Here is a 115,343-nt window from a genome sequence, read left to right as displayed (position 1 = left end):
CCGTGCCGCAGCTCAAGGCTGCCATCGCCGAACTGCAGGCACAGGGCTACGCCATCCCCAATTTCCCGGAAGACCCGCAGAGCGAAGAAGACAAAGAAGTTCGCGCGCGTTACGCCAAGGTCCTGGGCAGCGCCGTGAACCCGGTCCTGCGTGAAGGCAACTCCGACCGCCGCGCCCCGGCCGCCGTCAAGGCCTACGCCCGCAAGCACCCGCACAGCATGGGCAAGTGGAGCATGGCCTCGCAGTCCCACGCCGACTACATGCGCGGCGGCGACTTCTTCTCCAGCGAGCAATCGATCACCATGGCCAAGGCCGGTGACGTGCGTATCGAGTTCGTCGGCAAGGACGGCAAGGTCGAAGTCAAGAAGCAACTCGCCCTGCAGGAAGGCGAAGTGTTCGACAGCATGTTCATGAGCTGCCGCAAGCTGCGTGACTTCTTCGAGAAGACCCTGCAGGACTGCAAGGAGACCGGCGTTATGTGGTCCCTGCACGTCAAGGCGACCATGATGAAGGTCTCCCACCCGATCGTCTTCGGCCATGCCGTCAGCGTCTACTACAAGGACGTGTTCGACAAGTACGGCGACCTGTTCAAGGAACTGGGCGTCAATCCGAACAACGGCATCAGCAGCGTCTACGACAAGATCAAGTCGCTGCCGGCCTCGCAGCAGGAAGAAATCCTCCACGACATCCACGAGGTCTACGCCCATCGCCCGGAAATGGCCATGGTCGACTCGGTCAAGGGCATCACCAACCTGCACATCCCGAGCGACGTGATCGTCGACGCCTCGATGCCGGCGATGATCCGCAACTCCGGTCAGATGTGGGGCAAGGACGGCAAGCAGAAAGACACCAAGGCCGTCATGCCGGAGAGCACCTACGCGCGCATCTACCAGGAGATGATCAACTTCTGCAAAACCAACGGCGCGTTCGACCCGACCACCATGGGCACCGTACCGAACGTCGGCCTGATGGCGCAGAAAGCCGAAGAATACGGCTCTCACGACAAGACCTTCGAAATGACCGCCGACGGCACCATGCGCGTCGTCGCTGCCGACGGCAGCGTGCTGATGCAGCACGAAGTCGAAGCCGGTGACATCTGGCGTGCCTGCCAGACCAAGGACGCGCCGATCCGCGACTGGGTCAAGCTGGCCGTCACCCGCGCCCGTCAATCCGCTACTCCGGCCATCTTCTGGCTGGACCCGGAGCGCGCCCACGACTGCGAACTGCGCAAGAAGGTCGAGCTGTACCTGCAGGACCACGACCTGACCGGCCTGGACATCAGCATCATGGGCTACAACGAAGCCATCCGTGCCAGCATGGAGCGCCAGATTCGCGGCCAGGACACCATCTCGGTGACCGGCAACGTCCTGCGTGACTACCTGACCGACCTGTTCCCGATCATGGAGCTGGGCACCTCGGCCAAGATGCTGTCCATCGTTCCGCTGATGGCGGGCGGCGGCATGTACGAAACCGGCGCCGGCGGCTCGGCACCCAAGCACGTGCAGCAGCTGGTCGAAGAGAACTACCTGCGCTGGGATTCGCTCGGCGAATTCCTGGCCCTGGCCGTGTCCCTGGAAGAAACCGGGATCAAGACCAGCAACGCCAAGGCCAAGGTTCTCGGCAAGACCCTGGACCAGGCCACTGGCAAGCTGCTGGACAACAACAAGTCCCCGGCGCGCAAGGTCGGTGAAATCGACAACCGCGGCAGCCACTTCTACCTGGCCCTGTACTGGGCCCAGGCCCTGGCCGCCCAGGACGACGACGCAGCCCTGAAGGCTCACTTCGCACCGCTGGCCAAGCAGCTCACCGAGCAGGAAGCCACCATCGTTGCCGAACTGGCTGCCGTACAGGGCAAGCCGGCCGACATCGGCGGCTACTACCGCTCCAACCCCGAGCTGACCAGCAAGGTGATGCGCCCCAGCAACACCTTCAACGCCGCTCTGGCCTCGCTGAACGCCTGATAGGGCTTGAGCGTGAAAAGAACCCCGGCCCCGTGCCGGGGTTCTTTTTTACAGCGCGACCCCCTGCCCTTCAACACTTCCCTGCGGAGCCAACGACATGCAGTGGCAACCCCATATCACCGTGGCCACGGTCATCGAAGACCAGGGCCGCTTCCTCTTCGTCGAAGAGTTCAAGGCCGGGCGCCTGGTACTCAACCAGCCTGCCGGACACCTGGAAGCCAACGAATCGCTGCGCGAAGCCGCACTACGTGAAACGCTCGAGGAAACCGGCTGGGACGTGGAGCTGACCGGCCTTCTGGGCATCTACCTCTACACCGCGCCAAGCAACGGCGTGACCTACCAGCGTGTGTGCTTCAGCGCCCGCCCGCTACACCATGACCCCGCGCGCGAACTGGACAGCGACATCAGCGGCATCACCTGGCTGAGCCGTGACGAACTGGCCGCACAACCCGAACGCTGGCGCAGCGAGCTGGTACTGCGCTGCGTGGATGATTATCTGCAGGGTGTCAGCGGCTCACTGGAGCTGCTCCGTGACTGACCGTCGCGGCGGCAACGCCGATCCCGCGCACGCGGCGCGTCGTCGTGTGGGGCGGACCAAGGCTTTCTGGTAGACTCGGCAGCTTTTCAGGCTTCACTCGCAGATTCCCATGCAAGCACCTAGCACCCAACGCGTGATCGTCGGCATGTCCGGCGGCGTCGATTCGTCCGTTTCCGCCCTGCTGCTGATGGAACAGGGCTATCAGGTCGAAGGCCTGTTCATGAAGAACTGGGACGAAGACGACGGTACCGAGTACTGCACCGCCATGGACGACCTGGCCGACGCCCAGGCCGTATGCGACCGCATCGGCATCAAGCTGCACACCGCCAACTTCGCCGCCGAGTACTGGGACAACGTGTTCGAGCATTTCCTCGCCGAATACAAGGCCGGACGCACGCCGAACCCGGACATCCTGTGCAACCGCGAGATCAAGTTCAAAGCCTTCCTCGACTACGCCCTGTCGCTCGGCGCCGACCTGATCGCCACCGGGCACTATGTGCGCCGCCGCGATATCGACGGCCGCACCGAGCTGCTCAAGGGACTGGACCCGAACAAGGACCAGAGCTATTTCCTGCATGCCGTCGGCGGCGAGCAGATCGCCAAGACCCTGTTCCCGGTTGGCGAGCTGGAAAAACCACAGGTACGCGCCATTGCCGAGAAGTACGAGCTGGCCACGGCGAAGAAAAAGGATTCCACCGGCATCTGCTTCATCGGTGAGCGCCGTTTCAGCGACTTCCTCAAGCAGTATTTGCCTGCCCAGCCGGGCGACATCGAAACCACCGACGGCCAGGTGATCGGGCGCCATCACGGCCTGATGTACCACACCATCGGCCAGCGCCAGGGCCTCGGTATCGGCGGCATGAAGGACGCCGGCGATGATCCCTGGTACGTGCTGCGCAAGGACCTGACGCGCAACGTGCTGATCGTCGGCCAGGGCAACGAACACCCCTGGCTGTTCTCCCGCGCCCTGCTCGCCTCGGAAATCTACTGGGTCAACCCGGTGGACCTGAGCAGCCCGCGTCGCCTGACCGCCAAGGTGCGCTATCGCCAGCGCGACCAGCTCTGCACCCTGGAGCAGAGCGAGAACGGCTACCGCGCCGTCTTCGACGAGCCGCAGCGCGCCGTCACCCCGGGGCAGTCCGTGGTGTTCTACGACGGCGAGGTGTGCCTCGGCGGCGGCGTGATCGAAAGCGCAGAAGCCTGGCACGAGGGCGCCCAATGACCCCGCTTCAGGAGCAACTGGTTGCACTCGGCGCCGTGTTCGAAGCGGCCGTGCTGGCGGACAAGATCGCCCGCACCGGCCAGGTCAGCGAAGCCTCGATGAGCTGCATGCTCGGCAGTCTGCTGGTACGCGACCCGAAGAGCACGCTGGACGTGTATGGCGGCGACGACCTCAACCTGCGTGACGGCTATCGCGCCCTGATCAGCTCCCTGGAGCGCAATCCGGCCGCCTTGCAGCGCGAACCGCTGCGCTATTCCCTGGCCCTCATCGGCCTGGAGCGGCAACTCGACAAGCGCGACGACATGCTGCAGATCATGGGCAGCCGTCTCGATCAGATCCAGCAGCAGGTGGAACATTTCGGCCTGGTGCACGACAACGTCATCGCGGCGTGCGGCGGCCTGTATCAGGACACCATCAGCACGTTCCGCCAGCGCATTCAGGTGCATGGTGACATGCGCTTCCTGCAGCAGCCGAACAATGCCGCGAAGATTCGCTCCCTGCTGCTGGCCGGCATCCGTTCGGCACGCCTGTGGCGACAACTGGGCGGACACCGCTGGCAGTTGGTATTCAGCCGCGGCAAGCTGCTCAAAGAACTCTATGAACTGATGCGCACCTGACCATGAGCCCAGCCAGCCGCAGCGTCAAACCCCTCCAGGGTGCCCTGCTGCTGGCGCTCTCGGCCCTGTTGTTCGCCTTTACCGGCGTTGGTATTCGCGAGATATCCGTCAGCGTCAACAACGAGTCGGTGGTGTTCTTCCGCAACCTGGTCGGCGTGCTGTTCTTCCTGCCCCTGGTCCTGGTCCGCGGCGTCGCGCCGATGCGCACCACTCGCCTCAAGTCGCACCTGTGGCGCACCACCTACGGCCTGGCGGCGATGTACTGCTTCTTCTACGCCATCGCCCACCTGCCCCTGGCTGACGCCATGCTGTTCACCTACTCGGCGCCGGTCTTCACCCCGCTGATCGCCCATCTCTGGCTGAAGGAGCCGCTGACCCGACGCATGCTGGTCAGCAGCCTCGTCGGCCTGTGCGGCGTGCTGCTGGTGGCCAAGCCCAGTGCCGCACTGTTCGAGGGTGCCGCCCTGATCGGCCTGGCCGCCAGCCTGCTGGCAGCCTTCGCCTTCGTTTCCATCCGTGAAATGAGCGACAGCGAGCCGGCCACCCGCATCGTTTTCTACTTCTCGCTGTTCAGCGCGCTGTTTTCCGCCATTCCGCTGACCTGGAGCTGGCAGCCGCTGGACGCCACCCAGCTGGGCTGGCTCGTCGGCATCGGCCTGCTGGCCACCGCCAGCCAGATCATCATGTCCCGCGCCTACGGCCTCGCGCCGCCGGGGCTGATCGGCCCCTTCGCCTACCTGGCCATCGTCTTCGGCGGCATCATCGCCTGGCTGCTCTGGGACGAGACACCGGACACTCTGTCGCTGCTCGGCGCGGCGCTGATTTTCGCCGCCAGCCTGCTATCGGTCGCCAGACGCAGCGCATAGGCGGCGAAGCGTTGGTTTTCATGTATGATATGCGCCCTTTTCTTCAGAGGTCGTCCTGGCGCGCGAGCCAAGGCCCGTTTCACCCAAGCAGGCCCGACGCAACGCGGCACCCGAACGACTGATCAGCCCGACAGCCCGAGAACGCCCACATGCAGCTTTCCTCGCTCACCGCGGTTTCCCCCGTCGACGGCCGCTACGCCGGCAAAACCAGCGCCCTGCGCCCCATCTTCAGCGAATACGGTCTGATCCGTAGCCGCGTACTGGTCGAAGTGCGCTGGCTGCAGCGCCTGGCCGCGCACGAAGGCATCCCGGAAGTGGCGCCCTTCTCCGCCGAAGCCAACGCCCTGCTCAACGAGCTGGCGGAAAGCTTCGCCGTCGAGCACGCCGAGCGGGTGAAGGAAATCGAGCGCACCACCAACCACGACGTCAAGGCCGTGGAATACCTGCTCAAGGAGCAGGCCGCCAAGCTGCCGGAGCTGGACAAGGTCAGCGAATTCATCCACTTCGCCTGCACCAGCGAGGACATCAACAACCTGTCCCACGCGCTGATGCTGCGTGAAGGTCGCGACGGCGTGCTGCTGCCGCTGATGAAGCAGCTGGCAGGCGCCATTCGCGAACTGTCGGTGAAGTTCGCCGACGTGCCGATGCTGTCGCGCACCCACGGCCAGCCGGCCTCGCCGACCACCCTGGGCAAGGAACTGGCCAACGTCGTCTACCGCCTCGAGCGGCAGATCGCGCAAGTCGCCGCCGTGCCGCTGCTGGGCAAGATCAACGGCGCCGTGGGCAACTACAACGCGCACCTGTCGGCCTACCCGAGCATCGACTGGGAAGCCAACGCCCGCCAGTTCATCGAAGGTGACCTGGGCCTGACCTGGAACCCCTACACTACCCAGATCGAGCCGCACGACTACATCGCCGAGCTGTTCGACGCCATTGCCCGCTTCAACACCATCCTGATCGACTTCGATCGCGACGTGTGGGGCTACATCTCCCTCGGTTACTTCAAGCAGAAGACCATCGCGGGCGAGATCGGCTCCTCGACCATGCCGCACAAGGTCAACCCGATCGACTTCGAGAACTCCGAAGGCAACCTGGGCATCGCCAATGCGATCTTCCAGCACCTGGCCAGCAAGCTGCCGATCTCCCGCTGGCAGCGTGACCTGACCGACTCCACCGTGCTGCGCAACCTCGGCGTCGGTTTCGCCCACAGCGTCATCGCCTACGAAGCAAGCCTCAAGGGAATCAGCAAATTGGAGCTCAATGCTCAACGTATTGCTGAAGACCTGGATGCCTGCTGGGAAGTGCTCGCCGAGCCGATCCAGACCGTGATGCGCCGTTACGCCATCGAGAACCCCTACGAGAAGCTCAAGGAGCTGACCCGCGGCAAGGGCATCAGCCCCGAGGCCCTGCTGGCCTTCATCGACGGCCTGGACATGCCGACCGCCGCCAAGGAAGAGCTCAAGCAACTGACCCCGGCGCGCTACATCGGTAACGCCGTGGCCCAGGCCAAGCGCATCTGAGCGACACCAGCCTCGAGGACGCCCGGCTGAGCCGGGCGTTTTTGTTTAAAGGTTTTTATCTATTTCAAGGGCTTAGCGATGAATCCTGATACTCCGCTGCAATTGCTGGGTGGCCTCACAGCCCGTGAGTTCCTGCGCGACTACTGGCAGAAGAAACCGCTGCTGGTGCGCCAGGCCATCCCCGATTTCGAGAGTCCGATCAGCCCGGACGAACTGGCGGGGCTGGCGCTGGAAGAGGAAGTCGAATCGCGCCTGGTGATCGAGCATGGGGAGCGCCCCTGGGAACTGCAGCGCGGCCCGTTCAACGAGGACACCTTCCAGGACCTGCCGGAACGCGACTGGACCCTGCTGATTCAGGCGGTCGACCAGTTCGTGCCCGAGGTTGCAGAGCTGCTGGAGGACTTCAAGTTCCTGCCCAAGTGGCGCATCGACGACCTGATGATCAGCTTCGCCGCCCCCGGTGGCGGCGTCGGCCCGCATTTCGACAACTACGACGTATTCCTGCTGCAGGCCCATGGCCATCGCCGCTGGCAAGTGGGCCAGATGTGCGATTCCGACAGCCCGCTGCTCCCCCACGCCGATCTGAAGATCCTGGCCGAATTCGAACCAACTGATGAGTGGGTGCTGGAGCCCGGCGATATGCTCTATCTGCCGCCGTGCCTGGCCCACAACGGCATTGCCGAGGATGATTGCATGACCTATTCCGTGGGCTTCCGCGCGCCAAGCGCTGCCGAAGTACTGACCCATTTCACCGATTTCCTCGGCCAGTTCCTGCCCGACGAGGAGCGCTACAGCGACGCCGACATCCAGCCGAGCGAAGATCCGCACCAGATCCAGCGCGACGCCCTGGAGCGCCTCAAGGCCCTGCTCAACGAGCACATGAGTGACGAGCGCCTGCTGATGACCTGGTTCGGCCAGTTCATGACCGAGCCCAAGTACCCCGAGCTGGTCGCCGGCATCGAGATCGGTGAAGAGGATTTCCTCGGCGCCCTGGAAGATGGCGCGATCATCATCCGCAACCCCAGCGCACGCATGGCCTGGTCGGAAGTCGGCGAAGACCTGGTGCTGTTCGCCAGCGGCCAGAGCCGCCTGGTCACGGCTCGCCTGCGCGAACTGCTGAAGCTGATCTGCAGCGCCGACGCGCTGCATGTCGAGAACCTCGGCGCCTGGCTGGCCGACGACGAAGGGCGTACCCTGCTCTGGGAACTGGTCAAACAGGGAAGCCTGGGGTTCGCCGATGAGTGAGATCACTGTCCGCGTGGCGGACTGGCATAAGGACAATGCCGAGCTGCGGCGGATTCGGGACACCGTTTTCGTCGCCGAACAGTCCGTTCCGCCGGAACTGGAGTGGGACGCCGAGGACGCCGATGCCGTGCATTTTCTCGTCGAGGAAGGCGACTACGCGGTCGGCACGGCGCGCCTGCTGCCCGACGGCCATATCGGCCGCGTCTCGGTGCTCAAGGACTGGCGCGGCCTCAAGGTGGGCGAGACGCTGATGCAAGCGGTGATCGCCGAGGCGGAAAAGCGCGGCCTGCGTCAGCAAATGCTCACCGCTCAGGTGCATGCCACGCCGTTCTATGAAAGGCTAGGCTTCAGGATAGTCAGCGACGAATATCTCGACGCCGGCATCCCGCACGTGGACATGGTGCGCACCAGCCAGTAGAGGAAGCGATGGACAACGAAGACGCCCCGGTCGATACGGACGATACGCAAGCGCCCAGCGAGCTGGCGGCTATCGAATTCGAGTCGCCGGGGCGTTTTGCCGTGCACAATCCCGAGCCCGTCACGCCAGATGCCGCGCAGTGGGAGCCGGCGCCCTTCATCCTCGGCCAGCACGAGCGCCTGGAGCGCTTCAGCCAGCCGCAGGAGGCCCGCGCCCACGTCCTGGCGCTGATCCAGCAGGCGCAGCGCAGCCTGTGCCTGTACAGCGACGATCTGGAGCCATGGCTGTATCACCACAGCAGCGTGCAGCAGGCCTGCACCCGCTTCCTGCTCTCCAGTCCGCGCGCGCGCCTGCGCATCCTGTTGCGCGATCCGACACGCGCGGTGAAGGATGGTCACCGCCTGCTCACCCTGTCCCGGCGGCTGTCGTCCAATCTGCATATCCGCAAGCTCAACCCCGATTATCCCAGTGACGAACTGGCCTACCTGATCGCCGACGACAGAGGCCTGCTGCTGCGCCCCGAGCTCGACCAGCAGGCCGGCTACGCGCTGTATGCCGACCCGGCGCGCGTGCGCCAGCGCCAGGCCCAGTTCGATCAGGCCTGGGATACCAGCATCACCGATCCTGACCTGCGGAGCTTTCTGCTATGACCCTGCGCACGCTGCTCGCCACCCTGCTCCTTGGTCTGTGCCTGCCCCTGCATGCGGCGACCGAAGTGATACCACTGAACTACCGCACCGCCGACGACGTGCTCGGTGTGGTGCAGTCGATGCTGGGCAACGAAGGCAGGGTCAGCGCCTATGGCAATCAACTGATCGTCAACGCATCGCCGGGCAAGATCGGCGAAGTTCGCCTGCTTCTGCAGCAGCTCGACACCCAGCCTCGCCGGCTGCTGATTACCGTGGAGAGCAGCGACAGCAATTACCAGAACGATCGCGGCTACCGCGTCGACGGCACGCTCAGCGCCGGCAACGCCGAGGTCCAGGTGGGGCGCGGCGAGGTGAATGGTCGCGACCAGGTGCGCATCATCCGCCGCAGCACCGACAGCCGTGGCGGCGGCACCCAGCAGGTGCAGGCGACCGAAGGCTATCCGGCGCTGATCCAGGTGGGCCAGAGCGTGCCGCTGACCACCACCAGCACCGGCCCCTACGGCCAGGTCTATCAGGACACCCAGTATCGCGACGTGACGCGTGGCGTCTACGTGACGGCCAGCCTGTCCGGCGAACTGGTGCACGTGACCATCAGCAGCCAGCGTGACCGCGTCAGCAGTAGCCGCTCCAACGTGATCGACGTGCAGAGCACCGACACCCGCGTCAGTGGTCGGCTCGGCGAGTGGATCACCCTGGGTGGCGTCAGCGAGGAAACCAGTTCCGACGGCCGCGACGTGCTGCGCCGTCACACCACGCAAGGCCGCGAAGACATGTCGCTGCGCCTCAAGGTCGAAGCCCTCGACTGACCCCCGACCAAAGTCGCATGCCCCTTTCGCCCTGCGTAGCATGGACAGTGCGCGCAGCCCGCGAAATGCCTGAAACGCCCGCCCCATGGGCTGCCATCAATGACCAGCCGGTCACCTACTGAATATGTAGTAGTTTTAAAAAACCACTACAAAACGTTTGACGAAGCATTTCACCAGAGGCATGATGGCCTCGCTCCCGCTAGCCAGGGGTCCTGAAAAGGATCTCCAGATCGCCCGCGAAGTACTTCGCGACGATCCGTGTCCCAACAGCCCACAAGGCCGTACGACGAGGTTGCGACTGGAACGTAGTTGTCCTGAGGGACGGGGAAGCGTTTAGCGTCAGACAGATCGAAAGCCCAGCAGGTGCCCAAGGTTTCCACGAGCCGACCCGCACCGGCGACGTCACCGAACTGTTAGCTGCATCCCCCCTCCTCGCGGTACATCCTCGCCCCAGCCGTTTTCTCGCCGTTCAAGTGGAAGCCTCCCGCAGCCGCTGCATCCGTGCGCGCATTGAGTGGGTAGTCGGTGCTCAACCAACACATTTTCTGAAGGATTGACCATGTCCGCATATCAAAACGACATCAAGGCTGTAGCCGCTCTGAAAGAGAAATTCGGCAGCAGCTGGAGCGCTATCAACCCAGAGTCCGTCGCCCGTATGCGCGCTCAGAACCGCTTCAAGACCGGTCTGGAAATCGCTCAGTACACCGCTGACATCATGCGCAAGGACATGGCCGAGTACGACGCCGATTCGTCCGTCTACACCCAGTCCCTGGGCTGCTGGCACGGCTTCATCGGTCAGCAGAAGCTGATCTCGATCAAGAAGCACCTGAAGACCACCAACAAGCGCTACCTGTACCTGTCCGGCTGGATGGTCGCGGCCCTGCGTTCCGACTTCGGCCCGCTGCCGGACCAGTCGATGCACGAGAAGACTGCCGTCTCCGACCTGATCGAAGAGCTGTACACCTTCCTGCGCCAGGCTGACAGCCGCGAGCTGGACCTGCTGTTCACCGCCCTGGACGCCGCCCGTGAGGCTGGCGACCACGCCAAGGCTGCCGAGATCCAGGCGCAGATCGACAACCACGAGACCCACATCGTCCCGATCATCGCCGACATCGACGCTGGCTTCGGTAACCCGGAAGCCACCTACCTGCTGGCCAAGCGCATGATCGAAGCCGGTGCCTGCTGCATCCAGATCGAGAACCAGGTTTCCGACGAGAAGCAGTGCGGCCACCAGGACGGCAAAGTGACCGTTCCACACGCCGACTTCCTCGCCAAGATCGCTGCCGTTCGCTACGCGTTCCTCGAGCTGGGCATCGACAACGGCGTGATCGTCGCTCGTACCGACTCCCTGGGTGCCGGTCTGACCAAGCAGATCGCCGTGACCAAAGAGCCGGGCGACCTGGGCGACCTGTACAACTCCTTCCTCGACTGCGACGAAATCTCCGACGCCGAGCTGGGCAACGGTGATGTCGTGATCAAGCGCGAAGGCAAGCTGCTGCGTCCGAAGCGTCTGCCGTCCAACCTGTTCCAGTTCCGCAAGGGCACTGGCGAAGACCGCTGCGTACTGGACTGCATCACCAGCCTGCAGAACGGCGCCGACATGCTGTGGATCGAAACCGAGAAGCCGCACGTTGGCCAGATCAAGGGCATGGTTGACCGCATCCGCGAAGTCATCCCGAACGCCAAGCTGGTTTACAACAACAGCCCGTCCTTCAACTGGACCCTGAACTTCCGCCAGCAGGTGTTCGACGCCATGGCCGCCGAAGGCAAGGATGTTTCCGCCTACGACCGCGCCAAGCTGATGAGCGTCGAGTACGACGAGACCGAACTGGCTCAGGTTGCCGACGAGAAGATCCGCACCTTCCAGCGCGATGGTTCCGCTCAGGCCGGTATCTTCCACCACCTGATCACCCTGCCGACCTACCACACCGCCGCGCTGTCCACCGACAACCTGGCCAAGGGCTACTTCGCCGACCAGGGCATGCTGGCCTACGTGAAAGGCGTTCAGCGTCAGGAACTGCGTCAGGGCATCGCCTGCGTCAAGCACCAGAACATGGCTGGCTCCGACATCGGCGACAACCACAAGGAGTACTTCGCTGGCGAAGCTGCTCTGAAGGCAAGCGGTAAAGACAACACCATGAACCAGTTCCACTAAGAACGGTTCTCTGCTGCGGACCACGCATCCGCAGCAGTTCTTTTGCCTAATCCGCCCCGGCCCTGCCGGGGCTTTTTTTTTATCCCCTGCGTTCAACCTGCCGGGCAGGCGCATGAGCGCCCTTTTCTGGCCGATTTGTGCGGCAGTGCGCAGGCACTGTCACGATTCCGTCGTTTTCCTTGATTAGCGTCATAGCTCCGTCGATCAGCCCAATCAAGGAGCCCACCGTGCGTATCGAACAAGAGCAAGACGTGCTATTCGGCAATGGCGATGAACCCCTCAGCAACGCCTCCAGCAACCCCCATATCAATGACCTGATCGAGGCCGGACTGAGCCGCCGCCAGGTGGTTGCAGGCGGTGCGGCACTCGGTGTCATGGGCTTCCTCGGCGTCGCCCTGCCCGGCAGTGCCGAAGCCGCCGGGAATCCGCTCAAGGACCTGCTCGAACGCCTGAAGAAACGCGGCAAGCGTCTGCCGTTCACGGCGGTGGCGGCCGGCCGTGCCGATACCATCAGCGTACCGGCCGGCTACAAGGCCACACCCTTCATTCCCTGGGGCACGCCTATTCGCGGCAGCTTCCCGGCATTCCTCGACAATGCCGGCAACAGCGCCGCCGATCAGGCCGATCAGGTGGGCATGCACCACGACGGCATGCACTTCTTCCCCATCGATGGTCAGCGCGGTGGCGGCCACAAGAGCGACCACGGCCTGCTGGTCCTCAACCACGAGTACATCGACGCCCCGCTGCTGCACCCCAACGGCCCGACGCTGGTCGACGGCAAGCGCAGCAGCGCCGACGAGGTCCGCAAGGAAATCAACGCCCACGGGGTTTCGGTGGTGGAAGTTCGTCGCAACCGCGGCCAGTGGGAGGTACTGCCCAGCGCCCGCAATCGCCGCATCACCGGCGCGACACCGATGCAGATCAGCGGCCCGGCGCGCGGCCACGCCCTGCTCAGCACCCGCTACAGCCCGGACGGCACCGCCACGCGCGGCACGCTGAACAACTGCTCCAACGGCTTCACACCCTGGGGCACCTACCTGACCTGCGAGGAAAACTGGGCCGGCTACTTCGCCAGCGGCGACGCCGAGCGTCCGCGCGAAATGACGCGTTACGGAGTCGGCAGTGCCAGCCGCTACGGCTGGGATCACCTGGCCGGTGACGAATTTCAGCGCTTCAACGCCACCCGCCTGGCCGCCAACGCCAGTGGCGACTATCGCAACGAACCCAACCACTTCGGCTGGATCGTCGAGATCGATCCCTTCGCCCCCGAAGCCGCACCGGTCAAACGCACCGCCCTGGGCCGCTTCGCCCACGAGGGCCTGGTGTTCGCCCCGACCAAGCCGGGGCGCCCGGTGGTCTGCTACTCCGGCGACGACTCGCAGAACGAGTACATCTACAAGTTCGTCAGCCGTGGCAAGTACGTTCCGGGGCGTAGCAACGGCAGCCTGCTCGACGAGGGCACGCTCTACGTGGCGCGCTTCAAGGCCAATGGCAAGGGCGAATGGCTGGCCCTGGACATCCGCAACAAGGCCTTCCAGGCGGCCTGCAGGGCTGCCGGGGTCAGCTTCGCCGACCAGGGCGAGGTGCTGATCAACACCCGCCTGGCGGCCGACATCGTGGGCGCCACCAAGATGGACCGGCCGGAATGGGGGGCGATGAACCCGCAGAACGGCGACATCTATTTCACCCTGACCAACAACACCTCGCGCACCGTCGTGGACGCAGCCAACCCGCGCCCGGCCAACGCCTATGGTCACATCATCCGCTGGCGCGAGCAGAGCCGCGATCATGCCGGCCGCGAGTTCGTCTGGAGCCTGTTCCTGCTGGCCGGGCCGGAAGGCGACAGTCTCGACCCCAACGGCAGACCGCTGACCGCCGACAATCGCCTGGCCAGCCCGGACGGCCTCTGGTTCGATAACGACGGTCGCCTGTGGATCCAGACCGACATGAGCGGCAGCCAGCTGGCCAGCGGCCCGTTCGGCAACAACCAGATGCTGGTGGCCGAACCCGTCACCGGCGAGGTCAAGCGCTTCCTGGTCGGCCCGGTTGGTTGCGAGGTCACCGGCATCACCGCCACGCCGGACTTCCGCACGCTATTCGTCAACATCCAGCACCCGGGTGAAGGCTCGACCTCGACGAACTTCCGCAGTACCTGGCCGGACGGTGCCGGTCGCCGCCCACGCTCGGCCACCGTGATCGTCACCCGCGACGACGGCAAGCCGCTGCTCTGACCCAGCCGCGCCCCTCTCGCGCCACCGCGCGAGGGGCGGCGCATGCAATCGACGCATGGAACAGGCAAGGCGCAGCCGCGGCTTCTAAGCTGGAACACACTCGACTCGTGCAAGGACTGCCAATGCCTCGCTCTTCCCTGCTGTTCGGCAGCTGCCTCGTATTGGGCAGCGTGACACTCGCCTGGTACTGGCAGCGTCCTGATACCCCGCATTCCGCCACCCCGCAGCCCGTGCAGGCGCGCGCAGCACAAGCCGCGCAAGGCAGCCCCGCGCCAGCCCCCGCCGACCTCAGCGAGGAGCAGCTGCAACTGCTGGCGAAACCCGAAGTTCAGCAGCAGGAACGGCGTCTGGAGTTCCATCGGCGTTACCGAGGCTTCATCGAGCACGCCAGCGAACTCGACGCTGACGGCCGCGAGGCGCAAGCGCAGCAACTGAGTGAAGGCGTCGACGCACTGGAACGCCGGGGCGAGCTGGCGCTGAGCGAAGCCTTGCTGCTGCAGATCGGCCTGATCAAGGCCGTCAGCACAGACGAGCAGGAACAGAAGCGCCGCGCCGAAGCCCTGATCAGGCGTTACCAGGCCCTCAGTGCAGAGCGCGAGGCCAGGCAGGCGCAACGGGTCGACCCGAACTTCGCACGCTACAAGGCCGAGGAGAAGCGCATCGTCGAGGAAGTGCTGGCCCTGCAGAGCATTCCCGACGGCCTGTCCCGCGATCAGTACCTGCGCCAGCGTCTGCAGGAGGCGCGCGAACGCAACTATCGACAGCGCCCCGACAGCTAGCGCCGCAGCGCTAGCCGATCATCCGTTCAGAGCAGTTGGTCGAGCAGGTAATACAGCAGATTGAACGGCTTGTTGCGGTCGGCCACATCACTGCTTTCCGATGCTTCCAGCACTTGCCCGCTGCCGTCGAGCACGCTGCTGACGAAGTTGTCCAGTTGCAGGTTCTGCTCCTGGATATCGGCATTGGCGAACTCGATGATGCTGGTGCAGTGGCTTTCGTTGACGTCACGAAACTGCGGGAAGTAGCCCCCGACATTCCCCAGGCTGGCCAACTGGCTGCGCAGGCGCGACGTATCGGTCGCCCAGCGTTGCTTGATCAGCGCTTCCTTGGTCGCCTGGTCCGGCGCGTTGACGATCTCCGGGTAGAAGCGCTCGTAGGAATAGGCGGAGTAGTTCAGGTCCTGCCAGAAGTGTGTATGGCCCATGCGATCACCCGGCAGGTTGCTCGAGAGCGCCGGGTAGAGGCTGCCCAGGTCGCTCCTGTCGAAGCCCGGCAGGCGCGCCTGCAGGTACTGCAGTGGTCCCTGCTCGGCATCCAGGCCCCAGGCCTGACGAATGAAGGCTTGCAGCGGATAGGACGGGTAGCGCTGGTTGTCCCCCGCCAGGGCGGTGTAGACCGGCCCGGAGTCGTTGATCAGGTAGCCGCGACTGGGCGCCATGTCCTGGCGCAGGTTGGCATAGTTGGTCAGGCTGCCGGCGCCGCCGGCACTGCACCCCGTGGTCAGCATCTGCGTGGGGCGCGGCAGGTTGTCCTTGAGCCACCCCACCACGGCGCGCATGTTGCGCAGGCCGTTGTGATGCCAGACCAGGGGCTGCTGCTGCCCCTGCGGGTCGTCATACACCGCCACCTTGTCGCCGGAATAGATGTCACCGGTGCAGTACGGCACGTAGACCATGTTCCAGTTCTGCGTCTTCACCCGCGTCCAGGGGTGCAGGCGCACCACGAACGGGCTGACCAGGCTCGCCCCCGGGTTGAGCAGCGACATGTAGTCGTCGGCGATCCCGTCGGGGTTGCGCGCGCCGCGAATGCCGGCCTGCCCGCTGCAGCTGGCGTAGTCCCAGCAGGCACCGCCACCCTCCAGGTAGACGATGGTGTTACGGGTATTCGGCACCCGGTTGATGAAGAACTTGTAGGGCGAGCCATTGCCGCACACCGCGCCGGTTTCCGGCGCCATCTGGATGGTCTGCCAGCCGTAGTAGTTGCCAGCATTGAAGCCACTGTTGAAGCCGCTCGGATTGGCCAGCAGCGGATAAGGCCCGACGCGCTGCGCCGGCGTGACCGGATTGTCGGCCCCAGGTGGGGAGACCAGATTGCTCAAGGTCTGCCAGAAGCTGTAGTCGCCCTGCTCGGCGCTGGCAGGCGCACTCAGGGCGAGTAGCAGAACGACAGGAACGACACGCGACAGGGACTGGGCGACAGGCATGGCAAAACCCCTCATCTTGTTATTCGTACGAAGGGTCGGCATACCCAGGCAGGGGCAACAGCGCAGACCCAGCGGTTGGTGGGCACTGCTCGATCAATGATGCATCGCGCTCCGGCGATTCATGCACGCTAGTACAAGATCGCGGGCGCAACACCCGAGAAGGCATATCGTTTAGTGATAATCGCGGCTTCTGCTTATACCTTTGCCCATGACACGGGCCTGCACCTGCTGCTTTCGCCCCAACACCAAAGTGGCAATGAATTGCTCATTTCGCGGCGGCTCATCCGGGACGGAAATAAGGCAGATTAGTCAGCTGAATTTGCGGCGCAAAGTTGCCAGCGAGGGGTTGCCAGCTATAGTTGCGGGGACGACGGGACGAGCGAAAGGCTCAAGAACGGCACTGCGGGCGCCTGTCAATCACAAGCTCGACAGAAATGATCAAACTGCGAGAATAATTTTTCTCTGAAAAATTTACTTACAGTTGGCGTGCACATAGTATTGTATACACACTTTGCGTCAGCGCCCTCGATGGCGTTAGGCGACTACTAAATTAAAAGCCGTTCCTTAATTTCAAGGAGTACCGGCATGCCTGATGCGGTAACGACCATGTCCCAGAACTGGGCTTTCGCTGTTTTCTTGCTGGGTGTCTGTGGGCTCATCGCCTTCATGCTCGGCGTCTCCAGCCTGCTTGGCAGCAAGGCGTGGGGCCGCAGCAAGAACGAGCCGTTCGAGTCGGGCATGCTTCCCACCGGCAGCGCGCGTCTGCGCCTGTCAGCCAAGTTCTATCTGGTCGCGATGCTCTTCGTGATCTTCGACGTTGAAGCCCTCTATCTCTTCGCTTGGGCTGTCTCGGTGCGCGAAAGCGGCTGGGCGGGCCTGATCGAAGCTACAGTTTTCATAGCAATTCTGTTGGCAGGTCTTGTCTATCTTTGGCGTATCGGCGCGCTCGATTGGGCACCGCAGGGACGTCGTGAACGGCAGGCGAAGCTAAAACAATGAGGCTTTGGCGATGCAATACAAACTTACTCGGGTCGACCCCGATGCGCCCAATGAGGCGTATCCGATCGGCCAGCGGGAGGTCGTCTCCGACCCGCTGCTAGAGGACCAGGTTCACAAGAACATCTACATGGGCAAGCTCTCGGACGTGCTGAACGGCGCGGTCAACTGGGGGCGCAAGAATTCCCTGTGGCCGTACAACTTCGGCCTCTCTTGCTGCTATGTGGAAATGACCACCGCCTTCACCGCACCGCACGACGTCGCACGCTTCGGCGCCGAAGTCATTCGTGCGTCACCGCGTCAGGCCGACTTCATGGTCATCGCCGGCACCTGCTTCATCAAGATGGCGCCGGTCATCCAGCGTCTCTACGAGCAGATGCTGGAGCCCAAGTGGGTCATCTCCATGGGTTCATGCGCCAACTCCGGCGGCATGTACGACATCTACTCGGTCGTTCAGGGCGTGGACAAGTTCCTCCCTGTGGACGTCTACATTCCCGGCTGCCCGCCCCGTCCGGAGGCGTTCCTGCAAGGCTTGATGCTGCTGCAGGAATCCATCGGCCAGGAGCGCCGCCCGCTATCCTGGGTCGTAGGCGACCAAGGCATCTACCGTGCCGAAATGCCTTCGCAAAAGGAACAGCGCCGCGAGCAGCGAATCGCCGTTACCAACCTGCGTAGCCCTGACGAAGTCTGAGCCGATGCTTGCCTGCGCAAGCCTCACGCCCACTTTCTACGTTGTTCGATAGCGACCGAGACCATGACTGCAGACACCGTTGTGTCCATACCGCCATACAAGGCTGACGACCAGGACGTCGTCGCCGAACTGCGCGCCCAATTCGGCGACGACAGTTTCACCCTGCAAAGCACCCGCACCGGCATGCCGGTTCTCTGGGTCGCCCGCGAGCGCCTGATCGAGGTGCTCACCTGCCTGCGCAAGCTGCCGCGCCCCTACGTGATGCTCTATGACCTGCACGGCGTCGACGAGCGCCTGCGCACCCAGCGTCGCGGCCTGCCGGATGCCGACTTCACCGTGTTCTACCACCTGATGTCGCTGGAGCGTAACAGTGACGTGATGATCAAGGTGGCGCTGCGCGAGGGCGATCTCAACCTGCCGAGCGCCACCGGCATCTGGCCCAACGCCAACTGGTACGAGCGTGAGGTCTGGGACCTGTACGGCATCACCTTCACCGGCCACCCGCACCTGAGCCGCATCATGATGCCGCCGACCTGGGAAGGCCACCCGCTGCGCAAAGACTATCCGGCGCGCGCCACCGAGTTCGACCCCTTCAGCCTGACCCTGGCCAAGCAGCAGCTCGAGGAAGAAGCCGCGCGCTTCCGCCCGGAGGACTGGGGCATGAAACGCGGCGGCGAGCACGAGGACTACATGTTCCTCAACCTCGGCCCCAACCACCCTTCCGCGCACGGTGCCTTCCGCATCATCCTGCAGCTCGACGGTGAAGAGATCGTCGACTGCGTGCCGGAGATCGGCTACCACCACCGTGGCGCCGAGAAGATGGCCGAGCGCCAGAGCTGGCACAGCTTCATCCCCTACACCGACCGCATCGACTACCTCGGCGGGGTGATGAACAACCTGCCCTACGTGCTGGCCGTGGAGAAGCTGGCCGGCATCAAGGTGCCGCAGAAGGTCGACACCATCCGCGTGATGCTCGCCGAGTTCTTCCGCATCACCAGCCACCTGCTGTTCCTGGGTACCTACATCCAGGACGTCGGCGCCATGACCCCGGTGTTCTTCACCTTCACCGACCGCCAGCGCGCCTACAAGGTGATCGAAGCCATCACCGGCTTCCGCCTGCATCCGGCCTGGTACCGCATCGGCGGCGTCGCCCACGACCTGCCTCGTGGCTGGGACAAGCTGGTCAAGGAGTTCGTCGACTGGCTGCCCAAGCGCCTCGACGAGTACGAGAAGGCGGCACTGAAGAACAGCATCCTCAAGGCGCGCACCATCGGCGTGGCGCAGTACAACACCAGGGAAGCGCTGGAATGGGGCACCACCGGTGCCGGTCTGCGCGCCACCGGCTGCGACTTCGACCTGCGCAAGGCGCGCCCCTACTCCGGCTACGAGAACTTCGAGTTCGAGGTGCCGCTGGCCGCCAATGGCGACGCCTACGACCGCTGCATGGTCCGCGTGGAAGAGATGCGTCAGAGCATCCGCATCATCGACCAGTGCCTGAAGAACATGCCGGAAGGCCCGTACAAGGCGGACCACCCGCTGACCACACCGCCACCGAAAGAGCGCACGCTGCAGCACATCGAGACCCTGATCACGCACTTCCTGCAGGTTTCCTGGGGCCCGGTCATGCCGGCCAACGAAGCCTTCCAGATGATCGAGGCGACCAAGGGCATCAACAGCTATTACCTGACGAGCGACGGCAGCACCATGAGCTACCGCACCCGGATTCGCACCCCCAGCTTCGCCCACCTGCAGCAGATCCCCGCAGTGATTCGCGGCAGCATGGTGGCGGACCTGATTGCCTATCTGGGCAGTATCGACTTCGTCATGGCCGACGTGGACCGCTGATCATGAGCACGCTAATCCAGACAGACCGTTTCGTCCTCAGCGAAACCGAACGCTCGGCCATCGAGCACGAGATGCATCACTACGAAGACCCGCGCGCCGCCAGCATCGAGGCGCTGAAGATCGTGCAGAAGGAGCGCGGCTGGGTGCCGGACGGCGCCGCCGATGCCATTGGCGCGATCCTCGGCATCCCCGCCAGCGACGTCGAGGGCGTCGCCACCTTCTACAGCCAGATCTTCCGTCAGCCGGTCGGCCGCCACGTCATCCGCGTATGCGACAGCATGACCTGCTACATCGGTGGCCATGAGTCGGTGCTCGCCGAGATGCAGCAACAGCTCGGCATCGGCCTCGGCCAGACCACCGCCGACGAGCGTTTCACCCTGCTGCCGGTGTGCTGCCTGGGCAATTGCGACAAGGCCCCGGCCGTGATGATCGACGACGACACCTTCGGCGACGTTCGAGCGGACGGCGTAGCCAAGCTGCTGGAGGACTACAAATGAAGACCCTCACCTCCAGCGGCCCGGCCAACCGCATCGCCCGCAGCGAAGAGACCCACCCGCTGACCTGGCGCCTGCGCGACGACGCCCAGCCGGTATGGCTGGCCGAGTACCAGGCGAAGAACGGCTATGCCGCCGCACGCAAGGCGCTGACCGAGATGGCCCAGGCCGACATCGTGCAGACCGTCAAGGAATCCGGTCTCAAGGGCCGCGGCGGTGCAGGCTTCCCCACGGGCGTGAAGTGGGGCCTGATGCCGGCCGACGAATCCCTGAACATCCGCTACCTGCTGTGCAACGCGGACGAGATGGAGCCCAACACCTGGAAGGACCGCATGCTCATGGAGCAGCTGCCGCACCTGCTGGTGGAAGGCATGCTGATCTCGGCTCGCGCGCTCAAGGCCTACCGTGGCTACATCTTCCTGCGCGGCGAATACGTCGACGCCGCCGCCAACCTCAACCGCGCCATCGAGGAAGCCAAGGCTGCCGGTCTGCTGGGCAAGAACATCTTCGGCTCCGGTTTCGATTTCGAGCTGTTCGTGCATACCGGCGCCGGGCGCTACATCTGTGGCGAAGAAACCGCGCTGATCAACTCGCTCGAAGGCCGCCGCGCCAACCCGCGCGCCAAACCGCCCTTCCCCGCTGCCGTCGGCGTGTGGGGCAAGCCGACCTGCGTCAACAACGTCGAGACCCTGTGCAACGTGCCCGCCATCGTTTCTGGCGGTGTCGACTGGTACAAGAGCCTCGCCCGTCCGGGCAGCGAAGACCATGGCACCAAGCTGATGGGCTTCTCCGGCAAGGTGAAGAACCCCGGCCTGTGGGAGCTGCCGTTCGGCGTCAGCGCGCGCGAACTGTTCGAGGAGCATGCCGGCGGCATGCGCGACGGCTACCGGCTCAAGTGCTGGCAGCCGGGCGGCGCCGGTACCGGTTTCCTGCTGCCCGAGCACCTCGAGGCGCAGATGTACGCTGGCGGCATCGCCAAGGTCGGTACGCGCATGGGCACCGGCCTGGCGCTGGCGGTGGACGACTCGATCAACATGGTCTCCCTGCTGCGCAACATGGAAGAGTTCTTCGCCCGCGAGTCCTGTGGCTGGTGCACGCCGTGCCGCGATGGTCTGCCGTGGAGCGTGAAGATTCTCCGCGCCCTGGAGCGCAAGCAGGGTACCGCCGAAGACATCCAGACCCTGCTCGGGCTGGTCAACTTCCTCGGCCCGGGCAAGACCTTCTGCGCCCACGCACCCGGTGCGGTGGAGCCGCTGGGCAGCGCCATCAAGTATTTCCGTGAAGAGTTCGAGGCCGGTGTGGCGCAGGTGGCGAGCACGCCCCGCACGCCGGCGACCGCGAGCTGAACAGACGAATTCCCTTAGCCAGCCGCTTTAGCAAGCGGGTAAACGAAGACTCAAAGAAATGGCCACTATCCACGTAGACGGCAAAGATTTCGAAGTCGATGGAGCGGACAACCTGCTGCAGGCCTGCCTGTCCCTCGGCCTCGATATCCCCTACTTCTGCTGGCACCCCGCGCTTGGCAGCGTCGGGGCCTGCCGGCAGTGTGCGGTCAAGCAGTACAACGACGAGAACGACACCCGTGGTCGTATCGTCATGTCCTGCATGACGCCTGCCACCGACAACACCTGGATCAGCATCGACGACGAGGAATCCAAGGCGTTCCGCGCCAGCGTCGTCGAATGGCTGATGACCAACCACCCGCACGACTGCCCGGTGTGCGAGGAAGGCGGTCACTGCCACCTGCAGGACATGACGGTGATGACCGGGCACAACGCCCGTCGCTATCGCTTCACCAAGCGCACCCACCAGAACCAGGAGCTTGGCCCGTTCATCGCCCATGAGATGAACCGCTGCATCGCCTGCTACCGATGCGTGCGCTACTACAAGGACTACGCCGGCGGCACCGACCTGGGCGTGTATGGCGCGCACGACAACGTGTACTTCGGTCGCGTCGAGGACGGCACGCTGGAAAGCGAGTTCTCCGGCAACCTGGTCGAGGTCTGCCCGACCGGCGTGTTCACCGACAAGACCCATTCCGAGCGCTACAACCGCAAGTGGGACATGCAGTTCGCCCCAAGCATCTGCCATGGCTGCTCCAGCGGCTGCAACATCAGTCCCGGCGAGCGCTACGGCGAACTGCGCCGGATCGAGAACCGCTTCAACGGCTCGGTCAACCAGTACTTCCTCTGCGACCGCGGCCGTTTCGGCTACGGCTACGTCAACCGCGAGGATCGCCCGCGCCAGCCACTGCTGGGGAGTCAGCCGCTGGGCATCGATGCCGCGCTGGACAAGGCCGCCGAGCTGCTCAAGGGCAAGCGCGTGATCGGCATCGGTTCGCCGCGCGCCAGCCTCGAAGCCAACTTCGCCCTGCGCGAACTGGTCGGTGCCGAGCACTACTACAGTGGCATCGCGGCCGCCGAGCTGGACAACATTCGCCTGATCCGCGACATCCTGCGCAACGGCCCGCTGCCGACGCCGACGCTGCGCGATGTCGAGCTGCACGACGCCATCTTCGTCCTCGGCGAAGACCTGACCCAGACCGCCGCGCGCCTGGCCCTGGCCCTGCGCCAGGCGGTCAAGGGCAAGGCCACCGAGATCGCCGCCGGCGCACGCATCCAGGACTGGCACATGGCAGCCGTGCAGAACGTCGCCCAGCACGCCCGGCATCCCCTGTTCATCGCCAGCGTCGGCGAGACCCGCCTGGATGACGTCGCCGCCGAGAGCGTGCATGCCGCGCCGGCCGATCTGGCCCGTATCGGTTTCGCCGTGGCCCACGCCATCGACCCCAGCGCCCCGGCCGTGGACGGCCTGGAAACGGAGGCGCGCGAGCTGGTACAGCGCATCGCCGCTGCGCTGACCAACGCCAGTCGCCCGCTGATCGTGTCCGGTGCCTCGCTGGGCGACAAGGCCCTGATCGAAGCGGCCGCCAACATCGCCAGCGCCCTGAAGAACCGTGAGAAGAACGGCTCGCTGAGCCTGGTGGTGCCCGAGGCCAACAGCCTGGGCCTGGCCCTGCTCGGCGGCGAATCCGTCGACGCCGCGCTGCTGGCCCTGAGCAGCGGCCAGGCCGATGCCGTGATCGTGCTGGAGAACGACCTGTACCGCCGCGCCGATGCTGCCAAGGTCGACGCCGCGCTGGCTGCCGCGCAGAGCGTGATCGTCGCCGACCACCAGCGCACCGCGACCAGCGAACGCGCCCACCTGCTACTGCCGGTGGCCAGCTTCGCCGAGGGCGACGGCACCCTGGTCAGCCTCGAGGGCCGCGCCCAGCGTTTCTTCCAGGTCTATGAGCCGAGTTACTACGACAGCAACATCCTGATCCGCGAGGGCTGGCGCTGGCTGCACGCGCTGCACAGCACCCTGCAGGGCAAGGCCGTGGACTGGACGCAGCTGGACCAGGTCACCGACGCCTGCGCCGCCAGCAACCCGCTGCTGGCCGGCATCAGGGACGCCGCGCCGAGCGCCGCGTTCCGCATCAAGGGCCTCAAGCTGGCGCGCGAACCGCATCGCTACAGCGGTCGCACCGCCATGCGCGCCAACATCAGCGTGCACGAGCCGCGTCAGCCGCAGGATCAGGATTCGGCCTTCGCCTTCTCCATGGAAGGCTACGCCGGCAGCAAGGAAGACCGGCAGCAGATTCCGTTCGCCTGGTCGCCGGGCTGGAACTCGCCGCAGGCCTGGAACAAGTTCCAGGACGAGGTCGGTGGTCACCTGCGCGCCGGCGACCCCGGCGTGCGTCTGCTCGAGGCCGCTGGCAACGCGCTGCCCTGGTTCGCGGTGAACGCTGCGTTCAACCCGGCGGCCGGTACCTGGCAGGTGGCGCCGCTGCACCACCTGTTCGGCAGCGAGGAAAACTCCGCGCGCGCCAAACCCATCCAGGAACGCATGCCCGAGCCCTATGTGGCCCTGGCCCGCGACGAGGCGGCTCGCCTTGGGGTGAACGACGGTGCGCTGCTGGCCCTGCGCGTCAACGGCCAGGCCCTGCGCCTGCCGCTGCAGGTGCGTGACGATCTGGGCGTCGGCCTGGTCGGCCTGCCGCTCGGCTTGCCGGGCATTCCGGCGACGCTCGCCGGTGCCAGCGTGACCCTGCTGCAGGAGGCCGCACAATGAGCTGGTTGACGCCCGAACTGATCGAGATCGTCATCGCCGTACTCAAGGCCATCGTCATCCTGCTGGTGGTGGTGGTCTGCGGTGCGCTGCTGAGCTTCATCGAGCGGCGCCTGCTCGGCTGGTGGCAGGACCGCTACGGCCCCAACCGCGTCGGGCCGTTCGGCATGTTCCAGATCGCCGCCGACATGATCAAGATGTTCTTCAAGGAGGACTGGACGCCGCCGTTCGCCGACAGGTTCATCTTCATCCTGGCACCGATGATCGCCTTCTCGGCGATGCTGATGGCCTTCGCCATCATCCCCATCACCCCGACCTGGGGGGTGGCGGACCTGAACATCGGCATCCTGTTCTTCTTCGCCATGGCCGGCCTTTCGGTCTACGCGGTGCTGTTCGCCGGCTGGTCGAGCAACAACAAGTTCGCCCTGCTCGGCAGCCTGCGCGCGTCGGCCCAGACCATCTCCTACGAGGTGTTCCTGGCCCTGGCACTGATGGGTGTGGTGGCGCAGGTCGGCTCGTTCAACATGCGCGACATCGTCGATTACCAGGCGCAGAACCTGTGGTTCATCATTCCGCAGTTCTTCGGCTTCTGTACCTTCTTCATCGCTGCCGTCGCCGTGACCCACCGTCACCCGTTCGACCAGCCGGAAGCCGAACAGGAGCTGGCCGACGGTTACCACATCGAATACGCCGGGATGAAGTGGGGCATGTTCTTCGTTGGCGAGTACGTCGCCATCGTCACCGTCTCGGCCCTGCTGGTGACGCTGTTCTTCGGTGGCTGGCATGGCCCGTTCGGCATCCTGCCGCAGATCCCGTTCTTCTGGTTCGCGCTGAAGACGGCCTTCTTCATCATGATCTTCATCCTGCTGCGCGCGTCGATCCCACGCCCGCGCTATGACCAGGTCATGGCCTTCAGCTGGAAGTTCTGCCTGCCGCTGACCCTGATCAACCTGCTGGTGACCGGCGCATTCGTGCTGGCCGCGGCCCAGTAAGGAGAAACGCAATGTTCAAATACATCTGGGACGTGCTGGTCGGCACCGCCACCCAGCTACGCAGCCTGGCCATGGTCTTCAGCCATGGTTTTCGCAAGCGTGACACCCTGCAATACCCGGAAGAGCCGGTCTACTTGCCGCCGCGCTACCGTGGCCGCATCGTCCTCACCCGCGACCCCGACGGCGAAGAGCGCTGCGTGGCGTGCAACCTGTGCGCCGTGGCCTGCCCGGTAGGCTGCATCTCGCTGCAGAAGGCCGAGACCGATGACGGTCGCTGGTACCCGGAGTTCTTCCGCATCAACTTCTCGCGCTGCATCTTCTGTGGCCTGTGCGAGGAAGCCTGCCCGACCACGGCGATCCAGCTCACTCCCGACTTCGAGATGGGCGAGTTCAAGCGCCAGGATCTGGTGTACGAGAAGGAAGACCTGCTGATCAGCGGCCCCGGCAAGAACCCGGACTACAACTTCTACCGCGTCGCCGGCATGGCCATCGCCGGCAAGCCCAAGGGCGCCGCGCAGGACGAGGCCGAGCCGATCAACGTCAAGGGACTGCTGCCATGATGCTGATATCACTTTCCCTGCCCCTCGCCCGCCACCGTGCGCGGGCTACCGTGAGGAGCCTGTAATGGAATTCGCGTTCTACTTCGCCGCCGGCGTGGCGGTGGCATCGACGGTGGGGGTGATCACCAACACCAACCCGGTGCATGCCCTGCTCTACCTGATCGTCTCGCTGCTGGCGGTGTCGATGGTGTTCTTCGCCCTTGGCGCGCCCTTCGCCGGCGCGCTGGAAATCATCGTCTACGCCGGCGCCATCATGGTGCTGTTCGTCTTCGTGGTGATGATGCTCAACCTCGGCCCGGCCGCTGCCGATCAGGAACGCAGGTGGCTGACGCCCGGCATCTGGGTCGGTCCGGCCATTCTCAGCGCCCTGCTGCTCGGGCAGTTGCTCTACGTGCTGCTCAGCCATGTCAGCGATGCCCAGATCGGCCATGCCACGGTCGAAGCCAAGGCCGTCGGCATCAGCCTGTTCGGCCCCTACCTGCTGGTGGTGGAGCTGGCCTCGATGCTGCTGCTCGCCGCCCTGGTCGCCGCCTACCACCTGGGCCGCCATGACGCCAAGGAGCCCACAGCATGACCGGTATACCCCTGGAGCACGGCCTGGCCCTGGCCGGCGTGCTGTTCTGCATCGGCCTGGTCGGGCTGATGGTGCGGCGCAACATCCTGTTCATCCTGATGAGCCTGGAAGTGATGATGAACGCCGCAGCGCTCGCCTTCATCGTCGCCGGCGCCCGCTGGGGTGCGGCTGACGGCCAGGTGATGTTCATTCTGGTGATCACCCTGGCAGCCGCCGAGGCCAGTATCGGCCTGGCGATCCTGCTGCAGCTGTATCGCCGCTTCAACACCCTGGATATCGACGCTGCCAGCGAGATGCGCGGATGAACCTTCTAGCCCTGACTCTATTCTTCCCGCTGCTCGGCTGGCTGCTGCTGGCCTTCTCGCGCGGACGCCTGTCGGAAAACACCAGCGCAGTGATCGGCGTCGGCTCCATCGGCCTGGCGGCTGCCAGCGCCGCCTGGGTGATCGCCGCCTTCCTCGGCAACCCACCGGCTTCAGGCGCCTACAGCCTGACCCTGTGGCAGTGGATGAGCGTCGAAGGCCTGGCGCCGAGCTTCACCCTGTACCTGGACGGCCTGTCCGTGACCATGCTCGGCGTGGTCACCGGCGTGGGTTTTCTGATCCACCTGTTCGCCAGCTGGTACATGCGTGGCGAGGAAGGCTACTCGCGCTTCTTCGCCTACACCAACCTGTTCATCTTCAGCATGTTGCTGCTGGTGCTCGGCGACAACCTGCTGGTGCTGTTCTTCGGCTGGGAAGGCGTGGGTCTGTGCTCGTACCTGCTGATCGGCTTCTACTACAAGCACGTGCCCAACGGTAACGCCGCGCTCAAGGCCTTCATCGTCACCCGCATCGGCGACGTGTTCCTGATGATCGGCCTGTTCCTGCTGTTCCTCAACCTCGGCACCCTGAACATCCAGGAGCTGATGGTGCTGGCACCGCAGCGCTACGTCGCGGGCGACACCTGGCTGTGGCTGGCCACGCTGATGCTGCTCGGCGGCGCGGTGGGCAAGTCGGCGCAGTTGCCGCTGCAGACCTGGCTGGCCGACGCCATGGCCGGTCCGACCCCGGTGTCGGCGCTGATCCACGCGGCGACCATGGTCACTGCCGGCGTCTACCTGATCGCGCGCACTCATGGCCTGTTCCTGCTGACCCCGGAGATTCTCGAACTGGTCGGCATCGTCGGCGGCGTGACCCTGGTGCTGGCCGGTTTCGCCGCGCTGGTGCAGACCGACATCAAGCGCATCCTCGCCTACTCGACCATGAGCCAGATCGGCTACATGTTCCTCGCCCTGGGCGTCGGTGCCTGGGACGCGGCGATCTTCCACCTGATGACCCACGCCTTCTTCAAGGCCCTGCTGTTCCTGGCGTCCGGTGCGGTGATCCATGCCTGCCACCACGAGCAGAACATCTTCAGGATGGGCGGCCTGTGGAAGAAACTGCCACTGGCCTACGCCAGCTTCGTCGTTGGCGGTGCAGCCCTGGCCGCGCTGCCGCTGCTGACGGCCGGTTTCTACTCCAAGGACGAAATCCTCTGGGAAGCCTTCGCCAGCGGCCACGGTGGCCTGCTCTACGCGGGGCTGACCGGCGCCTTCCTGACCTCGATCTACACCTTCCGCCTGATCTTCATCGCCTTCCACGGCGAGCAGAAGACCGAGGCCCATGCCGGCCATGGCATCGCCCACAACCTGCCGCTGCTGGTGCTGATCGTGCTGTCGACCTTCATCGGCGCCTGGATCACCCCACCGCTGGCCGGCGTCCTGCCGGAAAGCGCCGGGCATGCCGGTGGCGAGGCCAAGCACAGCCTGGAGTTGCTGTCCGGGCTGATCGCGGTCAGCGGCATCGTCATCGCCGCCCTGCTCTTCCTCGGCCAGCGCCGCTTCGCCAGTGCCGTGGCGCAGAGCGCGCCGGGTCGCCTGCTGAGCGCCTGGTGGTTCGCCGCCTGGGGCTTCGACTGGCTCTACGACAAGCTGTTCGTGCGCCCCTACCTGCTGCTCTGCCACCTGCTGCGCCGCGATCCGATCGACCGCAGCATCGGCCTGATCCCGCTGCTCGCGCGCGGCGGCAATGCCGCGCTGGTACGCAGCGAAACCGGTCAGGTGCGCTGGTACGCCGCCTCGATCGCCGGGGGCGCCGTGCTGGTGCTCGCCGCCATCCTATTTTTGAGTTAAGGAAAACAGCCTGATGATTCTGCCCTGGCTAATCCTGATCCCCTTCATCGGCGGCCTGCTGTGCTGGCAAGGCGAGCGCTTCGGCCACGTCCTGCCGCGCTGGATCGCCCTGATCACCATGGGCCTGCTGTTCGGCCTGAGCCTGTGGCTGTGGGTCAGCGGTGATTTCACCCTGGCGCCAGCCCCGGACGGCGGCCCGCGCTGGGCCCACGAATTCGTCATCGACTGGATCCCGCGTCTGGGGATAACCATCCACCTGGCGATGGACGGCCTGTCGGTGCTGATGGTGACGCTCACCGGCCTGCTCGGCGTGCTCTCGGTGCTCTGCTCGTGGAACGAGATCCAGAACCGCGTCGGCTTCTTCCACCTCAACCTGATGTGGATTCTCGGCGGCGTGGTCGGCGTGTTCCTCGCCGTCGACCTGTTCCTGTTCTTCTTCTTCTGGGAAATGATGCTGGTGCCGATGTACTTCCTCATCGCGCTCTGGGGTCACAGCGGCAGCGACGGCCGCACCCGCATCACCGCCGCCACCAAGTTCTTCATCTTCACTCAGGCCAGCGGCCTGGTCATGCTGGTGTCGATCCTCGCCCTGGTGTTCGTGCACTTCAACCAGACCGGCGTGCTCAGCTTCAACTACGCCGACCTGCTGCAGACCGAACTGGCGCCAGGCACCGAGTACCTGCTGATGCTCGGCTTCTTCGTCGCCTTCGCGGTGAAGTTCCCGGTGGTACCGGTGCATTCCTGGCTGCCCGACGCCCACGCCCAGGCGCCGACCGCAGGCTCCGTGGACCTCGCCGGCATCCTGCTGAAAACCGCCGCCTACGGCCTGCTGCGCTTCGCCCTGCCGCTGTTCCCCAACGCCTCGGCGGAGTTCGCACCGATCGCTCAGTGGCTCGGCGTGTTCGCCATCGTCTACGGCGCCCTGCTGTCCTTCGCGCAGACCGACATCAAGCGCCTGGTGGCCTACTCCAGCGTCTCGCACATGGGCTTCGTGCTCATCGCCATCTACTCCGGCAGCCAGATCGCGCTGCAGGGCGCGGTGGTGCAGATGGTCGCTCACGGCCTGTCCGCCGCGGCACTGTTCATCCTCTGCGGCCAGCTCTACGAGCGCCTGCATACTCGTGACCTGAGCCAGATGGGCGGCATCTGGGCGCGCATGCCCTGGCTGCCGGCCATCAGCCTGTTCTTCGCCGCCGCGGCGCTGGGCCTGCCGGGCACCGGCAACTTCGTCGGCGAGTTCCTCATCCTGATCGGCAGTTTCCCGAGTGCGCCCTGGGTCGTGGTACTGGCCGCCTGCGGCCTGGTGCTCGGCTCGGTGTATGCCCTGGCGATGATTCACCGCGCGTACTTCGGCCCGGTGCGGCAGGAGGCGGCATTGCCCGGTCTGAAAGCCCGCGAGCTGTCCATGGTACTTGGCCTCGGGGCACTGCTGATTCTGCTTGGCGTCTACCCGCAACCGGTGCTCGACACCTCCGCTGCCAGCATGCATGGCGTGCAGCAGTGGCTGGCTGGCGCCCTCGATCAACTCGCCTCGGGCCGGTAGGGTAAGGATTAGAGACTCATGGAACATCACGCTGTCGAATTCACCCTGCAACACCTGATTGCCCTGCTGCCGCTGCTGGTGACCAGCCTCACCGTGGTGGTGGTGATGCTGGCCATCGCCGCCAAGCGCAATCACACCCTGACCTTCATCCTCTCGGTGGTGGGCCTGAACCTGGCGCTGCTGTCGCTGATTCCGACCCTGGAGGTCACGCCGCTGGCGGTCACTCCCCTGCTGCTGGTCGACAACTTCGCCTGCTACTACATGGCGCTGGTGCTGGCCGCCAGCCTGGCCTGCATCACGCTGATCCACGCCTACCTGGGCGGCGAGTCGGGCAAGGGTTACCCGGGCAACCGCGAGGAGCTGTACCTGCTGGTGCTGCTGTCCGCTGCCGGCGGCCTGGTGCTGGTCAGCGCGCAACACCTGGCCGGGCTGTTCATCGGCCTGGAACTGCTGTCGGTGCCGACCTACGGCATGATCGCCTACGCCTTCTTCAACAAGCGCTCGCTGGAAGCCGGGATCAAGTACATGGTGCTGTCGGCGGCAGGCAGCGCCTTCCTGCTGTTCGGCATGGCGCTGCTGTACGCCGAGTCCGGCAACCTGGCCTTCGCCGACCTCGGCGTCAGCCTGGCGCGGGAAAGCACCCTGCTGGTCCAGATCGGCATCGGCATGATGCTCATCGGCCTGGCGTTCAAGCTGTCGCTGGTGCCCTTCCACCTGTGGACGCCGGATGTCTACGAAGGCGCGCCGGCGCCGGTAGCGGCGTTCCTCGCCACCGCCAGCAAGGTGGCGGTGTTCGCCGTGCTGCTGCGCCTGTACCAGATCTCACCGGCCACCGCTGGCGGCTGGCTGAACGAACTGCTGACGCTGATCGCCATCGCCTCGATCCTGTTCGGCAACCTGCTGGCGCTGCTGCAGAACAACCTCAAGCGTCTGCTCGGTTATTCCTCCATCGCCCACTTTGGCTACCTGCTGGTGGCGCTGGTCGCCAGCCAGGGTCTGGCCGTGGAAGCCATCGGCGTGTACCTGGCCACCTATGTGCTGACCAGCCTCGGCGCGTTCGGCGTGATCACCCTGATGTCCACGCCCTACAGCGGCCGCGATGCCGATGCGCTGTACGAGTACCGGGGCCTGTTCTGGCGCCGTCCGTACCTGACCGCCGTGCTCACGGTGATGATGCTGTCACTGGCCGGCATTCCGCTGACCGCCGGCTTCATCGGCAAGTTCTACGTGATCGCCGCCGGTGTCGAGGCGCAGCTGTGGTGGCTGCTCGGTGCCATGGTGCTGGGCAGTGCCATCGGCGTGTTCTACTACCTGCGGGTGATGGTCACGCTGTTCATGCGCGAACCCAACCTGCATCGCCACGACGCCCCCTTCGACTGGGGCCAGCGCGCCGGCGGCATCATGCTGCTGGTGGTCGCACTGCTCGCCTTCTTCCTCGGCGTGTATCCGCAGCCGTTGCTGGAACTGGTGCAACAGGCCGGACTGGTCGCCCTCGCGCAGTAAGCCAAAGCCCCGCAGATGCGGGGCTTTTTCTTCTCAGGCTCGCCGGGAAAAGTCACTGCAGCACTGCGGGCTTAATCGCGACAGCCTGTAGCGCTAGCGCCGGGCCACCAGAAACAGACGCGGGAACGGCAACAGCACGCGCCCATCGGCCTGCTGCGGGTAGGCCTCGGCAATCGCCGCCTGGTAACGCTGCAGGAAGGCGGCCTGCTGCTCGGCATCCAGCGGCTGCAGGAACGGCCGCAGCGCAGTGGACTTGAACCACTCGACCACCGCCCTGGCGTCGTCCAGCACATGGAAGTAGGTGGTGCGCCAGATATCCAGCTCGCTGGCATGCGCGCCGAGGATGTCGTAATAGGCCTGCGCAGTGTGCCGCTCGGGGTGCTGCACATGACCGATACGCGCTGCCCATGGACCATCGGCCGCCACTTCCCTGGCCAGGCGATGCGCCGGTTCCTGCAGGTTGTCCGGCGTCTGGATCGCCAGCCAGCCGCCCGGTGCCAGCTGGGCCAGCAGACGCGGGTAGAGCTGCGCGTGATCGTCCAGCCACTGCAGCGAGGCGTTGGCCAGGATCAGCTGCGGCGCGATGTCGGCCTGCCAGTGCTGGATATCCGCCAGCTGCACGCTGACCTGCGGCAGCCGTTCACGCGCCGCGCGCAGCATGTCCTCGCTGCTGTCGATGGCGACGATGCGCGCCTCGGGGGCATGCGCCTGCAGCACCGCGGTGGAATTGCCGGGGCCGCAGCCCAGGTCCACCGCCTGCTCGATGCCCTCGCGGGGCACAGCCGCCAGGAGATCCTGGACAGGACGGGTACGCTGGCGTTCGAACAGGGAATACTGCGTGGCGGACCAACTCATCGGGGCGCTCCTGGATGACAGAGGGAGCGGCACAGGATAGCAGGGCTGCTGGATACGTTGCGCACCGGCAAGTTTCCGCTGTGTCTTCCCGGGCACATGGCGGTTATCCGCCACCTAATGTGCGCTGGATCACAGCCTTTTCACCATCCCAGGCACTCTGGCGGATATTCGCCACACTGGCATAAGCCTTGCCATGCAGGACTTCAACTCTGGTCGGGTATCGGGTACTGCCGCACCCCTTGCCGTCATTGCGTGCCAGAGTCGACCAACACAGGGCTGCCGAAACGAGCGCCCAAACCGACAAGAAGAAAAGGAAGCAGTATGTTCAATCCAGTCCGCGCCCTGGCCACCTGCGCCCTGGCGTTAGCCGCCTTCAGTGCCAACCCGGCACTGGCCGATGAACCTATCCTGATCAAGTTCTCCCACGTCGTTGCCGATGGCACGCCCAAAGGCCAGGGCGCCCTGCTGTTCAAGCAACTGGTCGAGGAACGCCTGGCTGGCAAGGTAACGGTCGAGGTCTACCCCAATTCCAGCCTCTATGGAGACGCCAACGAGCTCGAAGCCCTGCAGAAGGACGAAGTCCAGCTGCTGGCACCGTCGCTGGCCAAGTTCGAGCAATACACCAAGCAACTGCAGGTCTTCGATCTGCCGTTCCTGTTCGACGACATCGAGGCGGTCAACCGCTTCCAGAAGCGCTCCAAGGGCCGCCAGCTACTGCGCTCCATGGAAGATCACAACATCGTCGGCCTGGCCTACTGGCACAACGGCATGAAGCAGCTCTCGGCAACCCGCGCGCTGCACACGCCAGGCGATGCCAACGGCCTGAGCTTCCGCATTCAGCCTTCGGCGGTGCTGGAGGCGCAGTTCCGCCAGATCGGCGCGAGCAGCCAGAAACTGCCCTTCGCCGAAGTCTTCAACGCGCTCAAGAGTGGCCAGGTACAAGGCGCCGAGAACCCCTGGTCGAACATCTACAGCAAGCAGCTGCACGAGGTGCAACCCTTCATCAGCGAAACCAACCATGGCGTGCTGGACTACATGCTGGTGAGCAACTCGCGCTTCTGGTACAGCATTCCGCACCACATCCGCACCGAACTGGAAGCCATCATCGACGAAGTGACCTACGTGGTGAACCAGCAGGCGGAGGCCGCCAACCAGACCGATCGCCAGCGCATCATCGACTCCGGCCGCAGCCAGGTGATCACCCTCACCGGCGAGGAACGCGAAGCCTGGCGCAACGCCATGCGCCCGGTGTGGCAGCAGTTCGAATCGGTGATCGGCAGCGACGTGATCAAGGCCGCACAGACCGTGAATCGCAAGCAGCACAAGTGATGCGAAAGCGGCGTGGCGGATTCCCGCCACGCCCACTGCTGCGCCTCGTCAGTCAGTCGAGGACGTCTGCTCCTGCAACTGTTCGACCTGCCAGCCGCCGCCCAGTGCCGCGATCAGCTGCACGCTGGCCAGCAGGCGATTGCCCAGTAGCGTGAGGTTCGAGCGTTCGTTGCTCAATGCCGTCGCCTGCACGGTGACCACGCTGTTGTAGTCCACGGTACCGGCACGGTACTGGTTCTCGATCAGGCGCAGTGCTTCGCGCGCGGCATCCAGCGCCTCCTGCTGCACCCCGCTCTCCTGCTCCAGCACGCGCAACTGCACCAGGTAGTCCTCCACTTCGCGGAAGCTGTCCAGCACGGCCTGGCGGTACTCGGCCACGGTCTGGTCGTAGGCGGCCTCGCTGCGTTCCAGTTCGGCCCGTCGTGCGCCACCGTCGAACAGGGTCAGTGCCAGCTGTGGGCCAAGCGACCAGAAGCGGTTGGGCACCTCGATCCAGTCGGCGAAGCTGCTACCGCGATAACCGCCCGTGGCGGAGAGGCTGAGATCGGGAAACCAGGCTGCTTCGGCCACGCCGATCTGCGCGTTGGCGGCCATCACCCGGCGCTCGGCGGCAGCCACGTCGGGACGACGCTCCAGCAGTTGCGAGGGCAGCGCCAGCGGTATCGCCGGCAAGGCCGGCAGGCTTTCGCGCGGCGCAATCGACAACTGCGCCGGGCTGCCCCCCACCAGTACGGCGATCGCATGCTCCAGCTGCGCGCGTTGCCATTGCAGGTCGATGGCCTGGGCCTGGGTGCTCTTGAGCTGGGTGGTGGCCTGGCTCACGTCGGATTTCGGCACGATACCGGCGCGGTACTGGTTCTCGGTCAGGCGCAACGAGCGCGCATAGGCGGCGACCGTGGCATCGAGCAGGCGCGACTGCTCGTCGAGCACCCGCAGTTGCAGGTAGTTCTGCACCAGCTCGCCCTGCAGGCTCAGGCGCGCGGCGGCGAGATCCGCGGCACTGGCCTCGAACTCGGCGCGGCTGGCCTCCAGGCCACGGCGCAGCTTGCCCCAGATATCCAGTTCCCACGCCGCGCTGAGACTCAGGTCATAGCTCTTGCTGATGCCCGATGCGCTGGTGCCGCTGTTCGTCCCCGAGGCGCCCTGCCCCGAACGCGTGACCCCGGCGCTGCCTGACAGCGTCGGGTAGAAGCTGGCCCGGGCGCCGCGCACCAGTGCGCGCGCCTGGCGGTACTGGGCCTCGGCCGCCGCCAGGTTCTGGTTGGACAGCTGCAGGCGCTCGACCAGCGCGTTCAGCTCGGCATCGCCGTACAGGGCCCACCAGTTGCCGCGCGCCAGGGCATCGGCCGGGGCCGCCGAGGTCCAGCCCTCGACCTGCTTGAACTGTACCGGCGTGCTCAGTTCGGGGCGCTGATAGTCCGGGCCGAGGGCGCAGCCCGCCAGCAGCCCGAGCAGCAGGATCAGGCTGCAGGAACGCGGCAGGCGCCCGGCCCGGAGCGCACGAGCAGGAGGAAAAACATCTGGGAACTGGACGGGTTTCATAGCGGATTATCCAACGAAGCATCGGTACGCACGCCGCGCCAGCGATTGACGCGATGGCGCAGGCGGTCGAAATAGAGGTAAACCACCGGGGTGGTGTAGAGCGTCAGCAACTGGCTGAGAACCAGGCCGCCGACGATGGTGATGCCCAGCGGCTGGCGCATCTCCGAGCCTTCGGCGCTGCCGAGCACCAGGGGCAAGGCACCGAGAATGGCGGCGAGCGTGGTCATCAGGATCGGCCTGAAGCGCAGCAGGCAGGCCTGGCGGATGGACTCCTGCGGGCCGAGCCGTTCGCCGCGCTCGAGCTGCAGCGCCAGGTCGACCATCAGAATGGCATTCTTCTTGACGATACCGATCAGCAGGAACAGCCCCAGCAGGGAGATCAGGCTGAATTCCATCCCCACCAGTTGCAACGCCAGCAAGGCCCCGACACCGGCCGAAGGCAGCGTGGAGAGGATGGTCAGCGGATGCACGTAGCTCTCGTAGAGCACGCCGAGGACGATGTACACCACCACCAGCGCCAGCAGGATCATCAACGGCTGGTTGCCCTGGGTCTGCTGGAAGGCGGCGCCCGTGCCACCCATGGTGCCCTGCACCTCGGTGGGCAGGCCGAGCCGCGCCACCGCATCGTCGATCGCCCGGCTGGCCTGGTCCAGGCTCACGCCTTCGCTCAGGGCGAAACCGATGTTCTCGGAGGCGAACTGCCCCTGGTGGTTGACCCGGTCCTCCTCCAGGCTGCGTTCCCAGTGGGCGAAGGTGGACAACGGCACGCGCGCGCCGTCGGCGGTGATCAGCTGGATCTGATCCAGCGCCTCGGGGTACTGCGCATAGCGCGGGTCGATTTCCATGACCACGCTGTACTGGTTGAGCGCTTCGTAGATGGTCGACACCTGGCGCTGGCTGAAGGCATTGTTGAGCACCGAGGTGATCATGACCATGTCCACGCCCAGGCGTTTCGCCGTCTCACGGTCGACTACCAGGCGTATCTGCTGCGCCCCCTCGTTCTCGTTGGCATCGATGTCGGTCAGTTCGGGCAGCGCCCGCAACGCCTCGCGCACCTTGGGCAGCCACTCGCGCAGCGCATCGAGATCATCGGAGAGCAGCATGTATTCATTCTCCGAACTGCGCCCTTCGCGCCCGCCGATCTGCAGGTCCTGATCCGGCATGAGGAACATGCGGCCACCGGGCACCTTGGGCACTTCCCTGCGCAGGCGGTTGATCACCGCCTGCGACGACAGCCCGCGTTCACCGATGGCCTTGAGCCGCACGATCATGAACGCATTGTTGATGCCACCGCTGCCGCCGATGAAGCCCGCCACGCTGTCCACCGCCGGGTCGGCCAGCACGGCCTTGCGGAAGGCCTCCATCTTCGGCTGCATGACCTGGAACGACAGGCCGTCGTCGCCACGGATGAAACCGATCAGCTGGCCGGTGTCCTGCTGCGGCATGAAGGTCTTGGGAATGCTGACGAACAGGTAGACGTTGAGCGCGATGGTGGCGATGAAGCTCAGCAGCATCAGCAGCGAATGGCGCAGGGCCCAGTCCAGCGTACGCCCGTAGACGGCCAGCACCCGGCTCTGCACGCGGTCGCCCCATTGCTGCAGGCGGCTGCGCGACTGTTCGTCCTCGGCCCTGAGCCAGCGCGCGCAGAGCATCGGCGTCAGGGTCAGCGACACCAGCAGGGAGATCACCACCGCCACCGCGAGGGTGATGGAGAACTCGCGGAACAGGCGCTCGACGATGCCGCCCATGAACAGGATGGAAATGAATACCGCCACCAGCGACAGGTTCATCGACAGCAGGGTGAAACCGACCTCGCGCGTACCCTTCAGGGCCGCCGCCATGGGTGTTTCGCCATCGTGGATGTGGCGAGCGATGTTCTCCAGCACCACGATGGCATCGTCCACCACCAGGCCGGTGGCGATGATCAGCGCCATCAGCGACAGGTTGTTGAGCGAGAACCCCAGCAGGTACATCGCGGCGAAGCTGCCGATCAGCGAAACCGGTACCGCCAGCGCCGGGATCAGCGCCGCCCGCCAGCGCCCGAGAAACGCCAGCACCACCAGGATCACCAGGCCGACGGCGATCAGCAGGGTCTGCTCGGCTTCATGCAGGGTCGCGCGAATCACCGGCGAACGGTCCATCGCCACCTGCAGCTCGACACTGGCGGGGATCACCTCGCGCAACGCCGGCAGTTGCTCGCGGATATCGCTGATGGTCTGCAGGATGTTCGCCCCGCTCTGCCGGTTGATCACCAGCAGCACGGACTCGCGGTCATTGTAGAAGCCGCTGTTGTAGCGGTCCTCGACGCCATCGGTCACCGTGGCCACGTCGCCGAGGCGCACGGCGGCGCCATCCTGATAGCGAATGATCATCGGGATGTAGTCGGCGGCCTTGGCCAGTTGGTCGCTGGCCTGCACCTGCCAGCGACGCTGCTCGTCCTCCACCGCCCCCTTGGGACGCAGCGCGTTGCTGGAGGCGATGGTCTGGCGCACCTCGTCGAGGGCGATGCCGTAGTGATCGAGCAGGCGCGGCTCCAGCGACACGCGCACGGCAGGCAGGGAGCTGCCGCCGACCTGGACTTCACCCACGCCACCGACCTGCGCCAGCTTCTGCGCGAGGATGGTCGAGGCCACATCGTACAGCTGCCCCTTGTCGAGGTTCGGGCTGGTCAGCGAAAGCACCATGATCGGTGCCTGCGACGGGTTGATCTTGCGGTAGGTGGGCATGGTGCGCATGCCGCTGGGCAGCAGGTCACGGGCCGCGTTGATCGCTGCCTGTACTTCGCGGGCCGCGGTATTGATGTCCTTGTCCAGGTCGAACTGCACCATGATCCGCGTGCTGCCCTGGCTGCTGCGGCTGTTCATCTGGCTGATGCCGGAAATGCTGCCGAGCGAGCGTTCCAGCGGCGTGGCCACGGTGGAGGCCATGATCTGCGGGCTGGCGCCAGGCAGGCTGGCCTGCACGGTGATGGTCGGAAAGTCCATCTGCGGCAGCGGCGCCACCGGCAGCAGGCCGAAGCTGACGCCACCGAGCAGCATGATCGCCAGGCTCAGCAGCAAGGTCGCCACCGGGCGACGGATGAAGGGGGCCGAGAGATTCATGGGCACACGCTCTGCTCCCTCTCCCATTCATGGGAGAGGGCTGGGGAGAGGGTCACCAACGCGACGCGATACCCACCCTCTCCCCCGGCCCCTCTCCCGCAAGCGAGAGAGGGGAGGAAAAGCCCGGCACCGCTCATACCGACACCCCGGCGCCGCTGCGCCCGCTGACGCGGCGCGACAGCCGATCGAAGTACAGATAGATCACCGGCGTGGTGAACAGCGTCAGCACCTGGCTGAGCAGCAGGCCGCCGACCATCACCAGGCCCAGCGGCTGGCGCAGCTCGGCACCGGAGCCCGAGGCCAGCATCAGCGGAATGGCACCGAACAGCGCCGCCAGGGTGGTCATCAGGATCGGCCGGAAACGCAGCAGGGCCGCCTGGTAGATGGCGTCCTGCGGCGCCATGCCCTGATTGCGTTCGGCCTCCAGGGCGAAGTCGATCATCATGATCGCGTTCTTCTTGACGATACCGATCAGCAGGATGATGCCGATGATCGCGATCAGCCCCAGGTCGTTGCCGGTGAGCAGCAGGGCCAGCAAGGCGCCGACCCCGGCCGACGGCAGCGTGGAGAGAATGGTGATCGGGTGGATGTAGCTCTCGTAGAGCACGCCGAGCACGATGTACATGGTGACGATGGCCGCCAGGATCAGCAGCAGGGTCGATGACAGCGACGCACGGAACGCCTCGGCCGCCCCCTGGAACTGGGTGTTGATGCCGCCTGGCAGGCCAATGTCCTGCTCGACGCGCTCGATCACCGCCACGGCTTCGCCGAGCGAAACGCCGGGCGCCAGGTTGAACGACAGGGTCACGGCGGGGAACTGACCGATGTGGTTGACCAGCAGGCTGGCCGGACGCTCCTCGATGTGCGCCAGAGACGACAGCGGCACCTGCAGGCCATCCGTGGTGGGCACATGGATCTGGCGCAGCGCGGCCAGGCCGATACGCCCGCCGTCACGGCTTTCCAGAACCACGCGGTATTGACTGGCCTGGGTATAGATGGTGCTGATCTGGCGCTGACCGAAGGCGTCGTACAGCGCATCGTCGATATCGCCGACGCTGATGCCGAGGCGCGCGGCGGCGTCGCGGTCGATGTCCAGGTACACCTGCAGGCCACGGTTCTGCAGGTCGCTGGCGACGTCGGTCAGCGCTTCCTCTTCACGCAGCGCCTCGACCAGGCGCGGTGTCCAGGTTTCCAGCAGGTCGTTGTCCGGCGACTCCAGGGTGAACTGGAACTGGGTCCGGCTGATGCGATCCTCGATGGTCAGGTCCTGCACCGGCTGCATGTACAGCTCGATACCGGGGACCTTCGCCAGCTCCGGACGCAGCCGCTCGATCACCTCGCTGGCGGTGACATCGCGCTCGGCATGGGTCTTCAGGTTGATCAGCAGGCGCCCGCTGTTGAGCGTCGGGTTGTCGCCGTCCACGCCGATCGACGACGACAGGCTGGCCACCGCCGGATCACGCAGGATCACATCGGCCAGGCGCTGCTGGCGCTCGCTCATGGCAGTGAAGGACACCGACTGCGGCGCCTCGGAGATGCCCTGGATCACGCCGGTGTCCTGCACCGGGAAAAAGCCCTTGGGCACCGCCAGGTAGAGCAGCACGGTCAGGCCCAGGGTCGCCACGGCCACCAGCAGGGTCAGCGCCTGATGCCGCAAGACCCAGGACAGACCCACCCCGTAGCGCTCGATCATGGCATCGATGAAGCCGCCCGCCAGGTGGTAGAAGCGCCCTTCCTGCTCGGGCCGTTCCACCTTGAGCAGGCGTGCGCACATCATCGGCGTCAGGGTCAGCGACACCACCAGGGAAATCAGGATCGCCACCGCGAGGGTGATGGCGAACTCGCGGAACAGGCGGCCGACGACATCGGCCATGAACAGCAGCGGAATCAGCACGGCGATCAGCGACAGGGTCAGCGAGACCAGGGTGAAACCGATCTGCCGGGCGCCCTTGAGCGCGGCGTTCAGCGGCGTCTCGCCCTCCTCCAGATGGCGGGCGATGTTCTCCAGCATGACGATGGCATCGTCGACCACGAAACCGGTGGCGATGGTCAGCGCCATCAGCGTCAGGTTGTTGATGGTGAAGCCGGCCAGGTACATCACCGCGAAGGTGCCGATCAGCGACAGCGGCACGACGATGGACGGGATGATGGTCGCCGACAGCTTGCGCAGGAACAGGAAGGTCACCATCACCACCAGAGCGATGGCCAGCAGCAGTTCGTGCTGCACGTCGCGCACGGCGGCGCGGATGGTTTGCGTACGGTCGGTGAGCACCTTGACCTCGACGCTCGCCGGCAGGCCTTCGGTGAGGTGTGGCAGCAGCGTCTGGATGCGGTCGACCACGTCGATCACATTCGCGCCGGGCTGGCGCTGGACATTGACCAGCACCGCCTGGTTGCGATTGGCCCAGGCCGCCAGGCGCTCGTTCTCGGCGCCATCGACGATCTCGGCGACGTCCTTCAGGCGTAGCGCGGCGCCGTCCTGGTAGGTGAGGATCAGCTCGCGGTACTCGTCCACCGACTTCAGCTGGTCATTGGCATCGAGCTGCGAAACCCGCGTCGGCCCGTCGAAGTTGCCCTTGGGCTGGTTGACGTTGCTGGCGGTGATCAGCGTGCGCACGTCGGCCAGGCTCAGGCCATAGGCCGCCAGCGCCTCGGGATTGACCCGGATGCGCACCGCCGGACGTTGCCCGCCGGCCAGGGTCACCAGGCCCACGCCGCTGGTCTGCGCCAGTTTCTGCGCCAGGCGGGTATCGACCAGGTCATTGATCTGCGGCAGCGGCAGCGTGGTCGAACTGACCGCCAGGGTCAGCACCGGGGTATCGGCCGGGTTGACCTTGTTGTACACCGGAGGCGCCGGCAGGTCGCTGGGCAGCAGGTTGCTCGCCGCGTTGATCGCCGCCTGCACCTCCTGCTCCGCAACCGCCAGCGACACGTCCAGGTTGAAGCGCAGGGTGATCACCGAGGCGCCGCCGGAACTGGTCGAGGACATCTGCTTGAGGCCGGCCATCTGCCCGAACTGGCGCTCCAGCGGCGCCGTCACGGCGCTGGTCATCACGTCCGGGCTGGCGCCTGGATAGAGGGTCAGCACGCGGATGGTCGGGTAGTCCACTTCCGGCAGGGCCGACACCGGCAACAGGCGATAGGCGATCAGGCCGCTGAGGAAGATCGCCACCATCAACAGCGTGGTGGCGACCGGCCGCAGGATGAACGGGCGCGAGATGTTCATGCGTCGTTCCGCGCTGCGGCCTTGCCCGGTTTGCCCTTGCCTGCCGCGTCGCCGGCCTGCGTGGCGCTGGCGTCGATCACCTCGACCTGGCTGCCGTCGCGCAGGCGGTCGGTGCCCTCGAGCACCAGACGCTCACCGGGCTGAACGCCTCCAGCCACCATGCTGCGCTCGGCATCGCTGGCGGCGATCGTCACCTGGCGCACACTGACCTTGCTGTCGCTGTCGACCACGTAGACGAAGGTGCCCTGGGTACCGAATTGCACGGCAGCCGACGGAATGATGGTGGCGGCCTCGCGGGTTTCCACGCGCAGGCGCACGTTGACGAACTGGTTGGGGAACAGCATTTGCTCGGCGTTGGCGAAACGCGCCTTGAGCTTGACCGTGCCGGTGGCGGTGTCGATCTGGTTGTCCAGACTCTCCAGCACGCCCTCGGCCAGGCGCAGGCGCTCACCGCGATCCCAGGCTTCGACGGCCAGGGTCGCGCCTTCGTTGCGGCGCTTGAGCACCGCCGGCAGGTCCCCTTCGGGAATGGTGAAGATCACCGCGATCGGGTCGGCCTGGGTGATCACCACCAGCGGCGTGGTATCGCCGCTGCTGACCAGGTTGCCGAGGTCCAGCTGGCGCAACCCCAGGCGTCCAGCGATGGGCGCGCGGATCTGGGTGAAATCCAGGTTCAGCCTGGCCGTGGCCACGTCGGCCTGGTTGCTCTGCAGGCTGCCACGATACTGGTTGACCAGCGCCTGTTGGGTGTCGAGGGTCTGCTTGGCGATGCTGTCTTCGGCGTAGAGTCCCTTGTAGCGCTGAAGGTCCAGTTCGGCATTCTTCAGTTGCGCCTGGTTTTCCTGCAACGCGCCTTGTGCCTGCTGCAGCGCCACCTGATAAGGACGCGGGTCGATCACTGCCAGCAGGTCGCCAGCCTTGACCTGCTGGCCCTCCTCGAACAGCACCTTGACCAGCTCGCCGTCGACGCGCGAACGCACGTTGACCGTGTTGTAAGAGGTCACCGTGCCGAGCGCCTTGAGTTCGATGGCGAAGTCACCCTGCACCACCGGCGCCACCCGCACCGGGACCGGGCCCGTGTCACCGAAGCGGCCCCGCCCCATCTGCTGCTTCTGTGGCTCGCTCGGCCAGAACCACCACAGCAGGACGAGCGACAAAGCGAGCAGTGCCAGGCCGATCAGCCACTGGCGAGAGGTATTCGAGGGGGATGAAGAAACGTTCGACATGGCAGGCGTGGGATCACTTTTTCTGGGAGTCGGCACGATAAGCACTCGCCCGCGTCAAGCAAAGCCCATTTACCGGCTATTTACGCTGCGCTTACGTAACCAACTGTTTGCGTCCGGCCTTGGCCGGAGATTGGCCAGCAAGGCGGACGCCTTTTGCGGCAGCAACGAAAACGGCCTGCAGAGCAGGCCGTTTTCAGGTGACGCCTGGCGACTTACTTCAGCACGGCCAGGGCAGCGGCATAGTTCGGCTCGTCGGCGATCTCGCCAACCAGCTCGCTGTGCAGCACCTTGTCGTTCTCGTCGAGCACCACCACGGCGCGCGCGGCCAGGCCGGTCAGCGGGCCACTGGCGATGGCCACGCCGTAATCCTTGAGGAAGCCGGCACCGCGCAGGGTGGACAGGTTGACCACGCTTTCCAGGCCTTCCGCACCGCAGAAACGCGCCTGGGCGAACGGCAGGTCAGCGGAGATGCACAGCACCACGGTGTTGTTCAGCTGGCTGGCTTCGGCGTTGAAGGTGCGCACGGAGGTCGCACAGGTCGGCGTGTCGACACTCGGGAAGATGTTCAGCACCTTGCGTTTCCCGGCCAGGCTGGCCAGGGTGACGTCGCTCAGGTCGCCTGCGACCAGGCTGAAGGCCGGAGCCTGTTGGCCCGCTTGCGGCAGCTGGCCGTCGACCTGCACCGGGTTGCCTTTGAGAGTGACTTGCGCCATGGGAATTTTCCTTATCGTTCAGGGAGTTGAAGGGCGGATAGGTGACTTGGGCGGCACACTGACGAGCGCCCTGTCGAATGGCAGGTCACGGCCCGACCATCCGTCCAGACTAGCGCAGAAGCGCGGCCGATACACCTGCGAGCATGTAGGGATATAGCAAAAATCAGAAGTCTCGCCGGTAGAACAGGTCCAGCGAACTGGCCAGGCCACTGGCCGCCTCGAGATACAGGCGGCGGGTCAGCTCGTAGCGCAGCGCGATGGTGTTGGCCGGCTCGAACACCCCCACGCCATAGCGCAGGCTGAGGCGGTCGGTGAGGTTGCCGCTGGCCACCACGCTGGTGGTCAGGCCGCTGCCCTCGGTATCCAGCTGGAAGTCCTTGATGCCCAGGCTGCCTGCCAGGCTGGTGGTCAGCGAACTGCTACCCGCCAGGCCCAGCGCCAGGGCCGCCTGACCAAGCATGTTGTTGTCGCCGCTGCCCTGCCCCATCGGCCGCCCCAGCACCAGATAGGACAACGCCTGCTCCTGGCTCATGGCCGGCTCGGCGAATACCGTGGTGCTGGGTTGTTCGGCACTGCCGGACAGGCGAATGCCGGCCACCACGTTGTCCACGCGGCGAATCGCCTCGACATCGAGGAACGGCTGATCGATCGGCCCGGTGAACAGCAGGCGCGCGCGGCGGATGGTCAGGCGCTGACCGTAGGCGCGGTAGCGACCATTGACCAGGTCCAGTTCACCACGGGTGTCGAGGTCGTCGCCGATGTGCATGCGGCCGCGCAGATCGGCGCTCAGGCCAAAGCCGCTGAAGGCCAGCCTGTCCTGGCCGACCTCGACGTCGACGTCCATGGCGATGCCCAGGCCCTGCTCGGCCAGCGGTTCCTCGCGACCGACCACCCGGGCGTCGCCGGACAGCTTCACCGTGGACGGCGGCAGTTCGCGCACGCTGATCAGGCCACGCGGCACGCCCACCTTGCCGCTGACGGCCAGATGCTGCTCGCGCAACTGCAGGCGCAGGTCGGGCTCGACCTCCAGCTCGGCGTAGGGCTCCACCTTGACCGGCAGGTGCTGACCCAGCAGGGTCAGCTCCGCGCTCAGCCCGGCGGCCCAGTTCAGTTGCCCGTTGAGCTGGCCACTGCCCTGCTCCCCACTGCGCCAGTTGCCGGACAGCTGCACCTGCTCGCCGGCAATCAGCGCCTGCACCTGCAGCGCCTCGAGGCTCACCGGCAACGCGCTGCCGGACAGCGCACCGCCCTGCAGACGCAACTGGCCATCGATCTGCGGCGCCAGCAACCCGCCCGCCAGCCTGCCAGCGCCCTGCAGGCGGCCTTCGAGTGTTTCCGCCATTGGCACGAAGGGGCGCAGCACGGCCAGGTCGAAGCCGCTCAGGCGGAACTCGCCGCTGATCGGTTTGCTCTGCGGCCGTGGGTCGATCCGCGCCTGCAGCGACAGCTCACCCAGGCGCTCGCTGAGGAAACGCAGCTGGCTGTCGACCCGTTGCGGGCGCAGGCTGCTCTCCAGACGCAGGCTGTCATAGGGGAAATCCAGCCACTGCTCCTGCTCCGGCTGCCGGATACGCAGGGTGCCGGCACCGGCGTCGAGGGTGATCTCGCCATTGGGGCCGCTTTCGCGCAGATCGACCTTGAGCCGGCCGGCCAGCTGCCCTTGCCAGGCAAAATCCTCGGGCAGCCAGGGTTGCAGGCTGGCCAGTGGGAAGTCCTGCAGGCGCCAGTCGAGACTGGGCTGCGGCATCAGCCGCTGCTCGCCACCACACAGGCTGGCCGCACCGGACTGCCAGCAGTGTGCACCCAGGTTCAGCCGGCCGCTGGCCAGGCGTTCCAGGCCGGCGGCCTGTTGCAGCTGCCAGTCCTGGCCACCGTTCTGGACACGGCCGCTGGCGATACGCCCTCGCCAGTCGCCCTGTTCACCGAGCCGGCCATCCAGCGCCAGCGCCAGTGTCAGCAGCGGCCCTTGCAGGTCCAGCTGCAGCGCCTGGCGTTGTAGGTCGCCACGCGCTTCGGCCTGCAAGCGCCCGAGCAGGGTGTCGCCAATGCGGATACCCCGCAGGTTCAAGGCGATGCCCGCCTGCTGCCGGGCATCCAGCGTCGCATCCAGTTGCAGGCGACGCACGCTGGGCTCGCCGAATGCCAGCCGTTCCCCGGTCAAGGCCAACTGCCCCTGTGCAGCCTGCCGGCTGCCGGCCAGCGCCAGGCGCCCCTGCAACTGCCCCTGCAGGCCGGGCCAGAGCTGCCCGAGACGTGGCAACGCCACATCCAGCTGGCCACGCAAGCGCTGCTCGAGCGCGCCCTGGCCGCTGATGCGGTTGTCGCCCAGGCGCACCGACAGCCGATCCAGCTGCCAGTGTTCGCCACTCCCGGCCCCCTGCACTTGGAGCTGCGCAGGCTGGCCGCGCAGACGGCCGTTGAGGTCGATATCGGCGCGCGCCTGCAACACGTCCGCGGCGAAACGCCCCGAGGTGTTCAGCGGGCCTGCCAGCGTGCCCGGCATCTCCGCCAGCCAGTAGCCGGGGTCGAACTCGCTGAGCTGCAGCATCGCCTGCCAGTCGATGCCCGTGGCGAAGCCAAGCCTGACCACACCCTCAGCTCGTCCCTGCCCGGCCACCAGCTGCAACTGAGGCAGACTGACCTGGCCAAGATCGCCGCTGACCGGGCTGCTCAGGCTGAACTCACCGGCCGGCCCCTGCAGCTGTGCGCTGAAGTTACCCAGGTAGTTGCCCTCGCTGAAACTCATCTCGGCCTGCAGGCGGTGCAACGCCACCGGGGGCGGCTGGTCCAGCGGATAGAGGCGCTGCCAGGGAAAGTCCTGCCAGTCCAGTCGCGCATCGATGCTGAACACGTCGCTCCAGTCCAGTGTGCCGTCGAGCTGTACATGCTGCTCCTCGGCCTGGATGCGCAGCGCGTCGATCTTCGCCCCCTGGGCATCGACGCGGCCGCTGAGCCGCACCGGCATGGGCGCCTGCTCGGCCGGCAGGCTGGCCGTGCCGTCGATGCGATAGCCGGCAGCCAGATCGCCCCTGGCCTGCAGGTCCAGGTCGCGCAGCTGCAGGGTCGCCGGCAAGGCGCTGCTGGCCTGAAACTCGCGACTGCTCAGATGCAGTTCCGCCGGCAGCTGCTCGGCCAGCGCCTGCACCTTGCCCTGAATGCGCGCATCCAGGTAGCCGCTGCTGTCTGCGCTGAGCTGCAGGGTGCCCTGCAGCTCGCCCGCCACCTGCAAGGCGACCTGCCAGGGCCTGTCATCGACCTGCGGCAGTTGCAGGCGGCCGCTCAGGGTCAGCGGCCAGTCGCCCTGTGGCGTCAGTTGACCGCTGACCTCCAGCTGCAGGTCGTCACGCTGCAACGTCAGGCGCTGCAGATCGACGCCCTGCTCGTTCCAGTTGCCGATCAGCTGCAACTCCGTCAATTGCGACTGCCCGTCCAGGCGCAGCTCACCCAGACGGACATCTCCGAGTTGCAGGCGCAGGGGCAGTTTCAGGCTCGGCAGGCGCAGCGGTGCGGCGCTCGCCTCGCTCGGCGGCACGCTCAGCACGGCCTGCTCGAGATGCACGCGGTCGAGGCACAGGGTCAGGCGCAGCAGGCAGGAAGGTGACCAAGCGAAGTCCACTCGCTGCAACTGCAGCTGCGTATCCGCCTGTTGCCAGCGCACATGTTCAGCCTGCCAGGCGCCACCCAGACGACCGCTGAAGTGCTCGACCTCGAGCCCCGGCACCTGGGCCAGCAGCCAGCGACTGCCTCCCTGCGTACCGAGCAGCCCCGCCAGCGTGGCGCCCAGTACCAGCAGCAGCCCCAGTGAAGCGGCCAGCAGGCCTTTCAGCAGGCGCCGCGTCATAGCTCGGGCCCCATGGAGAAATGCAGGCGGATGCCGCCATCGTCATCCAGGGCGTGGGCCAGGTCCAGGCGCAGCGGCCCGACCGGCGACACCCAGCGCACGCCGAAGCCGACCCCGGTCTTCAGCGTTGGCAGCTCCAGCGAGTTGAAGGCATTGCCCTGGTCGATGAAGGTCGCCAGGCGCCATTTGTCCGTGAGGCTGTACTGGTACTCGGCGCTGACGGCGAACAGGTAGCGGCCGCCGATCTTGTCGCCCTGGTTGTTCTCCGGCGACAGGGTCTGGTAGTCGTAGCCCCGCACGCTCTGGTCGCCGCCGGCGAAGAAGCGCAAGGACGGCGGCACGGCGGTGAAGCCGTTGGTCTCGGTGCCGCCGAACTGCACGCGACCGAGCAGGCGATGGTTGTCGAACAGCGTGGTCAGCCCCTTGAGCATGACGTTGCCGTGCAGTACGTTGGCGTCGGACAGCACCCCGTCCACGGCACCACGCAGGTCGAACTGCAGGCGATAGCCCTGATTCGGATCGAGCCGGTTGTCGCTGCGCAGCAACGAATAGCTGGCGCCCGGCATCAGCAGGGTACTGAGGCCGGAATCGTCGCCCAGGCGATACTCCTCGCGCTGCCACTTGAGCGAGAGCACCCGCTGCCAGCCTCCGGAGCGCTGGCTGTGCCATTCCGGCCCCAGGCTGAGCAGGCGGCTGAGGCTGTCCTTGCTGGCCAGTTCCTCGTACTGATAGCCACCCGCCAGGCGCAGCTTGTCCGTCAGCGGCGGATCGCCCGGTATGTCGTACCACAGCCCGACGTTCTGCCGTGGCGCCGACAGCTCGCTTTCTATGCCATAGCTATGCCCTTGCGGGTTGCGCCAGTGGCGCGTCCAGTTGGCCCGCAGGCGCGGCCCGACGTCGGTGGAGAAACCCAGGCCCAGCCCCATGGAGCGCGGCTCGCGCACCTGCAGCGCCACCGTGACGGGAATGCGCTGCTGATCGGCCTGCGTAGGGATGGCATCGACCCGTACCGATTCGAAGTAGCCGCTGGATTGCAACGCCTGGTACAGCTCGGCGATCAGTTCGGAGTCATAGGGCGTGTCCGCCTCGAACGGCGCCATGCGCCGCAGCAGCGCTTCGTCGAAGGGGAAGTCGCCGGTGAAGCTGAGATCACCCAGGCGGTAGCGCGGCCCGCTGACGAACACCAGCTCGATGTCGGCCACCCCGGCGTCCGGGTCGATCAGCAGGCTCTGCCGGGAAAAACGGCCATCGAAGAAGCCATAGCGCGAGGCCTGGTTCTGGATCAGTCGCTTGGCATCCTCGTAGCGTCCATGGTTGAGCACGGCGCCCGGCTGCAGACGGCTGGCGCTGGGCACGCGAAAGGCAGCCAGGTCACTCGCCGGGCCCTCGATTCGGATATTGACGGTGCGCAGCCGTACACGCTCGCCGGGCTCGACCTCCAGCACCAGGCGCGGCGGCTCACCTTCGTCAACATGGCTGCGGATACGAGCCTGGTAGTAGCCCAGCGCCTGGGCGGCCTTGTCGGCCTCGCCCTCGACGATGCGTCGCAGACGGCGCAATGCCTGCCGGTCGCGCCCGTCCAGGCTGCCGACATAACCTTCGATATTGGCTTTCAGAGCGGCGTTGCTCGGGGTAATCCGTACGTCCAGTTCGTTCGCGGCGAAAGCCCCCGAACTGATCAGCAACAGCGCCAGGCTGCGCCTGATATGTCCATATACACTCATGGCGGGGGATGCTACCACGGAGCAGAGCCCCAGCCAGAGCCGTCGCGTGCCGGGCAGACAGCCGGGGTTCAGGCGCTGGCGCGCACCACCGGCTGCGGGTTGGGATGAAAGAACACGTGCTCCACCACCGGGCCGAGCGCCAGTTCACCGATTTCCTCGTAGCCCTGGCGGCGATAGAACTCCAGGTACCTGGCGTTCCCGGTATCCAGCACCACCCCCTGCGACCCGCTGTCCTGCGCGCACCAGTCATGCAGCGCCTCGAGCAGCTGCTCACCACGGTGCTGGCCCTGGAACTCGGGATGAACGCCGAGCAATGGCAATACGTGGTAGGGACCCGGCGGCAGGCAGGCGAGCACGGCATCGTGGTAGTCGAGATAGCGACGGGTGCAGCTGAAGCCGGTGGTCAGCAGCATGCGCAGGCGCCAGCTCCAGCTTTCGGTGATGTCCAGCCGCCGCTGCGGCGGTGCGATCAGGGCCGCACCGATCAGACGATCGTCGATCAGCAGGCCGATGGCCGGCAGGTCCTCGGAAAAGTGCTGCTGCACCAACTCGCGAATCGTCGCGCGAACGCGCTGATCGAACCCCGGCCGATCCGCGTCGAACAGATAGCCGAAGGTGGGTTCGTGGCGGTAGGCATGGTAGAGCAGCGAGCGCACCTCACGGGCGTAACCACCATCGAGCATGCGCACTTCTGCAGGAGCGTTGTGGGGCATGGCGGACCTCTGTTGTTATAGGTTGTGGGCCAGATGGATCTCGGATGCCTCAGGCGCTGTCCGTTCCCGCCTGTTGATGCACGGCCCGGACTTCGCCCGCTGACTTTTCGTACAGACCCTAGCACCGCCATGCCATGCTCGCCAGGCGCTGGCCGCAGCCGTGAAGGATCGGCTAGCATCGCCTTTTGCCCAGGACCCGCTGCCCATGAAAATCGTTTCTTTCAATATCAATGGCCTGCGCGCGCGCCCTCATCAACTGCAGGCGCTGATCGAGAAACACCAGCCAGACGTGATCGGCCTGCAGGAAACCAAGGTATCCGATGAACAGTTCCCGGAGGCCGAGATCCGTCAGCTCGGCTATCACGTGCACTACCACGGGCAAAAGGGCCACTACGGCGTCGCCCTGCTCTCGCGCCAGGAGCCGCTGAGCCTGCACAAGGGGTTCCCGGGCGATGATGAGGAGGCCCAGCGACGTTTCATCTACGGCACCTTCGCCGACGCCGCGGGCAAGCCGGTCACGGTGATGAACGGCTACTTCCCTCAGGGCGAAAGCCGCGACCACCCCGTGAAGTTCCCGGCCAAACAACGCTTCTACGCCGACCTGCAGCAGCTGCTGACGGAAGGTTTCGATCCGCAGCAGGCGTTGGTGGTGATGGGTGACATCAACATCAGCCCCGAGGATTGCGACATCGGCATCGGCGAACCCAATCGCCTGCGCTGGCTGAAGACCGGCAAGTGCAGCTTCCTGCCGGAAGAGCGCGAGTGGCTGGCGACCCTGAAGAACTGGGGCCTGGTGGACAGTTTCCGCCACCTCAACCCCGAGGTGAACGACCGCTTCAGCTGGTTCGACTATCGCAGCCGCGGTTTCGAGGACGAACCCAAGCGCGGCCTGCGCATCGACGTGATCCTCGCCAGCCAGGCGCTGCAACCACGCCTGCTCGAAGCCGGTATCGACTACGAACTGCGTGGCATGGAGAAACCTTCGGATCACGCGCCGATCTGGCTGCAGATTGCTGAATGATCCACGCAGGCTAGGCTAATTCGATAACGCCATCATTTTCTCCGGTGGCGATCTCGAGGGTCCGGCCATGAGCAGTTCCGCCACCTCACCTCCCGACGCCCGCCACTGCGCAGCGGGCGTTGCAGCCCTGGTTTGCCTGCTGGTGCTCGGTGCTTGCCTGCTGGGCATCCTCACCCGCCCGATCGGCCACCTGGCGGCGCTGTGGCCGGCCAACGCCGTACTGCTCGGTGCCCTGGTCCGGTTTCCCCGCCTGGCTCGTCCGGCCGGCTGGTGCGGCGCGTTGTGCGCCTATCTGCTGGCCGACCTGCTGGCCGGCAGCAGCCTGCAGCAGACCCTGCTGCTGAGCGCCGGCAACCTGTCGGGGGTGGTCGTCGGCTTCCTCCTGCTCAGGCGCCTGCACGCCGGTCATCGCAGCCTGCGCACGCCCGCCTCGGTGCCTTACCTGGTGCTGGCCATCGTCGCGGCGGCCGCTGCCTCCGGCTGCTTCGGCGCAATCACCGACCCGCTGCTGTACGGCGGCAAGCCGATGGGTGGCTGGGTGTTCTGGTTCATGACCGAGCTGGTCAACTACATGCTGTTCCTGCCGGTCATGCTCACCCTGCCCGCGTGCCGGGCCGTGCGCGCCGAGCGGCGGCGCCGCCCGCTGTGGACGGCCGAACAGGCGCGCAAGCTCCTGCCACTGCTCGGGCTGCTGGTCTCCGCGGCGCTGTGCCTGCTGATCGGCGGCCCCGGCGTGGTCGCCTTCCCGGTGCCGGCGTTGCTGTGGTGCGCCCTGAGCTACCGACTGTTCAGCACCGCCTTGCTGACGTTCCTGGCCAGTGGCTGGGTGCTGGTGTCGATCGCCCTGAACGGCCTGTCGCTGGCGCCGCTGGACGTCAACTCACGGCCAGTGCTGCTGTCGCTGCGCCTGGGCGTGTCGCTGATCGCCCTGGCACCGCTGACCGTGGCCAGTGTGATGTCGGCGCGCAATGAACTGCTGCAACGCATGCGCTACCTGGCCAGCCATGACCAGCTGAGCAGCCTGCTCAACCGCTGGGCCTTTCGTGAGCAGGCCAGCGAACAACTGAGTCTGCTGGCTCAGCAACAGCGCCCCCTGGCCTTGCTGATGCTGGACATCGACCATTTCAAGCGCATCAACGACAACCACGGCCATGCCGCCGGCGACCAGGTCCTCAAGGCCTTCGCCAACCTGGCGGGCAGCGGCCTGCGCAAGGACGAACTGCTGGCGCGCATCGGTGGCGAGGAATTCGCTCTGCTGCTGCCCGGCTGCGACCTCGAACAGGCACGGGAAATCGCCGAACGCATTCGCCAGCGCTTCGGCGACACCCAGGTGCAACTGGACAGGCAGACGATCAGTTGCACCCTGAGCATCGGGGCAGTGGTCGCCTGGCCACCCTTCGGCGACCTGGACGGCCTGCTGTTGGCGGCCGACCGCATGCTCTACCAGGCCAAGGCGCTTGGCCGCAACCGCTGCGAGATCACCTTCCTCGGCGGCGCCGCGGAGCCCGGTGCAGAGCCACCCGGCAGCCCGCTGTAACCTGACTGTCATTCAATCGACTTATTCTGCGCGACACTTTCTCCCACCCACTAGAAGGTGCCTGCCGCATGCCGCGCGCCCTGTCCTACGCTGATCGCGACCTCTGGGGTCGTACCCTGTCCCTGCTGCTCATCGGTTTCATCTGCTACGCCCTGCCCCTGTCGGTGTTCGCCGCCCTGCCCGCTTCCCAGGGCAACCAGCCGGTCCTGCGCATCCAGGGCTCCAACACCATCGGTGCCAAGCTCGGCCCGGAACTGGTCAAGGGCCTGTTCGAGGCCCAGGGGCTGCGCGACATCCGCAGCGAAGCCGGCGCCCGGGAAAACGAGCAGCGCATCGTCGGCCGTCAGGCCAACGGCCGCAGCGTGATCGTCGAGGTGGCGGCCCATGGCTCCGGCACCGGCTTCGCCTCGCTGCAGAACGGCAGTACCGACCTGGCCGCCTCGTCCCGCCCGATCAAGGACAGCGAAGCCGCCAGCCTGGCGAGCCTGGGCGACCTGCACAGCCCGCAGAGCGAACAGATCATCGCCATCGACGGCCTGGCGATCATCGTCCACCCCGGCAACCCGATCAGCGCCCTCAGCGTCGAGCAGATCGCCCAGCTGTTCTCCGGCGAGATCAGCGACTGGGCCGCCCTCGGCGGCAAGCCGGGCAAGGTGCAGGCCTATGCGCGTGACGACAACTCCGGCACCTACGACACCTTCAAGGAACTGGTCCTGGCGCCAGGTGGCCGGACGCTGGCCGCCAGCGCCCGGCGCTTCGAGTCCAGCAACCAGCTCTCCGACCTGGTCAGCGGCGATCCCAACGGCATCGGCTTCATCGGCCTGCCCTACGTTCGCCAGGCCAAGGCCATCGCCGTGGCCGCGGGCGAATCGCATCCGATGCTGCCGAGCACCTCGCTGATCGCCACCGAGGACTACCCGCTCGCACGCCGCCTGTTCATCTACAACGATCCGCAACTGGAAAACCCCTGGGCCCGCGCACTGATCGACTTCGCGCACAGCCCTCGTGGCCAGGCGATCGTCGACAGCGCCGGCTTCATCGCCCAGACCGTGCAGGCGATCAAGGTCACCCCGGAAACGCAGATGCCGAGCGACTACCGCCAGCTCGCCGAGCAGGCGCAGCGCCTGTCGGTGAACTTCCGCTTCCAGGAAGGCAGCGCGACCCTGGACAACAAGGCCTATCGGGACCTGCAGCGGGTCATGGACTACCTCAAGCAGCACGACAAGCTGCGGAACAAGGTAGTGCTGGTCGGCTTCGGCGACCCCAAGAGCGACCCCGAGCGCGCCGCACTGCTCTCCAAGCTGCGGGCGATGGCCGTACGTCGGGAACTGGCCAAGCAGGGCGTACTGTTCCGCGAGATCACCGGCCTGGGCAGCGAACTGCCGGTAGCGGCCAACGACCAGGACAGCGGGCGCATCCGCAATCGCCGCGTCGAGGTGTGGGTCTACTGACCACGCCAACAATCCTCGTCAGGGGGCTTGGCAGTTTCTCGGCGCGGCGTTAGCCTTTGCTCCGCGTGACGCCGGGCCCCTCTGGCGGTGAGCTGCTCACCGTGATGTCGGAGTCACTGAGTCGATTTCTTTCAACTCAGGCAGACACAGGGAGGGCTCATGGACGCTCTACTCGCCTTTTTGACATCCCCACTCTTCGGCACACCCGGCTGGTTCTGGCTGGCCTTCCTGCTGCTGATCATCGCCCTGCTGGTACTCGACCTCGGCGTGCTGCACCGCGACCAGCATGAAATCGAGGTGCGTGAAAGCCTGCTGCTGTACGCCGGATACTTCAGCGTCGGCGTTGCCTTCGGCGGCTGGATCTGGTGGCAGCTCGGCGGCACCAAGGCCATGGAGTACTACACCGGCTTCCTGGTGGAGCAGTCGCTGTCGATGGACAACGTCTTCGTCATGGCGATGATCCTCGGCTACTTCAACATTCCCCGCCGCTACCAGCACCGCGTGCTGTTCTGGGGCATCCTCGGCGTCATCGTGCTGCGCGCGCTGATGATCGGCCTGGGCACGGCGCTGGTGCAGCAGTTCGACTGGATTCTCTACCTGTTCGGCGCTTTCCTGCTGTTCAGCGGCGTGAAGATGCTGCGCAGCAACGATGAAGAGGCGCACCCGGACCTGGCGCAGAACCCGCTGCTGCGCTTCGTGCGCACGCGCATCCGCGTCACCGACGACCTGCACGGTGGCCGCTTCCTGGTGCGCCTGAAGGATCAGGCCAGCGGCAGAGCCCTGCTCTACGCCACGCCACTGCTGCTGGCGCTGGTGCTGATCGAACTGGCCGACCTGGTGTTCGCTGTCGACAGCGTGCCCGCCGTCCTGGCCATCTCGCAGGACCCGTTCATCGTCTACACCTCGAACATTTTCGCCATCCTCGGCCTGCGCGCGCTGTACTTTGCCCTGGCCGCACTGATGCACCGCTTCATCTATCTGAAGTACGCCCTGGCGCTGGTGCTGATGTACATCGGCGGCAAGATCTTCCTGCATGACCTGGTCAAGGTTCCCGCCCTGCTCTCACTTGGCGTAACCTTGGGCTTGCTGGCCGGCGGCGTGTTGCTTTCCCTGCTCAAGACACGCGACCGGAAGGCCATCGACTAGCCAGGAGTCGCGATGCCCGACGTCTGCATAGAACTCATCGAGCGCCAGGGCCAACGCCTCTGGCAGGTGCGCCTCGGCCGTCGCGCACTGACGTTCCAGGACGAGCTGGCAGCCCGTCATTTCGCCGCGCAACTGCACATGCGCCTCGGCTGGCTGGGCCAGACCCAGCCAGCCGAAGACCGCCTGCCCTGAGGCGCAAACACAGAGGCCCGCAGAATGCGGGCCTCTTCATCTACAGCGGCTGATTCAGCGGCTGGCTTTCATCATTTCGCGCGGCACGTACTTGCCGATCTCGTACTTGCCGATCGCCGCACGGTGCACTTCATCCGGCCCGTCCGCCAAGCGCAGGGTACGCTGCATCGCATACCAGTAAGCCAGCGGGAAGTCGTTGGAGACCCCGGCGCCACCGTGCATCTGGATCGCCCGGTCGATCACCTTGAGCGCCACGTTGGGCGCGACCACCTTGATCTGGGCGATCTCGCTGGCGGCGATCTTGTTGCCCACCGTGTCCATCATATAGGCCGCGTTCAGCGTCAGCAGGCGCGCCTGGTTGATCTCCATGCGCGAATCGGCGATGTGATCGATGTTGCCACCCAGGCGGGCCAGCGGCTTGCCGAACGCCGTACGGCTCACGGCGCGCTTGCACATCAGTTCCAGGGCGCGCTCGGCCATGCCGATCGAACGCATGCAATGGTGGATACGGCCCGGGCCGAGGCGGCCCTGAGCGATCTCGAAGCCGCGCCCCTCGCCCAGCAGCACGCTGTCGTAAGGCACCCGCACGTTCTCGAACAGCACTTCGGCATGGCCGTGCGGGGCGTCGTCATAGCCGAACACCGGCAGCGGCCGCAGTACCGTCACGCCGGGCGCGTCCATCGGCACCAGGATCATCGAGTGCTGCTGGTGGCGCGGCGCGTCCGGGTTGGTCAGACCCATGAAGATCATCACCTTGCAGCGTGGGTCGCAGGCGCCGGACGTCCACCACTTGCGCCCGTTGATGACCCACTCGTCGCCCTCGCGACGCGCATTGGCCTGCATGTTGGTGGCGTCCGACGAGGCCACCCCCGGCTCGGTCATGGCGAACGCGGAGCGGATCTCGCCGGACAGCAGCGGCTCCAGCCATTGCCGCTTCTGCGCCTCGCTGCCGTAGCGCACCAGGACTTCCATGTTGCCGGTGTCCGGCGCCGCGCAGTTGAAGGGCTCCGGGCCGATCAGCGAACGGCCCATGATTTCCGCCAGCGGTGCGTATTCGGTGTTGCTCAGGCCGGCGCCGTAGTCCGACTCGGGCAGGAACAGGTTCCACAATCCCTCGGCCTTGGCCTTGCTCTTCAGCTCTTCCATGATCGCGGTCGGCTGCCAGCGGTCACCTTCGGCCACCTGCTGCTCGAATACCGCTTCGGCCGGATAGACGTGCGCTTCCATGAATGCGCTGACGCGCTCACGCAGCTCTTGAACCTTCGGGGAATAGGCGAAATCCATGGGCAATACCTTCTGGCGGATCGGGTGTGATGTCGGTGTGGAAATGATGCTAGAACAGCGCTTAAGATTTATCTAACCTATTTTCAGCGTGTATGAACATTCATAACCGATATATGATCGATTGATATCGACAGCCCTGGAGTGCTTGCGGCATGAACTTGACCAAGGTGGATCTCAACCTCTTCATCGTCTTCGACGCCATCTACACCGAGGCCAATCTGACACGTGCCGGACAGATCGTCGGCATCACCCAGCCGGCGGTTTCCAACGCCCTTGCCCGCCTGCGCGAAACCTTCAACGACCCGCTGTTCGTGCGCACCGCCCAGGGCATGGTGCCCACGCCGATGGCGCAGAACATCATCGGTCCGGTGCGCAACGCCCTGCAGCTGCTGCGCGTGTCGGTGCAGGAGAGCCGCACCTTCAACCCGCAGCAGGCCGGCAAGACCTACCGCATCAGCATGACCGACCTCTCCGAGCAGATTCTCCTGCCGCCGCTGTTCCAGCGCCTGCGTCGCCTGGCGCCGAGCGTGTGCATCGAGAGTTTCCTGGCCAAGCGCCGCGAAACCACCAAGGAGCTGGCCGCCGGGCGCCTGGACTTCGCCGTCGACGCCCCGCTCAACACCGACCCGCAGGTGCGCCACGTCAAGCTGCTGGATGATCGCTACGTCTGCGCCATGCGCCCTGGCCACCCGCTGGCCAAGGAGAAGATCAGCCTCGACGAATACCTGTCGCTGACCCACATCCACATCTCCAGCCGCCGCAGCGGCCTCGGCTATGTCGACCTGGCCCTGGGCAAGATGGGGATTCAGCGCAAGATCGCCCTGCGCTCGCAGCACTACCTGATGGCCAGCAGCGTGATGCAGCAGACCGATATGGTGATGACCGTGCCGGAGCGCTTCGCCCGCCGCCACAACCTGCACCATGTGACCTTGCCGGTGGGCGACGTACCGGCACTGGAAACGCACCTGTACTGGCACGAAAGCACCGACCAGGACCCGGCCAACCGCTGGATGCGCGAGCAGATGATCGAGCTGGCGCAGCAGGTCGCCGCGCAGGAGAAGAAGGCCGAGCAAGCGCCGGCAGCATGATCGCCCGGCGCTGAACGCAAGAAGGCCCGCATTGGCGGGCCTTCCTGTTGCTGCGGAAGCGAATCAGCCAGCGATCTTGCCGTCGACCGACAGCTTGCCGGCACCTTCGAACACCAGCGCGATGCTGATCGCCAGCAGCGCCAGGGCGAACTCGTAGCCGTTGTTGCTCATGAAGAAGCCGTTGGCCAGGTGCACGCTGAAGATCGCCACCAACATGGTCACCGCCAGCACCGCAGCTGCCGGACGCACCAGCAGGCCGATGATCAGTGCCACACCGCCGAAGAATTCGGCGCTACCGGCCAGCAGCGCCATCAGGTAGCCCGGTGCCAGGCCGATGCTTTCCATCCACTGCGCGACACCGGCCAGACCATAGCCGCCGAACCAGCCGAACAGCTTCTGCGAACCATGCGCGGCGAAGGTGAGGCCGGCGATCACGCGCAGAATGGTGATACCCATGCCGGCCTGGCTGGCGGTGATGCTCTTGATCAGGTTGTTCATTGCAAGGCTTCCTTTGATGTGTGAGGTAGATGGCGCACAGAATATCCAATTTATTCGATTTAAAAATCGCAAAATACCGCTAACGATAATCGAAAAAATAGATACCTATTTAACCGTCAGACGCTGTCCTTGCGGTTCGAGCAAATAGCGCTCGCGGTCATAAGCAAGGTAGTACTTATTCACCGAGTTCACATAGCTCACGACCCCCATCCCCATCTGCTCCATGGCCACCCGCTCGACCTGGAAGAACCACTGATTGGGATTGAGGCCACGCCGACGCGCTTCCGCCCGCAGGCTCTGCACCCGTTGCGGCCCGAGGTTGTATCCCGCCAGGACGAAGGCCATGCGCTCACGCTCGTTGAGCTGCGGGCTGTTGAAGAAGTTGCGCCGAATCATCGCCAGGTACTTGCTGCTGGCCTGGACGTTGGCGTCGACCTGCGTGATGTTGCTGACGCCGACGCTGCGCGCCGCCGCCGGCGTGATCTGCATCAGCCCGGTCGCCCCGCTGGCACCGCGCGCCGCAGGGTTGAGGGTCGACTCCTTGAACGCCAGCGCCGCCAGCAGCAGCCAGTCGAAGCCCTGCTGCTCGGCGTGTTTCTGCAGTACCGGGCGCACCTTCTCCAGACGCTGGCGCTCGGTTCGCCCCAGGGGCGAATGCACCTTGTACAGGCGCCGATAGACGCGCTGGAAGGCACTGTCCTGATCGGCCGGGGCCTGATAGCCGCTGAAGAAGCGGTCGATGCTGGCGCGCAGCATCGGCGCGTCGGGGCGCACGAACCACTTCATCTCGCCGTCGCGTGCCAGCACCAGGTGCTTGTCGACGCGCAGCCTGGGCATCACCTTGGCCCAACGCTCGGCGATCGGCAGCTCCACCGCCGTGCGTTCGAAGATGCCGGCCTGGACCATTTCCAGAACGTCCTCGACCGCCAGGCTGGGGTCGACCCACTCGACCACGATGGGCGGCAGCTTGCGCTCCGCCAGTTGCTGATTGATCCGCCGCAGCGCCTCGCCGACCGCGCTGCCCGCCGGCAGCGAAAGACTGCGCCCGGCCAGCTGCTCGAGGCTGCGGTAGTGCCGGTTACCCTGCTTGGACACCAGCACCAGCGGTACCTGACGGCGAATCGCGGCGCTGGCGCTGACATCATGACCGGCGCGCACGCTGAGCAGCTCCCCGGGGGCGACGAGATCGCCCTCGCCGCGCTGCAGGGCGCCGAGCAACTGGTCCTTGGCCCTGGGGATGATCTTCAGGGTGATGCTGCGCCCGTCGCGGGCGTTACGATTGAGGTACTGCTCGAACGCGCGCAGACGGTGGTACTCGACACCGATGCTCTGCCCTTTCACCAGGCCCGAGCTGTTGCGGCTCTGATTGACCAGGACGCGCAGCTCGCCGCTGGTGCGAATCGCCGACAGGTCACGGGCGCTGCGCGTCTGGCTGCCGACCTCGGGCGGGCCTGCCAGGCGTGCGCTGACCGGCAGCGGCAGCGCGACCAGCAGGCACAGGATCAGCAGCAATCGCGACATCGACTCTCCAACAATGGCAGCAGGCCGGCGAAGCCTCGCGGGGGTGCTTGATCTGCTGCTCGCGGATGCGCGACAGACGGCAACTGACTGCGAAGCTGCCAAACAAGTTCCCTGGGCCGACACGGGGGCGCGGAGATTGGCACAGGCGAGCCCCGCCACGCCAGCCCATGCCCCTCCGCCGGTCCTGAAAACAACTACCAAGCCGTTGTTTTCAATCGACTTCCTGACGAACGGATGGCGTCTGCTATTCTGCCCCCCTCGCGCTAATCAGGTGGCACCATGCAACTCGTCGACATCGCCGTCAATCTCACCCACCCCAGCCTGGCCGCCCAGGCCGAGGCGCTGCTGGAGCGCGCCTATGCAGCCGGCGTCTGCCAGATGGTGCTGACCGGCACCAGTCTGAAGGAAAGCGAGGCCAGCCTGGCACTTTGCCGACAGCTGGACGCCAGCGGCCAGCGACTGTTCAGCACGGCCGGCATCCACCCGCACGATGCCAGCAGCTGGAGCACGACCAGCAGCACCGCCCTGAAAGCACTGCTGAACGAGCCCGAGGTCCGTGCCGTCGGCGAATGTGGCCTGGATTTCGACCGCGACTTTTCACCCCGACCCATCCAGGAGAAGGTCCTGGAAGAACACTTGGCGCTGGCGGTGGAACTGCAGATGCCGGTGTTCCTCCACGAGCGCGAAGCCAGCCAGCGCCTGCTGGAGATCCTGCGCGGCTATCGTGACCAGTTGCCCGCTGCGGTGATGCACTGCTTCACCGGCGAGCGCCGTGCCCTCTATGCCTATCTCGACCTCGACCTGCACATCGGCATCACCGGCTGGGTCTGCGACGAACGCCGTGGCACCCATCTGCATCCATTGCTCAAGGACATCCCCGCCGAGCGCCTGATGCTGGAGACCGATGCCCCCTTCCTGCTGCCACGCAGCCTGCGGCCCAAGCCCAGGAGCGGGCGCAACGAGCCGGCCTACCTCGGCGAGGTCCTGCGCGAAGTGGCACTGCATCGTGGCCAGAGCGAACAGCAGCTGGCGGCACAGTCGACGGCATGCGCACGGGCATTCTTCGCCATGCCGACCATACTGGAGAGTGGCAGCACGGACTCTTGATTGACGTCAAGACTCTGACCTTGCCCCAAGGCATACTACTGGCACATAGCCAATAGTGAACGCAGCGAAACGGATAACGACAGCATGGGCGCCTGGATCAGCGATCTTTCTCTCAAGTACAAATTCTGGGCGGTCAACGCCGTCGCATTCGTCATCAGCCTGATGCTGGTGCTGTTCGCCCTGCACACCGAGCAGGCGGCCCGCAGCCTCGATGCGCGCCAGGCAGCCAGCGCCCAGGCACGTCTGCTTCAGCAGTGGCCGCAGCAGGCGACACTGCCCAGCTCCGGCAATGTCCAGGTACTGCAAGGCGATGCCTCCCTGGCGAATGCCCAGGGTGCGGCCGATGCCAGCGGCTGGCAGGTACTGAAACACGACGCCTGGTTCGACAGCATGCCGGCGGTTGGCGCGCAGCGGGTTTCGCTCGCCGACGGACGCAACCTCGCCGTCGTGGCGCGGGCGCCGAGCCTATTCGACCTGTTCACCGAGCACGCGCTGTCCTATGCCCTGGCGGTGGCGGTGCTCATGTTGCTGTTGCTGGCGGCCTCGCAGTTGCTGATCCGCTTCCTGCTCAGCCACCTCAACACACTCAAGGACGTGATGCTGCAGGCAGAACGCAGCGGCGACCTGTCATTGCGCGTACCGCTGGACAGCCGCGACGAGGTCGGCCAGATGGCTGCCGCCTTCAACGCCATGCAGGCCGGCTACCAGCGCGTGGTCGGCACCGTCGGCCAGGTCGCCAGCGAACTCGACAGCGGCACGCGCAACATGGCCCAGCGCATGGGCGCGGTACGCCAGGGCATGCTCAGCCAGCAGAGCGAGACCGACCAGGCCGCCACGGCGATCAACGAGATGTCGGCGACCGTGCAGCACATCGCCGATCACGCCGGCACGACCCGTGACCAGTCGCTCAGCGCCGACCAGCTGGCACGCGCCGGCCAGCAGGTGGTCGAACGCGTGGAGCAGTCCATCGCCGCCCTCTCCCAGGGCGTACGCCAGAGCGCCGGCAGCATCGAGCGCCTGGCCGAGGACAGCCAGCACATCAGTCGCGTGGTCGGCGTCATTCATGGCATCGCCGAACAAACCAATCTGCTCGCCCTCAATGCGGCCATCGAGGCTGCCCGCGCTGGCGAAATGGGTCGCGGCTTCGCCGTGGTCGCCGACGAAGTGCGCAACCTGGCCAAGCGCGTGCAGGACTCCACCGACGAGATCACCCAGATGATCGGCAACCTGCAAGGAGGCACCCGTGACGCCGTGGAATTCATGCGCGAGAGCTCGGAGAACGCCAACCAGTGCGTGCAGCTGGCACAGGAAGCCGGAGAGTCGCTGGAAGCGATCACCGCCGCCGTGGCCCTGATGCGTGACAGCAACACGCAGATCGCCGTGGCAGCTGCGCAGCAGAGCCAGGTGGCCGAGGAAATGAGCCGCTCGGTCGTCGGCATCCGCGACGTCACCGAGCAGACCGTTGGCCAGACGCTGGAATCGGCAGCCACCAGTCAGCAACTGGCCACATTGGCGGCCCAGCTCAACCAGGCGATCCGCCAGCTCAAGCTGTAGGATCGCTGGAGGCTATGCCGGTCATAGCCAGAAACGATTCGTCGCCCGTGCCGGAGCGTTCATAGACTGGTTGCACCCCCCCGAGGAATGCAACATGAGCGCCCCCCTGCTTGACCCGTACAGCACCGCCCGCGCCATTCAACAATTGGCGGCGTGCCTGCTGCTGCTCGCCGTGGCCCTGCTGGTGACAGCCGCCTGCCAGCCCAGCGCGCTGGCCCTGGTCCTGGCCGGCATCGGCCTGCGCGCCGCCTTCGTCCTGCGTCGCCATGCCGGCGCGAGCCAGGCAACGCCCTGAATCCGCGCGCCTCCGTTCGTCGGGCCAATTCAAGCGGCTGGGCCAAACCACGATAGCATCGACAATATATTGACCGATGGCAGCCGCTTTTTTATGTCACGACATTTTATTGTCATGTATTGCGTGACGTTTTTCTGTCTGACCGCGGTCAAGGCGGAGCCCGTTCCCTACCCGCAGGACCGGACGGCGCTGCGCCTGTACCTGGCCGACGGCCGCCAGCAGAGTTTCACCCTGCACCAGTTGCAGCGTTTCCCGCAAAGCACGATCCGCCTGCGTGACGCCAGCGGCAAGGAGCAGCTGTGGATGGGCGTGTCCCTGCCGTGGCTGCTGCAATCCATGGATGAAGAAACGCACGACAGGCCGGTGTACACCCGCTCGCTCAATCACTACTCGGTGGTGATCCCGGCGGCCGATATCCAGCGCTACCAGCCGTTGATCGCCTACCAGCGCGACGGCCAGTTCCTCTCCATCCGCGACCTCGGGCCGCTGTACCTCATCTACCCGCTCGACGACTACCCCGAACTGCACCAACAGGTGTTCTACAACCGCTCCGTCTGGCAGCTCAGCGAGATTCACGTCGAATGAGTTCGATTGCAACGCCCCCCGTTTCGCCCTCCCGTCACCGCCTGAAACTGTCCGCCCTGATCACCCTGGTGCTGGCCATGGCACTGGTCACGCTCGGCTCGCTCTGGCTGGTGCAGGAGCAGGCACGCCAACTGGCCCTGCCGACGCTGCACAACGAGCTCTGGCAGGCGTACCAGATCGACAACGAGATGAACCACTTGCTCGACGCGGCGCACAGCCTGCGCAAGGGCGAGCTGGACAGCGACGATCTGGTGGTGCGCATCCAGGTGCTGCGCAGCCTGACCCAGTCACTGGAACGCCACCATCTGTTCGACTTCCTGCCCGAGTCGCAGTCGATCACCCAGGGCACGCTCGATCAGATCATCGGCCTGAGCCGCGACTGGGATGCACGCGCGCGCTGGGGTGACCCGCAGGGTGTCCGGCAACTGGCCGAAGAAATCCATCAACGCCTGCCGCAGCTGCTCAAGCCGATGCACGAGGTGATGGTGGCCAGCAAGATGTCCCTGGCCAACAAGATCGACGCCAAGCGCCAGCTCCTGCACCGCTGCTTCATCGGCCTGGGCTGGACACTGCTCGGTCTTCTGCTCGGCGGCGCCCTGCTGGTGTCGCGCCTGGTCAGCGACTACCGCAAGGCGCGCATGCTGTCGCACAACCTGGCCGAGCTGAACCAGCACCTGGAACAACGCGTCAGCGAACGCACCGCCGAGCTCAGCGAGGGCCAGGCGCTGCTGCGGCAGATCCTCGACGCCAGCCCCAGTGACGTGGCGCTGATCAGCGACGACGGCAAGCAGGTGCATTTCGTCAACCAGCGGCTGCGCCAGCGCCTGGAACTCGATGCCAGCAGCGACTTCTCGCTGAGTCGCCTGTTCAGCAACGCCCGCGAGGCCCTGCACTTCAGCGAGGCCTTGCAGGCCCGCCAGCGCCTGGACGGCTGGGAGACCCAGCTGGCCGGAGCCGAACCTTACTGGGGCGTGGTCTCGGGGCGCGTGCTGGAGTATCACGGCAGGCCTGCGCTGCTGATCTGGAGCTACGACATCAGCCTGCGCAAGCAGATGGAACAGGAACTGCTGGTACTGGCCACCACCGACGCGCTCACCGGCCTGAACAACCGCCACGCGTTCCTGCAGCGCGCCGGCGAGCTGTTCAAGAGCGCCGAACGCTTCGACCAGCCCTGTACCCTGCTGATGCTCGACATCGACCATTTCAAGGCGATCAACGACAACCACGGCCACCAGAGCGGCGACGAGGTCCTCGCCCGCCTGGGCGAGTTGCTGCGCCAGGTGCTGCGTGAAGTGGACATCATCGGCCGCCTCGGCGGCGAGGAGTTCGCCGCCCTGCTGACCCAGACCGACCGTTGCGACGCCCTGCAGGTGGCCGAACGTCTGCGCCTGAGTGCCGAGGCACTGGCGCTGAACGGCGCCGACGGCCAGCAACTGGGCATCACGCTGAGCGTCGGCCTGGCCGAGCGCCGCCCCGCGGAGCCTCTGGAAGGTGTGCTGGCGCGCGCCGACAGCGCGCTGTACCGGGCCAAGGCAGAGGGCCGTAACCGCACCGCCCAGGCCGTCGACTGAGGCCGCTCAGCCGAACACCGTCACCGTCTGCCGGCTCAGCGCCAGCAGGTCGCCCGCCGGGCTCCACATGGCTGCGGCGACATGCCCATAGCCATCGCGTGCATGCTCGATCTCGGCGCGGTACAGGCACCACTGCTCGGTCGTCAGCGCCTGCAAAGGCTGGACGAACTCGATCGTCCAGGTCAGCGAGCTACCGGGCGCCGGGCTGCTCAGGTGTGGCAGTACCGCTGGCGGCCAGGCGTCGACCAGCGCCAGCAGGTAGGCCTCGTCCAGCGGCTGGGCCGCCTGCTCGCCGCGCAGGCGCACCCAGCCGCCCATCTGCCGCGAAGGATTGTTGCTGAACGGCATACCGCCAATGCCCCAGCGCATGGCCAGGTAACGGGTGAATTCCGGCGTCACGCCCGGCACGTAAGGCAACTCCTGGCACTGCTCGACCGGCGTGATCTCCGGGGCTGCCAGCGCCGCCACGTCGACCGCGGAGGCACGCGACGCGCCAAAGCTGCCCTGCACCACCGTCACCACCTGGCCATCCTGGACCGCGCGCAGGAGCATCTGGCTGACGGCCTTGCCCTCGCGCAGCACTTCCGCCTGGAAGCTCACCGGCACGTGCGGTGCGACGGGACCGACGAAGGTGATCGCCAGCGAACGCACCGGGCGCCCTTGCGGGACCTTGGCACGCATGGCCTCGAACGCCAGGGCGGCGACCAGGCCACCGAAACTGGCACGCCCCTGACCCCATTCGGCCGGTATCACCACGGCATCGGGATCGCGGCGCACCGCGTCGAGCAATTGCAAAAGCGTCATACGGACCTCGCGCGTCATCAAGGGCGATGATCTTAGGGGATGGCGCAGCCTGGAAGATAGGCCGGCAAGATGCCGATTCGGTCATATTGCCGGCGAAAATGTCGCCTCATTCGCTCAGGGGAAAGTCGCCGAACAACGCGATCAGGGCCCCGTCCGCACGCTCCTCGGCAGCCAGCTGCCCCTGCAGCCAGGCCTCCCGGCAGGGATGCAGCGCCTCGATCACCTCGCTCTGCGCCAGCCACTGCAGGTGGTCGTGCCAGTCGCCCAGCGCGCTCTGGGCGCGCTTGAGCCGCGCCAGCGCCGCCCTGTCCAGGCCGCTCTGCAAGGGATAGGTCTCGCCCGCGTAGCGCACCCGCTTGATCAGCAGGCGCAGGCGATGGCGGTCGTGCGCAGGATCACGCAGGGCCTGCGCCAGCTGCGCCTGCTGACGCCGCAGGCGACGCTGGATGCGTTTGCTGACGCTACGCAGCTGGCCACGCCGTGCTGCCTCGCGCCAGGCAACCGGCCAGTTGTCGAGCAAGGCGATCAGTTCGGCCAGTTCACGACTGCTGGCCACTGCCGCAAAAGCCCTGGCATGCGCCTCCTGGTCAAAGGCGAGCAAGTCGGTCCGGCCCATGCGCTCGAGTTCGGCCATCAACACCTCGCGATCGCGCAAGGGACCGGTCAGCCGGCCCAGTACCGCGGCGGCCTGCTCCAGGGCATCCACCGTCGCCAGGCCGCGCATGGGGCGCAGCAGGCTGCGCAGCTGGCGCAAGGTGATGCGCAGGTCGTGCAACGCCTCCGCGTCGGTGAATCCGCCCAGGCGGGCCTGGCAGGCATAAAGCCGTACCTGCAAGGCCAGCACACGCTGCAGACTGCGCTCGATCAGATCGCTCATGCTCGCTACTCCTTGACGCTCAGGGTGACGACCAACAAACCCGTCGCGCCCGAAAAATCCTAATTCAGCCAGCGCCAGGGCAACGCCTGGCGCAACTTACCCAGCGCCTGACGCAGCGCGGCCGGCGCCACGGCCTGGCCGGCGTACTGCTGGCGCTCGAAACACGCGGCGAACGCCTGGATCTGCGCTGCCTGCGCCGGCAACTCCTGGCTGGCGCGCCGGGCGAAGGCACGCATGCCCTCGCCGGCCTGTCGATGCACGCCATGCCGCGCCAGAAGGCGTTCGAACCGTCGCAGCACCTGACGCAGAGGGTCACGCCGCTGCTGCCAGGGCTTGAGCAGCCACAGGGCCAGCAGGCCGAGCAGCGCCGCACCACCCCCGACCAGCGCCAGGGCGAGACGCTGCCAGTCGAGACTGCCGAACCAGCTCTGCAGCAGACTGAGCTGTTGCTCCCCCTGATAACCCAGCACCCAGCGCTGCCAACCGTAGTTGAGACGCTCCCAGCTCAGGCGCAACTGGTTGAGCCAGGCCAGTTCCCGGTAACGTAGCGGCGAGAAGGGCTGGTCGTCGAGAAAACCGTCCTCTTCGCTCAACGCCTCCTGCAGGCCCTGCTCGATGCGCTCGGGGGCGACCTGGAAGGTCGGGTCGACGCTGCGCCAACCGGTCCCGGGTTGCCAGTACTCGACCCAGGCATGGGCATCGAACTGGCGAACCTGGATGTAGTTGCCCGAGGGGTTTAGCTCGCCACCCTGGTAGCCGGTCACCACGCGCGCCGGGATGCCGGCGGCACGCAGGACGAAGGTCATGGCCCCGGCGTAGTGGGCACAGAAGCCACTGCGGGTGTCGAACAGGAATTCGTCGACGCTGTTCTGACCCAGCGTTTGCGGACGCAGGGTGTAGGCGAACGGCTCACGATTGAAATGCCGCAACAGCGCGTCCACCAGCGCATCGGCCTGCGGGTACTGGCGCTGCAGTTGGGCCGCCCAGGCGCGACTGCGCGGATCGCCCTGCGCCGGCAGCTGCAGGGCATGGCGCAGCGTCGACGGTTGCGCCTCGGCCTCGCGCAGGGCCTGCGGCCAGGAACGCACCTGGTAGAGCAGGCTGCGGTCCACGGGGCGACGGTTCTGCCAGCGGAAGTCGGTCATCATGCGCGTGCCATCCTGGGCGACCTCGCCGACATCGAGCGCAAACAGCCAGGGTTTGCCGCTGGGCTGCATGATGATGCTGTAGTCCAGCGGTTGCCCGGCCTTGCTCCACTGCGGCGCCCTGGGCAGCTGCGCCAGGCTCGATTGCGACCAGCGCCGACCATCGAATCGGTCCAGCGTCAGTGCCCGCCAGTACAGCTGGTTGCGGGGCGGCACGGCGCCCTCGAAACTGGCGCGAAACGCCAGCTCCGAGGAGCGGCTGAGTTCGGCGATATCGGCTGGTTCCATGCTGTCGGAGAGGCCGGTCCGGCCCTTGTCGCTAGGCATCGGCAAGGACCACAGCGGCCCCATGCGCGGAAAGAACACGAACAGCAGCAGCATCAGCGGCAACGCCTGCAGCAGCAGGCCGCCGGCAAGACGCAGGGTGGGCCAGGGCCGCTCGGCAAAGCCGCTCTGCTGCAGACCGACCAGGGCAGCCAGCAGCGCCGTGACCGGCAGCAGGCTGTAGAGCGCGGCGACGATGCCATCCTCGAACAGGTAGGCGGTGACCACGCAGAAGAAGCCAAGGAAGACCAGCACCAGCGCGTCACGCCGCGTGCGCATCTCCAGCAGCTTGAGGATGAAGGTGGCGATCAGCAGCACCACGGCGGCATCCAGCCCGACCAGGGTCCCCCGCGAGAACAGGATGCCGATCAGGACCAGCAGCACCAGGCCACCCTTGACCCAGCCACCGGGGTAGCGCGCACGCATGCGGAAGATCTGCACCCGCCAGCTCGCAGCGCCCAGCCACAGGGCGATCATCCACATGGGCAGATGCATCAGGTGCGGCACGATCACCAGCGCCTGCGCCACCAGCAACCAGGTCAGGGCAATGCGCGGAATGCCTGGCAGCCGGCTCATGGACGTTGCCCGAACAGCGCCAGGGCGCGCAGGCAGGCATCGCGATGCGCCTCGCCAACGTCCGCAGCGATCGACGTGCCCGGCAACTGCAGGCCGAAGGGCTGCTGTCGCGCGGAGAACTGCAGCACCCAGTGGCACAGCAGCGACAGGCGCATTTCGCTGTCGCCAGCCAGGCTCTCATAGTCGAGCCACAGGTCCCGCCCACTGAGCATGGCGAAGTCCTTGACCAGCAGCCCCTGGCCGCGCGAGTAGGCCTTCCAGTCCAGCCGCCGCTTGGAGTCGCCCGGCTGGTAGTCACGCAGCCCCTGGAAGTCATCGGCACCCTGGCCACGCGCCCGCATGCCTTCGTCGTCGTCCTCGCCGAGACCGGCGGACACGGGCAGATCGCCTTCCAGCGGGCGCGGATAGACCAGTACCGCCTGGTCCAGGTCGACCCAGCTCCACGCCACCAGCAAGCCCAGCGGGAAGCGGCTCTCGACCCGCAGGCGACCGGGCCGTAACCAGCCACGTCGCCGCGCCGGCAGGCTCACCTCCACCTCGCACTGGCCTTCACGCGGCACATCACGCAGCACCAGCTCGGCCGGTGGCCAGCCCAGGGCCACGGCCTGATGTTCACGCCCGCGACTCTCCAGGCGCACGCGAAAGACGGCCTGCTCACCCACGAATACCGCCCCGCCACCACCCGCCTTCAGCACCAGCCCGGCAAGATTGCGATAGGTGTGCAGGATGGCGACGACGAACACCGCCATCAGCAGGAACGTCAGGCCATACGCCAGGCTGTTCTGGTAGTTGATGGCGACCAGCAGCATCAGCACCAGGGCGACGGCGAAGGCCGCCCCGACCCGACTCGGCACGATGAAGATACGCCGCTGATTGAGGCGAACGCTGGCTGCAGGCGGGATGCGCCGGGCCAGCCAGCGTGCCCAGAGGGGCCTCAGCGCCGTGCGCATCAGAGCGCCGGAACTTCGCGCAGCAGCCACTGCACCAGGCTGCCGCCGCCATGGCCGGCCGGATCGGCGCGTTCGCGCAGGCGGTGACCGACCACGGCGGGCAACACCGCCTGCACGTCCTCGGGAATCACGTAATCACGCTCGGCGAGCAGCGCCCAGGCCCTGGCCGCGGCCAGCAGCGCCAGGCTGGCACGGGGCGACAGGCCCCAGGCGAACTGCGGCTGGCTGCGGGTGGCCTCCACCAGGCGCAGTACGTAGTCGATCAGGGCATCGCTGGCGCGAATCTTCGGCACCTCGGCCTGCAGGCGCGCCAGTTCGGCATGGTCGAGCACCGGCTCGAGCTTGGGCAGGATGTCGCGCCGCGCATCGCCAAGCAGCAGCGCACGCTCTGCCGCCTGGGCCGGATAGCCGAGCGACAGGCGCATGAGGAAACGGTCGAGCTGGGATTCGGGCAGCGCGAAGGTGCCGCCACTGCTGACCGGGTTCTGCGTGGCGATGACGAAGAACGGTTCAGGCAACGGCCGGGTCGCCCCCTCGATGGTGACCTGCCCTTCCTCCATGGCTTCGAGCAATGCGCTCTGGCTCTTCGGCGTGGCGCGGTTGATCTCGTCCGCCAGCACCAGTTCGGCGAAGATCGGCCCCTGGTGAAACACGAACTGCCCGGTATCCTTGTCGAACACGGAGGTACCGAGAATGTCGCCCGGCAACAGGTCGGAAGTGAACTGGATGCGCTGGAAACTCAGCCCCAGCACCCGTGCCAGGGCATGACTGAGGGTGGTCTTGCCCATGCCGGGCAGGTCCTCGATCAGCAGGTGACCACGCGCCAGCAGACAGGTCAGCGCCAGACGCACCTGCGCCTCTTTGCCCAGTACCACCTGATTGACCGAGTCGAGGCAGGCATCCAGTTTGGTTCGCATCGTTTGCTCCTTGTACGGACTGCCGATGCTACTGGGCCACTCGGCCGGGGCAAAGCGCCATGTAACCTTTGCTCACGAAACTGTGAATGGCCGTCCAAAGTGCGCCGCGGGCGAACAGCGCGGCCTCACAGGCGGAAGTGCCCTGCCATGCCCTGCAGTTCGCGCCCCAGTTCGGCCAGCTGAATGCTGGACGCCGCCGTCTCGTCCATCGCCGTGGCCGACTGATCGGCGATGTCGCGGATCGAGGTGACGCTGCGGTTGATCTCTTCGGCGACGGCCGTCTGCTGCTCGGCCGCCGCGGCGATCTGCTGGTTCATCTCGGAAATCAGCGTCACCGCCTCGGCAATGGCCACCAGGGCGACTTCGGTCTGGCTGGCGTCGTCGACGGTCTTCTCGACCAGGCCGGCGCTCTGCTCCATGTCTGCCACCGCACGCCGGCTGCCCTCGCGCAAGGCGGAGATCAGCGACTCGATTTCCGCCGTCGATTGCTGGGTACGCTTGGCCAGCGCCCGCACCTCGTCGGCGACCACCGCGAAGCCGCGGCCCTGCTCGCCCGCACGGGCCGCCTCGATGGCGGCATTGAGGGCAAGCAGGTTGGTCTGCTCCGCGACGCTCTTGATCACCTCCAGCACGGCGTCGATACGCTGAGTATCCTGGCTCAGGCGCTGGATGCTGGCGGTCGTGGTGTCCATCGCCCGGGCCAGCTGTTCGATGCGCTGCAGGGTCTGGCGAACCACCTGGCTGCCATTGCCCACGCGCTGGTCGGCCTGCTCTGTCGAAGCGGCTGCCGCCTCGGCGTTGCGCGCCACTTCGTGCACGGTGGCGGTCATCTCGCTCATGGCCGTGGCCACCTGATCGGTCTCCAGTTTCTGCCCGTTGACGCCCTGGCGGGTCTGCTCGGCGGTCGCCGAGAGCGACTGAGCCGAGTTGGAAATCTGCGCCACGCCACCCTGCAGGCGGCCGACCATGTCGCGCAGGTTGCCGGCCATGCGCTGCATGGCAGCGAGCAACTGTCCGATCTCATCGCGGCGGTCCTGTTCGAGGTGCACGCTCAGGTCACCGCCGGCGACCGACTCGGCCAGCGCAATGACGCGCTTGAGCGGCCTGACGATGACCAGGCTGATGATGATCGCCGCCGCAAGGCCGAAGAGCAGCGCCAGCGCCGCAGCCACCACGATCAGGCCGCTGCTGGCCTTGCGCTCCGCCTGCATGGCCTGCTGCTGCGCCTGCAGTGCCTGATCGACACGCTGCAGCAACAGTTCGACCTGGGCGACGAGCTGGGCGTAGACCGCCTTCTGCTGCTGCAACTGGCTGGCGTACTCCTGCAGGCGTTCGTTGAACGAGTCGACGTTGACCACCACCTCACCGAGCACGGCGGAATAGCCGGGGTCGTCCAGCGCATCGCGCAGCTCTGCCGCCAGGGCCTGCGCCTCGCCCGCCTGGGCGATCTCCGCCTGTTCGGTGGTGTCCGCACGGCGGCTGGCCTCCAGGCGCTGGCGCGCCTGATCCAGCGCCTGCAACAGCAACTGGTGGATCTTGCCGACCTGCCCCGCCTGCAGCACCGAGTCGCCGCCCCGCTCGCCCTGGGAGCTTTTCAGCAGGTCGACGCCATCCTCGGACAGCCCCTCCTGCAGCAGGTCCAGGCTGTTGGCCGCAGCGACCACCAGCCAGTCGGCAGCCTGCAAGGACAGCTGCATGTTGTCGGTCAGTTCGACATAGCGCGCGAAGGCAGTGCGGTAGTCGGCCAGGGCCGGCTCGACCTGCGCCAGGATCGCCGCGCTGTCGCTGTCCAGCTCGCCCTGCAGCGCCTGGCTGGCCTGGAGGATGGCATCGGCCTGCTCGTTGAGCCGTTCTGCATGCTGACTGTCGCCGGCCAGGGCGAAGGCCTGCTCGCTCTGGCGCATGCGCAGCACCTGTTCACCTAGAGCGCTCATGCGCTGCTGCAGTTCGGCGCCGGCGCTGACTTCGCGCAACGCCAGCAGGCCGGTGGCGGCCACCAGCGCGGTCAACAGCAGCACCAGGGCGAAGCCCAGCATCAGTTTGCTGGCCGTACTCAAGCTGGCCAGCCGCTTGGTCAATGAGCTACCCATGACATCCCCCTGCCTACTGCAGCCAGCCCAGAATCCTGAAACATAGGAGCAGCGCCCTGCTGGCGACAAGCCAGCAGGCGGCAGGATGGCCGGAACAGTTAACTGGAGGTCGTTTTCAGAACGAATTCAAGGGCGTTGCATGTTGAAGACATCGCGCGTGCGGCAATAGGCGCTGCCGCCCAGGCGACCGACCAGATCAAGCTGCAGCGGGTCGAGACGGCCCTGCTCGGTCAGCAGCGCGTCGTCGATATGGGCCAGCAGCACTTCGGCGAAGATCAGGTGACTGTTGGGCTGCTGCGCGGGGTACGGCTGGATCTGCGCGACGCGGCACTCGAAGGTCACCGGGGCGCCGACGACACGGGGCACGTCGATGCGCTCGCAGGGCACGCTGGCGATGGCGCAATGCTCGAACTCGCTGACCTCGTGGGGCAACACCGCAGCGCTGGCATTCATCGCTTCGGCCTGCGCGAAGCTCACCAGCTGAATCGCCAGTTCGCCACTGGCCTGGGCGTTGCGCAGCGTGTCCTTGAGACTGCCGTCGTCACGGGTATTGACGTTGACCAGCAGCGTGGGTGGATTGTCGCTGATCACCTGGAAGAAACTGAACGGTGCCAGGTTGGCGACGCCCTCGGGCGAACGACTCGACACCCAGGCGATGGGGCGCGGCGTGACGCTGGACGCCAGCCAGCGATAGGCATCCAGAGGGCTCAGGGCAGAGAAGTCGAGCTGCATCAGCGCCCCGCTCGCGATTCGCGGATGTAGAAGCGCGCGCGCTCGGCCTTGCTGGTACAGCCTTCGTAGGCCTCGAACTGCTGCTGGGTCTTGGCGGCCGTCAGCAGCGACAACGCCTTGGAATAGCTCACGGTGCCGGCGAAGCCTTCGGCCTCGGCGATGCTCAGCTCCTTCCAGGCGGCATCCAGCTGGTTGGCGCAGGTATCGCGGTAAACCGTCTTGCCGGCACAGCCGGTCAACGCTACCGCGAGCAGCGGCAAACAGATCCAGTGTTTCATCAACCACACTCCTCGAACGGACATGACTACGGATTGGCCCAGTCTATGACGCTAAGGCCGGGCGAAAGTGCCCGGTTCAGCGTTCGCTGCGACTGCGCAGGTACTCCACCACCGCCTGCTGCTCGCCCGCGAACTCGATGCGCCCGGACTTGCTTTCACGTTGGAACACATACATAGGATCGTAGTACTCAACCAGCAAAGCTTCGATCCAACCGCGATGGCTGTCGACCACGCCATCGTTCTGCTGCTCGTGCAGCGCCTGCTCCATGATCGCCGCCAGGCGCTGATAACGCTCGCCGCCCAGGCGCCGGGTGATATTGGCCAGGCTCTCGCGCAGCCGCGCGGCGAATGCGGGGAATCCCTCCTCCGCCCCCTGCACCGCGACAAACTCGGCGCACAGTTCGACCACGTAGGCCTGCAGGATGCGCTCGATGCGGTTCTCCAGGCTGTCTTCCAGCCACACCAGCGGGTAGTTCTGCATGGCCTGGTGCAGCGACAGCGGCAAGGAGCAACGACCGATCAGGCGTGCCTCGTCCTCCAGCACGAACTGGCGCTGGCCAGTCGCCTGGCGCTTGAGCAGATCGATGGCCAGGGCGTTCTCGAAGTCGATCTGCGCCGGCTGGCCACTGGCACGCTTGCCGAAGCTGGAGCCGCGGTGATTGGCATGCGCCTCCAGGTCGAGGCTGTTGCCCAGCTGGCTGATCACCTCGGTCTTGCCGGTACCGGTCATGCCGCCCACGAGGACGAAATCGCACTCCTCCACGGCCTGTTCGGTGATGTGCAGGAGGTAGTTGCGCATCGCCTTGTAACCGCCGACCACGCGCGGATAGTCGATGCCGGCCTCGCTCTTCAGCCATTGCTGGACGATCTGCGAACGCAGGCCGCCGCGAAAGCAGTACAGGTAACCTTCGGGGTTGGCCTTGGCGAAGCGGGCCCAGGCCTCGATGCGTTCGTCCTTGCTGCGCCCGCTGACCAGCTGGTGACCCAGCTCGATGGCGGCCTCCTGGCCATGCTGCTTGTAGCAGGTGCCGACCTTCTGCCGCTCCACATCGTTCATCAGCGGCAGGTTGATCACGCCCGGGAAGGCGCCCTTGTGAAACTCGACCGGCGCACGGGCATCCATCATCGGCCGGTCGTGCAGGAAGATGTCGCGGTAATCGGTGCAGTTGTCACGCATTACAGCACCTCGACCGCGTAACGCTGTCGCTCGACCATCTCGCCGATCGGCGCCAGGTCCAGCCCCAGTTCGGCGGCGACCGCCAGGAACTGCGCCTCGCCCTCCGGCGCCACGGCCACCAGCAGCCCGCCGCTGGTCTGCGGATCGCACAGCAGCAGCTTGCTCAGCTCGGGCAGCGGCGCGATCCGCTCGCCGTAGCTGTCGAAGTTGCGCAGGGTGCCGCCCGGCACGCAACCTTCCTGCAGGTAGTATTCCGCGCTCTCCAGGCGCGGCACGCGGGCGAACTCGATGCGCGCACTGAGGTGGCTGCCGTCCGCCATCTCCACCAGGTGGCCGAGCAGACCGAAGCCAGTGACATCGGTCATCGCCCGCACGCCTTCCAGCTTGCCGAAACGGCTGCCAGGCTTGTTCAGCGTGCACATCCAGTCCCGCGCCAGGCCAATGTCGGCGTCGCGCAGCTTGGCCTTCTTCTCGGCCGTGGTGAGGATACCGATGCCCAGTGGCTTGGTGAGGTACAGCTTGCAGCCGACCGTCGCGGTGTCATTGCGCTTCATGTTGCCCTTGCTCACCAGCCCGGTGACGGCGAGGCCGAAGATCGGCTCGGGGGCATCGATGGAATGGCCGCCGGCCAGTGCGATACCGGCTTCGTCGCAGACCGCGCGGCCGCCACGGATCACCTCGCGGGCGACTTCGGGCGCCAGCACGTTGACCGGCCAGCCGAGGATGGCGATCGCCATCAGCGGGTCCCCGCCCATGGCGTAGATGTCGCTGATGGCGTTGGTCGCGGCGATACGGCCGAAGTCGAACGGATCATCGACGATCGGCATGAAGAAGTCGGTGGTCGACACCACTCCGCGCTCCTCATCGATGGCATACACCGCGGCATCGTCGCGCGATGCATTGCCCACCCACAGCTTGGGGTCGAGATTCTGTGCGCCACTGCCGGCAAGAATCACCTCGAGCACCTTGGGCGCGATCTTGCAGCCGCAACCGGCACCGTGGCTGTACTGGGTCAAACGAATGGGTTCGCTCATGCTTCTCTCTCACTGCGACGACTGGCGACGGATTCTAGCAAAGACCGCCTTGGCGCAGCGTCATCGCGCGAGTAAGGTCGTGGCCTGGACGGGGGATTTTTCACATGAGCAAGAAAGTGGCGCTGGTACTGGGCTCGGGGGGAGCGCGTGGCTATGCGCACATTGGCGTGATCGAGGAGCTGCAGGCACGCGGTTACGAAATCGGCTGCATCGCGGGCTGTTCGATGGGCGCAGTGGTCGGCGGCATCTTCGCCGCCGGCAAGTTGCGCGAATACCGCGAGTGGACGGAGAGCCTGGACTACCTGGACGTGCTGCGCCTGCTCGACGTCAGCTTCCGCCTCGGTGCGATACGCGGCGAACGGGTGTTCGGACGCATCCAGGAGATCGTCGGCGAGGTGGACATCGAGAACCTCGATATCCCCTTCACCGCCGTCGCCACCGACCTGACCAACCAGCAGGAAATCTGGTTCCAGGAAGGCTGCCTGCACCAGGCCATGCGCGCCTCGGCGGCGATTCCCAGCCTGTTCACCCCGGTGGTCCAGGGCAAGCGCATGCTGGTCGACGGCGGCCTGCTCAACCCGCTGCCGATCGTGCCGGTGGTCTCCAGCCACTGCGACCTGATCATCGCGGTCAACCTCAACGCCACCAACCATACCCATTATCAGCTGCCGGTGATCGAACGGCCGGCCGCCCTCAAGGGGCGCATCGACCAGATGATGAGCAGCCTGGGTTCGCGCCTGCCCAGCTTCCGGCGCAAGAGCGAGGATGAAGTCCTGCTGCTGGCCGAGGGGCAGCAGCAGGCCGATGACATCAGCCCGGCCGCGGCCCCGAGTCATGACGATGACGAAGCGGCGCCGAAATCCGCCAGCGGTTCGCACGTGGCGGAGTTCAGCGGGCCCGCCTCGCTGCTGGAGCTGGTCAACCAGAGCTTCGAGGTGATGCAGACCTCGCTGGCGCAGTACAAGATCGCCGGTTACCCGCCGGACATCCTGATCAACGTGCCCAAGCGCGTGTGCCGCTTCTTCGAGTTCTACAAGGCGCCGGAGCTGATCATGCTCGGCCGGCAGATCGCGCGCGACACCCTGGACAAGTACGAAAGCGAGCGCGGCTGACGATCAACCGCGCGTCTCCTCGTCCGCCAGCGGCTTGTCCACCAGGTTCTCGGCAGGCGGCGCCCGGTCCGCCACCCAGTCGCTGAGCAGGCTGTAGGCCACGGCCAGCAGGGTCGGGCCGAGGAACAGCCCCATGAAGCCGAAGGCGAGAATGCCGCCGAACACCCCGAGCAGCACCACCACCAGCGGCAGGTTGCCGCCGCGGCTGATCAGGTAGGGCTTGAGAATGTTGTCCACGCCGCTGATGACGAAGAAGCCCCAGACCCCGAGGAAGATCGCCATACCGATCTCCCCCTGCCAGACCAGCCAGGCCACCGCCGCCCCCCAGATCAGCGGCGGGATCATGATGAAACTGAAGGCGAAGGTGAGCAGCCCCAGCACCAGCGCACCCGGCACCCCGGCGATGACGAAACCGATATAGGCCAGCACCGCCTGCGCCGCCGCCGTGCCGATCACCCCGTTGACCACCCGCTGCACCGTGCCGGCGACCAGCTCCAGGTAGTGATCGGCGCGGTCACCGATCAGGCGTTCCAGCAGGCTGTGCACGAACACGGCCAGGCGCGGGCCGTCACGGTAGAAGAAGAACACCAGCACCAGGCTCAGCGCCAGCTCGACCATGCCGCCGCCGATCTTCGCACTGCGCGCCACCAGCCAGTTGCCCACCTGGCCCAGGTAGGGTCGCACGGTGTCGAAGAACGCCGCGCCCTGCTGGTCGATGGTGTGCCACATCTCCACCAGGCGCCCGCCCACCAGCGGTATCGCTTGCAGCCAGCTCGGCGGTGGCGGCAGGCCTTCGACCTGCAGGTCCTTGACCAGTGCATTGGCGTCCTTGATGTGATCGGCAAGGTTGAACCCCAGCCAGACCAGCGGCACCGCCACCAGCACCACCCAGACCCCGGTGAGAATCCCGGCGGCCAGCGACATGCGGCCGTTCAGCAGTTGCGTCAGCAGACGCATCAGCGGCCAACTGGCGAACGCCAGCACCGCCGCCCAGAACAGCGCCGACCAGAATGGCGCCAGCACCCACAGGCTGGCCGCCAGCAAACCGAGCAGCAGAATCTGCACCAGCAGACGATCATTAGTGGCCATCAATCGAAACTCCATTCGACGAAACGACAAAGCGCCCGAGATGGGCGCTCTGCAAACTTCCCCCGGTACGCCTCTGCTTAACGCAGCAGCCGCACATTCAGCGCATCGCCTTCGCCCTCGCCCAGTTCGAGCCGGGCCTCGCGCACACGCTGCGCCATCAACGCTTCGCGCCAGGCCGGCGCCTGGCCGCCGGACAGGCTGACGCGCAGGGTGCTGTCCAGATTCAGGCTGCGCGCCAGCACCTCGACCCAGGCGCTGTCGGCCTTGGCATCCACCGGCAACTGCAGTTGCCCGTCGCTGCGCAGTTGCCGCAACAGGGTCGCAGGCGTCGGCAGCAAAGTACCCAGCGGCGCATCGGCATCCAGCTGCTCGGCATGCAGGTAGGCCCGACGGTTACCGCGGGTGATGCTGTACAGCGCCAGCAGGCTTTCGTGATTCGGCTCGGCCAGGCGCAACAGGGCATAGGCCTGCTGGTCATCCGAGCCGTACAGGGTGGAATTGCCGAACACCGCATTGGCCCACAGGCTGCTGGAGCCACACTCACGCCCCTGGCACCAGTACAGCAGCTCGGCGCCCTGCTTCAGCAGGGCCTCGCGCGATGCGCTGAAGACCTGGTCGGCGCTGTGGGTGCCCGGCAGCTCGTAGGTCACGGCCTGATGCCGGCCCTGCGCCAGGATTTCGCGCTCGTAGCGCAGGCGTCCGCTGATGCGCCGGACCGAGCCCTGCGGATAGATGCGCTCGGCCGCGGGCTCCTGCGCGAAGGCCACGATGTGGCTTGCAGGAAAGCGCGGCAACGCCTCGAGGTCACGGCTACCGGGCACATCGGCAGCGGCGGCGAGCAGCGCGCCGCTGAAGACACTGGCAAACAGCGCAGAGAACAGCTTCATGCCTCCCCTCATCGAGTGAACATCCTCTGAGGGGAAACGGTAGACGGTCTTGCTGAACAATGAGTGGCGACTTCGAAAGAGTCGATCATGCGATCCTCCATGGCAGACCGCCACACCTTTCCCCAGGAGCCGCCGGCAAGTCAAGGCACGCGCAGGAATGGATTGAAACAATCCGCTACGAGTTGCGCCCCCCGCTCGTCGTCGAGGTGCAGGTGGTGACCGCCCGGCAGCGTGTGCACCTCGAACGGCAGGTCCTGAAGCAAGGCCCTGACCGCAGGTTGCGCGCCCATCATGCCCTGCTCCGCCAGCACCAGGCTGACCGGGCATTGCAGCGCGCGGACGAAGGCCTGCGCATGCGCCCAGCTCAGGCGCAATGGCGAAGGCAGGGTCAGGCGACTGTCGGTGCGCCAGGTGTAGCCACCCGGCACCGGCATCAGGCCACGCTGGGCCAGCAGCTCGGCGGCCTCACGGCTGACCGCGCCGACACCCTTCATGCGCGCCTCCACGGCACGCGAGACCTCGGCATACACCGGCTTGCGCTTGTCACTGAGCTGTTGCCGGGCACGTAGCGCCTCGCCGAGCTTCTCCGGGGCCTGTTCGGCCTCGCCGGTATAGGGCACCAGGCCATCGATCAGCGCCAGGCGCGCGACCCGCTCCGGCAGGGCTGCCGCCAGCAGCACGGCGGTAATCGCGCCCATGGAATGGCCGAGAATGGAGAAGCGCGACCAGCCGAACTGTTCGGCCACCTGCAGCACATCGAAGGCGTAGTCCCACAGGGCGTAGCCGGCACCTGCCGCACGGTGCTCGGAATGGCCATGCCCGGCAAAGTCCAGGGCGACGATGCGCAATCCTTCGAGCCTGGGCGCCAGGCGCGCGAAGCTCGCCGCGTTGTCCAGCCAGCCATGCAGGGCCAGCACCGGCACGCCATCCTCGGGGCCATACAGGTGCGCCGCCAGTTCGATGTGCGGCAGGCTCAGGCGTACTTCTTCGAAACCGCTGTTCATGCTCTCTCCTCCTGGCCGCCGGCCCAGCGCAGGAACAACTCGCGCAACAGCTCGGCAGTCGCCTGTGGCCGCTCCAGAGGGAACATGTGCCCTCCGGGCAGGCTGTGATATTCGGCCCGCGGCATGCTGCGCAGCAGGCGTGCGTGGTGCGGCAGGACCACACGGCTATGGCGGCCGCGCACCATGGCCAGCGGCACCGCCAGCTGCTGCGGTCGCCCGGGCGAGGTGTGCGGCACGCTGCGATAGATGCTGATCTCGGTGGCCGGGTCAAAACGCAGGCGCAGGCCCTGCTCGTCAGCCTGCAAGCCGTGGCTGACATAGGCATCGAGGCATTCGGGATCGAAACGGCGGAACAGACTCTTGCCGGCGAAGTAGTCACGCGCCTCGTCCGAGTCGGCGAATGCTTCACGCCGCCCCAGGGTACGCCCAGCGGGCGTGATGCGGTCGATGAAGCCGAAGCGCTTGGCCGCACGGATCACCATGCGATCGGCCAGCGTCAGCACCGGCGAGTCGAGCATCACCACGCCGCGATACAGCTCCGGACGGAGCAAGGCGGCGTGATAGTGCAGCACCCCGCCCAGCGAGTGGCCCACGCCCCAGACCGGCTCGTCACTGCACTGCAGGTGATGGATCAGCTCGTCGACCAGGTTGGACCAGTTGTCATTCACCGGGAAACGCGGGTCGTGGCCGTGCTGCTGCAGGTGCCGAATCTGGAAGTCCGGCGCCAGGGCTGCGAACAGCTTGCCGTAGGTCGCGGACGGAAAGCCGTTGGCGTGAGCGAAGAAAAGCGGCTGCGGCATGCATGAAACCCGAGGAAGTCAGTACCAGCGCGATTCTCCGGCAGCCCGCCAGGTACGACAATGACCGTAACCGCCATTGATGGCGGCGCAATGGTCAGGACTATAACAACAGGCGGCCGACGATACTCGCCGCCACCAGCAGGAACACCAGGCCGCAGACGAAATCGATGGTCGGCGCCACCTGCAGCAGGCGCTGGCGCATCAGCGGCCGGCTCAGGGTCATGCCGAGCAGACTGAACCAGAACAGGCTGAGGCCGAACAGCAGCGCCGCGCAGGCCATCTTGCCGGGCAAGGACATGTCCGCGGGCACCAGGCTGGTGAGCAGCGCGAGGAAGAACACCAGCGCCTTCGGGTTGCCCAGGTTGGTGAACACGCCCCGCAGCCAGGGACCGAACACCGAGGGCGCCAGTTCGCCGTCCAGGCGCCGATTGCCCGGGGCCCCGCGCCACCAGGCCTGCACCGCACCGACACCCAGCCAGGCCAGGTACAGCGCCCCGCCGACCTGCAGCAGGTCGAACAGCCACTGCGTGCGACTGAGCAGCAGCGCCACGCCGCTGAGCACCAGGGTGCCGTGCAGGAGAATCCCGCAGGCCAGGCCCAGCGCGCTGAGCAACCCGGCACGCTGCCCCTGGTGCAGCGCCGTACGCACGACCAGCGCCACATCGGGGCCGGGACTGATGAGCGCTACCGCGAACACGGCAGCCAGCGACAGCAAGACGGACGTCTCCTGCATGGTGAACTCCACGAGATTGAAGAGATGAATCGGGGCGGCTGGGCTCAGCGCTGACGCAGTCGCGCGGGTGGCAAGCCGTAGGTACGACGGAACAACCGCGAGAAATGCGCCTGGTCGTAAAAGCCCAGGCGCAGGGCGATGTCGCTGAGCGACTCGCCCGCCAGCACCAGCGGCAAGGCCCGCTGCAGACGCAACTGCGTCAGCCACTGATGCGGAGGCAGGCCGGTGTGCTGGCGAAAACGCCGCAGCGCCTGCCAGGGGCTCATCGTGCAGAACGAGGCGATTTCCTCCAGCGAAGGCGGATCGTCCAGGCGACTCTCCAGCCATTCGCGCAGCTGCTGCCAGGTACGGCTGTCGAATACCCGGTCGGGCTCGCTGACACGCAGGGTCGAGCCCATGTCCAGCAGATGGGCCAGCGCTTGCCAGAGTGCACTTTCCTGCGCCAGCGTCGAACCGTTGAGCATGGCCTCATGAAAACGTTGCAGATGCTGCGACAGCAGCGGATGACGCAGGCTGGTGGTGGTCAGCCTGGGCGCACCCTGGCGCCCATCGCTGAGGGTCCGGCTGGCCTCGTCGAGCCAGTGCGGGTCGAAGGCCATCACGCGGATGCGATAGCTCTCTCCCTCCAGACACGCTCCATCGTGGATCCCCTCCGGCGCCATCAGCAGCACATCCCCTGCCCCGACCTGGCGCCGCTCGCCGCGATAGGCATAGCGATGCTGCCCCTGGATCAACAGGCCAACGTGGTACTCCAGGTGGAAGTGCCGGGGGAAGGCAAAGCGGCGGTACTCGGCGTCGATCAGGCGAACGCCGGGCAAACTGCTCTGGATGTGAGTGATCTGGTCCATGGCGCCTACTCTAGCGCCATGGGCCGGGTAAATCTTGGATGAAATTGCAGCCTCGGCACCCGCTCAAGGGCGCCGGTGCCAGGCTGGCAAAGCCTGCTCACGATCTGGTGAGCTGCAGGTGAACGACGGCGAAATCACCCGAAGAGGCGCGGTTCAGCTGCTGCAGATGCGCATCTTGAGGGGGATTTCAACACCGCTTGGCCAACGCGCAGCAGATCGTCGACAGGCGATCAGGCCTTCGGCGGCTGCTCACCCAGGGGCACGATGGCCATGGTCAGGCGCGAGATGCAGCTGGGCTTGCCATCGTCACCGCTCAGGCGGATATCCCAGACGTGCGTGGTGCGCCCCAGGTGCACCGGACGGGCCACGGCATGCACCCGGCCACTGCGCAGACCGCGCAGGTGGTTGGCGTTGACCTCCAGCCCGACGCAGTAGAAACGCCGGTTGTCGATGCACAGGTAACTGGCGGTGGAACCCAGGGTTTCCGCCAGCACCACCGATGCCCCGCCATGCAACAGGCCGTAGGGCTGATGGGTGCGCGCGTCGATCACCATGCTGGCGCTGATGGAGGCGTCGTCGAACGACTCGAAGCGAATGTCCAGCACTTCACCGACGGTGTTCTTCAGGGTCGCGTTGAGTTCATCGAGATCGGGAGTTCGTTGCCACAGGCCCATGCTGGTAGTACCTCACGTCCACTGGAGACCGGGCCGGCACGAACCGGCCCACCCTGTTCAGTCGTGCCAGAGCACCGCTTCGCTGCGCTCCTGCCACTCGGCGAAACGCTCGCCGTAGGTGCCCTCGATCACCGCCCGCTTGATCTTCAGGGTCGGAGTGAGGAAGCCGTTCTCCACCGCCCAGACCTCCTTGACCAGGACCAGCCCCTGCAAGCGCTCATGCTGATCGAGACGACCGTTGACCTCGCTCAGCAGGGCCTTGAGGCTGCTCTCCAGATCGCTGCGGCTGTCATTGGCCGCCTCCTGCCGCCCCATCTCGGAGAGCACGCACAGGGCGATGGGCTGCGGCAGCCCGTCGCCGACCACGCAGACCTGCTCGATGCGCGAATGTTCGCCGATGCGGTTCTCGATCGGCGCGGGCGCCACGTACTTGCCCTTGCTGGTCTTGAAGATTTCCTTGATCCGCCCGGTCAGGCGCAGGTTGCCCTCGGCGTCCTGCTCGCCCTTGTCACCGGTGCGCAGGAAGCCGTCGTCGGTCAGCGCTTCGGCGGTCTTGATCGGGTCCTTGTAGTAGCCCTGCATCGTGGCGCCACTGCGCACCTGCACCTCGCCGTCCTCGGCGATGCGCACCTCGACGCCCGGGTTGTTCTGGCCGATCCAGCCCTGCTTGAAACTGCCGGGCCGGCATACATGCGAGTAGCCGCAGTTCTCGGTCATGCCGTAGACCTCCTGGATCTCCATGCCCAGGCGGCGATACCAGTTGAGCAGCGCCTCGGGGACGGGCGCCGCACCGGACAACGCGTAGCGGATGGCATCGAGCCCCAGCCCGGCGAGCACCTTGCGCCCGACCAGCCGGCCGATGATCGGCAGCCTCAGCAGACGGTCGAGCTTGTGTGCGGGCATCTTGCCGTACACGCCCATCTGGAACTTGGTCCAGATCCGCGGCACGCCGAACATCACCGTCGGCCGTGCGCGCTTGAGGTCTTCGAGGAAGGTGTCCAGGCTCTCGGCGAAGAAGATCGTCTGCCCGGCATAAAGAGACGCCAGCTCGACGAACATGCGCTCGGCAACGTGACACAGCGGCAGATAGGAGATCAGGCGATCGTCCTCGCCCACGCCGAACAGTGCGGTGGCGTGGCCGGCAGCGAAGCCGAAGTTGGAGAAATTGTGCATCACCCCCTTGGGCATGCCCGTGGTGCCGGAGGTGTAGATGATGGTGGCCATCTGATTGGCCGCCGGCTTGGGGTCGTCCTGGATCGGCGTGCTGCGCTGCAGGTCGTCCCAGCTGTAGTCGAAGTCGCCCGGCGCATGCAGTGGCAGGCTGATGGTCGGCAGGCCCTGCGGCACGCCCGGTGCCATCGCCGTCCAGTCATCGAGCTTGCCGACGAAGGCCAGCGCCGCTTCGGAGTGCTCCAGCACCTGTCGCATCGACTCGGCGGTGAGGTTGGGATACAGCGGCACGGAGACATGGCCGGCCATCCAGATCGCCAGATCGCTGATGATCCAGTGCGCGCAGTTCTTGGAGATGATGGCGATGCGGCTGCCCTGCGGCAGTTCCCGGCTGCGCAGCCAGCTGGCGGCCCGCCGCGCCTGGTCGCCGACATCGGCCCAGCTCAGTTCCAGCAGCTGACCGCCACCCAGCGGCTGCACCATGTAGCGTTTGTTCGGGTGCCTTGCTTCACGTTCGTAGAACAGCTCGAGCGGCAAACGGATTGCATCAGCCACAGGGCTTCCTCCTTGTTGTTTTTGTAGGAATCGACCAAGCACTTGCTTGGTCGACTATTCCACGCAGACACAGGAGGTGCAAGTTAAGAAATGTTTCTCGACAGGACACATCTCGCCAGGGCTCGCGTCAGTCCGCAGCCCTGGCAGATCAGTGCGGATGGATCAGCGCGAGCAGCTCCATCAGCCCCGCAGCCGGGATGTCGCCTTCCAGCTCGGCCAGGCTCGCAGTACGCATCGGCAATGGATCCTGGCGGTGCCCATGCACCAGCAGGCCACCCAGCGCACCGATCAGGGGCTGGTGACTGACCAGCAGCACCTCGGCTCGCTCGCGCTCGTCGAGGTACTTCAGCACGTCACGCGGGTCGCTGTCGGGCGTCAGCCAGGGCACGGTGTTCACCTTGCCAGCGAAGCCGAGCGTCTCGCGCACCAGCTCGGCCGTCTGCTGAGCGCGCACGTAAGGGCTGGCGACGATGGCTGTCAGTGGCCGGCCAGCGAGCTGGGCGGCCGCCTGCAGCACTTCGTTGCGGCCATGGGCGGTCAGCTCGCGCGCGGCATCGCTCGCGGCCCGAGGCTCGGCCTCGCCATGTCGCAACAGCCACAGCCTCACAGCTTGGGCTCCTCGTCGCGCACCGGATGCGCAGCGGGTGGAATGCTGTGTGCGGCCTCGCCTTCCGGCGCCCGCGGCGTCGGCCAGTCGGCGAACGGCCAGGGCTTCTCGTCGCTGTTGAAGGTGCCGAAGCGACCGATCTGCGCCAGGTACTGGCTCAGGCTGTCGCCAAAGCCCAGCAGGCTGGCGTTCGGTGCGCCGTAGAACAGGCGATAGCCGAGTTGCAGCAGCACCACGGCGCCGAGCAGCAGCTCGGCCAGTTGCCAGACGATGACGAAGATCACCATCCACAGAATGCGCAACAGAATCGACTCGCGCTCAAGCTCCTGTTTTTCATCGCTCATGCTTCAACTCTCCTTGATTGACTTAGCGCTGCTAGAAACCTGCGGTGGGAATGAAGTCGACGTCGGTCTTGGGTTCACCGGCCATCAACAGTTCGATCACCTGAGCCAGCGTACGCCCCTCGAAGAGGATGGCATGCAGGCCCGCGACCAGCGGCATGTAGACGTCGAGTTCCTCGGCACGCGCCTTGAGGACCTTGAGCGTGTTGACCCCTTCGGCCACCTCGCCCAGGCGCTCCACCGCCTCCTGCAGGCTGAGGCCCTCGCCGAGGGCGAAGCCGACCTGATAGTTACGGCTTTTCGGTGACGAGCAGGTGACGATGAGATCGCCGACCCCTGCCAGCCCCAGGAAGGTCATGGGGTTGGCGCCGAGCTTGACGGCAAAGCGGGTCATCTCGGCCAGGGCACGGGTGATCAACATGCTCTTGGTGTTCTCGCCCATGCCCAGCGCGGCGGCCATGCCGGACATGATGGCGTAGACGTTCTTCAGCGCACCGCCCAGCTCGACACCGAAGCGATCGGCGCTGGCGTAGACCCGGAAGGTCCGGCCATGCAGCGCCTGCTGCACGCACAGGCACAGCGCTTCGTCTTCGCTGGCGATCACCGTGGCGGTCAGTGCGTGGTCGGCGACTTCCTTGGCCAGGTTCGGGCCGGACAGCACGCCGATACGCGCCTGCGGGGCGATCTCTTCGAGAATCTGGCTCATCAGCTTGAAGCTCTTGGCCTCAATGCCCTTGGTGGTGCTGATCAGCATCTTGTTCGCCAACTGCCCGGCCACGGGCTGCAGGGCGTCGCGCAATGCGCTCGACGGCAACGCCACCAGCACCAGCTCGGCCTGCTGCAGCACGCCGGCCAGATCGCTGGTCGGCTCGATCCCGGGGTGCAGCTTCACGCCCTTCAGGTAGCGCGGGTTCTCGCCACTCTGGCGCATCTGCTCGGCCTGTTCAGGGTCACGCATCCACTGCAGGACACGCTGGCCGTTCTCTGCCAGCAGATTGGCCAGGGCGGTACCGAAGCTGCCGCCACCCAGGACGGCAATGGGTTGGAGCTCTGTCATATGTCTTCCGAATGAGGCCATGGGTGATGGCGGTCTGCGCTCATTATACGGAGCCGAGAGTACCCGGCCAGGGCAAAAGTTCAGCACGGACGGGCAGATAGGTGGCACAAACGCGAATTACCGCAGAGTGCGCGCGCCTGCCACTGGTAAAGCCCGGCAGCTGCGTTAACATGCCGGATCGACGTCAGTTGCCAAGGACAATTCGTGCCAACAGGCAAGCCTTTGCCCGAGCCCTGCCCGCCACGCTCAGACGCGGCAGCGCCACATCCAACCAGGGACGGTAGGGCCTCGAGGCAACGCCGTGGCTGGAACATTCATACCCGCACGCAACTGATCAGCGTTGGCCCGGCGCTGCTGCTGACCCTGTTGCTGACGGGTTTTCTCACGTTCACGCGCCTGCAGGACCTGCGCCAGGAGCAGGGCCACACCGGCCAGCTGATCGCCAACCAGCTGGCGCCAGCCACCGAGTACGGTGTGCTCAACGGCGACCTGAGCATCCTGGAAAACCTCCTGCGCGCCACCCTGAGCACGCCCGACGTGCGCTTCGCCGAAGTCCGTGATCGCGACGACAACATCCTGGTGTACGTCGAACGCGCCAAGGAACAGGGGCAGAGCACCCCGCAGGTGGAAGTCTTCCAGGCCGCGATTCGCCTGCACGCCTCGCAGACCCGCGAACAGCTGCCGCTGGGCAAGGTGCTTGGCAACGGTTACCTGGGGCGCGTGGTGATCGGCATGTCCAACGACACCTTCAATGCCCGCCAACAGGAAATCCTGCTCAAGGCCGGCGTGCTCTCGCTGGTCGCCCTGCTGCTGACCTTCCTCCTCGCCAGGCGCCTGGCCAGACGCCTGGCCCAGCCGCTCAGCGCCATGGGTCAGGCGCTGGAGCGCATCCAGAGCGGCGACTACCGACCGGCGCTGGTCGAACGCGGCAACGACGAACTGACCGACCTGGCCCGCCACATCAACAACCTCGCCTGTGCGCTGGAACAGAGCGGCCAGGAACAGCAGCAGGCGATTGCCGAGCTGATCCAGGCACGCGAGGAATCCGAACAGGCCAACCGCGCCAAGTCGGACTTCCTGGCGATGATGAGCCACGAGCTGCGCACCCCCATGAATGGTGTGCTGGGCATGCTGCAACTGCTCGAGACCACCAGCCTCAGCGACGAACAGGCCGAGTACGCGGCGCTGGCCACCGAATCGACCGAGCACCTGCTCAAGGTGATCAACGACATCCTCGACTTCTCCCGCATCGAGCGTGGCGCGCTGGAGCTGGAGGCCATTCCCTTCAACCTGCTGGAGTTGCTGCAGAGCTCGATCCAGGTGTTCCAGCACAGCGCCCAGCAGCGCGGCCTGCAGCTGCTGCTGGAGAAGCAGGCCGGCCTGGAGCAGCTGGAAGTGCGCGGCGACCCGACACGCATCCGGCAGATTCTGGTCAACCTCATCGGCAACGCGCTGAAGTTCACCGAAGAAGGCCACATCCGCGTCGAGACCCACTGGCAGCCGCTGGATGAGCAGGTGCTGTGGTTCACCTGCGCCGTCCACGACAGCGGCATCGGCATCGACAGCGAACGCCTGGAACACATGTTCGACGCCTTCCAGCAGGCCGACACCTCGATTTCCCGACGCTACGGCGGCACCGGCCTCGGCCTGCCGATCGCCAGGACCCTGGCCGAGCGCATGGGCGGCACCCTGCGGGCAGACAGCCAGCTGGGCAGCGGCTCGGTGTTCACCCTGGAAATCCCGCTGCCTTTCCGCACCTACAGCGAACGGCCGCATGACCATGAGAACCTGCCCCTCGGCCAGGACGCAGGCGATGGCCAGGCCGTGCTGCTGGTGGAGGACAACCCGGTCAACCAGACGGTGATCGAGGCCATGCTGCGCAGCCTCGGCTATCAGGTCAGCCTGGTCGGAGACGGCCAGCAGGCGGTGCAGAGCTGCACGCAGAACGACTATGCGGCGATCCTGATGGACTGCCGCCTGCCCGTCATGGACGGCTACGAAGCGACCCGACAGATCCGCCTGCTGCAACAAGGCCAGGATGTGCCGATCATCGCCCTGACCGCCAATGCCCTGCAGGGCGACCGCGAAGCTTGCCTGGCGGCCGGGATGAACGATTACCTGGCAAAGCCGTTCAAACGTGCGGATCTGCAGCGCATTCTGCAGCGCTGGCTACCGGTGCGACCTTAGGCCAGTAGCCCTGATGACGAACACGGGTTACAAGGAGAAATTGCAGGGTCTGTGACATTGCGCGGCCAGCGGAGTACAACTGTACTCACTGCGCTGTGACTTTCACCACAACGCAACAGTCTATGACTAGGCTGCCGGCATATGCCCACCGGGCGTGGCCGGCCAGGACGATTCGCCCAGCCTTAGAAGCGTGGGGACAATTGAGGAGCTCGCATGACAAAACAAAACGCCTACACCCGGGAAGACCTGCTCGCCTGCAGCCGCGGCGAACTGTTCGGCCCGGGGAACGCGCAACTGCCCGCCCCCAACATGCTGATGATCGATCGCATCGCTCACATCAGCGAAACCGGCGGCAAGTACGGTAAAGGCGAAATCGTCGCTGAGCTCGATATCAACCCGGACCTGTGGTTCTTCGGCTGCCACTTCGAGGGCGACCCGGTCATGCCCGGTTGCCTGGGCCTCGACGCCATGTGGCAGCTGGTCGGCTTCTACCTCGGCTGGCAGGGCAACCCCGGCCGCGGCCGTGCCCTGGGCAGTGGCGAAGTGAAATTCTTCGGCCAGGTACTGCCGACCGCCAAGAAGGTCACCTACAACATTCATATCAAGCGCACCATCAGCCGCTCGCTGATCCTCGGCATCGCCGACGGCAGCGTCAGCGTCGATGGTCGCGAGATCTACAGTGCCGAAGGCCTGCGTGTCGGCCTGTTCACCTCCACTGACAGTTTCTGAAGGACTTGCACATGCGTCGTGTCGTGATTACCGGTCTGGGCATCGTTTCCTGCCTGGGCAGTGACAAAGCAAGCGTGGCCAGCAGCCTGCGCGAGGGTAAATCGGGTATCCGTTTCAACCCTGCCTACGCCGAAATGGGCCTGCGCAGCCATGTCTCCGGCTCGGTCAACCTGAACCTGGAAGAGCTGATCGATCGCAAGATCATGCGCTTCATGGGGGATGCCGCCGCATTCGCCTACCTGTCCATGGAACAGGCGATCAAGGACTCCGGCCTGACTCCCGAGCAGGTTTCCAACCCACGTACCGGCCTGATCGCCGGTTCCGGCGGTGCTTCCACCTTCAACCAGATGGAAGCCCTGGACACCCTGCGCGAGAAAGGCGTCAAGCGCATCGGCCCATACCGCGTCACCCGCACCATGGGCAGCACCGTTTCCGCCTGCCTGGCCACGCCGTTCCAGATCAAGGGCGTGAACTTCTCCATCTCCTCGGCCTGCGCCACCAGCGCGCACTGCATCGGCCAGGCCATGGAACAGATCCAGCTGGGCAAGCAGGACGTGGTATTCGCCGGCGGCGGTGAAGAGGAGCACTGGAGCCAGAGCTGCCTGTTCGACGCCATGGGCGCCCTCTCCACCCAGTACAACGAGACCCCGGAAAAGGCCTCGCGCGCCTACGACGCCAAGCGTGACGGTTTCGTCATCGCCGGCGGTGGCGGCATGGTGGTGGTCGAGGAACTGGAGCACGCTCTGGCCCGTGGTGCGAAGATCTACGCCGAAATCGTCGGCTACGGCGCCACCAGCGACGGTTACGACATGGTCGCCCCGAGCGGTGAAGGCGCCGTGCGCTGCATGCAGCAGGCACTGTCCACCGTCGACACGCCGATCGACTACCTCAACACCCACGGCACCTCGACGCCGGTCGGTGACGTCGCGGAAATCCGTGGTGTACGTGAAGTGTTCGGCGACAAGGCACCGAAGATCAGCTCGACCAAGAGCCTCTCCGGCCACTCGCTGGGCGCCGCCGGCGTACAGGAAGCGATCTACTGCCTGCTGATGATGGAGAACAACTTCATCGCCGGCTCGGCCAACATCGAAGAACTCGACCCGGAAGTCGCCGACCTGCCGATCCTCTGCAAGACCGAGGAAAACGCCAAGGTCGACACCGTGATGAGCAACAGCTTCGGTTTCGGCGGCACCAACGCCACCCTGGTGCTCAAGCGCTGGAACGGCAAGTGATCGCCACCCGGCTGTAAGCAGAACGGCGCCCCAGGGCGCCGTTTTCTTTTGCCGGCTGCGCTCAGACCTTGAAGCGCGCCACCAGGCCGTTGAGGTCCACCGCCAGGCGCGACAGCTCCTGGCTGGCCGCGCTGGTCTGGTCGGCGCCGGCCGAGGTCTGCATCGACAGATCGCGGATATTGACCAGGTTGCGGTCGACCTCACGCGCCACCTGCGCCTGCTCCTCGGAGGCGCTGGCGATGACCAGGTTGCGCTCGTTGATCGAGGCGATCGCCTGGGTGATCTGTTCCAGCGCCACCCCGGCAGCCTGTGCGACCTCCAGCGTCGAGCGCGCACGCCCGTTGCTGCCCTGCATGGAGGTGACGGCACGCTCGCTGCCGTCCTGGATGCCACCGATCATCTGCTCGATCTCCTGGGTCGACTGCTGGGTGCGGTGCGCCAGCGCCCTCACCTCGTCGGCGACCACGGCAAAACCGCGCCCGGCTTCCCCGGCACGAGCAGCTTCGATGGCGGCGTTGAGCGCCAGCAGGTTGGTCTGCTCGGCAATGGAGCGGATCACGTCGAGGACCTTGCTGATCTCGCGTACACGTTCGGCCAGTTGCTCCACCTCGGCCGCCGTGCTGCCGACGTCGTCGCTGAGCTGGCTGATCGAGTCGACGGTCTGGCGCACCTGTTCGCGCCCCTGCTGCGCGGTGACGTTCGACTCGCGCGAGGCCTCCGAGGTGCTGACCGCATTGCGCGCCACCTCCTCCACGGCGGCGGTCATCTCGTTCACCGCGGTAGCGGCCTGCTCGATTTCGGTGTTCTGCTGATGCAGGCCGCGGGTCGCATCCTCGGTCACCGCATGCAGCTCCTCGGAGGCCGAGGCCAGCTGGTTGGAGGAATCGGCGATGCCCTGGATGGTGCTGCGCAGGCTCTGCTGCATGCTGCGCAGCGCCAGCAGCAGGCGCGCCGGTTCATCCTTGCCCTCGGCCTCGATGTTCTGGGTCAGATCGCCCGAGGCCACGACTTCCGCCACCTGCACCGCCTCGCTCAGCGGCGCGACGATGCTGCGAGTCAGCAGCATGGCCAGCGCGACGGTGATCAGCGCCGCCACCAGCATCATCACGATGCCCCAGACACGTGCCGACTCGAACACCGCGATCGATTGCGTGGCGGCATCGGCGGCGCCACTGCGATTGAGCGCGGCGAGCGCCGTCAGCGCCCGGGAGATGTCATCGGCATGCTGATTGATCGTACCGCTCATGACCCCCTTGGCCTGCTCGAAATCGTCCTGGCGGACGAATGCGGTGATCTTTTCCTGCTCGCCCAGGTAGCCCGTCTTCGCCTGCTTGAAGCGGTCGTAGAGCGCGCGCTCCTCATCGCTGGAGATCAGCTTCTCGTAGTTGGCTTCGGCCTGGCCGAGCTTGGCCCGCAGCTCCTCGACGGTACGCAGGCTGGCCTGTACCGTCGCCGCATCCTGGCTGACCAGCATGCGCAGGGTGAGTGCGCGCAGACGCTGAGAGTCCTGGCTCAACTCCCCCAGCGCCATGACACTGGGCAGCCAGTTGCTGTCGACCGCAGCGGACTGCTTGCGCATTTCGGACATCTGCAGCAGGGAGAACATCCCGAGCAGGATCACCAGCAACGCCACCAGACCGAAGCCCAGGGCTGCTCTAGGTGCAATGGACAGATTACGCAGCGACATGTGGCGAAACTCCTTTTACGCACGGAAATCGAGACCTCCGCCGCATGATCCGGCGGGGGACCTGGGGAAACCGAAGCCACTCCCTGCGTAACTATCGGCACGGCGCGCCAACGCTTGATAGCGAACCTGCGCTAACGGCGCAGCGCGCTGGCCATCGCCTGATCGACCTGGTGACGCCACTCCCGGTCACTGCGCTGCTGATCCCGCGCCCAGCGCCAGTCATCGGCATGTTGCACCTGCTCGCACTGGCGAAAACCGTCATCCCAGCCCTGCGCATACAGCAGCTCCCGCTGATAGCGTAGCGGGGCTTTGTCGAACCCGCCCAGCGGGCCGCCCGTCGCTCGTCCGGAGCTGCAACCGGCCTCGAAGCCGTCCACGTAGGTCGGCGGATAATCGGCCGCGAGCAACTGCTCGCGCAGGCTGGCGCAGCCGCCCAGCAGCGCCAGCGTCAGGATGCCGCCGAGCAGGCGCGATGCGCCCACCTCACACGCCCTCGACCAGCGACGTCAGCTTCGCCTTGAGCGCGCAGAGTGCCCAGGGGCTGGTGCTGCAGGCACCGCTTTCGAGAGCGATGCGCAGCGCGCCGACATCGGCCCCGCGGATATAGCGTTCGGCATCGACCATGCGGTCCTCGCCACCGAAGCCTGCGCCGGCCATCTCCGCCAGCGCCTGCTCCTTGCTCCAGCCCTGGTAGATCACCCGGTACATGGCGGCGATCAGTCCCGTGCGGTTCTGCCCGTGCTTGCAGTGGATCAGCACGGCCCCGCGACTTTCGCCCTCGCGAATGCTGCGCAGCGCGGCGATCACATCACTGTCGTCGACACGGTCGGTATGCATCGGCAGGTGCACCTGGGTGACCTGCGGATCGCGCAGCCATTCAGCGTCGCTGTGCTGGTAGAAATTGACCACCGTGGTCACGCCCAGCCGTTGCAGGGCCGGCCAGTCAGTGGCCTTCGGCAAGGCGCTGCGGTACAGCCCCGGCCCCATGCGGTACAGGTTCAGGCGCGGCTCCAGAGATTGCGCCCAGCCCGCCGGGTGAGCCGGCTCGAGTGGCAGCGCGCTGCTGGCGCCCCAGGCCATGCTCAGTGGCAGCGCCAGCAGAGCGCCGAGGAACACCAGTGCGGCAAGACCCAGTCGAGCCAGTTGCAGATAACCTGTCATTGAAGCTGCCCTCCCATCACCAATCGAGCATCCGCGGAGTGAACGGCCGGCGCGCGGTAGAGCACGAGCCGGTAGGTGACCAGGCAGATGACCCAGTCAATCAGCAAGGTCCAGACGTTGTGCGAGAGGAAATGCGCGCCTTGCAGCATGCGTCCGAGCGAGAACAGCGAACCCAGGCCCAGCGCCACGGCCAGGGCAACGCGGGCGGCCCGTGGGCGGCGATCACGCAGGACGAAGAACAGCGCCAGCAGCGAGAAGCCTGCCGAGGCATGCCCGCCCGGCCAGCAGCGCCCGGGCTTGGCCGTGGGGGCCCGCTCGGCGAGCAACGGGGTGAACTGCTCCTGGCCGCCGAACTCGCTGAGGCTCCAGGGGCAATGCATGCCGGTCAGGGCCTTCAGCGGTGTTACCACCGCGGTCGACAGGCCCAGCGCCAGCACCAGATAGCCCAGCGGCCGGCGCCATGCGCGCAGCCTCGTCGGCAACAGGCTGAGGACGAAGCCGACGATCGCCAGCACACCGACGACGATCACGGCCTGCTTGGCGCGGTCATGCAGAATGTCCTCCAGCCAGAAGCTGTGGCGCCCGATGAAGCCCTGCCCCGGTTCGTAGAACAGGTTGGCCAGGGCGAAGTCCAGCGGGGCCGGGTCGATCAGCAGCAAGGCCGCCATCAGGGCCAGGGGGATGCCCAGGGCCAGGCGAAAGTCCAGATAACGCGAAGTCATTGAGGTCTCCTCGGCGGCACTAGCGCTGGCTGACATGCTGCGCATCGCCGCTGTCGGCCTGCCAGGCGATCAGGCGCTTCTGGTAGGCATGGCTGGCCCCCTGGTAGTAGGCGATGTCACGGCGCAACAAGGGATCGGTGGTGTCGACACGCGCCTCGTGGCTGAGCCCCAGGGCGTCTTCGTGGCGACGCATGCCCTGCTGCGGACTGAGGATGGCCAGGTCATGCCCGTCGAACAGCCCCAGGTGCTGGTAGTTGCCCAGCAGGGCGCGGCCCGGCGCATGGTCCTCGCGCAGCACGTTGCGGCCGAAGAAGGTGGACACGTAGTCGAGGTTGAGCAGGCCCATCAGCGTCGGCGCCACGTCGATCTGACTGACGACGTCGGTGTACTCGGCCGGCTTAACGTGCTTGGGCGAATAGACGAACAGCGGGATGTGGTAGTTGGCCACCGGCAGGTCCTCGCGCCCGGCGCTGCCGGCCGTGTGGTCGGCGACGAAGACGAACAGGGTGTCGTCGAACCAGGGCTTGCTCCGTGCCTCGGCCAGGAACTGGCCGATGGCGTAGTCGGTGTACTTCACCGCGCCTTCGCGCCCCTCCCCCGACTTGATGTCGATACGCCCATCGGGATAGGTGTAGGGACGATGGTTGGAGGTGGTCATCAGCTGCAGGAAGAAACGCTTGCCACTGGCATGATCGGCATCGGCCACCTTCATGGCCTGGCGATAGAGATCCTCGTCAGCCATGCCCCAGGCGTTCTGGAAGCTCATGTCGGCGTCGGCGACGCTGCTCTGGTCGACGATGCGGTAGCCGTTGCCGCCGAAGAAGGCGTTCATGTTGTCGAAGTAGCCGCGCCCGCCATAGACGAACACGCTGTCGTAGCCCTTGGCGCCCAGTTGCTGGCCCAGGCTGGCGTAACCGGATTCGCGGCCGATGCGCTTGACGATCGACCGCCCCGGGGTCGGCGGAATCGACAGGGTGATCGCCTCCAGGCCGCGATCGGTGCGGGTGCCGGTGGCATACAGGTTGGTGAACACCAGGCTGTGCTTGCGCAGCTCGTCGAGGTTCGGCGTCAGCCCGCGAGTGTCGCCGAAGCTCCCCAGGTACTTGGCGCTGAGGCTTTCGATGGTCACCAGCACCACGTTCAGTGGCTTGGCCTTGCCGGGGTTGTCGATGACCCGGCGGATGTCTTCCGGGTCGCGACCGATGAAGCGTGCATTGGGTTCGCTGACTTCTTCGCGCAGCAGCCCCGCCACCGCACCGTCCGGCAAGGTGGCGTAGAACTGCCGGTAGTCCAGCTCGTTGTTGCGGAAAGCGGCGAAGAACTGATATGGGCCGTTGCTCGCCAGCTCACGCTGATAGGTGTTGCCGCCCAGGCCGCGCGGTGCGTCCTGGCCGACCAGGCCACTGCACAGGCCGACCAGCAGGGCCAGCATCAGCACGCCATAGAGCGACCGGCTGAACGGCAGGCGCGGAGCCTGCAACGCGGCGTGCAGGGTACGACGCAGGGCGAAGGTCAGGCCGATGGCCACGACCGCCAGGAGCGACAGCAGCGGATAGATCGGGTAGGACTCGAGGATGTTGTTCACCACCTCCTTGGAGTACACCAGGTAGTCGACGGCGATGAAGTTGAAGCGCACCCCGAACTCGTCCCAGAACAGCCACTCCGCCACGGCGGTGAAGAACATCACGAACAGGCTGACCGCGACCACGCCGACCAGCATGCGCTGGTGCCAGCGCCGGCGCCACAGCCAGGCCGGGCACAGCAGCAGGTACAGGGTCATGGGGATGGCGGCGTAGACCAGGAAGCTCAGGTCATAGACCAGGCCGACGCCGTACAGCCCGAACAGGTCCGTCAGGGACACGCTGGCGTCGCCCAGGTGGCTGAGCAGCAGCACGCTGCGCGTCAGGAAGAAGACCGCCAGCCAGGCCAGCAGAATGATCGACAGATAACGAAGTTGCGCGTAATGGAGCCGAGGCATCGTATGATCCTTGTGGGATGAACGAGCCGAAGTCTGCTCAGTGCGCCGTGAGCCGTTCGTCAAAGCCGTGTGAAAAATTCGTCAAACCCGGGACTATTCGCCGATGCGCATTCTGGTCATCGAAGACAACCGCGACATCCTCGCCAACGTGCTGGACTACCTGCAGCTCAAGGGTTTCAGCGTCGACTGCGCCCAGGACGGCCTCAGCGGCCTGCACCTGGCCAGCACCGGGCATTACGACCTGATCGTGCTGGACATCATGCTGCCGGGCATCGATGGCTACCAGGTGTGCAAGCGCCTGCGCGAGGACGGCCGCAACGAGGTGCCGATCCTCATGCTCACCGCCCGCGATGCGCTGGACGACCGCCTGCAGGGCCTCAACGCCGGAGCCGACGACTACCTGATCAAGCCGTTCGCCCTCTCCGAACTGGTGGCCCGCATCGAGGCCATCCTGCGGCGCAGTCAGGGCACCCGCAAACGCCAGCTGCAGATCGCCGACCTGCTCTACGACCTCGACACCCTGCACGTCAGCCGCGCCGGCCAGCCGCTCAAGCTCAACCCACTGGGGCTGAAGCTGCTGGCCATCCTCATGCAGCGCAGCCCGGCGGTGGTGCGCCGCGAAGCGCTGGAGGAAGCCCTGTGGGGCGACGACTGCCCCGACAGCGACAGCCTGCGCAGCCACGTCCACCAGTTGCGCCAGGTGCTCGACAAGCCCTTCCCGAGCCCCTTGCTGCACACCATCCACGGCGTGGGTTACCGCCTGGCGGAGAACGAGCATGCTGGCTAAGCAGCCTTTCGAACGGCGCATCCTGATCGCCTTCGTGCTGATGACCGTGATGGTCAGCGGCCTGTTCTCGCTGAGCATCGTCGCCGTGGTGCACTTCATCGAGGAGCACCTGGTCTCACAGGAGATGAGCCGCGAACTCGGCGAAACGCTGAACGAGGACATCCACCACGGGCGCCCGCCGCGCCTCGACTCGAGCACCCGCTTTTTCTCCTCGAGCAACCCCGACTACGCCATCCCGGCCGAGTACGACGGCCTGGCGGAAGGCTTCAACGAGGTCGTCAGCGGCAACGAAGCGCTCTATGTCTACGTGCAGGAGATCAACGGCCAGACCTACATGCTGGTGCAGGAACAAGAGGAATTCGAAGCCCGCGAAAATGCCCTGTTCAACGTCGTGCTGGCGGGTTTCCTGCTCACCGTGGTCGCCGCCTGGGGCCTGGGCCTGATCACCGCGCGCAAGGTGATGGCTCCCGTCACCCGCCTGGCGCAGCAGGTGCGCCATCGCGACCAGCTGCATCCACTGGCTCCGCCCCTCGCCCCGGACTATCCGGATGACGAGATCGGTCAGTTGGCCGCCGCCTTCGACAGCACGCTGGGCCAGGTGCGCCAGTCGCTGGAGCGCGAACGCCTGTTCACCAGCGACGTCAGTCACGAACTGCGCACGCCGCTGATGGTCATCGCCACCTCGTGCGAACTGCTCGCCGAGGCGCCCCTGGCGCCGCGCGAGAAGGAGCAGCTGGCACGCATCACGCGGGCGACCGAGGAGATGCGCGAGCTGGTACAGACCTTCCTCGAACTGGCGCGCGACAAGTCCAACGAGGCGGTGCTCATGGGCACCCGTCCGCTGGCCACCATCGCTCAGGAGCAGGCCAGTCGCTGGGGCGCACTGATGAAGGAGAAAGGCCTGGACTTCCAGCTGATCGAAGAAGGCCAGGACGACGGCCGCTACAACACCACCTTCCTCGCCACGGTGATGGCCAACCTGCTGCGCAACGCCCTGCACTACACCGAACGCGGTAGCGTGCGCCTGATCCTGGAACGCGGCGCCTTTCGCATCGAGGACAGTGGCGCGGGCATTCCAGCCGAGCAGCACGAGCGCATCTTCCAGCCGTTCGTCCGTGGCGCCCAGGCGCGCGGTGAAGGGCTCGGCCTGGGGCTGTCGCTGGTCAAGCGCATCTGCGCCAAGCAGGGCTGGAGCGTCAGCCTGCAGAGCGAACCGGGCGATACCCGCTTCCGCGTGGCCCTGAACAGCGAGGCTTGACGTTTTTTTCACATCTCTTTGACATTGCCTTGATGCCGCGACGCCTAGGGTGACGAACGTATCCATCAGCGGACGTTCGTCATGCCCAAGCCAAGCCCCATCGAGCTGGAATTCTCCCGCAAGTACGATCTCGACCACGCCCAGCACTACCTGCACAAGCATCGCGACGGCCTGGCCCGTCGCCTGTCGCACTGGCGCGACGTACAGGTGGCACGCCATGCCCTGAAGCTGGCCGATGAACCCAATCTGGTACTCGACCTGCCCTGCGGCGCCGGGCGATTCTGGCCGATGCTCTGCGAGCAGCCCAACCGGGTGATCCTCGCGGCGGACAACTCTGCCGACATGATCGCCACCGCGCGTGCCGCGCAGCCGCCCGAGGTGGTGGCCCGGATCAACAGCTTCCGCACCTCGGCCTTCGATATCGACCTGGGCGCCAACGCCGTGGATTGCATCTTCTGCATCCGCCTGCTGCACCACATCGAGTCCGCCGAGCACCGCGTCGCCGTGCTGCGCGAGTTTCACCGGGTCAGCCGTGACAGCGTGATCGTCTCGCTTTGGGTCGATGGCAACTACAAGGCCTGGAAGCGTCGCCGCCTGGAAGAACGCCGGGCGGCCGAGGGCCGTGCCACGCAGAACCAGAATCGTTTCGTCGTGCCGCGCGCAGTGATCGAAGGCGAATTCCGCCAGGCTGGCTTCGAGATCATCGGCCACCTGGACTTCCTGCCGGGCTATGCCATGTGGCGCACCTACGTGCTGCGCAAGGAGGCCTGAGATGGGCATCCTCACCGAGAAGGCCATCGGCGCCCTGCCCGCCACCGAATTCGATCGCTGGTGGCACAGCCCCGGCGAGTGGGTCGAGCCGGCCAATCAGCGCCGTGGTGGCGAAAGCGGCGTGCTGCTCCTGCAGAGCCGGGACAACGCCCGGCCGCCGCTGTACTGCAAGCGCCAGAACGGCCACATCCATCGGTCACTGCGCCATCCCCTCGGGCGCCCGACCATCCTGCGCGAGCTGCAGGCCTACCGGGCCCTCGCCCGCCTCGGCATCCGCACGCCCAACATCGTCTACTGCGCGGCACGCCGTCAGGCCGGAGACTGGCAGGCGCTGCTGGTCACCGAAGCCCTGCAGGGTTTCATCAGCCTGGAGCAGTGGTATGCCCAGCAGATGCCCACCGCGCTGACCCGGGAGATGCTGCGCCAACTGGCCCTGACCCTGGCCCGCATGCACCTGGGCGGCTGGCAGCATGGCTGCTGCTACGCCAAGCACATCTTCGTCAAGGTACGCGGCGCCGACGATGTCGATATCGCCCTGCTGGACCTGGAAAAGGGGCGCCGCCGCTGGCGCGTCGCCAGTGCTTCCCGGCACGACCTCGGCCAACTGCAACGCCACCGTGGCGACATGCCTGACGGCGACGTGCAGTACCTGCAGCAGGCTTACCAGCACGCGCTCAACAACCCCTGGGGAGTGCTGCAGCCATGAGTGGAGCCCCCGACCTCGACGCCCTGTCGTTCAAGGGCCGCAGCGGCCTGACGCGGATCCTCAACGCCACCGGTTACTCGCTGGCCGGCCTGCGCGCGGCCTATCGGGGCGAAGCCGCGTTCCGCCAGCTGGTGTGGCTGAACCTGGTGTTGCTGCCGCTGGCCTGCCTGCTGGATGTCAGCCGCGTCGAACGCGTCCTGCTGATGCTGACGCCGCTGCTGGCACTGGTGGTGGAGCTGCTCAATTCGGCGATCGAAGCGGTGGTCGACCGCATTTCGCTGAACCTGCATCCACTGTCGAAGCAGGCCAAGGACATGGGCAGCGCCGCGCAGTTGCTGGCGCTGCTGATCATTGCCCTGACCTGGGCGCTGATCCTGCTCTGATCAGCGGACCTGGAAGCGCTGCTCGGCCAGCTTGCGATCGCCCTGATAGACGATGAAATGCCACTCGCCGGGCACCACCTCGTGGTGTTCGGTGAACTCGAACGCCATCACGTCCTGCGGCGCCCCGACCACCAGCTTCTGCTGCACTTCGAACTTGTCGTGACGCTGACCATCCGGGGTGACCACGCCAGGCGTCAGGTACAGCAGGGTCAGCGGCAGATCACCCTCGCGCTTGCCGGCCAGGCTGTAGCGCATGCCGAACTTGGTGCCGAGCCTGGCGGGAATCTCCTCGGTACGCTCGATATCCTGATTGCTGCGCGTCAGCACTCGCTCTCCAGGCTGGAAATCCTTGTACTGGCTGCTGAAAACGCCGTACTCGACCGGACCTTCCACACGCACATCGGCCTGGACCAGGCCGGAGCAGGCCAACAGGCCGGCAATCAGAGTCATTCGGGTGTGATGCATGACGCGCTCCTCGTTGAAATGAGCGCGAGCCTATGACGCCCGAATGACAGGTTGATGACAACGGATCAGGGGTCGAGCTCGGCCTGCACCCTGCGCGGCAGCACCGAGAGGAAATTGTCGCGCGCGACCTTGTGCGCCACGTCCTCGGGAAGCGCGTCGAGAAAGGGGTCGAAGCCCGTCATGTAGTCACCCAGGCTGTCGAAGCGCCCCACCACGTCCGAGCCGATCATGAAACGCTCAGGGTAGCTGCTGACCAGGTGGACCCAGTCCGGGTCCGGCTTGCCGTCCGCATCCAGCAGATACGGGCGCAGCATGGTCCAGGACAGGTCGATGTACAGATTGGGGTACTGGCCGAGCATGCGTTCCAGGGTGTCGAGGAGAAAGTCCAGCTTCTGCTGGTGACGGTGAATTTCCGCGCTGGTGCCGGCATGCGCCCAGATGAAGCGCACATGCGGATGATTGCGCAGCGGTGCCTCGATCTCCTCCAGGTACAGCGGCTCCCGCTCGCGCTTGGAGGTGACGTTGGAGTGCAGCATCACCGGCAGGTCGTACTCCGCCGCCAGGTGAAACACGCGGGCCAGGGCTTCGTTGTCGGCGCGCGGGGCACTGCCGTGAATCAGTGCGGTCAGGTCGTCATGCCGGGTGAACACCTCGCCGATGCCCTGCCACAACCCCGGGTCCAGTTCGAGCATGCGGCGGATATGCGCATCCGCGTTCTTGTCGTTGGGATTGAAGCCGGAGAGAAAGGGATGGAAGCGCTTGCGCTGCTCGGCCGGCAGGCGCTTGTAGGCGGCGGCGATGAACACGTCGGTGGCGCTGTACCAATAGGCGTTAGCATCGTCACCGGCGTAGTAGCGCGGACGCTTGGGCTCGTCCTCGTCCCATTTCTTGGCAACCGGGATACCGGAAAACATCACATGCTCGACATTGTTCTCGGCCATCTTCTCCAGCAAGGCATCCATGCCGGCGCTTTCCTGGAAGAAGTCGACATAGTGCAGGTGAGCATCGCTGTAACGGTAATCGCGCGCCTCGGCGCTGCAGGCAATCGCGGCACTGAGCGCGACTATCCATGACATCTTTCGGCGTATGAGCACGTCGAGTCCTCCTGACGGTACGAGCACCATAGACCCGCGGCAGGTGGGGCAAGTTCGCCGGCCCCTTACCGTTCGCCGCACCCCGCTGGAGCGGCCGGCACGACCGGCGCACCAGATTCGCTCGCCGCCACCCGGCACCGCCCGCAGTCAGGGCCATGCGGGCGGTGCAGGATGATGGCACCTGGCTTGCAGTGCGTCGGGTAGACCTCAGAGGGGAACCATCATGCTGCAGTTGCTGCGCAAGCCCGCCCGCAAAGCCAGGGACGAGGCCGCACTGGATGCCTTGTTTCAACAACACGATCTCACCATCCGGTTGCCGGACCACTATCAGTGGATGACGCGCCTCAACGATTTCAGCGCCGGTCTCCAGCAGCGCATCCGTGCCAGCCTGGGCGCCGCCGTCGGCATCGCCGCGCATGCCCCGCAACTGGCCCGCATCGCCGCAGCCAACCAGCAGAGCGGCCAGACCCTGGCGCAATCGTCGGAGCTGATCGCCAGCGCCAGCGAACAGGTCACCACCACCCTCGACGCGGAACTGGTGCCGGGTGCCGGCGCGGTCGCGCGCCTGTCGGCGGAGGTGTCCGCGACCCTGCACCAGTGTCAGGAAAGCGGCCAGGCCGTGCTGCGCCAGGTCGAGGTGATCGACGCCAGCGAGGCGCAGCTGGCCCAGGTCATCCAGCACCTGGCCGGGCAGCTCGACGAGGTGAGCAAGGTCATCGGCGTGATCGCCAGCATTTCCCAGCAGACCAACCTGCTGGCACTCAATGCCGCGATCGAGGCCGCGCGGGCTGGTGAGCATGGCCGAGGCTTCGCCGTGGTCGCAGAAGAGGTTCGACGCCTGGCGGGCCACACCACCGACGCCACCGGCCAGGTCAGCGACATCATCGAGCGCTTCCGTGAAGGCATGCAGCAGCTCGGCGATGCCGGGCAGCACATGAACCAGGCGGTGGCCGACGGTCGCGCCGGCATCCTCGCCGTCAGCGACGGCCTGGGCAGCACCCGCCAGGCCATGGACCGGCTGGATGCCCAGGTCGGCCAGATCGCCGCAGGCACCGAGCAGATCGGCCAGGCGGTACGTTCGATCAACGGCGACGTGCAGAACATCGCCCAGGTCGCGGGTGAGCTGCTGGGCAAGGCCGGTCAGGTACTGCACCACAGCAAGGCGGTGCGTGAGGATGGCGACCGCCTGCTCGCCGGCCTGGGTGACTTCCGCCTGGAAATCCACAGCGCGGTACGTGCCAGCGTCGAACAGCTGGCCAGGCAAGCGGCGCTGTCAGGGGATGTGGCGGCTGCCGAACGCCTGCTCGGCGAAACCCTGGCACGCGATGCACGCTTCGAACTCTTCTACCTGGTCGACAGTCGCGGCGTGCAGATCTCCGAGAACGTCTTCGCCGCCGACATCGCACAGGGCAGCGCGGCCAGTTGCCGGGGCCGGGACTGGAGCCAGCGGCCCTGGTTCCGTGCCGTGGCCGAGCAGATGCGCAGCCACATCACCCAGGTCTATCGCTCGTCGGCGACCGACGACTTCTGCTTCACCGTGTCGGTACCCATCGTCGATGCGCAGGGCCGCCTGCTGCGTGTGCTGGGCGCCGATGTGCGGCTGTCGGCACTGGTGTGATCCTGCTGCACTGGGCTAGGCTGGCGGACATTGCCATCCAGCCTCGCATCCTAAGGAAGAGCCATGATCCGCATCCATCACCGCAAGGGCCTGCAACAGGCGATCGAAATCGGCTCGCACCAGCTCCTCGGGGACGTCGCGCCCGAACTCGGCGGAGAAGGTGCCGGCCCCGACCCGCATGACCTGTTCGACGCCTCGCTCGGTACCTGCAAGGCCATGACCCTGCTGCTCTATGCGCGCCAGCGTGGCCTGCCGCTGGAAGGTATCGACGTCAACGTCGAGCGTGACGACAGCGAGGAGCGCGAAGGCAACTACCGCCTGGTCGTCGAGCTGGCGCTCAGGGGGCCGCTGGACGATGCCCAGCGCCAGCAGCTGCTGCGCGTCGCCGACAAGTGCCCGATCCACAAGCTGATGACCAGCACCGACATCCAGGTCGAGACCCGTCTGGCGGGAGCATTGGCATGAGCGAACTGCAGCTGATCCGCCCACGTGCCGAGGACATTTCCGGCCAGCCGATCCTGCGCCCCCTGCCCTCGGCACGCTTTCGCAGCATCGGCCCATTCGTCTTCTTCGATCACATGCTGGAACAGGCGTATCCCGCTGGCAGTGGCATGAACATCGCCCAGCATCCGCACATCGGCCTGTCCACCCTCACCTACCTGTTCGAGGGCCAGCTGCAGCACAAGGACAGTCTCGGCTCCGATCAGTTGGTCGAGCCCGGCGACGTCAGCTGGATGACTGCCGGCGATGCGGTCGCCCACGTGGAGCGCACCCCGCAGGCGCAGCTCGGGCAGAACAAGCGCCTGCACGGGCTGCAGGTGTGGCTGGCATTGCCGGAGGCCGAGGAACGCTGCGCACCCAGCTACAGTCACCACCCTGCGTCCTCCCTGCCATGCAGCGACGCGCTTGGCGTACGCATCACCCTGATCGCCGGCAAGGGCTTCTGCCTCGAATCCCCTGTCGCGGTTCGCTCACCGACCCTCTACGCCGAGCTGCGCCTGGCCGCCGGCGCCAACCTGGTGATTCCGGCCGAGTACAGCGAGCGCGCCCTGTACCTGATCGACGGCGACGCCGAACTGGATGGCGAAGCGCTGCCGACCCGTGCCATGGCCGTCATCCCTGCCGGAGAAACCCCACTGCTCGGGGCCTGTGGCGAATGCCACCTGGCCCTGATCGGCGGCGAGCCCATCGGCCCACGCCGGATGAACTGGAACTTCGTCGCCAGCAGCGCGGAACTGATCGACCAGGCCCGCCAACGCTGGGCGGCCGGCGACTGGCCGCAGGTACCTGGCGAAACCGCGCGCATCGAACTGCCGCGCTGAAAACACCCATTCACCGGCAGGCAGCAGCGGCTGCCTGCCGACCCGCAAAGGATTGCCGCATGCCCCGACTCCACTCATTGGCCTGGCTGCTGTTCCTGCCCGCCTGTGCCCTGGCCGAGCTGCCTCGCTTCGAACCGCAAAACGGGTTGCAGGCCCAGGTACTGCAACAGGGCGACGGCTACGTTCTGCAGCAGCCCGACGGCAGCCGTATCGAACTGAGCATTCCCGAGGGTAACGAGGTGGACGCCGCGCCCGGCTTCGAGGTCGACGACTACGACTTCGACGGTCATCCCGACCTGGCCATACGCGTGCCCGTGGGCATGGTCAACTCGAGCTACCACCTCTACCTCTATCGCCCCGACCGGCAGGGTTTCGAACGCCTGCACATGCCCGAGGCCCTGCTGGACCGCGCCAACTGCGGCGAGCTGTCGGAGCTGCAGGCCAAGCCGGCCGAACGCGCCCTGTACAGCCAATGCCGCAGCGGCCCGCGCTGGTATTACGACGCCTACCGGTTCGATGCCTCCGGCACGCCCTGGCTGTACAAGACGCTGCAGATGCGTCACCACGACCCGGACGCGCCAGTGTTCTTCCACGTATTCGAAAGGACCCTCGACCCGTACGGCAAGGTCATCGCCAGCCGCGCCCTCGACGACGGTGATCAGCCCGTGAGCTGGACCGTCCCCAGCCCACGCCTGTATCTGCATGCGCGACCGGACGCCAGCAGCCGGAGCAAGGCCTACCTGATCGCCGGTGACGTCTGCGAGGTGCTGGACCAGCAAGGCGACTGGCTGATGATCCGCTACCTCTCGCGCAAGGGCCCGCTGGAGCGCTGGGTCTCGCTCGACGAGGCCTACAGCCGCCCCTGAGGCGGCCTTGCACAGATTTTTTATTGCCTGGCGATGATCCAGTCGTCGTGCTGGCGGGTATAAGCTGCATGAGGATTTCTCAGGCCGACGGACACCCCATGGCTGCGCGCGAATTCGACTATGAAAGTACCCTGGAAGCCTGTGCCCGCCGAGACGAGCGCGCCTTCCAGGCCCTCTACCGCCAGGAAGCCGGGCAACTGCTGGGGCTGGCCATCAGCATGCTCGGCCGTCGTGACGTCGCCGAAGACTGCCTGCACGACGCCTTCGTGCGCATCTGGCAGCACGCCGCACGCTACCGGCGAGAGCTGGGCAGCGGTCGTGCCTGGGTGCACAGCATTCTGCGCTACCGGGTGCTGAACGCGCTGCGCAGCGGCACCCGCCACGTCGAGATGGACGACGGCTTCATCGAGCGTGTACTGGACGATGCCCCCCAGGCCGAAGCACAGGCACTGGAACGCTCCGAGCGACGCCTGCTGCGCCATTGCCTGCAGCGCCTGGAACGGCCACGCCGTCAGCCTATTCTGCTGGCCTTCTATCGCGGCCTGACGCACGAACAGATCGCCCAGCGCCTGAGCACCCCTCTTGGCACCATCAAAGGCCGTATCCGCGCCGGCCTGCGCGCGCTGCAGGAGTGTTTGCAAGCATGATTCCGCATGATCCCGAAGAACGCCGCGCCTTGATCGGCGAATACCTGCTCGGTCTGCTCGACGCGTCTGACGCCGCCGAGATACACCAACTGCTGGAAGAGGATCAGGACGCCGCCCGCATGGCCCTGGAGTGGGAGCGGCATTTCCTCGAACTGAGCGACCAGCTGCCGCCCCAGCAGCCCTCCCCGGCACTCTGGACGCGCATCAGGCACAGCCTGGGGACGACAGACACGCCGCGCAGCGGTCTCGCGGCCAGCTGGTGGAACAGCCTGCTGACCTGGCGCCTCACCACTGCGGCTCTGGCCATGGCCCTGCTGGTCGCCATCCTGCTGCCGCTGCTGCAGGCTCCGCAGGTCGAAGGTGAACGCTATACCGTCGTCCTGCAACAGCCAGGGCAAGCGGCTCAGCCCGGCTGGGTGATCCAGGTCGGCGGCGACGGCACGCTGCAACTCGAACCGCTGGTCGCCGATCGCATTCCCGAAGGCCGCACGTTGCAGTTCTGGACGCTGCAGGACCCGGCTGACGGCCCAAGATCGCTGGGGCTGGTCGAGGCTGGCCAGCCACTGCATCTGCCCGCCGAACGGATAGGCGCGGTACAGGCCGGGCAACTGTTCGAGCTCACCCTGGAACCCGCAGGCGGCTCACCCTACAACCGCCCGAGCGGACCGGTGCAATACATCGGCCGTGCCGTGCTGGCCAGCGCCAACTGATGGATCGCCGGCCCTGCGGCCGGCGATTTCACCCTCTGCAAAATATTTTCTGCCTGCCGACATCCAGCGGCGTTCCTCGCGGGTATTGCTATCAGGTGTTTCGTCGAGGCACCTGCGAAGCCACCACGCGGCTTCGTCTCGATGCTGAACCGTTGAGAGGAACCATCATGAAGCGCATCACCCTCCTGTGCACCGCCAGCCTGCTGACCCTGGGTGCAGGTGCAAGCCATGCCACCGAACTGATCGCCCTGGGCACCGATGGCAAGCTGTTCAAGATCAATGTCGCCGACCTCAGGGTCGCAGCCAGCATGAACGTCAGCGGTGCCAGCGACCTGCGCGGCCTGGACGTGCGCCCGGCCAGCGGCCAGCTCTACGCGCTGGGTGGCAACGACCGGCTCTACACCCTGGACGCCAGCAGCGGCAAGGCAACGCCAGCCAGCACGCTGAAGACCGCACTCCCCGGCAACAGTCAGGCCGTGGTCGACTTCAATCCGGTCGCCGACCGCCTGCGCCTGATGAGCCCGGACGGCACCAACCTGCGGGTCAATGTCGACACCGGCGAGGCGGTGGTCGACGGCAAGCAGGCCTACGGGGCGGACGGCCCCTACGCGGGGCAGCAGCCGCAGGTGGTTGCCGGCGCCTACACCAACTCCTATGCCGGTACGCCGAGCACCGCGCTCTACAACATCGACCTGGCCAGCGGCAGCCTGATGCTGCAGAACCCGCCAAACGATGGTGTGCAGCAGCTGGTGGGCAAACTGGCGGATGGCTTGCAGACGGCCGCACTGGACATCGCCAGCGACGGCAAGGGCGGCAATACCGCCTACGTGCTGACAGGCAAGACCCTGCACCGGCTGGACCTGGCCAGCGGCAAGCCGACCACGCTGGGAGATATCGCGAACCTGCCTGACGGCATCATCGACATCAGCGTATTGCCTGCGAAATAGCGCCACCCAGGCTGCGCCCATCGGGCGCAGCCTCCCTCATGACGGATCACGGCTCGGCGAAGACCTCGTCGAACAGGTCGTTCATCGCCTTGAACGCCCGCGCGGCAACCACCGGGTGGTACTGGTTGCGCCCCGGCACGTTGGCCTTGGGGTCGGTGAACGAATGCACCGCGCCACCGTAGCTGACCAGCTGCCAGTCGACCCCGGCGGCCTTCATCTCGGCGACGAAGCCATCCACCTGTGCCTGAGGCACCGCCGGATCATCCGCACCGTGCAGCACCAGCACCGGCGCCTGGATGTTCTTAGCATCCGCCGGGTTTGGGGTGTCCAGATTGCCGTGGAACGAAACGAAACCCTGTAGCGGTGCGCCCGAGCGAGCCAGTTCAAGCACCGCGCCGCCGCCGAAGCAGAAGCCGATGGCGCCCAGCCTGCGGGTATCCAGGGCGACCTCGTCACCCTGCGCCTTGAGCACCTCGACCGCCGCCTGGGCGCGCCTGCGCATCAGCGCGCGGTCGGCGCGCACGCTCGTGGCGGCGGCCCTGGCCTCGTCCGCATTGCTGGGGCGCACCGCCTTGCCGTACATGTCGGCGAGAAACACCACGTAGCGGCTGCCCGCCGCACGGGCGGCCTTGGCCACGGTGTCGTCGTTGACACCCATCCAGTTGGGAATGGCCAGCAAGCCGGGACGTGGCGTGGTGACCGAATCGTCGTAGAGCAGAACGCCCTCGAAGGCTTCGCCGTCGATCTCGTAGGGAACCGCCTTGGCCACGACGGCCGCGTCGGCAAGGCCGGCGAATGCTGCGCACAACAGGGGAACCCATGTCTTCTTCTGCATGCTGAGACCTGCCCTTGGCAATGGTGAGAGTTCAACGATAGACCGCCGGCGGTCGATGACCAAGCCGCAGCACCCGGCAGTGTTGCACAGGACATGTCAGGCGACGGGCTGCTCGGCCCAGCGTTCCTTGATCTGCAGAATCTCCGGCAGGCAGCCGATGAACAGCTCCACCAGGCGCGGATCGAAGTGTCGCCCGCTCTGCTCACGCAGAAAGGCCACCGCCTGCTCGACGGGCCAGGCCTGCTTGTAGGGCCGCACGCTGGTCAAGGCGTCGAACACATCGGCAATCGCGACGATGCGCCCCTCCAGGGGAATGTCCTCACCGCAGAGGCCGTTGGGATAGCCGCTGCCATCCCACTTCTCGTGATGCGACAGGGCAACCCGCTGCGCCGTCCTGAGCAGCCCGGAGCTGTGTTCGCCGATGATCCTCGCACCGATCTCCACATGCTGGCGCATCACCTGCCATTCGGCATCGTCCAGCTTGCCCGGTTTGCGCAGTACCGCATCGGGAATGCCGATCTTGCCGACATCGTGCATGGGCGCGGCGTGCAGCAACTCCTCCGCAGCGCTCTCGGAGAAGCCGGCAGCCAGGGCCAGCACCCTGGAGAAGTGACTCATGCGAATCACATGCAGGCCCGTCTCGTTGTCCTTGTACTCGGCCGCCATGCCCAGGCGCTGGACGATCTGCAGACGGGTGTGGGTCAGCTCGTCGACCCTGACCAGCGACAGGTGGGTACGCACCCGGGCGCGCACGATGGGCGGGCTGATCGGCTTGGTGATGTAGTCCACCGCACCGACCTCGAAGCCGTGCGTCTCGTCCTCCACATCGCCCAGGGCGGTGACGAAGATCACCGGAATCCCCTGCAGCAGCGGGTTGGCCTTGAGCTGCTCGCACACCTGGTAGCCGGTCATGCCCGGCATCATCACGTCGAGCAGGATCAGGGCCGGTTGCTCGCGCTCGGCCATTTCCAGCGCGCGCGCCCCCTCCTTGGCGAACAGCAGGCGGTAGTCATCCTGCAGTACATGCCGCAGCACCTGCAGGTTGGTGGGTTCGTCATCAACCAGCAGCAACAGCGGACGGGTATCGGCGACCGGGCTCATGATGGGGTGGTTTCCTCGTCTTGCAGCTGCAACAACAACCGATCCAGCGCAGCCAGGGCCTGATCGAAATCGAACTCGTCGAGGGCCTGGCGCAACTCGCTCATGCTGTTCGCGAAGGCCGTGCCGCTCAGTGCCTGCTCGAGCGCGGACAACGCCTGGTCGTCCAGCCCGCCCCTGACCAGCACGGCCCGCAAGTGGTCGGCGCGCTCGCGCAGCAGGCCCGGATCAGCGGCCGCGGATTCTAGCGCATTGCTCTCCTCCGGCAACTGCGGCAACGTTTCGATGACGGCCTGCAGGGCCTGTTCGAGTTCGACCAGAAGCGCGCGCAGACTGTCCTCGTCACGCGCCTCGAAACCCTGTTCGAGGCTGCGCCCCAGCTGCGTCAGACGGGTCAACGCGAGGTTGCCGGCCGCGCCGTGGAAGCGGTGTGCCAGTGCCCGGCCTTCGTCCCACTCGGCGGCCTCGAGGAACTGCCTCATGCTCGCCACCAGCGCGCCCTGCTCCTTGATGAAGGCGGCAATCGCCTGGGCCATGCGCAGCGGACCACCCCACAGCTGACTGCCGCGCACCCAGTCGAACAGCCCCGTCTCCAGGTGTGGCCCGCTGGTGCCAGCGGCACGGACGGTTTCTGTCACGCCGAGCAGCCTGGCCATCTCCCAGAGCAGCGCGGTCATGTCCAGCGGCTTCGAGGCGAATGCGTTCATCCCGGCGTCCAGCGCGGCCTGACGATCGCGATCCAGCACACTCGCCGTCAATGCGATGATCGGTATCGCCTGGCGCCCTTCGCTGGCTTCCAGCTGGCGAATCCGCCGCGTGGCCTCCAGGCCATCGACACCGGGCATCTGCACATCCATCAGAATCAGGTCGAAGCGCTCCTCGCCGAACGCCCGCAGGGCGCTCTCGCCATCGGCAACGCAGCGTACCTGGTGGCCCCGGTACTGCAGATTGAGCTGCAGCAGTTCGAGATTCTGCGGCACGTCATCGGCCGCCAGGATGTTCAGCACCCCCAGCTCCGGCAGCGTGGTCGGTTGCTGAGGCACAGCGCGTTTACCCGCCTGCAGGGGCAACTCGACACTGAAGCAGCTGCCCTGCCCCTCGACGCTTTCCACGCGCAAGCGCCCGCCCATCAGCTCGACGAGCTGACGGGAAATGGTGGTCCCCAGGCCGGTGCCACCGAAACGCCGGCTCATCGAGACGTCGGCCTGGGCGAAAGGCTCGAAGATCTTCTCCAGGCGGTCGGCGGCGATGCCGATGCCGGTGTCCTTCACCGCCAGGCGGATCGCACCAGGCTCGCCAGAGACCTTCAGGCACACCTCGCCATGCTGGGTGAACTTGACCGCGTTGCCCAGCAGGTTCGTCAGCACCTGCTGCAGGCGCAGCGGATCGCCGCAGAAGAAGTCGCTGACCGTGGCCGGGTAATCCAGGTGCAATCGCAGCCCTTTGCCTTCGGCGCCGAGGCGCTGGGTCGTGACGACCTGCTCGCACAGCTCGCGCAGGGAAAAGTCCAGTTGCTCCAGCTCGATCGCGCCACGGTCGAGCTTGGCCGTGTCGAGGATGTCGTTGAGCAGCCCGAGCAGCGAGCGGGAAGACTGCTGCACCGTCGTCAGGTGCCGCCGCTGCTCGCCCGACAGCGAGGTTTCCAGGAGCAGCTCGGTAAAGCCGATGATGGCGTTCATCGGCGTGCGGATTTCATGGCTCATGTTGGCCAGGAAGCTGCTGCGCGCCGCAGCGGCCGCTTCGGCGTGATCACGGGCGGCGCGCAGTTCCTGTTCCATCACCCGCCGCGGGGTCAGGTCAGTGGCCAGCTTGACGACCTTGAATGGCTTGCCATCGGTGTTCAGGATCGGGTTGTAGCTGGCCTGGATCCAGACCTCGCGCCCGCCCTTGCCGATGCGCCGGTATTCGCCCGTACGGAAATGCCCGGCGCGCAGCTCCTGCCATATCTGGCGATACTTCGCACTGGCGACCAGTTCGGGGTCGCAGAACAGCGAATGGTGCTGCCCGAGCACCTCGGCCCTGTCGTAGCCATACAGGGCCAGGGCATTGTCGTTGATGTCGAGAATCGTACCGTCGAGGTCGAACTCCGTGAGCGCCATGGCCTTGCTGATGGCCGTCACCTTGCCTTCGTACTCGGCATTGCGCCGCTTGGTCTCGGTCTGATCCAGCAGCACGCCGTCGATCCAGCGCGGCACGCCATGCTCGTCGCAAACCGCACTGCCGCTCTCCCAGATCCAGTGCTCCGCCCCGGCGCTGTCGAACAGCCGGTACTCGACGGTGTAGTTGCGGCCCTGTTCGATCGCCTCCACCACCTCGCTGGCGACTCGCTCGTAGTCATCCGGGTGGTACATGTCGGCGATCGAGCAGCGCCGGCTGATGAAGTCGTCAGCACTGCGCCCGGTCAGGGTCTGCACCGCATCGCTGATGAACAGCATGGTCCAGTCGCGATCCAGCAGACAGCGGAACGACACCCCCGGAATGTTGCTGATCAACGAGCGGTATTGCTGCTCGCTGTCACGCAGCGCCTTCTCCATGCGCTGCCGCTCGCTGATGTCGGCGATGAACACCACGAACAGTGGCCGGCTGTCGACATGGGTGATGCCGACACTGATGCGTATGGGCTTTTCCTTACCCTGGCGCGTCAGGCTGATCAGGTCCTGCTCGCCCCTGGGCAGGCTCAGGTTGCCGGTGCGCAGGTAGCTGGCCAGCCGCTCCTCCACATCGCGCACCAGGCGCGCAGGCACCAGTGAACGGATGTGCATCCCCACCATCTCCTGCGGCGTCCAGCCGAACAGGCCCGTCACTGCCGGGTTGGCGGAACGCACCCGGCCTTCGTAATCGACGGTCACGATGGCGTCCAGGGCGGTGTCGAAAATCGAGCGCAGGTGCTGCTCGCTGGCCTTGAGCTGCAGGCTCAGGCGGCGATAGCGCAGCAGGGTGTTGGCGGCCACCACGAACACCGTCAGCGCCACGGTCAGCAGGGTAATGGCGATGGCGATGTAGCCGCTGTCGACCACGGCCATCGGGCTGTCCGACTCGGGCGTGCCCACGAAGCGAGCGGCCGCCATGCCGGTGTAGTGCATGCCGCTGATGGCCAGGCCCATGACCATGGCACCGATCAGCAGGGCCCAGAGCGCAGGCAGGCGCCCTTCGAGGCCGAAGCGCACCCACAGCGCGATGATGGCCAGGCCGATGGCCACGACGATGGACAGGGCGAACATCCAGGGGTCATAGCGCAGCAACGGCGCCATCTCCATCGCCGCCATGCCGCTGTAATGCATCGCCCCGATCCCTGCGCCGACCAGCACGCCGCCGACGCACAGCTGCACCAGGCTCAGATTGGGCCGGGCCAGCAGGCTCAGAGCCACCCAGGAGGCGCCGAGGCTGGGCAGCATCGAGAGCAGCGTGATGCCCAGGTCGAAACGCACGGCGGCACATAGCTCGAACGCCAGCATCCCGAGGAAATGCATGGCCCAGATGCCCCCGCCAAGCGCGAGCGAGCCGGTGAGAATGGTGACCTGTCGGGCGATGGGTTGAGTGCTGTTGCGGGCTTCGCCTGCGAGTTGCAGTGCCATGCCCGCAGCGAATACGGAGATGGCAAGAGACAGCAGTACCAGGACGGGGTCGTAACTGCTGAGTATCAGGACGCCGGGGTCCGCACCCATGATGAAGAACAGCTCGAGAATCGACATACAACCCCAAGGAAAACGCCGACAAATGCTATCGGAATGCAATCATCTGAAACGACGGGATAGTTCTTGTCAATTGCGGCCTGTCTATCGCGCCCCATGAAAAAAGCCCGCCGAAGCGGGCTTTTCACAAGCTTAGCCGGTCAGGCGGACAATTCCACCAGCAGCTTGTTGAGGCGCTGCACGTACGCGGCCGGGTCCTTCAGGCTGTCACCGGCAGCCAGCGCGGCCTGGTCGAACAGGATGTGCGACAGGTCGGTGAAGCGGTCTTCGTCCGGCTCGGCATCCAGGCGCTCGATCAGCGGGTGCGCCGGGTTGAACTCGAAGATCGGCTTCGCGTCCGGCACCTTCTGCCCGCTGGCTTCGAGAATCTGGCGCATCTGCAGGCCGAGATCCTGCTCGCCGATGGCGAGAATCGCCGGCGAGTCGGTCAGGCGGTGAGACACGCGCACCTCGGCGACCTGCTCGCCCAGGGCACCCTTGAGGCGCTCGATCAGCCCTTCCTTGGCCTTGGCGACTTCCTCCTGGGCCTTCTTGTCCTCTTCCGAGTCCAGCTTGCCCAGGTCCAGATCGCCACGCGCCACGTCGACGAACTGCTTGCCGTCGAACTCGGTCAGGTAGCTCATCAGCCACTCGTCGATGCGATCGGTGAGCAGCAGGACCTCGATGCCTTTCTTGCGGAAGACCTCCAGGTGCGGGCTGTTCTTGATCTGTGCGTAGCTCTCGCCGGTGAGGTAGTAGATCTTGTCCTGCCCGTCCTTGGCACGGGACAGGTAGTCGGCCAGCGACACCGATTGCTCGTCGCCTTCGCCGGCAGTGGACGCGAAGCGCAGCAGACCGGCGATCTTCTCCTTGTTGGCGAAGTCTTCCGCCGGGCCTTCCTTGAGCACCTGACCGAAGGCCTTCCAGAACGCCTTGTAGTCGTCCGGCTTGTCCTTGGCCAGCTTCTCCAGCATGTCCAGCACGCGCTTGGTCAGGGCCGACTTCATCGAATCGATGACCGGACCGGACTGCAGGATCTCGCGGGAAACGTTCAGCGACAGGTCGTTGGAATCCACCACGCCCTTGATGAAACGCAGGTACAGCGGCAGGAACTGGTCGGCCTGGTCCATGATGAACACGCGCTGCACGTAGAGCTTCAGGCCCTTGGGCGCCTCGCGGTGGTACAGGTCGAACGGCGCGCGGCCCGGCACGTAGAGCAGCGAGGTGTACTCCAGCTTGCCCTCGACCTTGTTGTGGCTCCAGGACAGTGGGTTCTCGAAGTCGTGGCCGACGTGCTTGTAGAACTCCTGGTATTCCTCGTCCTTGATCTCGGTACGCGGACGGGTCCACAGGGCGCTGGCGCGGTTGACGGTTTCCCACTCGACCTCGGCCGGCGCGTCTTCGCCGTGCTGCTCCTTCGGCAACTCGATGGGCAGGGCGATATGGTCGGAGTACTTCTTGACGATGTTGCGCAGGCGCCAGCCATCGGCGAATTCTTCCTCACCACTCTTGAGGTGCAGGACGATGCGCGTACCACGCTCGGCCTTGTCGATGCTGGCGACTTCGAACTCGCCCTCGCCCTTCGACGACCAGTGCACGCCTTCGCTGGCGGCAGCGCCGGCACGTCGCGTGAAGACTTCGACCTGATCGGCCACGATGAATGCCGAATAGAAGCC

The 115,343-nt window shown here is 65.9% G+C and carries 99 protein-coding genes and 2 pseudogenes (2 of these 101 running past the window's edge); 55 read left to right on the top strand and 46 right to left on the bottom strand.

The features are described 5' to 3' along the window. From E4487_RS05860 to E4487_RS05800, 13 genes are all read left to right on the top strand, one after another. Positions 1-1,961, top strand: the 3' portion of a protein-coding gene (locus tag E4487_RS05860) for an NADP-dependent isocitrate dehydrogenase (protein ID WP_134675874.1). It extends 268 nt beyond the left edge of the window; 1,961 of the gene's 2,229 nt are visible here — the last part of the coding sequence; the start codon falls outside the window, past its left edge; its stop codon occupies positions 1,959-1,961. A gap of 97 nt (positions 1,962-2,058) precedes the next feature. Beyond that, on the top strand, positions 2,059-2,499 hold the full coding sequence (locus E4487_RS05855; RefSeq protein ID WP_134675875.1) for an NUDIX hydrolase: 441 nt from the start codon (positions 2,059-2,061) through the stop codon (positions 2,497-2,499). Positions 2,500-2,608: 109 nt separating this feature from the next. Beyond that, on the top strand, positions 2,609-3,721 hold the full coding sequence (gene mnmA / locus E4487_RS05850; RefSeq protein ID WP_150609539.1) for a tRNA 2-thiouridine(34) synthase MnmA: 1,113 nt from the start codon (positions 2,609-2,611) through the stop codon (positions 3,719-3,721). Further along, on the top strand, positions 3,718-4,338 hold the full coding sequence (gene hflD, locus E4487_RS05845) for a high frequency lysogenization protein HflD (RefSeq protein WP_037055898.1): 621 nt from the start codon (positions 3,718-3,720) through the stop codon (positions 4,336-4,338). The genes mnmA and hflD overlap by 4 nt, the downstream gene beginning before the upstream one ends. A gap of 2 nt (positions 4,339-4,340) precedes the next feature. Continuing rightward, on the top strand, positions 4,341-5,204 hold the full coding sequence (locus E4487_RS05840; RefSeq protein WP_134675878.1) for a DMT family transporter: 864 nt from the start codon (positions 4,341-4,343) through the stop codon (positions 5,202-5,204). A gap of 149 nt (positions 5,205-5,353) precedes the next feature. Beyond that, positions 5,354-6,724, top strand: coding sequence for an adenylosuccinate lyase (gene purB / locus E4487_RS05835; RefSeq protein ID WP_175252899.1), 1,371 nt, complete (start codon positions 5,354-5,356; stop codon positions 6,722-6,724). A 78-nt stretch (positions 6,725-6,802) separates the two neighbouring features. Beyond that, positions 6,803-7,969 (top strand): cupin domain-containing protein, encoded by a 1,167-nt coding sequence (locus tag E4487_RS05830; protein ID WP_037055891.1) that lies wholly within the window; start codon positions 6,803-6,805, stop codon positions 7,967-7,969. Beyond that, positions 7,962-8,387, top strand: a complete 426-nt coding sequence (locus E4487_RS05825) for a GNAT family N-acetyltransferase (RefSeq protein WP_037055889.1) — start codon at positions 7,962-7,964, stop codon at positions 8,385-8,387. The genes E4487_RS05830 and E4487_RS05825 overlap by 8 nt, the downstream gene beginning before the upstream one ends. Before the next feature lie 8 nt (positions 8,388-8,395). Next, on the top strand, positions 8,396-9,037 hold the full coding sequence (locus E4487_RS05820) for a hypothetical protein (RefSeq protein WP_037055887.1): 642 nt from the start codon (positions 8,396-8,398) through the stop codon (positions 9,035-9,037). After that, positions 9,034-9,843, top strand: a complete 810-nt coding sequence (locus tag E4487_RS05815; protein ID WP_175252898.1) for a secretin N-terminal domain-containing protein — start codon at positions 9,034-9,036, stop codon at positions 9,841-9,843. The genes E4487_RS05820 and E4487_RS05815 overlap by 4 nt, the downstream gene beginning before the upstream one ends. A gap of 559 nt (positions 9,844-10,402) precedes the next feature. Next, the gene (locus tag E4487_RS05810) at positions 10,403-11,998 is read left to right on the top strand and encodes an isocitrate lyase (protein ID WP_037055884.1); all 1,596 of its coding nucleotides are present in this window, start codon (positions 10,403-10,405) and stop codon (positions 11,996-11,998) included. Between the two features lie 227 nt (positions 11,999-12,225). Continuing rightward, positions 12,226-14,229, top strand: coding sequence for a PhoX family phosphatase (locus tag E4487_RS05805; RefSeq protein ID WP_134675882.1), 2,004 nt, complete (start codon positions 12,226-12,228; stop codon positions 14,227-14,229). A 122-nt stretch (positions 14,230-14,351) separates the two neighbouring features. Continuing rightward, positions 14,352-15,008 carry a hypothetical protein gene (locus E4487_RS05800; RefSeq protein ID WP_134675883.1) on the top strand — a complete coding sequence of 219 codons (657 nt, stop codon included), beginning with the start codon at positions 14,352-14,354 and terminating at the stop codon, positions 15,006-15,008. A gap of 26 nt (positions 15,009-15,034) precedes the next feature. Here E4487_RS05800 and E4487_RS05795 read toward each other — a convergent pair whose 3' ends face one another. Further along, positions 15,035-16,432, bottom strand: a complete 1,398-nt coding sequence (locus E4487_RS05795; protein ID WP_037055878.1) for a pectin acetylesterase-family hydrolase — start codon at positions 16,430-16,432, stop codon at positions 15,035-15,037. 585 nt (positions 16,433-17,017) lie between these two features. Here E4487_RS05795 and E4487_RS05790 point away from each other — a divergent pair. From E4487_RS05790 to nuoN, 13 genes are all read left to right on the top strand, one after another. Next, positions 17,018-17,431, top strand: a complete 414-nt coding sequence (locus tag E4487_RS05790) for an NADH-quinone oxidoreductase subunit A (protein WP_037055877.1) — start codon at positions 17,018-17,020, stop codon at positions 17,429-17,431. A 10-nt stretch (positions 17,432-17,441) separates the two neighbouring features. Further along, positions 17,442-18,119, top strand: coding sequence for an NADH-quinone oxidoreductase subunit B family protein (locus E4487_RS05785; protein WP_037055875.1), 678 nt, complete (start codon positions 17,442-17,444; stop codon positions 18,117-18,119). A gap of 63 nt (positions 18,120-18,182) precedes the next feature. Continuing rightward, on the top strand, positions 18,183-19,964 hold the full coding sequence (nuoC, locus tag E4487_RS05780) for an NADH-quinone oxidoreductase subunit C/D (protein WP_037055874.1): 1,782 nt from the start codon (positions 18,183-18,185) through the stop codon (positions 19,962-19,964). After that, positions 19,961-20,461, top strand: coding sequence for an NADH-quinone oxidoreductase subunit NuoE (gene nuoE, locus E4487_RS05775; protein ID WP_175252955.1), 501 nt, complete (start codon positions 19,961-19,963; stop codon positions 20,459-20,461). The genes nuoC and nuoE overlap by 4 nt, the downstream gene beginning before the upstream one ends. Beyond that, positions 20,458-21,804 carry an NADH-quinone oxidoreductase subunit NuoF gene (nuoF, locus tag E4487_RS05770; protein WP_134675884.1) on the top strand — a complete coding sequence of 449 codons (1,347 nt, stop codon included), beginning with the start codon at positions 20,458-20,460 and terminating at the stop codon, positions 21,802-21,804. The genes nuoE and nuoF overlap by 4 nt, the downstream gene beginning before the upstream one ends. Positions 21,805-21,862: 58 nt before the next feature. Beyond that, positions 21,863-24,571, top strand: a complete 2,709-nt coding sequence (gene nuoG / locus E4487_RS05765; protein WP_175252897.1) for an NADH-quinone oxidoreductase subunit NuoG — start codon at positions 21,863-21,865, stop codon at positions 24,569-24,571. Continuing rightward, positions 24,568-25,560 carry an NADH-quinone oxidoreductase subunit NuoH gene (gene nuoH, locus E4487_RS05760; protein WP_037055871.1) on the top strand — a complete coding sequence of 331 codons (993 nt, stop codon included), beginning with the start codon at positions 24,568-24,570 and terminating at the stop codon, positions 25,558-25,560. The genes nuoG and nuoH overlap by 4 nt, the downstream gene beginning before the upstream one ends. Before the next feature lie 11 nt (positions 25,561-25,571). Next, positions 25,572-26,120 (top strand): NADH-quinone oxidoreductase subunit NuoI, encoded by a 549-nt coding sequence (nuoI, locus tag E4487_RS05755; protein ID WP_037055870.1) that lies wholly within the window; start codon positions 25,572-25,574, stop codon positions 26,118-26,120. Positions 26,121-26,184: 64 nt separating this feature from the next. Next, positions 26,185-26,694, top strand: coding sequence for an NADH-quinone oxidoreductase subunit J (nuoJ, locus tag E4487_RS05750; RefSeq protein WP_175252896.1), 510 nt, complete (start codon positions 26,185-26,187; stop codon positions 26,692-26,694). Then, complete coding sequence (nuoK, locus tag E4487_RS05745) at positions 26,691-26,999, top strand: NADH-quinone oxidoreductase subunit NuoK (protein WP_037055867.1); 309 nt, start codon at positions 26,691-26,693, stop codon at positions 26,997-26,999. Before nuoJ ends, nuoK begins: the two co-directional genes overlap by 4 nt. Beyond that, entirely contained in the window at positions 26,996-28,846 is a 1,851-nt protein-coding gene (gene nuoL / locus E4487_RS05740) for an NADH-quinone oxidoreductase subunit L (protein WP_150609524.1), read from the top strand. The genes nuoK and nuoL overlap by 4 nt, the downstream gene beginning before the upstream one ends. A 13-nt stretch (positions 28,847-28,859) precedes the next feature. Then, positions 28,860-30,389, top strand: coding sequence for an NADH-quinone oxidoreductase subunit M (gene nuoM, locus E4487_RS05735; protein ID WP_037055864.1), 1,530 nt, complete (start codon positions 28,860-28,862; stop codon positions 30,387-30,389). 18 nt (positions 30,390-30,407) lie between these two features. Next, entirely contained in the window at positions 30,408-31,892 is a 1,485-nt protein-coding gene (nuoN, locus tag E4487_RS05730) for an NADH-quinone oxidoreductase subunit NuoN (protein WP_175252895.1), read from the top strand. A 93-nt stretch (positions 31,893-31,985) separates the two neighbouring features. On the opposite strand, the gene tam is transcribed toward nuoN, so the two are convergent. Then, the gene (gene tam / locus E4487_RS05725) at positions 31,986-32,747 is read right to left on the bottom strand and encodes a trans-aconitate 2-methyltransferase (RefSeq protein WP_134675887.1); all 762 of its coding nucleotides are present in this window, start codon (positions 32,745-32,747) and stop codon (positions 31,986-31,988) included. A gap of 321 nt (positions 32,748-33,068) precedes the next feature. Between tam and E4487_RS05720 the strand changes: the two genes are divergently transcribed. Beyond that, positions 33,069-34,076 (top strand): TRAP transporter substrate-binding protein, encoded by a 1,008-nt coding sequence (locus E4487_RS05720; protein WP_037055859.1) that lies wholly within the window; start codon positions 33,069-33,071, stop codon positions 34,074-34,076. Positions 34,077-34,124: 48 nt separating this feature from the next. Here the strand turns inward: E4487_RS05720 and E4487_RS05715 are convergent, their stop codons facing one another. The 8 genes from E4487_RS05715 to E4487_RS05680 form a co-directional block, all read right to left on the bottom strand. Continuing rightward, positions 34,125-35,618: an efflux transporter outer membrane subunit gene (locus E4487_RS05715; protein ID WP_306669864.1), complete on the bottom strand. Its 1,494-nt coding sequence runs from the start codon at positions 35,616-35,618 to the stop codon at positions 34,125-34,127. After that, complete coding sequence (locus E4487_RS05710) at positions 35,615-38,719, bottom strand: multidrug efflux RND transporter permease subunit (RefSeq protein WP_175252894.1); 3,105 nt, start codon at positions 38,717-38,719, stop codon at positions 35,615-35,617. Before E4487_RS05710 ends, E4487_RS05715 begins: the two co-directional genes overlap by 4 nt. Positions 38,720-38,852: 133 nt before the next feature. After that, the gene (locus E4487_RS05705) at positions 38,853-41,945 is read right to left on the bottom strand and encodes an MdtB/MuxB family multidrug efflux RND transporter permease subunit (RefSeq protein ID WP_175252893.1); all 3,093 of its coding nucleotides are present in this window, start codon (positions 41,943-41,945) and stop codon (positions 38,853-38,855) included. Then, positions 41,942-43,171: an MdtA/MuxA family multidrug efflux RND transporter periplasmic adaptor subunit gene (locus E4487_RS05700; RefSeq protein ID WP_175252892.1), complete on the bottom strand. Its 1,230-nt coding sequence runs from the start codon at positions 43,169-43,171 to the stop codon at positions 41,942-41,944. Before E4487_RS05700 ends, E4487_RS05705 begins: the two co-directional genes overlap by 4 nt. Positions 43,172-43,383: 212 nt before the next feature. Beyond that, positions 43,384-43,884, bottom strand: a complete 501-nt coding sequence (gene tpx / locus E4487_RS05695) for a thiol peroxidase (RefSeq protein WP_037052072.1) — start codon at positions 43,882-43,884, stop codon at positions 43,384-43,386. A 163-nt stretch (positions 43,885-44,047) separates the two neighbouring features. Beyond that, positions 44,048-47,725: a translocation/assembly module TamB domain-containing protein gene (locus tag E4487_RS05690; protein ID WP_175252891.1), complete on the bottom strand. Its 3,678-nt coding sequence runs from the start codon at positions 47,723-47,725 to the stop codon at positions 44,048-44,050. Further along, the gene (locus E4487_RS05685) at positions 47,722-49,449 is read right to left on the bottom strand and encodes an autotransporter assembly complex family protein (protein WP_175252890.1); all 1,728 of its coding nucleotides are present in this window, start codon (positions 49,447-49,449) and stop codon (positions 47,722-47,724) included. The genes E4487_RS05690 and E4487_RS05685 overlap by 4 nt, the downstream gene beginning before the upstream one ends. A 68-nt stretch (positions 49,450-49,517) precedes the next feature. Next, on the bottom strand, positions 49,518-50,162 hold the full coding sequence (locus E4487_RS05680) for an N-acetyltransferase (protein WP_175252889.1): 645 nt from the start codon (positions 50,160-50,162) through the stop codon (positions 49,518-49,520). A 205-nt stretch (positions 50,163-50,367) separates the two neighbouring features. On the opposite strand from E4487_RS05680, the gene xthA reads away from it, so the two are divergent. The 5 genes from xthA (at position 50,368) to E4487_RS05655 (ending at position 55,509) form a co-directional block, all read left to right on the top strand. Continuing rightward, complete coding sequence (gene xthA / locus E4487_RS05675; RefSeq protein WP_175252888.1) at positions 50,368-51,183, top strand: exodeoxyribonuclease III; 816 nt, start codon at positions 50,368-50,370, stop codon at positions 51,181-51,183. Between the two features lie 67 nt (positions 51,184-51,250). Continuing rightward, a complete protein-coding gene (locus tag E4487_RS05670; RefSeq protein ID WP_175252887.1) occupies positions 51,251-52,720 on the top strand; it encodes a GGDEF domain-containing protein in 1,470 nt (489 codons plus the stop codon). A 68-nt stretch (positions 52,721-52,788) separates the two neighbouring features. Beyond that, positions 52,789-54,171, top strand: coding sequence for a substrate-binding domain-containing protein (locus E4487_RS05665; protein ID WP_175252886.1), 1,383 nt, complete (start codon positions 52,789-52,791; stop codon positions 54,169-54,171). A 159-nt stretch (positions 54,172-54,330) separates the two neighbouring features. Continuing rightward, positions 54,331-55,317 carry a TerC family protein gene (locus E4487_RS05660; protein ID WP_037052064.1) on the top strand — a complete coding sequence of 329 codons (987 nt, stop codon included), beginning with the start codon at positions 54,331-54,333 and terminating at the stop codon, positions 55,315-55,317. A 12-nt stretch (positions 55,318-55,329) separates the two neighbouring features. Continuing rightward, positions 55,330-55,509: a hypothetical protein gene (locus tag E4487_RS05655; protein ID WP_037052063.1), complete on the top strand. Its 180-nt coding sequence runs from the start codon at positions 55,330-55,332 to the stop codon at positions 55,507-55,509. 54 nt (positions 55,510-55,563) lie between these two features. Here the strand turns inward: E4487_RS05655 and E4487_RS05650 are convergent, their stop codons facing one another. After that, positions 55,564-56,793, bottom strand: a complete 1,230-nt coding sequence (locus tag E4487_RS05650) for an acyl-CoA dehydrogenase (RefSeq protein ID WP_175252885.1) — start codon at positions 56,791-56,793, stop codon at positions 55,564-55,566. A gap of 152 nt (positions 56,794-56,945) precedes the next feature. Between E4487_RS05650 and E4487_RS05645 the strand changes: the two genes are divergently transcribed. Further along, positions 56,946-57,881, top strand: coding sequence for a LysR family transcriptional regulator (locus E4487_RS05645; RefSeq protein ID WP_037052061.1), 936 nt, complete (start codon positions 56,946-56,948; stop codon positions 57,879-57,881). 63 nt (positions 57,882-57,944) lie between these two features. Here E4487_RS05645 and E4487_RS05640 read toward each other — a convergent pair whose 3' ends face one another. Together E4487_RS05640 and E4487_RS05635 are read right to left on the bottom strand one after the other, a co-directional pair. Next, complete coding sequence (locus E4487_RS05640) at positions 57,945-58,379, bottom strand: DoxX family protein (RefSeq protein ID WP_175252884.1); 435 nt, start codon at positions 58,377-58,379, stop codon at positions 57,945-57,947. A 105-nt stretch (positions 58,380-58,484) separates the two neighbouring features. Continuing rightward, positions 58,485-59,900 carry a transglycosylase SLT domain-containing protein gene (locus E4487_RS05635; protein ID WP_175252883.1) on the bottom strand — a complete coding sequence of 472 codons (1,416 nt, stop codon included), beginning with the start codon at positions 59,898-59,900 and terminating at the stop codon, positions 58,485-58,487. A 279-nt stretch (positions 59,901-60,179) separates the two neighbouring features. Between E4487_RS05635 and E4487_RS05630 the strand changes: the two genes are divergently transcribed. From E4487_RS05630 to E4487_RS05610, 5 genes are all read left to right on the top strand, one after another. Beyond that, a complete protein-coding gene (locus E4487_RS05630; RefSeq protein WP_175252882.1) occupies positions 60,180-61,007 on the top strand; it encodes a TatD family hydrolase in 828 nt (275 codons plus the stop codon). An 84-nt stretch (positions 61,008-61,091) separates the two neighbouring features. Continuing rightward, positions 61,092-62,561 carry a methyl-accepting chemotaxis protein gene (locus tag E4487_RS05625; protein WP_175252881.1) on the top strand — a complete coding sequence of 490 codons (1,470 nt, stop codon included), beginning with the start codon at positions 61,092-61,094 and terminating at the stop codon, positions 62,559-62,561. 94 nt (positions 62,562-62,655) lie between these two features. Continuing rightward, the gene (locus tag E4487_RS05620) at positions 62,656-62,856 is read left to right on the top strand and encodes a hypothetical protein (protein ID WP_175252880.1); all 201 of its coding nucleotides are present in this window, start codon (positions 62,656-62,658) and stop codon (positions 62,854-62,856) included. A gap of 123 nt (positions 62,857-62,979) precedes the next feature. Further along, positions 62,980-63,441 (top strand): hypothetical protein, encoded by a 462-nt coding sequence (locus E4487_RS05615; protein WP_051800579.1) that lies wholly within the window; start codon positions 62,980-62,982, stop codon positions 63,439-63,441. Further along, entirely contained in the window at positions 63,438-65,012 is a 1,575-nt protein-coding gene (locus tag E4487_RS05610) for a GGDEF domain-containing protein (protein ID WP_175252879.1), read from the top strand. Before E4487_RS05615 ends, E4487_RS05610 begins: the two co-directional genes overlap by 4 nt. A gap of 6 nt (positions 65,013-65,018) precedes the next feature. Here E4487_RS05610 and E4487_RS05605 read toward each other — a convergent pair whose 3' ends face one another. The 11 genes and pseudogenes from E4487_RS05605 to selD all read right to left on the bottom strand — a co-directional run bounded on the left by E4487_RS05605 (position 65,019) and on the right by selD (position 75,916). Continuing rightward, positions 65,019-65,816 (bottom strand): acyl-CoA thioesterase II, encoded by a 798-nt coding sequence (locus tag E4487_RS05605; protein ID WP_134675903.1) that lies wholly within the window; start codon positions 65,814-65,816, stop codon positions 65,019-65,021. A 106-nt stretch (positions 65,817-65,922) separates the two neighbouring features. Next, positions 65,923-66,693 (bottom strand): CHAD domain-containing protein, encoded by a 771-nt coding sequence (locus E4487_RS05600; RefSeq protein WP_175252878.1) that lies wholly within the window; start codon positions 66,691-66,693, stop codon positions 65,923-65,925. Positions 66,694-66,752: 59 nt separating this feature from the next. Beyond that, positions 66,753-68,738, bottom strand: a complete 1,986-nt coding sequence (locus E4487_RS05595; RefSeq protein ID WP_175252877.1) for a DUF3488 and transglutaminase-like domain-containing protein — start codon at positions 68,736-68,738, stop codon at positions 66,753-66,755. Further along, positions 68,735-69,688, bottom strand: a complete 954-nt coding sequence (locus E4487_RS05590; protein ID WP_134675906.1) for a DUF58 domain-containing protein — start codon at positions 69,686-69,688, stop codon at positions 68,735-68,737. The genes E4487_RS05595 and E4487_RS05590 overlap by 4 nt, the downstream gene beginning before the upstream one ends. Beyond that, complete coding sequence (locus E4487_RS05585; protein ID WP_047584461.1) at positions 69,688-70,605, bottom strand: MoxR family ATPase; 918 nt, start codon at positions 70,603-70,605, stop codon at positions 69,688-69,690. Before E4487_RS05585 ends, E4487_RS05590 begins: the two co-directional genes overlap by 1 nt. 125 nt (positions 70,606-70,730) lie before the next feature. Next, positions 70,731-71,444 (bottom strand): methyl-accepting chemotaxis protein, encoded by a 714-nt coding sequence (locus E4487_RS24815; RefSeq protein WP_373921505.1) that lies wholly within the window; start codon positions 71,442-71,444, stop codon positions 70,731-70,733. A 141-nt stretch (positions 71,445-71,585) separates the two neighbouring features. After that, a pseudogene (locus E4487_RS24810) lies at positions 71,586-71,816 on the bottom strand (HAMP domain-containing protein); the annotation flags it as partial. A gap of 1,005 nt (positions 71,817-72,821) precedes the next feature. Then, on the bottom strand, positions 72,822-73,427 hold the full coding sequence (locus E4487_RS05575) for a flavin reductase family protein (protein ID WP_037052027.1): 606 nt from the start codon (positions 73,425-73,427) through the stop codon (positions 72,822-72,824). Continuing rightward, positions 73,427-73,705: a hypothetical protein gene (locus tag E4487_RS05570; RefSeq protein ID WP_037052024.1), complete on the bottom strand. Its 279-nt coding sequence runs from the start codon at positions 73,703-73,705 to the stop codon at positions 73,427-73,429. The genes E4487_RS05575 and E4487_RS05570 overlap by 1 nt, the downstream gene beginning before the upstream one ends. A gap of 76 nt (positions 73,706-73,781) precedes the next feature. Continuing rightward, on the bottom strand, positions 73,782-74,882 hold the full coding sequence (gene mnmH / locus E4487_RS05565) for a tRNA 2-selenouridine(34) synthase MnmH (protein WP_037052022.1): 1,101 nt from the start codon (positions 74,880-74,882) through the stop codon (positions 73,782-73,784). Further along, a complete protein-coding gene (gene selD / locus E4487_RS05560; protein WP_047584465.1) occupies positions 74,882-75,916 on the bottom strand; it encodes a selenide, water dikinase SelD in 1,035 nt (344 codons plus the stop codon). The genes mnmH and selD overlap by 1 nt, the downstream gene beginning before the upstream one ends. Positions 75,917-76,020: 104 nt before the next feature. Between selD and E4487_RS05555 the strand changes: the two genes are divergently transcribed. Next, a complete protein-coding gene (locus E4487_RS05555) occupies positions 76,021-77,028 on the top strand; it encodes a patatin-like phospholipase family protein (protein ID WP_047584466.1) in 1,008 nt (335 codons plus the stop codon). 3 nt (positions 77,029-77,031) lie between these two features. On the opposite strand, the gene E4487_RS05550 is transcribed toward E4487_RS05555, so the two are convergent. The 11 genes from E4487_RS05550 to E4487_RS05500 all read right to left on the bottom strand — a co-directional run bounded on the left by E4487_RS05550 (position 77,032) and on the right by E4487_RS05500 (position 86,793). Continuing rightward, the gene (locus E4487_RS05550) at positions 77,032-78,117 is read right to left on the bottom strand and encodes an AI-2E family transporter (RefSeq protein WP_175252876.1); all 1,086 of its coding nucleotides are present in this window, start codon (positions 78,115-78,117) and stop codon (positions 77,032-77,034) included. Between the two features lie 77 nt (positions 78,118-78,194). After that, positions 78,195-79,004 (bottom strand): DUF4892 domain-containing protein, encoded by an 810-nt coding sequence (locus tag E4487_RS05545; protein WP_175252875.1) that lies wholly within the window; start codon positions 79,002-79,004, stop codon positions 78,195-78,197. Positions 79,005-79,144: 140 nt separating this feature from the next. Beyond that, positions 79,145-80,008, bottom strand: a complete 864-nt coding sequence (locus E4487_RS05540; RefSeq protein WP_047584469.1) for an alpha/beta fold hydrolase — start codon at positions 80,006-80,008, stop codon at positions 79,145-79,147. Then, positions 80,005-80,808, bottom strand: coding sequence for an alpha/beta fold hydrolase (locus tag E4487_RS05535; RefSeq protein WP_150609469.1), 804 nt, complete (start codon positions 80,806-80,808; stop codon positions 80,005-80,007). The genes E4487_RS05540 and E4487_RS05535 overlap by 4 nt, the downstream gene beginning before the upstream one ends. A 100-nt stretch (positions 80,809-80,908) precedes the next feature. Then, positions 80,909-81,541, bottom strand: a complete 633-nt coding sequence (locus E4487_RS05530) for a LysE family translocator (protein ID WP_037052004.1) — start codon at positions 81,539-81,541, stop codon at positions 80,909-80,911. A 44-nt stretch (positions 81,542-81,585) separates the two neighbouring features. After that, positions 81,586-82,389 carry an AraC family transcriptional regulator gene (locus E4487_RS05525; protein ID WP_175252874.1) on the bottom strand — a complete coding sequence of 268 codons (804 nt, stop codon included), beginning with the start codon at positions 82,387-82,389 and terminating at the stop codon, positions 81,586-81,588. A gap of 230 nt (positions 82,390-82,619) precedes the next feature. Beyond that, on the bottom strand, positions 82,620-83,063 hold the full coding sequence (locus tag E4487_RS05520; RefSeq protein ID WP_037051999.1) for a hotdog fold thioesterase: 444 nt from the start codon (positions 83,061-83,063) through the stop codon (positions 82,620-82,622). A 57-nt stretch (positions 83,064-83,120) separates the two neighbouring features. Next, positions 83,121-84,788, bottom strand: coding sequence for an AMP-binding protein (locus E4487_RS05515; protein WP_175252873.1), 1,668 nt, complete (start codon positions 84,786-84,788; stop codon positions 83,121-83,123). Between the two features lie 148 nt (positions 84,789-84,936). Next, entirely contained in the window at positions 84,937-85,395 is a 459-nt protein-coding gene (gene sixA / locus E4487_RS05510; protein WP_150609465.1) for a phosphohistidine phosphatase SixA, read from the bottom strand. After that, a complete protein-coding gene (locus E4487_RS05505) occupies positions 85,392-85,739 on the bottom strand; it encodes a DUF4389 domain-containing protein (RefSeq protein ID WP_037051991.1) in 348 nt (115 codons plus the stop codon). The genes sixA and E4487_RS05505 overlap by 4 nt, the downstream gene beginning before the upstream one ends. Before the next feature lie 31 nt (positions 85,740-85,770). Beyond that, positions 85,771-86,793 (bottom strand): NAD(P)H-dependent glycerol-3-phosphate dehydrogenase, encoded by a 1,023-nt coding sequence (locus E4487_RS05500; RefSeq protein WP_134675915.1) that lies wholly within the window; start codon positions 86,791-86,793, stop codon positions 85,771-85,773. Between the two features lie 312 nt (positions 86,794-87,105). On the opposite strand from E4487_RS05500, the gene E4487_RS05495 reads away from it, so the two are divergent. From E4487_RS05495 to fabB, 3 genes are all read left to right on the top strand, one after another. Beyond that, positions 87,106-88,980: an ATP-binding protein gene (locus tag E4487_RS05495; protein WP_244976514.1), complete on the top strand. Its 1,875-nt coding sequence runs from the start codon at positions 87,106-87,108 to the stop codon at positions 88,978-88,980. A 213-nt stretch (positions 88,981-89,193) separates the two neighbouring features. Next, positions 89,194-89,709, top strand: a complete 516-nt coding sequence (gene fabA / locus E4487_RS05490) for a 3-hydroxyacyl-[acyl-carrier-protein] dehydratase FabA (RefSeq protein ID WP_037051983.1) — start codon at positions 89,194-89,196, stop codon at positions 89,707-89,709. A gap of 11 nt (positions 89,710-89,720) precedes the next feature. Next, complete coding sequence (gene fabB / locus E4487_RS05485) at positions 89,721-90,941, top strand: beta-ketoacyl-ACP synthase I (RefSeq protein WP_037051981.1); 1,221 nt, start codon at positions 89,721-89,723, stop codon at positions 90,939-90,941. 61 nt (positions 90,942-91,002) lie between these two features. Here the strand turns inward: fabB and E4487_RS05480 are convergent, their stop codons facing one another. The 5 genes from E4487_RS05480 to E4487_RS05460 form a co-directional block, all read right to left on the bottom strand. Further along, the gene (locus E4487_RS05480; protein ID WP_134675916.1) at positions 91,003-92,628 is read right to left on the bottom strand and encodes a methyl-accepting chemotaxis protein; all 1,626 of its coding nucleotides are present in this window, start codon (positions 92,626-92,628) and stop codon (positions 91,003-91,005) included. A 131-nt stretch (positions 92,629-92,759) separates the two neighbouring features. Next, on the bottom strand, positions 92,760-93,110 hold the full coding sequence (locus tag E4487_RS05475; protein WP_175252871.1) for a hypothetical protein: 351 nt from the start codon (positions 93,108-93,110) through the stop codon (positions 92,760-92,762). A gap of 1 nt (position 93,111) precedes the next feature. Next, the gene (locus E4487_RS05470; protein WP_175252870.1) at positions 93,112-93,789 is read right to left on the bottom strand and encodes a tyrosine-protein phosphatase; all 678 of its coding nucleotides are present in this window, start codon (positions 93,787-93,789) and stop codon (positions 93,112-93,114) included. After that, entirely contained in the window at positions 93,786-94,511 is a 726-nt protein-coding gene (locus E4487_RS05465) for a phosphatase PAP2 family protein (RefSeq protein ID WP_150609457.1), read from the bottom strand. Before E4487_RS05465 ends, E4487_RS05470 begins: the two co-directional genes overlap by 4 nt. A gap of 19 nt (positions 94,512-94,530) precedes the next feature. Then, the gene (locus tag E4487_RS05460; protein WP_175252869.1) at positions 94,531-96,489 is read right to left on the bottom strand and encodes an LTA synthase family protein; all 1,959 of its coding nucleotides are present in this window, start codon (positions 96,487-96,489) and stop codon (positions 94,531-94,533) included. A gap of 103 nt (positions 96,490-96,592) precedes the next feature. Between E4487_RS05460 and E4487_RS05455 the strand changes: the two genes are divergently transcribed. From E4487_RS05455 to E4487_RS05435, 5 genes are all read left to right on the top strand, one after another. After that, complete coding sequence (locus E4487_RS05455; RefSeq protein ID WP_047586466.1) at positions 96,593-97,276, top strand: response regulator transcription factor; 684 nt, start codon at positions 96,593-96,595, stop codon at positions 97,274-97,276. Further along, positions 97,266-98,534: a HAMP domain-containing sensor histidine kinase gene (locus tag E4487_RS05450; protein WP_175252868.1), complete on the top strand. Its 1,269-nt coding sequence runs from the start codon at positions 97,266-97,268 to the stop codon at positions 98,532-98,534. Before E4487_RS05455 ends, E4487_RS05450 begins: the two co-directional genes overlap by 11 nt. A gap of 81 nt (positions 98,535-98,615) precedes the next feature. Continuing rightward, positions 98,616-99,305: a class I SAM-dependent methyltransferase gene (locus E4487_RS05445; RefSeq protein ID WP_037051954.1), complete on the top strand. Its 690-nt coding sequence runs from the start codon at positions 98,616-98,618 to the stop codon at positions 99,303-99,305. A gap of 1 nt (position 99,306) precedes the next feature. Then, complete coding sequence (locus E4487_RS05440; protein ID WP_175252867.1) at positions 99,307-100,011, top strand: lipopolysaccharide kinase InaA family protein; 705 nt, start codon at positions 99,307-99,309, stop codon at positions 100,009-100,011. Beyond that, complete coding sequence (locus tag E4487_RS05435; protein ID WP_175252866.1) at positions 100,008-100,394, top strand: diacylglycerol kinase; 387 nt, start codon at positions 100,008-100,010, stop codon at positions 100,392-100,394. The genes E4487_RS05440 and E4487_RS05435 overlap by 4 nt, the downstream gene beginning before the upstream one ends. Here E4487_RS05435 and E4487_RS05430 read toward each other — a convergent pair whose 3' ends face one another. Next, positions 100,395-100,859, bottom strand: coding sequence for a DUF3859 domain-containing protein (locus E4487_RS05430; protein ID WP_037051948.1), 465 nt, complete (start codon positions 100,857-100,859; stop codon positions 100,395-100,397). 65 nt (positions 100,860-100,924) lie between these two features. Further along, on the bottom strand, positions 100,925-101,935 hold the full coding sequence (locus E4487_RS05425) for an amidohydrolase family protein (protein ID WP_047586474.1): 1,011 nt from the start codon (positions 101,933-101,935) through the stop codon (positions 100,925-100,927). Between the two features lie 730 nt (positions 101,936-102,665). On the opposite strand from E4487_RS05425, the pseudogene E4487_RS24805 reads away from it, so the two are divergent. The 8 genes and pseudogenes from E4487_RS24805 to E4487_RS05390 form a co-directional block, all read left to right on the top strand. Then, positions 102,666-103,007 (top strand): annotated as a pseudogene (locus E4487_RS24805) (methyl-accepting chemotaxis protein); the annotation flags it as partial. A gap of 423 nt (positions 103,008-103,430) precedes the next feature. After that, positions 103,431-103,571: a PDC sensor domain-containing protein gene (locus E4487_RS24800; RefSeq protein ID WP_371923278.1), complete on the top strand. Its 141-nt coding sequence runs from the start codon at positions 103,431-103,433 to the stop codon at positions 103,569-103,571. 63 nt (positions 103,572-103,634) lie between these two features. Beyond that, positions 103,635-104,036: an OsmC family protein gene (locus tag E4487_RS05415; protein WP_037051940.1), complete on the top strand. Its 402-nt coding sequence runs from the start codon at positions 103,635-103,637 to the stop codon at positions 104,034-104,036. Further along, a complete protein-coding gene (locus E4487_RS05410; protein WP_134675923.1) occupies positions 104,033-104,893 on the top strand; it encodes a pirin family protein in 861 nt (286 codons plus the stop codon). Before E4487_RS05415 ends, E4487_RS05410 begins: the two co-directional genes overlap by 4 nt. A gap of 59 nt (positions 104,894-104,952) precedes the next feature. Continuing rightward, positions 104,953-105,759 (top strand): hypothetical protein, encoded by an 807-nt coding sequence (locus E4487_RS05405; protein ID WP_175252864.1) that lies wholly within the window; start codon positions 104,953-104,955, stop codon positions 105,757-105,759. Positions 105,760-105,857: 98 nt separating this feature from the next. Beyond that, the gene (locus E4487_RS05400; protein ID WP_134675925.1) at positions 105,858-106,406 is read left to right on the top strand and encodes a sigma-70 family RNA polymerase sigma factor; all 549 of its coding nucleotides are present in this window, start codon (positions 105,858-105,860) and stop codon (positions 106,404-106,406) included. Next, positions 106,403-107,116 carry an anti-sigma factor domain-containing protein gene (locus E4487_RS05395; RefSeq protein ID WP_175252863.1) on the top strand — a complete coding sequence of 238 codons (714 nt, stop codon included), beginning with the start codon at positions 106,403-106,405 and terminating at the stop codon, positions 107,114-107,116. Before E4487_RS05400 ends, E4487_RS05395 begins: the two co-directional genes overlap by 4 nt. 167 nt (positions 107,117-107,283) lie before the next feature. Then, positions 107,284-108,063 carry a DUF4394 domain-containing protein gene (locus E4487_RS05390; RefSeq protein ID WP_134675927.1) on the top strand — a complete coding sequence of 260 codons (780 nt, stop codon included), beginning with the start codon at positions 107,284-107,286 and terminating at the stop codon, positions 108,061-108,063. A gap of 46 nt (positions 108,064-108,109) precedes the next feature. Here E4487_RS05390 and E4487_RS05385 read toward each other — a convergent pair whose 3' ends face one another. The 4 genes from E4487_RS05385 to htpG form a co-directional block, all read right to left on the bottom strand. Continuing rightward, positions 108,110-108,898, bottom strand: a complete 789-nt coding sequence (locus tag E4487_RS05385) for a dienelactone hydrolase family protein (protein ID WP_134675928.1) — start codon at positions 108,896-108,898, stop codon at positions 108,110-108,112. A 96-nt stretch (positions 108,899-108,994) separates the two neighbouring features. After that, a complete protein-coding gene (locus E4487_RS05380) occupies positions 108,995-109,999 on the bottom strand; it encodes a two-component system response regulator (RefSeq protein ID WP_037051920.1) in 1,005 nt (334 codons plus the stop codon). Further along, entirely contained in the window at positions 109,996-113,688 is a 3,693-nt protein-coding gene (locus tag E4487_RS05375; RefSeq protein WP_175252862.1) for a PAS domain S-box protein, read from the bottom strand. Before E4487_RS05375 ends, E4487_RS05380 begins: the two co-directional genes overlap by 4 nt. 140 nt (positions 113,689-113,828) lie before the next feature. Then, positions 113,829-115,343, bottom strand: partial view of a molecular chaperone HtpG gene (htpG, locus tag E4487_RS05370; RefSeq protein WP_150609440.1) — the 3' portion only. It continues 384 nt past the right edge of the window; 1,515 of the gene's 1,899 nt are visible here — the last part of the coding sequence; its start codon lies off the right edge, out of view; its stop codon occupies positions 113,829-113,831.

It is taken from the genome of Pseudomonas sp. BMW13 (genome assembly GCF_013357275.1).
Taxonomy (GTDB): domain Bacteria; phylum Pseudomonadota; class Gammaproteobacteria; order Pseudomonadales; family Pseudomonadaceae; genus Aquipseudomonas; species Aquipseudomonas khazarica.
This window is presented reverse-complemented; position numbering and strand designations above follow the sequence as displayed.

Bases quoted from the DNA above. Each gene is read 5' to 3' on its own strand.
- E4487_RS05855 (WP_134675875.1), top strand. From the start codon at position 2,059: ATGCAGTGGCAACCCCATATCACCGTGGCCACGGTCATCGAAGACCAG.
- mnmA (WP_150609539.1), top strand. From the start codon at position 2,609: ATGCAAGCACCTAGCACCCAACGCGTGATCGTCGGCATGTCCGGCGGC.
- hflD (WP_037055898.1), top strand. From the start codon at position 3,718: ATGACCCCGCTTCAGGAGCAACTGGTTGCACTCGGCGCCGTGTTCGAA.
- E4487_RS05840 (WP_134675878.1), top strand. From the start codon at position 4,341: ATGAGCCCAGCCAGCCGCAGCGTCAAACCCCTCCAGGGTGCCCTGCTG.
- purB (WP_175252899.1), top strand. From the start codon at position 5,354: ATGCAGCTTTCCTCGCTCACCGCGGTTTCCCCCGTCGACGGCCGCTAC.
- E4487_RS05830 (WP_037055891.1), top strand. From the start codon at position 6,803: ATGAATCCTGATACTCCGCTGCAATTGCTGGGTGGCCTCACAGCCCGT.
- E4487_RS05825 (WP_037055889.1), top strand. From the start codon at position 7,962: ATGAGTGAGATCACTGTCCGCGTGGCGGACTGGCATAAGGACAATGCC.
- E4487_RS05820 (WP_037055887.1), top strand. From the start codon at position 8,396: ATGGACAACGAAGACGCCCCGGTCGATACGGACGATACGCAAGCGCCC.
- E4487_RS05815 (WP_175252898.1), top strand. From the start codon at position 9,034: ATGACCCTGCGCACGCTGCTCGCCACCCTGCTCCTTGGTCTGTGCCTG.
- E4487_RS05810 (WP_037055884.1), top strand. From the start codon at position 10,403: ATGTCCGCATATCAAAACGACATCAAGGCTGTAGCCGCTCTGAAAGAG.
- E4487_RS05800 (WP_134675883.1), top strand. From the start codon at position 14,352: ATGCCTCGCTCTTCCCTGCTGTTCGGCAGCTGCCTCGTATTGGGCAGC.
- E4487_RS05795 (WP_037055878.1), bottom strand. From the start codon at position 16,432: ATGCCTGTCGCCCAGTCCCTGTCGCGTGTCGTTCCTGTCGTTCTGCTA.
- E4487_RS05790 (WP_037055877.1), top strand. From the start codon at position 17,018: ATGCCTGATGCGGTAACGACCATGTCCCAGAACTGGGCTTTCGCTGTT.
- E4487_RS05785 (WP_037055875.1), top strand. From the start codon at position 17,442: ATGCAATACAAACTTACTCGGGTCGACCCCGATGCGCCCAATGAGGCG.
- nuoC (WP_037055874.1), top strand. From the start codon at position 18,183: ATGACTGCAGACACCGTTGTGTCCATACCGCCATACAAGGCTGACGAC.
- nuoF (WP_134675884.1), top strand. From the start codon at position 20,458: ATGAAGACCCTCACCTCCAGCGGCCCGGCCAACCGCATCGCCCGCAGC.
- nuoG (WP_175252897.1), top strand. From the start codon at position 21,863: ATGGCCACTATCCACGTAGACGGCAAAGATTTCGAAGTCGATGGAGCG.
- nuoH (WP_037055871.1), top strand. From the start codon at position 24,568: ATGAGCTGGTTGACGCCCGAACTGATCGAGATCGTCATCGCCGTACTC.
- nuoI (WP_037055870.1), top strand. From the start codon at position 25,572: ATGTTCAAATACATCTGGGACGTGCTGGTCGGCACCGCCACCCAGCTA.
- nuoJ (WP_175252896.1), top strand. From the start codon at position 26,185: ATGGAATTCGCGTTCTACTTCGCCGCCGGCGTGGCGGTGGCATCGACG.
- nuoK (WP_037055867.1), top strand. From the start codon at position 26,691: ATGACCGGTATACCCCTGGAGCACGGCCTGGCCCTGGCCGGCGTGCTG.
- nuoL (WP_150609524.1), top strand. From the start codon at position 26,996: ATGAACCTTCTAGCCCTGACTCTATTCTTCCCGCTGCTCGGCTGGCTG.
- nuoM (WP_037055864.1), top strand. From the start codon at position 28,860: ATGATTCTGCCCTGGCTAATCCTGATCCCCTTCATCGGCGGCCTGCTG.
- nuoN (WP_175252895.1), top strand. From the start codon at position 30,408: ATGGAACATCACGCTGTCGAATTCACCCTGCAACACCTGATTGCCCTG.
- tam (WP_134675887.1), bottom strand. From the start codon at position 32,747: ATGAGTTGGTCCGCCACGCAGTATTCCCTGTTCGAACGCCAGCGTACC.
- E4487_RS05720 (WP_037055859.1), top strand. From the start codon at position 33,069: ATGTTCAATCCAGTCCGCGCCCTGGCCACCTGCGCCCTGGCGTTAGCC.
- E4487_RS05715 (WP_306669864.1), bottom strand. From the start codon at position 35,618: ATGAAACCCGTCCAGTTCCCAGATGTTTTTCCTCCTGCTCGTGCGCTC.
- E4487_RS05710 (WP_175252894.1), bottom strand. From the start codon at position 38,719: ATGAATCTCTCGGCCCCCTTCATCCGTCGCCCGGTGGCGACCTTGCTG.
- E4487_RS05705 (WP_175252893.1), bottom strand. From the start codon at position 41,945: ATGAACATCTCGCGCCCGTTCATCCTGCGGCCGGTCGCCACCACGCTG.
- E4487_RS05700 (WP_175252892.1), bottom strand. From the start codon at position 43,171: ATGTCGAACGTTTCTTCATCCCCCTCGAATACCTCTCGCCAGTGGCTG.
- tpx (WP_037052072.1), bottom strand. From the start codon at position 43,884: ATGGCGCAAGTCACTCTCAAAGGCAACCCGGTGCAGGTCGACGGCCAG.
- E4487_RS05690 (WP_175252891.1), bottom strand. From the start codon at position 47,725: ATGACGCGGCGCCTGCTGAAAGGCCTGCTGGCCGCTTCACTGGGGCTG.
- E4487_RS05685 (WP_175252890.1), bottom strand. From the start codon at position 49,449: ATGAGTGTATATGGACATATCAGGCGCAGCCTGGCGCTGTTGCTGATC.
- E4487_RS05680 (WP_175252889.1), bottom strand. From the start codon at position 50,162: ATGCCCCACAACGCTCCTGCAGAAGTGCGCATGCTCGATGGTGGTTAC.
- xthA (WP_175252888.1), top strand. From the start codon at position 50,368: ATGAAAATCGTTTCTTTCAATATCAATGGCCTGCGCGCGCGCCCTCAT.
- E4487_RS05670 (WP_175252887.1), top strand. From the start codon at position 51,251: ATGAGCAGTTCCGCCACCTCACCTCCCGACGCCCGCCACTGCGCAGCG.
- E4487_RS05665 (WP_175252886.1), top strand. From the start codon at position 52,789: ATGCCGCGCGCCCTGTCCTACGCTGATCGCGACCTCTGGGGTCGTACC.
- E4487_RS05660 (WP_037052064.1), top strand. From the start codon at position 54,331: ATGGACGCTCTACTCGCCTTTTTGACATCCCCACTCTTCGGCACACCC.
- E4487_RS05655 (WP_037052063.1), top strand. From the start codon at position 55,330: ATGCCCGACGTCTGCATAGAACTCATCGAGCGCCAGGGCCAACGCCTC.
- E4487_RS05650 (WP_175252885.1), bottom strand. From the start codon at position 56,793: ATGGATTTCGCCTATTCCCCGAAGGTTCAAGAGCTGCGTGAGCGCGTC.
- E4487_RS05645 (WP_037052061.1), top strand. From the start codon at position 56,946: ATGAACTTGACCAAGGTGGATCTCAACCTCTTCATCGTCTTCGACGCC.
- E4487_RS05640 (WP_175252884.1), bottom strand. From the start codon at position 58,379: ATGAACAACCTGATCAAGAGCATCACCGCCAGCCAGGCCGGCATGGGT.
- E4487_RS05635 (WP_175252883.1), bottom strand. From the start codon at position 59,900: ATGTCGCGATTGCTGCTGATCCTGTGCCTGCTGGTCGCGCTGCCGCTG.
- E4487_RS05630 (WP_175252882.1), top strand. From the start codon at position 60,180: ATGCAACTCGTCGACATCGCCGTCAATCTCACCCACCCCAGCCTGGCC.
- E4487_RS05625 (WP_175252881.1), top strand. From the start codon at position 61,092: ATGGGCGCCTGGATCAGCGATCTTTCTCTCAAGTACAAATTCTGGGCG.
- E4487_RS05620 (WP_175252880.1), top strand. From the start codon at position 62,656: ATGAGCGCCCCCCTGCTTGACCCGTACAGCACCGCCCGCGCCATTCAA.
- E4487_RS05610 (WP_175252879.1), top strand. From the start codon at position 63,438: ATGAGTTCGATTGCAACGCCCCCCGTTTCGCCCTCCCGTCACCGCCTG.
- E4487_RS05605 (WP_134675903.1), bottom strand. From the start codon at position 65,816: ATGACGCTTTTGCAATTGCTCGACGCGGTGCGCCGCGATCCCGATGCC.
- E4487_RS05600 (WP_175252878.1), bottom strand. From the start codon at position 66,693: ATGAGCGATCTGATCGAGCGCAGTCTGCAGCGTGTGCTGGCCTTGCAG.
- E4487_RS05595 (WP_175252877.1), bottom strand. From the start codon at position 68,738: ATGAGCCGGCTGCCAGGCATTCCGCGCATTGCCCTGACCTGGTTGCTG.
- E4487_RS05590 (WP_134675906.1), bottom strand. From the start codon at position 69,688: ATGCGCACGGCGCTGAGGCCCCTCTGGGCACGCTGGCTGGCCCGGCGC.
- E4487_RS05585 (WP_047584461.1), bottom strand. From the start codon at position 70,605: ATGCGAACCAAACTGGATGCCTGCCTCGACTCGGTCAATCAGGTGGTA.
- E4487_RS24815 (WP_373921505.1), bottom strand. From the start codon at position 71,444: ATGAGCGAGATGACCGCCACCGTGCACGAAGTGGCGCGCAACGCCGAG.
- E4487_RS05575 (WP_037052027.1), bottom strand. From the start codon at position 73,427: ATGCAGCTCGACTTCTCTGCCCTGAGCCCTCTGGATGCCTATCGCTGG.
- E4487_RS05570 (WP_037052024.1), bottom strand. From the start codon at position 73,705: ATGAAACACTGGATCTGTTTGCCGCTGCTCGCGGTAGCGTTGACCGGC.
- mnmH (WP_037052022.1), bottom strand. From the start codon at position 74,882: ATGCGTGACAACTGCACCGATTACCGCGACATCTTCCTGCACGACCGG.
- selD (WP_047584465.1), bottom strand. From the start codon at position 75,916: ATGAGCGAACCCATTCGTTTGACCCAGTACAGCCACGGTGCCGGTTGC.
- E4487_RS05555 (WP_047584466.1), top strand. From the start codon at position 76,021: ATGAGCAAGAAAGTGGCGCTGGTACTGGGCTCGGGGGGAGCGCGTGGC.
- E4487_RS05550 (WP_175252876.1), bottom strand. From the start codon at position 78,117: ATGGCCACTAATGATCGTCTGCTGGTGCAGATTCTGCTGCTCGGTTTG.
- E4487_RS05545 (WP_175252875.1), bottom strand. From the start codon at position 79,004: ATGAAGCTGTTCTCTGCGCTGTTTGCCAGTGTCTTCAGCGGCGCGCTG.
- E4487_RS05540 (WP_047584469.1), bottom strand. From the start codon at position 80,008: ATGAACAGCGGTTTCGAAGAAGTACGCCTGAGCCTGCCGCACATCGAA.
- E4487_RS05535 (WP_150609469.1), bottom strand. From the start codon at position 80,808: ATGCCGCAGCCGCTTTTCTTCGCTCACGCCAACGGCTTTCCGTCCGCG.
- E4487_RS05530 (WP_037052004.1), bottom strand. From the start codon at position 81,541: ATGCAGGAGACGTCCGTCTTGCTGTCGCTGGCTGCCGTGTTCGCGGTA.
- E4487_RS05525 (WP_175252874.1), bottom strand. From the start codon at position 82,389: ATGGACCAGATCACTCACATCCAGAGCAGTTTGCCCGGCGTTCGCCTG.
- E4487_RS05520 (WP_037051999.1), bottom strand. From the start codon at position 83,063: ATGGGCCTGTGGCAACGAACTCCCGATCTCGATGAACTCAACGCGACC.
- E4487_RS05505 (WP_037051991.1), bottom strand. From the start codon at position 85,739: ATGAGCGATGAAAAACAGGAGCTTGAGCGCGAGTCGATTCTGTTGCGC.
- E4487_RS05500 (WP_134675915.1), bottom strand. From the start codon at position 86,793: ATGACAGAGCTCCAACCCATTGCCGTCCTGGGTGGCGGCAGCTTCGGT.
- fabA (WP_037051983.1), top strand. From the start codon at position 89,194: ATGACAAAACAAAACGCCTACACCCGGGAAGACCTGCTCGCCTGCAGC.
- fabB (WP_037051981.1), top strand. From the start codon at position 89,721: ATGCGTCGTGTCGTGATTACCGGTCTGGGCATCGTTTCCTGCCTGGGC.
- E4487_RS05480 (WP_134675916.1), bottom strand. From the start codon at position 92,628: ATGTCGCTGCGTAATCTGTCCATTGCACCTAGAGCAGCCCTGGGCTTC.
- E4487_RS05470 (WP_175252870.1), bottom strand. From the start codon at position 93,789: ATGACAGGTTATCTGCAACTGGCTCGACTGGGTCTTGCCGCACTGGTG.
- E4487_RS05465 (WP_150609457.1), bottom strand. From the start codon at position 94,511: ATGACTTCGCGTTATCTGGACTTTCGCCTGGCCCTGGGCATCCCCCTG.
- E4487_RS05460 (WP_175252869.1), bottom strand. From the start codon at position 96,489: ATGCCTCGGCTCCATTACGCGCAACTTCGTTATCTGTCGATCATTCTG.
- E4487_RS05455 (WP_047586466.1), top strand. From the start codon at position 96,593: ATGCGCATTCTGGTCATCGAAGACAACCGCGACATCCTCGCCAACGTG.
- E4487_RS05450 (WP_175252868.1), top strand. From the start codon at position 97,266: ATGCTGGCTAAGCAGCCTTTCGAACGGCGCATCCTGATCGCCTTCGTG.
- E4487_RS05445 (WP_037051954.1), top strand. From the start codon at position 98,616: ATGCCCAAGCCAAGCCCCATCGAGCTGGAATTCTCCCGCAAGTACGAT.
- E4487_RS05440 (WP_175252867.1), top strand. From the start codon at position 99,307: ATGGGCATCCTCACCGAGAAGGCCATCGGCGCCCTGCCCGCCACCGAA.
- E4487_RS05435 (WP_175252866.1), top strand. From the start codon at position 100,008: ATGAGTGGAGCCCCCGACCTCGACGCCCTGTCGTTCAAGGGCCGCAGC.
- E4487_RS05430 (WP_037051948.1), bottom strand. From the start codon at position 100,859: ATGCATCACACCCGAATGACTCTGATTGCCGGCCTGTTGGCCTGCTCC.
- E4487_RS05425 (WP_047586474.1), bottom strand. From the start codon at position 101,935: ATGTCATGGATAGTCGCGCTCAGTGCCGCGATTGCCTGCAGCGCCGAG.
- E4487_RS24800 (WP_371923278.1), top strand. From the start codon at position 103,431: ATGCGCAGCCACATCACCCAGGTCTATCGCTCGTCGGCGACCGACGAC.
- E4487_RS05415 (WP_037051940.1), top strand. From the start codon at position 103,635: ATGATCCGCATCCATCACCGCAAGGGCCTGCAACAGGCGATCGAAATC.
- E4487_RS05410 (WP_134675923.1), top strand. From the start codon at position 104,033: ATGAGCGAACTGCAGCTGATCCGCCCACGTGCCGAGGACATTTCCGGC.
- E4487_RS05405 (WP_175252864.1), top strand. From the start codon at position 104,953: ATGCCCCGACTCCACTCATTGGCCTGGCTGCTGTTCCTGCCCGCCTGT.
- E4487_RS05400 (WP_134675925.1), top strand. From the start codon at position 105,858: ATGGCTGCGCGCGAATTCGACTATGAAAGTACCCTGGAAGCCTGTGCC.
- E4487_RS05395 (WP_175252863.1), top strand. From the start codon at position 106,403: ATGATTCCGCATGATCCCGAAGAACGCCGCGCCTTGATCGGCGAATAC.
- E4487_RS05390 (WP_134675927.1), top strand. From the start codon at position 107,284: ATGAAGCGCATCACCCTCCTGTGCACCGCCAGCCTGCTGACCCTGGGT.
- E4487_RS05385 (WP_134675928.1), bottom strand. From the start codon at position 108,898: ATGCAGAAGAAGACATGGGTTCCCCTGTTGTGCGCAGCATTCGCCGGC.
- E4487_RS05380 (WP_037051920.1), bottom strand. From the start codon at position 109,999: ATGAGCCCGGTCGCCGATACCCGTCCGCTGTTGCTGCTGGTTGATGAC.
- E4487_RS05375 (WP_175252862.1), bottom strand. From the start codon at position 113,688: ATGTCGATTCTCGAGCTGTTCTTCATCATGGGTGCGGACCCCGGCGTC.